General features: G+C 50.6%; 123 protein-coding genes, 2 tRNA genes and 1 pseudogene. 60 read left to right on the top strand and 66 right to left on the bottom strand.

Features of this window, described 5'->3' with window-relative positions; all coding sequences use genetic code 11:
- Window positions 1-73: 73 nt before the first annotated feature.
- The 11 genes from CAG64_RS05680 to CAG64_RS05635 form a co-directional block, all read right to left on the bottom strand.
- Window positions 74-766, bottom strand: coding sequence for a DUF2786 domain-containing protein (locus CAG64_RS05680; RefSeq protein ID WP_161453388.1), 693 nt, complete (start codon window positions 764-766; stop codon window positions 74-76).
- A complete protein-coding gene (locus tag CAG64_RS23600) occupies window positions 756-1,403 on the bottom strand; it encodes a hypothetical protein (protein ID WP_202599324.1) in 648 nt (215 codons plus the stop codon). Before CAG64_RS23600 ends, CAG64_RS05680 begins: the two co-directional genes overlap by 11 nt.
- The gene (locus tag CAG64_RS05675; protein ID WP_161453389.1) at window positions 1,400-1,621 is read right to left on the bottom strand and encodes a hypothetical protein; all 222 of its coding nucleotides are present in this window, start codon (window positions 1,619-1,621) and stop codon (window positions 1,400-1,402) included. Before CAG64_RS05675 ends, CAG64_RS23600 begins: the two co-directional genes overlap by 4 nt.
- 118 nt (window positions 1,622-1,739) lie before the next feature.
- Window positions 1,740-1,952 carry a hypothetical protein gene (locus tag CAG64_RS05670; RefSeq protein ID WP_161453390.1) on the bottom strand — a complete coding sequence of 71 codons (213 nt, stop codon included), beginning with the start codon at window positions 1,950-1,952 and terminating at the stop codon, window positions 1,740-1,742.
- A 10-nt stretch (window positions 1,953-1,962) separates the two neighbouring features.
- Window positions 1,963-2,604, bottom strand: a complete 642-nt coding sequence (locus CAG64_RS05665; protein ID WP_161453391.1) for a DUF3164 family protein — start codon at window positions 2,602-2,604, stop codon at window positions 1,963-1,965.
- On the bottom strand, window positions 2,601-2,855 hold the full coding sequence (locus tag CAG64_RS05660; protein WP_161453392.1) for a hypothetical protein: 255 nt from the start codon (window positions 2,853-2,855) through the stop codon (window positions 2,601-2,603). The genes CAG64_RS05665 and CAG64_RS05660 overlap by 4 nt, the downstream gene beginning before the upstream one ends.
- A gap of 90 nt (window positions 2,856-2,945) precedes the next feature.
- On the bottom strand, window positions 2,946-3,161 hold the full coding sequence (locus CAG64_RS05655) for a hypothetical protein (protein WP_161453393.1): 216 nt from the start codon (window positions 3,159-3,161) through the stop codon (window positions 2,946-2,948).
- Window positions 3,158-3,556 carry a replication-relaxation family protein gene (locus CAG64_RS05650; RefSeq protein ID WP_161453394.1) on the bottom strand — a complete coding sequence of 133 codons (399 nt, stop codon included), beginning with the start codon at window positions 3,554-3,556 and terminating at the stop codon, window positions 3,158-3,160. The genes CAG64_RS05655 and CAG64_RS05650 overlap by 4 nt, the downstream gene beginning before the upstream one ends.
- Before the next feature lie 2 nt (window positions 3,557-3,558).
- On the bottom strand, window positions 3,559-4,491 hold the full coding sequence (locus CAG64_RS05645) for an AAA family ATPase (RefSeq protein ID WP_161453395.1): 933 nt from the start codon (window positions 4,489-4,491) through the stop codon (window positions 3,559-3,561).
- Entirely contained in the window at window positions 4,488-6,503 is a 2,016-nt protein-coding gene (locus CAG64_RS05640; protein ID WP_161488656.1) for a transposase domain-containing protein, read from the bottom strand. Before CAG64_RS05640 ends, CAG64_RS05645 begins: the two co-directional genes overlap by 4 nt.
- Before the next feature lie 49 nt (window positions 6,504-6,552).
- On the bottom strand, window positions 6,553-6,795 hold the full coding sequence (locus tag CAG64_RS05635) for a helix-turn-helix domain-containing protein (protein ID WP_237668240.1): 243 nt from the start codon (window positions 6,793-6,795) through the stop codon (window positions 6,553-6,555).
- Between the two features lie 161 nt (window positions 6,796-6,956).
- Here CAG64_RS05635 and CAG64_RS05630 point away from each other — a divergent pair, with 161 nt between their 5' ends.
- A complete protein-coding gene (locus CAG64_RS05630) occupies window positions 6,957-7,691 on the top strand; it encodes an XRE family transcriptional regulator (protein ID WP_161488655.1) in 735 nt (244 codons plus the stop codon).
- Window positions 7,692-7,862: 171 nt separating this feature from the next.
- Here the strand turns inward: CAG64_RS05630 and CAG64_RS05625 are convergent, their stop codons facing one another.
- From CAG64_RS05625 to CAG64_RS05580, 10 genes are all read right to left on the bottom strand, one after another.
- Entirely contained in the window at window positions 7,863-8,090 is a 228-nt protein-coding gene (locus CAG64_RS05625) for a hypothetical protein (RefSeq protein WP_161489285.1), read from the bottom strand.
- Window positions 8,087-8,419: a hypothetical protein gene (locus CAG64_RS05620; protein ID WP_161488332.1), complete on the bottom strand. Its 333-nt coding sequence runs from the start codon at window positions 8,417-8,419 to the stop codon at window positions 8,087-8,089. The genes CAG64_RS05625 and CAG64_RS05620 overlap by 4 nt, the downstream gene beginning before the upstream one ends.
- A gap of 18 nt (window positions 8,420-8,437) precedes the next feature.
- Entirely contained in the window at window positions 8,438-8,896 is a 459-nt protein-coding gene (locus tag CAG64_RS05615; protein ID WP_237668205.1) for a phage protein, read from the bottom strand.
- A gap of 3 nt (window positions 8,897-8,899) precedes the next feature.
- The gene (locus tag CAG64_RS05610) at window positions 8,900-10,054 is read right to left on the bottom strand and encodes a DUF2586 domain-containing protein (RefSeq protein WP_161488331.1); all 1,155 of its coding nucleotides are present in this window, start codon (window positions 10,052-10,054) and stop codon (window positions 8,900-8,902) included.
- A gap of 6 nt (window positions 10,055-10,060) precedes the next feature.
- On the bottom strand, window positions 10,061-10,738 hold the full coding sequence (locus CAG64_RS05605) for a hypothetical protein (protein ID WP_161488330.1): 678 nt from the start codon (window positions 10,736-10,738) through the stop codon (window positions 10,061-10,063).
- Window positions 10,716-11,240, bottom strand: coding sequence for a phage tail protein (locus tag CAG64_RS05600; protein ID WP_161488329.1), 525 nt, complete (start codon window positions 11,238-11,240; stop codon window positions 10,716-10,718). The genes CAG64_RS05605 and CAG64_RS05600 overlap by 23 nt, the downstream gene beginning before the upstream one ends.
- Window positions 11,237-11,704, bottom strand: a complete 468-nt coding sequence (locus CAG64_RS05595; protein ID WP_161488328.1) for a head completion/stabilization protein — start codon at window positions 11,702-11,704, stop codon at window positions 11,237-11,239. The genes CAG64_RS05600 and CAG64_RS05595 overlap by 4 nt, the downstream gene beginning before the upstream one ends.
- 104 nt (window positions 11,705-11,808) lie before the next feature.
- Window positions 11,809-12,396, bottom strand: a complete 588-nt coding sequence (gene gpM, locus CAG64_RS05590) for a phage terminase small subunit (RefSeq protein ID WP_161488327.1) — start codon at window positions 12,394-12,396, stop codon at window positions 11,809-11,811.
- 148 nt (window positions 12,397-12,544) lie between these two features.
- Window positions 12,545-13,864 carry a phage major capsid protein, P2 family gene (locus CAG64_RS05585; protein ID WP_161488326.1) on the bottom strand — a complete coding sequence of 440 codons (1,320 nt, stop codon included), beginning with the start codon at window positions 13,862-13,864 and terminating at the stop codon, window positions 12,545-12,547.
- Window positions 13,865-13,904: 40 nt separating this feature from the next.
- Window positions 13,905-14,897 carry a GPO family capsid scaffolding protein gene (locus CAG64_RS05580; protein WP_161488325.1) on the bottom strand — a complete coding sequence of 331 codons (993 nt, stop codon included), beginning with the start codon at window positions 14,895-14,897 and terminating at the stop codon, window positions 13,905-13,907.
- A gap of 136 nt (window positions 14,898-15,033) precedes the next feature.
- Here CAG64_RS05580 and CAG64_RS05575 point away from each other — a divergent pair, with 136 nt between their 5' ends.
- The 4 genes from CAG64_RS05575 (at window position 15,034) to CAG64_RS05560 (ending at window position 19,050) form a co-directional block, all read left to right on the top strand.
- A complete protein-coding gene (locus tag CAG64_RS05575) occupies window positions 15,034-16,866 on the top strand; it encodes a terminase large subunit domain-containing protein (RefSeq protein WP_161488324.1) in 1,833 nt (610 codons plus the stop codon).
- A gap of 3 nt (window positions 16,867-16,869) precedes the next feature.
- Complete coding sequence (locus tag CAG64_RS05570; protein WP_161488323.1) at window positions 16,870-17,910, top strand: phage portal protein; 1,041 nt, start codon at window positions 16,870-16,872, stop codon at window positions 17,908-17,910.
- A gap of 353 nt (window positions 17,911-18,263) precedes the next feature.
- Window positions 18,264-18,608: a hypothetical protein gene (locus CAG64_RS05565; RefSeq protein WP_161488322.1), complete on the top strand. Its 345-nt coding sequence runs from the start codon at window positions 18,264-18,266 to the stop codon at window positions 18,606-18,608.
- Complete coding sequence (locus tag CAG64_RS05560) at window positions 18,592-19,050, top strand: hypothetical protein (RefSeq protein WP_161488335.1); 459 nt, start codon at window positions 18,592-18,594, stop codon at window positions 19,048-19,050. The genes CAG64_RS05565 and CAG64_RS05560 overlap by 17 nt, the downstream gene beginning before the upstream one ends.
- A 184-nt stretch (window positions 19,051-19,234) precedes the next feature.
- Here the strand turns inward: CAG64_RS05560 and CAG64_RS05555 are convergent, their stop codons facing one another.
- From CAG64_RS05555 to CAG64_RS05495, 11 genes are all read right to left on the bottom strand, one after another.
- Window positions 19,235-19,822: a hypothetical protein gene (locus CAG64_RS05555; protein WP_161488321.1), complete on the bottom strand. Its 588-nt coding sequence runs from the start codon at window positions 19,820-19,822 to the stop codon at window positions 19,235-19,237.
- Window positions 19,823-19,945: 123 nt separating this feature from the next.
- The gene (locus tag CAG64_RS05550; protein WP_161488320.1) at window positions 19,946-20,869 is read right to left on the bottom strand and encodes a chromosome partitioning protein ParA; all 924 of its coding nucleotides are present in this window, start codon (window positions 20,867-20,869) and stop codon (window positions 19,946-19,948) included.
- A gap of 147 nt (window positions 20,870-21,016) precedes the next feature.
- A complete protein-coding gene (locus CAG64_RS05545) occupies window positions 21,017-21,283 on the bottom strand; it encodes a DUF6953 family protein (protein ID WP_161488319.1) in 267 nt (88 codons plus the stop codon).
- 4 nt (window positions 21,284-21,287) lie between these two features.
- Window positions 21,288-21,503 (bottom strand): YodC family protein, encoded by a 216-nt coding sequence (locus CAG64_RS05540; RefSeq protein ID WP_161488318.1) that lies wholly within the window; start codon window positions 21,501-21,503, stop codon window positions 21,288-21,290.
- A gap of 216 nt (window positions 21,504-21,719) precedes the next feature.
- Window positions 21,720-22,427, bottom strand: a complete 708-nt coding sequence (locus tag CAG64_RS05530) for a VRR-NUC domain-containing protein (protein ID WP_161488317.1) — start codon at window positions 22,425-22,427, stop codon at window positions 21,720-21,722.
- Between the two features lie 139 nt (window positions 22,428-22,566).
- Window positions 22,567-22,953 (bottom strand): ASCH domain-containing protein, encoded by a 387-nt coding sequence (locus CAG64_RS05520; protein WP_161488316.1) that lies wholly within the window; start codon window positions 22,951-22,953, stop codon window positions 22,567-22,569.
- Between the two features lie 134 nt (window positions 22,954-23,087).
- Window positions 23,088-23,717 (bottom strand): hypothetical protein, encoded by a 630-nt coding sequence (locus CAG64_RS05515; RefSeq protein ID WP_161489284.1) that lies wholly within the window; start codon window positions 23,715-23,717, stop codon window positions 23,088-23,090.
- Window positions 23,718-24,305: 588 nt separating this feature from the next.
- Complete coding sequence (locus CAG64_RS05510; RefSeq protein ID WP_040902300.1) at window positions 24,306-24,485, bottom strand: DUF2897 family protein; 180 nt, start codon at window positions 24,483-24,485, stop codon at window positions 24,306-24,308.
- Window positions 24,485-25,168 carry a M15 family metallopeptidase gene (locus CAG64_RS05505; RefSeq protein ID WP_161448918.1) on the bottom strand — a complete coding sequence of 228 codons (684 nt, stop codon included), beginning with the start codon at window positions 25,166-25,168 and terminating at the stop codon, window positions 24,485-24,487. The genes CAG64_RS05510 and CAG64_RS05505 overlap by 1 nt, the downstream gene beginning before the upstream one ends.
- A gap of 4 nt (window positions 25,169-25,172) precedes the next feature.
- On the bottom strand, window positions 25,173-26,306 hold the full coding sequence (gene dapE, locus CAG64_RS05500; protein ID WP_161448920.1) for a succinyl-diaminopimelate desuccinylase: 1,134 nt from the start codon (window positions 26,304-26,306) through the stop codon (window positions 25,173-25,175).
- 15 nt (window positions 26,307-26,321) lie between these two features.
- Window positions 26,322-26,669 (bottom strand): ArsC family reductase, encoded by a 348-nt coding sequence (locus CAG64_RS05495; protein WP_161448922.1) that lies wholly within the window; start codon window positions 26,667-26,669, stop codon window positions 26,322-26,324.
- 212 nt (window positions 26,670-26,881) lie between these two features.
- On the opposite strand from CAG64_RS05495, the gene CAG64_RS05490 reads away from it, so the two are divergent.
- On the top strand, window positions 26,882-27,169 hold the full coding sequence (locus tag CAG64_RS05490; protein ID WP_021704368.1) for a winged helix-turn-helix domain-containing protein: 288 nt from the start codon (window positions 26,882-26,884) through the stop codon (window positions 27,167-27,169).
- Window positions 27,170-27,199: 30 nt separating this feature from the next.
- Here CAG64_RS05490 and CAG64_RS05485 read toward each other — a convergent pair whose 3' ends face one another.
- A complete protein-coding gene (locus CAG64_RS05485) occupies window positions 27,200-27,535 on the bottom strand; it encodes a DUF4156 domain-containing protein (RefSeq protein WP_161448924.1) in 336 nt (111 codons plus the stop codon).
- 9 nt (window positions 27,536-27,544) lie between these two features.
- Entirely contained in the window at window positions 27,545-27,889 is a 345-nt protein-coding gene (locus CAG64_RS05480; RefSeq protein WP_161448926.1) for a DUF2956 domain-containing protein, read from the bottom strand.
- A 130-nt stretch (window positions 27,890-28,019) separates the two neighbouring features.
- Here CAG64_RS05480 and CAG64_RS05475 point away from each other — a divergent pair, with 130 nt between their 5' ends.
- From CAG64_RS05475 to flhB, 27 genes are all read left to right on the top strand, one after another.
- Entirely contained in the window at window positions 28,020-28,490 is a 471-nt protein-coding gene (locus CAG64_RS05475; RefSeq protein WP_161448928.1) for a DUF2919 family protein, read from the top strand.
- Between the two features lie 71 nt (window positions 28,491-28,561).
- Window positions 28,562-29,464 (top strand): Dyp-type peroxidase, encoded by a 903-nt coding sequence (locus tag CAG64_RS05470; RefSeq protein WP_021704364.1) that lies wholly within the window; start codon window positions 28,562-28,564, stop codon window positions 29,462-29,464.
- A 115-nt stretch (window positions 29,465-29,579) separates the two neighbouring features.
- Window positions 29,580-30,716, top strand: a complete 1,137-nt coding sequence (locus CAG64_RS05465; RefSeq protein WP_161448930.1) for a flagellin — start codon at window positions 29,580-29,582, stop codon at window positions 30,714-30,716.
- Between the two features lie 241 nt (window positions 30,717-30,957).
- Window positions 30,958-32,091, top strand: a complete 1,134-nt coding sequence (locus CAG64_RS05460; RefSeq protein ID WP_021704362.1) for a flagellin — start codon at window positions 30,958-30,960, stop codon at window positions 32,089-32,091.
- A 235-nt stretch (window positions 32,092-32,326) separates the two neighbouring features.
- Window positions 32,327-33,460, top strand: coding sequence for a flagellin (locus CAG64_RS05455; RefSeq protein WP_021704361.1), 1,134 nt, complete (start codon window positions 32,327-32,329; stop codon window positions 33,458-33,460).
- Window positions 33,461-33,531: 71 nt separating this feature from the next.
- Window positions 33,532-33,963, top strand: a complete 432-nt coding sequence (gene flaG, locus CAG64_RS05450) for a flagellar protein FlaG (RefSeq protein WP_021704360.1) — start codon at window positions 33,532-33,534, stop codon at window positions 33,961-33,963.
- A 22-nt stretch (window positions 33,964-33,985) separates the two neighbouring features.
- Window positions 33,986-35,980 carry a flagellar filament capping protein FliD gene (gene fliD / locus CAG64_RS05445; protein WP_021704359.1) on the top strand — a complete coding sequence of 665 codons (1,995 nt, stop codon included), beginning with the start codon at window positions 33,986-33,988 and terminating at the stop codon, window positions 35,978-35,980.
- A 4-nt stretch (window positions 35,981-35,984) separates the two neighbouring features.
- Complete coding sequence (locus CAG64_RS05440; protein ID WP_021704358.1) at window positions 35,985-36,290, top strand: flagellar protein FliT; 306 nt, start codon at window positions 35,985-35,987, stop codon at window positions 36,288-36,290.
- A gap of 10 nt (window positions 36,291-36,300) precedes the next feature.
- Complete coding sequence (gene fliS / locus CAG64_RS05435; protein WP_021704357.1) at window positions 36,301-36,711, top strand: flagellar export chaperone FliS; 411 nt, start codon at window positions 36,301-36,303, stop codon at window positions 36,709-36,711.
- A 224-nt stretch (window positions 36,712-36,935) separates the two neighbouring features.
- A complete protein-coding gene (locus CAG64_RS05430; protein WP_161448932.1) occupies window positions 36,936-38,402 on the top strand; it encodes a sigma-54 dependent transcriptional regulator in 1,467 nt (488 codons plus the stop codon).
- A 142-nt stretch (window positions 38,403-38,544) separates the two neighbouring features.
- On the top strand, window positions 38,545-39,588 hold the full coding sequence (locus CAG64_RS05425; protein ID WP_443084061.1) for a sensor histidine kinase: 1,044 nt from the start codon (window positions 38,545-38,547) through the stop codon (window positions 39,586-39,588).
- Window positions 39,588-40,994 carry a sigma-54-dependent transcriptional regulator gene (locus CAG64_RS05420; RefSeq protein ID WP_021704353.1) on the top strand — a complete coding sequence of 469 codons (1,407 nt, stop codon included), beginning with the start codon at window positions 39,588-39,590 and terminating at the stop codon, window positions 40,992-40,994. Before CAG64_RS05425 ends, CAG64_RS05420 begins: the two co-directional genes overlap by 1 nt.
- Before the next feature lie 82 nt (window positions 40,995-41,076).
- Entirely contained in the window at window positions 41,077-41,388 is a 312-nt protein-coding gene (gene fliE, locus CAG64_RS05415) for a flagellar hook-basal body complex protein FliE (RefSeq protein ID WP_021704352.1), read from the top strand.
- Between the two features lie 17 nt (window positions 41,389-41,405).
- Window positions 41,406-43,154 (top strand): flagellar basal-body MS-ring/collar protein FliF, encoded by a 1,749-nt coding sequence (gene fliF / locus CAG64_RS05410; RefSeq protein WP_161448936.1) that lies wholly within the window; start codon window positions 41,406-41,408, stop codon window positions 43,152-43,154.
- The gene (gene fliG / locus CAG64_RS05405) at window positions 43,147-44,202 is read left to right on the top strand and encodes a flagellar motor switch protein FliG (RefSeq protein WP_021704350.1); all 1,056 of its coding nucleotides are present in this window, start codon (window positions 43,147-43,149) and stop codon (window positions 44,200-44,202) included. The genes fliF and fliG overlap by 8 nt, the downstream gene beginning before the upstream one ends.
- Window positions 44,203-44,233: 31 nt before the next feature.
- Complete coding sequence (fliH, locus tag CAG64_RS05400; protein WP_021704349.1) at window positions 44,234-45,034, top strand: flagellar assembly protein FliH; 801 nt, start codon at window positions 44,234-44,236, stop codon at window positions 45,032-45,034.
- Window positions 45,035-46,357: a flagellar protein export ATPase FliI gene (gene fliI, locus CAG64_RS05395; RefSeq protein WP_021704348.1), complete on the top strand. Its 1,323-nt coding sequence runs from the start codon at window positions 45,035-45,037 to the stop codon at window positions 46,355-46,357.
- A 6-nt stretch (window positions 46,358-46,363) separates the two neighbouring features.
- Window positions 46,364-46,807 carry a flagellar export protein FliJ gene (gene fliJ / locus CAG64_RS05390; RefSeq protein WP_021704347.1) on the top strand — a complete coding sequence of 148 codons (444 nt, stop codon included), beginning with the start codon at window positions 46,364-46,366 and terminating at the stop codon, window positions 46,805-46,807.
- 98 nt (window positions 46,808-46,905) lie between these two features.
- Entirely contained in the window at window positions 46,906-48,678 is a 1,773-nt protein-coding gene (locus CAG64_RS05385; RefSeq protein ID WP_161448938.1) for a flagellar hook-length control protein FliK, read from the top strand.
- 30 nt (window positions 48,679-48,708) lie between these two features.
- Complete coding sequence (gene fliL, locus CAG64_RS05380) at window positions 48,709-49,203, top strand: flagellar basal body-associated protein FliL (protein WP_021704345.1); 495 nt, start codon at window positions 48,709-48,711, stop codon at window positions 49,201-49,203.
- 7 nt (window positions 49,204-49,210) lie between these two features.
- Window positions 49,211-50,257 carry a flagellar motor switch protein FliM gene (gene fliM, locus CAG64_RS05375; protein ID WP_021704344.1) on the top strand — a complete coding sequence of 349 codons (1,047 nt, stop codon included), beginning with the start codon at window positions 49,211-49,213 and terminating at the stop codon, window positions 50,255-50,257.
- Window positions 50,258-50,272: 15 nt separating this feature from the next.
- Entirely contained in the window at window positions 50,273-50,683 is a 411-nt protein-coding gene (gene fliN, locus CAG64_RS05370) for a flagellar motor switch protein FliN (RefSeq protein ID WP_021704343.1), read from the top strand.
- Window positions 50,684-50,686: 3 nt separating this feature from the next.
- Window positions 50,687-51,085 (top strand): flagellar biosynthetic protein FliO, encoded by a 399-nt coding sequence (gene fliO / locus CAG64_RS05365; RefSeq protein WP_021704342.1) that lies wholly within the window; start codon window positions 50,687-50,689, stop codon window positions 51,083-51,085.
- Window positions 51,072-51,944 carry a flagellar type III secretion system pore protein FliP gene (gene fliP / locus CAG64_RS05360; protein ID WP_161448940.1) on the top strand — a complete coding sequence of 291 codons (873 nt, stop codon included), beginning with the start codon at window positions 51,072-51,074 and terminating at the stop codon, window positions 51,942-51,944. Before fliO ends, fliP begins: the two co-directional genes overlap by 14 nt.
- 12 nt (window positions 51,945-51,956) lie before the next feature.
- Complete coding sequence (fliQ, locus tag CAG64_RS05355) at window positions 51,957-52,226, top strand: flagellar biosynthesis protein FliQ (protein WP_021704340.1); 270 nt, start codon at window positions 51,957-51,959, stop codon at window positions 52,224-52,226.
- Window positions 52,227-52,234: 8 nt separating this feature from the next.
- Complete coding sequence (fliR, locus tag CAG64_RS05350) at window positions 52,235-53,017, top strand: flagellar biosynthetic protein FliR (protein WP_021704339.1); 783 nt, start codon at window positions 52,235-52,237, stop codon at window positions 53,015-53,017.
- Window positions 53,018-53,026: 9 nt separating this feature from the next.
- Window positions 53,027-54,157 carry a flagellar biosynthesis protein FlhB gene (gene flhB, locus CAG64_RS05345; protein ID WP_161448942.1) on the top strand — a complete coding sequence of 377 codons (1,131 nt, stop codon included), beginning with the start codon at window positions 53,027-53,029 and terminating at the stop codon, window positions 54,155-54,157.
- 138 nt (window positions 54,158-54,295) lie between these two features.
- On the opposite strand, the gene sodB is transcribed toward flhB, so the two are convergent.
- Window positions 54,296-54,880 (bottom strand): superoxide dismutase [Fe], encoded by a 585-nt coding sequence (gene sodB / locus CAG64_RS05340; protein WP_021704337.1) that lies wholly within the window; start codon window positions 54,878-54,880, stop codon window positions 54,296-54,298.
- A gap of 268 nt (window positions 54,881-55,148) precedes the next feature.
- Between sodB and CAG64_RS05335 the strand changes: the two genes are divergently transcribed.
- Together CAG64_RS05335 and CAG64_RS05330 are read left to right on the top strand one after the other, a co-directional pair.
- Window positions 55,149-55,487: a Grx4 family monothiol glutaredoxin gene (locus CAG64_RS05335; RefSeq protein WP_021704336.1), complete on the top strand. Its 339-nt coding sequence runs from the start codon at window positions 55,149-55,151 to the stop codon at window positions 55,485-55,487.
- An 88-nt stretch (window positions 55,488-55,575) separates the two neighbouring features.
- Window positions 55,576-57,540: a DNA topoisomerase III gene (locus CAG64_RS05330; RefSeq protein WP_161448645.1), complete on the top strand. Its 1,965-nt coding sequence runs from the start codon at window positions 55,576-55,578 to the stop codon at window positions 57,538-57,540.
- Between the two features lie 40 nt (window positions 57,541-57,580).
- Here CAG64_RS05330 and CAG64_RS05325 read toward each other — a convergent pair whose 3' ends face one another.
- The 20 genes and pseudogenes from CAG64_RS05325 to CAG64_RS05230 all read right to left on the bottom strand — a co-directional run bounded on the left by CAG64_RS05325 (window position 57,581) and on the right by CAG64_RS05230 (window position 74,418).
- Window positions 57,581-57,787: a hypothetical protein gene (locus CAG64_RS05325; RefSeq protein ID WP_021704334.1), complete on the bottom strand. Its 207-nt coding sequence runs from the start codon at window positions 57,785-57,787 to the stop codon at window positions 57,581-57,583.
- A 191-nt stretch (window positions 57,788-57,978) separates the two neighbouring features.
- Window positions 57,979-58,665 (bottom strand): SDR family oxidoreductase, encoded by a 687-nt coding sequence (locus CAG64_RS05320; RefSeq protein WP_161448647.1) that lies wholly within the window; start codon window positions 58,663-58,665, stop codon window positions 57,979-57,981.
- 85 nt (window positions 58,666-58,750) lie between these two features.
- The gene (locus CAG64_RS05315) at window positions 58,751-59,218 is read right to left on the bottom strand and encodes an Sbal_3080 family lipoprotein (protein WP_021704332.1); all 468 of its coding nucleotides are present in this window, start codon (window positions 59,216-59,218) and stop codon (window positions 58,751-58,753) included.
- Between the two features lie 21 nt (window positions 59,219-59,239).
- Window positions 59,240-60,469, bottom strand: coding sequence for a beta-ketoacyl-ACP synthase (locus CAG64_RS05310; protein ID WP_161457794.1), 1,230 nt, complete (start codon window positions 60,467-60,469; stop codon window positions 59,240-59,242).
- Window positions 60,466-61,191 (bottom strand): 3-ketoacyl-ACP reductase FabG2, encoded by a 726-nt coding sequence (locus CAG64_RS05305; protein ID WP_021704330.1) that lies wholly within the window; start codon window positions 61,189-61,191, stop codon window positions 60,466-60,468. The genes CAG64_RS05310 and CAG64_RS05305 overlap by 4 nt, the downstream gene beginning before the upstream one ends.
- The gene (locus CAG64_RS05300; RefSeq protein ID WP_021704329.1) at window positions 61,188-61,652 is read right to left on the bottom strand and encodes a hotdog family protein; all 465 of its coding nucleotides are present in this window, start codon (window positions 61,650-61,652) and stop codon (window positions 61,188-61,190) included. Before CAG64_RS05300 ends, CAG64_RS05305 begins: the two co-directional genes overlap by 4 nt.
- A pseudogene (locus CAG64_RS05295) lies at window positions 61,645-62,821 on the bottom strand (beta-ketoacyl-[acyl-carrier-protein] synthase family protein). The gene CAG64_RS05300 and the pseudogene CAG64_RS05295 overlap by 8 nt, the downstream one beginning before the upstream one ends.
- Window positions 62,822-62,830: 9 nt before the next feature.
- On the bottom strand, window positions 62,831-63,454 hold the full coding sequence (locus CAG64_RS05290; RefSeq protein WP_021704327.1) for a DUF3261 domain-containing protein: 624 nt from the start codon (window positions 63,452-63,454) through the stop codon (window positions 62,831-62,833).
- Window positions 63,451-65,790, bottom strand: coding sequence for an MMPL family transporter (locus tag CAG64_RS05285; protein ID WP_161457793.1), 2,340 nt, complete (start codon window positions 65,788-65,790; stop codon window positions 63,451-63,453). Before CAG64_RS05285 ends, CAG64_RS05290 begins: the two co-directional genes overlap by 4 nt.
- Window positions 65,762-66,370 carry an outer membrane lipoprotein carrier protein LolA gene (locus CAG64_RS05280; RefSeq protein WP_161457795.1) on the bottom strand — a complete coding sequence of 203 codons (609 nt, stop codon included), beginning with the start codon at window positions 66,368-66,370 and terminating at the stop codon, window positions 65,762-65,764. Before CAG64_RS05280 ends, CAG64_RS05285 begins: the two co-directional genes overlap by 29 nt.
- Window positions 66,361-66,816 carry an acyl-CoA thioesterase gene (locus CAG64_RS05275; RefSeq protein ID WP_161457792.1) on the bottom strand — a complete coding sequence of 152 codons (456 nt, stop codon included), beginning with the start codon at window positions 66,814-66,816 and terminating at the stop codon, window positions 66,361-66,363. Before CAG64_RS05275 ends, CAG64_RS05280 begins: the two co-directional genes overlap by 10 nt.
- Window positions 66,817-66,833: 17 nt before the next feature.
- Entirely contained in the window at window positions 66,834-68,378 is a 1,545-nt protein-coding gene (locus CAG64_RS05270) for an HAL/PAL/TAL family ammonia-lyase (RefSeq protein ID WP_161457791.1), read from the bottom strand.
- On the bottom strand, window positions 68,362-70,068 hold the full coding sequence (locus CAG64_RS05265; protein ID WP_161457790.1) for an LpxL/LpxP family acyltransferase: 1,707 nt from the start codon (window positions 70,066-70,068) through the stop codon (window positions 68,362-68,364). Before CAG64_RS05265 ends, CAG64_RS05270 begins: the two co-directional genes overlap by 17 nt.
- Entirely contained in the window at window positions 70,061-70,429 is a 369-nt protein-coding gene (locus CAG64_RS05260; protein ID WP_161454783.1) for an ApeI family dehydratase, read from the bottom strand. The genes CAG64_RS05265 and CAG64_RS05260 overlap by 8 nt, the downstream gene beginning before the upstream one ends.
- 13 nt (window positions 70,430-70,442) lie before the next feature.
- The gene (locus CAG64_RS05255; protein WP_161457789.1) at window positions 70,443-71,816 is read right to left on the bottom strand and encodes a class I adenylate-forming enzyme family protein; all 1,374 of its coding nucleotides are present in this window, start codon (window positions 71,814-71,816) and stop codon (window positions 70,443-70,445) included.
- Window positions 71,813-72,382: a hypothetical protein gene (locus CAG64_RS05250; protein WP_161454781.1), complete on the bottom strand. Its 570-nt coding sequence runs from the start codon at window positions 72,380-72,382 to the stop codon at window positions 71,813-71,815. The genes CAG64_RS05255 and CAG64_RS05250 overlap by 4 nt, the downstream gene beginning before the upstream one ends.
- A complete protein-coding gene (locus CAG64_RS05245) occupies window positions 72,382-72,639 on the bottom strand; it encodes an acyl carrier protein (protein WP_161454780.1) in 258 nt (85 codons plus the stop codon). The genes CAG64_RS05250 and CAG64_RS05245 overlap by 1 nt, the downstream gene beginning before the upstream one ends.
- 15 nt (window positions 72,640-72,654) lie before the next feature.
- Complete coding sequence (locus CAG64_RS05240) at window positions 72,655-72,915, bottom strand: phosphopantetheine-binding protein (RefSeq protein WP_021704317.1); 261 nt, start codon at window positions 72,913-72,915, stop codon at window positions 72,655-72,657.
- A 16-nt stretch (window positions 72,916-72,931) separates the two neighbouring features.
- A complete protein-coding gene (locus CAG64_RS05235; protein WP_161457788.1) occupies window positions 72,932-73,696 on the bottom strand; it encodes a lysophospholipid acyltransferase family protein in 765 nt (254 codons plus the stop codon).
- Entirely contained in the window at window positions 73,693-74,418 is a 726-nt protein-coding gene (locus CAG64_RS05230; protein ID WP_161457787.1) for a beta-ketoacyl synthase chain length factor, read from the bottom strand. The genes CAG64_RS05235 and CAG64_RS05230 overlap by 4 nt, the downstream gene beginning before the upstream one ends.
- A gap of 74 nt (window positions 74,419-74,492) precedes the next feature.
- Here CAG64_RS05230 and CAG64_RS05225 point away from each other — a divergent pair, with 74 nt between their 5' ends.
- The 5 genes from CAG64_RS05225 (at window position 74,493) to CAG64_RS05205 (ending at window position 78,767) form a co-directional block, all read left to right on the top strand.
- Window positions 74,493-74,888, top strand: coding sequence for a hypothetical protein (locus CAG64_RS05225; RefSeq protein WP_021704314.1), 396 nt, complete (start codon window positions 74,493-74,495; stop codon window positions 74,886-74,888).
- 27 nt (window positions 74,889-74,915) lie between these two features.
- Window positions 74,916-75,989 carry a methyltransferase gene (locus CAG64_RS05220; RefSeq protein WP_161457786.1) on the top strand — a complete coding sequence of 358 codons (1,074 nt, stop codon included), beginning with the start codon at window positions 74,916-74,918 and terminating at the stop codon, window positions 75,987-75,989.
- 3 nt (window positions 75,990-75,992) lie between these two features.
- Window positions 75,993-77,237, top strand: coding sequence for an NAD(P)/FAD-dependent oxidoreductase (locus tag CAG64_RS05215; protein WP_021704312.1), 1,245 nt, complete (start codon window positions 75,993-75,995; stop codon window positions 77,235-77,237).
- 120 nt (window positions 77,238-77,357) lie between these two features.
- Entirely contained in the window at window positions 77,358-78,278 is a 921-nt protein-coding gene (locus CAG64_RS05210) for a histone deacetylase family protein (RefSeq protein ID WP_161457785.1), read from the top strand.
- A 9-nt stretch (window positions 78,279-78,287) separates the two neighbouring features.
- Complete coding sequence (locus CAG64_RS05205) at window positions 78,288-78,767, top strand: NUDIX domain-containing protein (protein WP_161457784.1); 480 nt, start codon at window positions 78,288-78,290, stop codon at window positions 78,765-78,767.
- A gap of 102 nt (window positions 78,768-78,869) precedes the next feature.
- Here CAG64_RS05205 and CAG64_RS05200 read toward each other — a convergent pair.
- Window positions 78,870-78,960 (bottom strand) — tRNA-Ser (locus tag CAG64_RS05200).
- Window positions 78,961-79,326: 366 nt separating this feature from the next.
- Here CAG64_RS05200 and CAG64_RS05195 point away from each other — a divergent pair.
- Both CAG64_RS05195 and CAG64_RS05190 read left to right on the top strand, forming a co-directional pair.
- Complete coding sequence (locus tag CAG64_RS05195; protein ID WP_161457783.1) at window positions 79,327-80,499, top strand: MerR family transcriptional regulator; 1,173 nt, start codon at window positions 79,327-79,329, stop codon at window positions 80,497-80,499.
- A 1-nt stretch (window position 80,500) separates the two neighbouring features.
- Window positions 80,501-81,016, top strand: coding sequence for a GNAT family N-acetyltransferase (locus tag CAG64_RS05190; RefSeq protein ID WP_161454655.1), 516 nt, complete (start codon window positions 80,501-80,503; stop codon window positions 81,014-81,016).
- An 89-nt stretch (window positions 81,017-81,105) separates the two neighbouring features.
- On the opposite strand, the gene CAG64_RS05185 is transcribed toward CAG64_RS05190, so the two are convergent.
- The 3 genes from CAG64_RS05185 to CAG64_RS05175 all read right to left on the bottom strand — a co-directional run bounded on the left by CAG64_RS05185 (window position 81,106) and on the right by CAG64_RS05175 (window position 83,293).
- A tRNA-Pro gene (locus CAG64_RS05185) sits at window positions 81,106-81,182 on the bottom strand.
- A gap of 63 nt (window positions 81,183-81,245) precedes the next feature.
- Complete coding sequence (locus tag CAG64_RS05180) at window positions 81,246-83,042, bottom strand: DUF3413 domain-containing protein (RefSeq protein ID WP_161454656.1); 1,797 nt, start codon at window positions 83,040-83,042, stop codon at window positions 81,246-81,248.
- A 26-nt stretch (window positions 83,043-83,068) separates the two neighbouring features.
- Complete coding sequence (locus tag CAG64_RS05175) at window positions 83,069-83,293, bottom strand: YejL family protein (protein ID WP_021704308.1); 225 nt, start codon at window positions 83,291-83,293, stop codon at window positions 83,069-83,071.
- Window positions 83,294-83,377: 84 nt separating this feature from the next.
- On the opposite strand from CAG64_RS05175, the gene yejK reads away from it, so the two are divergent.
- Window positions 83,378-84,376, top strand: coding sequence for a nucleoid-associated protein YejK (gene yejK / locus CAG64_RS05170; protein WP_021704307.1), 999 nt, complete (start codon window positions 83,378-83,380; stop codon window positions 84,374-84,376).
- Window positions 84,377-84,524: 148 nt separating this feature from the next.
- The gene (locus CAG64_RS05165; RefSeq protein ID WP_161457782.1) at window positions 84,525-85,739 is read left to right on the top strand and encodes an Hpt domain-containing protein; all 1,215 of its coding nucleotides are present in this window, start codon (window positions 84,525-84,527) and stop codon (window positions 85,737-85,739) included.
- A 112-nt stretch (window positions 85,740-85,851) separates the two neighbouring features.
- On the opposite strand, the gene nhaC is transcribed toward CAG64_RS05165, so the two are convergent.
- Window positions 85,852-87,285, bottom strand: a complete 1,434-nt coding sequence (nhaC, locus tag CAG64_RS05160; protein ID WP_161457781.1) for a Na+/H+ antiporter NhaC — start codon at window positions 87,283-87,285, stop codon at window positions 85,852-85,854.
- Between the two features lie 408 nt (window positions 87,286-87,693).
- Here nhaC and asd point away from each other — a divergent pair, with 408 nt between their 5' ends.
- Entirely contained in the window at window positions 87,694-88,824 is a 1,131-nt protein-coding gene (gene asd, locus CAG64_RS05155) for an aspartate-semialdehyde dehydrogenase (RefSeq protein WP_040902280.1), read from the top strand.
- Between the two features lie 61 nt (window positions 88,825-88,885).
- Here the strand turns inward: asd and CAG64_RS05150 are convergent, their stop codons facing one another.
- Window positions 88,886-89,731, bottom strand: a complete 846-nt coding sequence (locus CAG64_RS05150; protein WP_021704303.1) for an ion transporter — start codon at window positions 89,729-89,731, stop codon at window positions 88,886-88,888.
- Window positions 89,732-89,782: 51 nt separating this feature from the next.
- Window positions 89,783-90,421, bottom strand: coding sequence for a YchE family NAAT transporter (locus tag CAG64_RS05145; RefSeq protein WP_161447611.1), 639 nt, complete (start codon window positions 90,419-90,421; stop codon window positions 89,783-89,785).
- Between the two features lie 641 nt (window positions 90,422-91,062).
- Here CAG64_RS05145 and adhE point away from each other — a divergent pair.
- The gene (gene adhE / locus CAG64_RS05140; protein WP_021704301.1) at window positions 91,063-93,765 is read left to right on the top strand and encodes a bifunctional acetaldehyde-CoA/alcohol dehydrogenase; all 2,703 of its coding nucleotides are present in this window, start codon (window positions 91,063-91,065) and stop codon (window positions 93,763-93,765) included.
- A gap of 87 nt (window positions 93,766-93,852) precedes the next feature.
- Here adhE and CAG64_RS05135 read toward each other — a convergent pair whose 3' ends face one another.
- The 3 genes from CAG64_RS05135 to rne all read right to left on the bottom strand — a co-directional run bounded on the left by CAG64_RS05135 (window position 93,853) and on the right by rne (window position 99,667).
- Window positions 93,853-94,728 (bottom strand): DMT family transporter, encoded by an 876-nt coding sequence (locus CAG64_RS05135; RefSeq protein WP_161448434.1) that lies wholly within the window; start codon window positions 94,726-94,728, stop codon window positions 93,853-93,855.
- A 111-nt stretch (window positions 94,729-94,839) separates the two neighbouring features.
- Window positions 94,840-96,399: a SulP family inorganic anion transporter gene (locus CAG64_RS05130; RefSeq protein WP_161448432.1), complete on the bottom strand. Its 1,560-nt coding sequence runs from the start codon at window positions 96,397-96,399 to the stop codon at window positions 94,840-94,842.
- 226 nt (window positions 96,400-96,625) lie between these two features.
- Window positions 96,626-99,667, bottom strand: coding sequence for a ribonuclease E (gene rne, locus CAG64_RS05125; protein WP_161448430.1), 3,042 nt, complete (start codon window positions 99,665-99,667; stop codon window positions 96,626-96,628).
- Between the two features lie 602 nt (window positions 99,668-100,269).
- Between rne and rluC the strand changes: the two genes are divergently transcribed.
- Window positions 100,270-101,217 carry a 23S rRNA pseudouridine(955/2504/2580) synthase RluC gene (gene rluC / locus CAG64_RS05120; protein WP_021704297.1) on the top strand — a complete coding sequence of 316 codons (948 nt, stop codon included), beginning with the start codon at window positions 100,270-100,272 and terminating at the stop codon, window positions 101,215-101,217.
- 43 nt (window positions 101,218-101,260) lie between these two features.
- On the opposite strand, the gene CAG64_RS05115 is transcribed toward rluC, so the two are convergent.
- Entirely contained in the window at window positions 101,261-101,851 is a 591-nt protein-coding gene (locus CAG64_RS05115; RefSeq protein WP_161448428.1) for a Maf family protein, read from the bottom strand.
- A 148-nt stretch (window positions 101,852-101,999) separates the two neighbouring features.
- Between CAG64_RS05115 and yceD the strand changes: the two genes are divergently transcribed.
- The 13 genes from yceD to CAG64_RS05050 all read left to right on the top strand — a co-directional run bounded on the left by yceD (window position 102,000) and on the right by CAG64_RS05050 (window position 112,524).
- On the top strand, window positions 102,000-102,524 hold the full coding sequence (gene yceD / locus CAG64_RS05110) for a 23S rRNA accumulation protein YceD (RefSeq protein WP_021704295.1): 525 nt from the start codon (window positions 102,000-102,002) through the stop codon (window positions 102,522-102,524).
- A 32-nt stretch (window positions 102,525-102,556) separates the two neighbouring features.
- Window positions 102,557-102,727 carry a 50S ribosomal protein L32 gene (gene rpmF / locus CAG64_RS05105; protein WP_014232495.1) on the top strand — a complete coding sequence of 57 codons (171 nt, stop codon included), beginning with the start codon at window positions 102,557-102,559 and terminating at the stop codon, window positions 102,725-102,727.
- A 9-nt stretch (window positions 102,728-102,736) separates the two neighbouring features.
- Complete coding sequence (gene plsX / locus CAG64_RS05100) at window positions 102,737-103,762, top strand: phosphate acyltransferase PlsX (protein WP_161448426.1); 1,026 nt, start codon at window positions 102,737-102,739, stop codon at window positions 103,760-103,762.
- Window positions 103,763-103,767: 5 nt separating this feature from the next.
- Window positions 103,768-104,718: a beta-ketoacyl-ACP synthase III gene (locus CAG64_RS05095; protein ID WP_021704293.1), complete on the top strand. Its 951-nt coding sequence runs from the start codon at window positions 103,768-103,770 to the stop codon at window positions 104,716-104,718.
- A gap of 78 nt (window positions 104,719-104,796) precedes the next feature.
- On the top strand, window positions 104,797-105,720 hold the full coding sequence (gene fabD / locus CAG64_RS05090; RefSeq protein WP_161448424.1) for an ACP S-malonyltransferase: 924 nt from the start codon (window positions 104,797-104,799) through the stop codon (window positions 105,718-105,720).
- 28 nt (window positions 105,721-105,748) lie between these two features.
- Window positions 105,749-106,483, top strand: coding sequence for a 3-oxoacyl-ACP reductase FabG (gene fabG / locus CAG64_RS05085; protein WP_040902298.1), 735 nt, complete (start codon window positions 105,749-105,751; stop codon window positions 106,481-106,483).
- A 223-nt stretch (window positions 106,484-106,706) separates the two neighbouring features.
- Complete coding sequence (acpP, locus tag CAG64_RS05080) at window positions 106,707-106,943, top strand: acyl carrier protein (protein ID WP_021704290.1); 237 nt, start codon at window positions 106,707-106,709, stop codon at window positions 106,941-106,943.
- Between the two features lie 91 nt (window positions 106,944-107,034).
- Window positions 107,035-108,276 (top strand): beta-ketoacyl-ACP synthase II, encoded by a 1,242-nt coding sequence (gene fabF / locus CAG64_RS05075; RefSeq protein ID WP_021704289.1) that lies wholly within the window; start codon window positions 107,035-107,037, stop codon window positions 108,274-108,276.
- A gap of 76 nt (window positions 108,277-108,352) precedes the next feature.
- A complete protein-coding gene (gene pabC / locus CAG64_RS05070) occupies window positions 108,353-109,159 on the top strand; it encodes an aminodeoxychorismate lyase (protein ID WP_161448422.1) in 807 nt (268 codons plus the stop codon).
- Entirely contained in the window at window positions 109,153-110,166 is a 1,014-nt protein-coding gene (gene mltG / locus CAG64_RS05065; RefSeq protein WP_161448420.1) for an endolytic transglycosylase MltG, read from the top strand. The genes pabC and mltG overlap by 7 nt, the downstream gene beginning before the upstream one ends.
- A complete protein-coding gene (gene tmk / locus CAG64_RS05060; RefSeq protein ID WP_161448418.1) occupies window positions 110,166-110,798 on the top strand; it encodes a dTMP kinase in 633 nt (210 codons plus the stop codon). Before mltG ends, tmk begins: the two co-directional genes overlap by 1 nt.
- Window positions 110,798-111,766 (top strand): DNA polymerase III subunit delta', encoded by a 969-nt coding sequence (gene holB / locus CAG64_RS05055; protein ID WP_161448416.1) that lies wholly within the window; start codon window positions 110,798-110,800, stop codon window positions 111,764-111,766. Before tmk ends, holB begins: the two co-directional genes overlap by 1 nt.
- Window positions 111,757-112,524: a TatD family hydrolase gene (locus CAG64_RS05050; protein ID WP_161457198.1), complete on the top strand. Its 768-nt coding sequence runs from the start codon at window positions 111,757-111,759 to the stop codon at window positions 112,522-112,524. The genes holB and CAG64_RS05050 overlap by 10 nt, the downstream gene beginning before the upstream one ends.
- The last annotated feature ends 238 nt before the right edge of the window (window positions 112,525-112,762 follow it).

Here is a 112,762-nt window from a genome sequence, read left to right as displayed (position 1 = left end):
CATTAAAAAGGTGTGCTAGTTAACAAAACGTATATAGCCTTATACGCATTTACGCTTTCTTCGTTGGTTTAAACTACCTGCTTGTCAGCTTGCCTTGATTTTGCCCATTAACACCTTGATTCAGGGTCGCGCTTTTCCCCGCCAGGCGTCCAGCCCAAAGCGCTTCATCAACGCCACCACGTGCGTATTTGGTGGATGCTTCACGTGCTTGAGTGCTCTTTAGATCTGGATGAAGCTCCTGCAGGTAAGAGTTAAGTTGTGTGGACTCCTCTTCGGTGAGTGCAAAATCATTGATTAGGCGCTCAACACTGGCCACCCAACCTTCGCAAAACAGATCAGCACGGGCGGTTTTGGTACTGCGCTTGATGCGTTTGTTCAATGTGGTGATATACGTCTTGCGCGCGTTAATGAGTTGCCGCTCTAACACATCATAGGTGTAGGCGGCGACCTCTGGGCGCTCATGGTGACCAGTAAATACGACGCCTCGTGTGGCTGAAAGTGCATTCCAGTTCACATGCACCTTGCAGCCAAATGCACGGGCTATCATTGATGCTAACGCAGAAAAATATTGAGTATGTCCCTTAGCCTTAAAGCGGGACTTTGTCAGGATCTCCTGTACATCGCTGAGTTCAGGACTCTCATACGATAGCCCGTGCTGTTGCATCAAAGTCTGAGCGCGTGACATGGCGGCGGCAGCTTCATGTTCGTTGGCAGATTGAGCCAGACGCAGCAGCTTCTTGATGCGTTCAATCATTTTACACGTCATGTTCAAGAACCTTCTGTTTACGCTGTACGGTCTGAAGTGCTTGATACATCTCCTGAAGCCGGGCGGCACGTGTAAAATTCCGGGTTCTTACACAATCGCCAATACGGCGGTCAATGCTGCATAAGCTACGTTGGACATCAAATGGTTGTTGTATGTCCAGTTCAGCACGCAAAAGTGTCATGCCGACGGTATCAATGACGATTTCGACGGTGTAATCGCTGGATTTGTTCTCTTCTGATATTGGAACCATCTCCGGCTGCGCTGGTGTTGATAAGTGCGAATACGGCGCTTGTAGCGAGTCATGAACACCTCCTATGGCTAATATGGTGACAGGTGAATACTTTTTGTTTGTTTTATCTCGCATTGACAAAGCACTTTCGAAATCTGAAAACACATGCGCCTGTTCAATATTATCTGTCCAGTACTTCGCTTTTCCCTCGCCTAGGTCTGATTCAAAATAAACAGTGGCAGGATTATCCAGCATGGGGGGTCCCTCTGCGTTTTTAACGATTTTAAATTCCTCATCAAATTTGAAATCACCGTCCAATGAAGAAAGAATAAAGCGGCCAGTGATAGGGGTAATAGGATGTTGGTGAGACTCGTGCTCCATCAATCCTTGAAACGTCTTATTAGTCATGAGTGGTTATCCTTTCCATCAACTTCTTCAAACACTTCCAAATGTTCAACAGACAGGCCGCCAGCCTTCCCTGTGATAGCGACGACAACTTCACCACACACTTCCCATGGTTCACTTCTTACTTCACCAACATGAAAGTATTCAGCAACATTTAACAGTGGGAAATACTTCACTTTCTGACCTATAGGAAATTGCTTTTGAGCAGTTTGAATATCCATTTTGAGATACCTTTAAATCGGGGTTGAATATACGTTTCACCAAATTCAGGCAAAGCGAAGCCAAAGCGGGGTCGCCTGAAGCGCCGCTTGCCTGTATTGAGTGGGTGGGCGATTGGGTTTATTTACTCGTTGCGAGTAGCTGTTTATTGGCCTTGCGTATAATGGTGCGAAGCATCGCCACACGGGTCATGTTGCCCTTCAGAGAAGGAATAGCGGCCAACACATGTTCTGCGGTGTCTTTGGCTTCCTGAGGGTCGCGATTTAGCGTGTAAAGCAATGAAGCCTTGGCATCGTCCACGCTGGTGTTAATGAGTGCTGATATTTTATCCATGATGGCATCCTCATAGTTTTGTGAAGTTTAAGTGCACTTGCTGATATTCGCCTTGCTCGTCTCGCTCATAAAAATTGAAGTACGATTTGCTGCCAATCACCAACAGGGAGTCTTTCGCGGCCGACTGCGCCTGACGCAGCATTGGATCCTGAAAGTCTTTTCCAATAAAGCTAATAGTATTGGCAATCGACGCATCATTGACAAAGAAGTCCTGGACGGCGATGAGCACATCATGAGGTAATTTATCTTTCTGGCTGTTGTAGTAATCCCGAGCCAGTTGCCGGGCGGCATCATGCTCTGGTCCCAGAGTTTTCAGCTTGGCGGTTTTGTACGTGATTTTGTATTTGCCATCGAAGCTGAACATAGCCACATTCTCGCCATTTCCACGGGTATGCAGTTTTGTGCCGTACTGCTCCAGCATTTCAATGCGGAACTCTTCAAAGGCTTTCACCAGATTCTCTTTGAACGTCTGCAGCAGCGATCGTTGTGACTTCACCTGTTTGACCAGTCCGGTAACAAAGGCATCTTTACGCAGCTCATGAGCTGGAATGTTGCACTGGGCAATCAGATTGCCTTCCGCGTTATAAACAAAGCCTTCGGGTGCTGCCAGGCGAGTGGGTTTCACTTCCGGTGCTTGGGTCGTTTGATTCATTGTAGTACTCCTGTTTTTACAAAATGGTCGGCCTGGATAAGCTCGTTCTGTTGCTTTAAGAATTGGTTGATCGCTTGGTACGCTGCGTCTTTTGCCCCATAGGCGGTCACTGCAATTGCCGAGTCCACTTGAGTGATGGCTTCTGCTCGGCAATCAGAGATAAAGAACTCGCCAATACCATTTCGCGCATTCGGCTCAAAGTGAATTACCATTTCCAAATTGACTCGTTGAGTGAGTTGATCAGTGGCCATGCTTGTTCCTTTTATTTGGTTTGCCTCTCTGAATAGGCTAGTAAGTTAATTATCAAAATCTCGAATCATTGCTTGGATAGAGAGTCTCCTCTATGCTTCCCAACAGATGATGTCGTGATTAAGCCGGACCGCCTGCATATGGCGCGCAGCGCCGTGGTCATGCAGAACGATGTCGAATTTCGGCATGTCGCTTTCAATCAGCAGTGGGCAATTGCTTATCACAAACTCGCCCCGACCTTTAGGCTTACGGCTGACAACGTAGCCGCCACGAAGCCAGACAAACTCGTCCGTGTGCATTCGGCTCATGCGTCCTCCCATGGGCGAAATACCCGATGAATGAGCTGAAAAGCAGGGTGTGTCAAGAACGCAAAATCCGATGCCAACTGCTGGTTGGTCCCTAACGTGCTTTTGTGGCAATACGAGCACTGACCTTCTCGAAGGTTCCATACCGGCGTTTGAGTTCGACATTGCAGGCAGGTGCCATAGGCTGCGACGCCCGTTAATTGATACAGGTAGCTCTGGCTCGCTTTGCCCACGCACTCCACCACGCCATGTTGGTGCATTTTGGTAAGCAGCGCTTTCGCAGCACTGATTGACACCGAGCAACACTCCGCTTGTGTTATTTGCCTGGCCGTACAGGGCTGGTGGCAACGCAACAGCGCCAATACGGTATTCAGACTGTCGTTTCCTCGACGATTCATGGTCACACTCCAATGCTTTCTTTGAGATAATGATGCGCTGCAGTCAGATGCTTAGGCGTCAGCGCTTCCTGATTTCGTGTTGCGGAGGAACTGGCGAGCATAATCATGTCACCCAGCGTTCTGAGTTGCCCGGTGGTGTTAGGCACGATATTGTACGCTGCCTGAAACAGCGACTCATCGGTGATCCCCCAGGCCTGCATGTAATGGCGGATGTCCGCTTTTGTCGCGGTCTTGATGCAAGTCGGACGGATCATCCGGCTCCAGATTGGATTCAGATTGACCTGGGAGCGGGCTGCGCTCATCCGGCTGCGAACCACGTCATTGCCCAGTAAAAAGACACCACATTTACGCTCTGCCAAGATACGCAGACCATTGAGAACGTCATCCGACAGATATTGCGCCTCGTCGATGATGATGAGCCCATTAGAGCCGTCCAGGGCTTGCGCGATCGCTTTTTGCATACGGTAGACCGTCATGTTGGTGGCTTTGATCTGCATGCGTTCACACAGCTCAGACAAAATGGCGCGCGCGGACTTGCACAGATTGGAGGCCGTGACAATCCAGACATTGTTGTGCTGACGTTGATACTCTTCTGCGGTCACCGTCTTACCAATGCCAGAGCCTTCATAGACCATCGACCAGCGGCGCATGGTGCGAGCCATATCCATCAGCTTCCAAATGGTTTCCGCGGTTGGCAGCATGAGAAATTCCGGCTCTTTCAGGTGCGTATCAGCAAACTCTTCGATCCGAGTGCTACGTGTATTCAACCACGTTTCAAGTTTCTGGAGCTGGGCTTTGGTATCACCGGTATAGGGCTTGTTATTAAGCAGTTTACTGAGAATGCCTTCGTCGATGTCCGACTCTTTAGCAATCTTACGGTTACTCAGTTTCTCACTGCTTTTCACTGTTAGGACTTGTTGAATAATTGAGGTCATTTCGTTTTTCCGTATTGCTGCATGAATGCATCCAAATCCATCGTGGGTTCAAAATCTGCCCCCACCGCTTTTTTCTCAAACAAGCCATCAAACTCACTTGGGTTCATTTGATGCATCTCGGGCGATCTGGCTAACTCAGGTGTCATTTGTGCAATACCTGGAACCATACCGCCGAGTGGCTCCGGTTTTTCATCACTGCGTGCTAACTGAACAAGGTCGTCATTCGTTAACTCGACCATTTGTTCTTTCAGCCAGGCTGCGTGGTTAACCCCTTTGGTTTGGTATAAGTTCTGGCGGCGCGCTTCGCCTAAATCGTCATACGCCACATCAGCGTACAGTGGGATTTCACCAATGAACTCACCGCGCTCACTGTAGGCATACACACACCCGGTTAAGTCATAAGGGTTGAAGCGTAGGTGGACGCTTTGACCGATGTATCCGAACAACAACGGACTGCGGTAGCGGTTGGCTAAATGCTTGCTATAACGCCCGGCATTGAGCTCGACTAAGCCACCTTCGTGCACTTTCACGCTTTTACGAGTACGGTGCAGGCATAGACGCAATTGTGTTGCCGTGGGTTTACGCACCTGGACTTGACGATAGCTCTGTTCAAATACCTGTTCGTAACTGTAGATACCGCGAGCCATCTCACTGCGTCGGCCTTCTTGACGGTTCCAATCCGCCACCCATTCGGCAAACAGTTCAACCACCCGTTCAACGGGGACCGTGGTTTCACCGTAATTGGCAGGTTTGCTGGTGGCGGATTCACCAGTGTAAGCACCGGCAAAAGCTGGATGACGCTCAAATTGACCGATACCACCTTTAGAATGGAATAGGCGTTCAACGGGTTTGGCCCGGGCGTTGCCTTTACGGCCAACGTTGTCATCTTCCACTCGAGTCCAGTTGACCGTTGAGCCCAGCGCCGTGATGGCTCCTTCAATCTCCGCGTTATCAAACTTTTTGTGCTCTAACTTGCCTTTACCTGTGGCTTTAGGACGTGAGGTACGACCTGTCATGGCTTCACTGAGTGCGACTGAGCCTCGGTCAAGGTCGAACATTTCTGGGATGCCAAACTTTGAAACCATGTTGAAAAGAGCAATCCCCAGCATCTCTGTGTTTTCGCTGACATCAATCGCATAGCCCACCACCATGGAGCTGTAGACATCCTGAAATACCCATACGGTGGGACGGATAACGGTGCCATCTTCCAGGTGGCATCGAATGCGGAATTCGTGGCCATCGCCCGATACACGCTGCATGGCATGCATACCAGCCCGGGTTCGACGCTGTGCTGGTATCAAGGCTTGCTTCGTAGCAAACAAACCGCCCCGGCAATAGACTTGCAGCTCATAAGGAAGGTCATCATTGACTCGGCTGCGAATTGTATGAAGACAAGGCACATCCCAACCGTTTTTCTCTGCGGCCTTCACCATACGGTGGTAACACTCAGACACGGTCGGTTTTTCAGGGCGCAAAAAGTCGGCTTTAAACATTGACCATGCTTCAGGTGACAAGGCTGCCGTGCGTTTACCATGAACGCCTTGCTTATCTAACAATGCTGGCAACCAGTCCTCCACTGGGATTTTGTTGGTTTGCAGCCCGGGAGTGTTGTAGAACCAGGCCACGATTTTGGAGTACGTTCCACCAGACTCCTCCGCAACACGCTTCATTGACTTACGCATACTCATGCCAGCGTCGACGTACGCCTTAACACGCATGCACAGCTCGTACCGCTGTTTGGTGGACGCTTTTTTAGCATCGGTGGCTTCGTCGTACTCTAGCCAAAGTTCATCCGAGGCCGGAGTTACCACCTGGCGAGCGTTGCGACTGTTCTCTGCTTGTTCGGTCTGTTGCTTGGCAACGTTACGCAATAGGTGCAAACGTGTCTCTTCAGGTAAACAGTCAATATGATACTCAAAGGCTTTTGAGCCTTGACGCTTGCGTTTGTGCTCTGGTTTTTCTTTTGTTAGGCGATCTAAGTTACTCCTCGTCCTAACATCAGAAGTTGGCATTAATGGTGCACCTATAACCTCTTTAACTGAAAACCACATTCGATATCCCTCAGGCTGCTCTATTAGCACAACGTACGGGCCAAATGCATTCAGGAGTAAGTCCTAACGCATTTGCAATAATCTCTTCTCCTTTCGGCCAAGGACGATCTAACGCGTTATTCAGTGTGTTAGGAGCCATACCGTTTTGAATAGAAAGCTGACGTAATGAGATTTTTTTCTTGTGAAGAGCGGCAACAATATCCGCTCGGTGCATATCCTCTGTAGGCATAAATGTAGTGTTTGAAGTATTCATTTTTGATACCCTGTGCAATTAGTTCACAAACTAAGCTGAGAACATAATTCAACGAATTAACTTGATTAAATTAATTCTTGATCATTTTTATACGAATGCAAACGTATTTTTCTGCTTTTTCGTGGATTTATATGGACTACTTTTAATTTGGTTGGTTATCAATGACTTACAAAGAAAAAGACGGCGGAAGTAAAAAAGACAAGAAACGTATTAATCCCTCTGAGCGAATAATACGATTCAAAGAACGCTTGGCTGAGGTTATCGGTGACGAGGCTGTTTTACAGTTCGCAAAAAAAAGTGGAATGTCAGAAGGCGTAATGCGTAGCTATATCAGGGGGGATACATTCCCATCTCTAGACCGTTTAGAAGCTATAGCGGATGCTGCTAAAGTAGATCTAAATTGGTTGGCTACAGGTCAAGATTCAAATACACAATTAGTGCAAGTTTCCAGTAAGCCTATGAGTGAAGGTAGCGTAGAGGTTGTTCAATACGACTTCAAAGCAAGTGCAGGCGCAGGTTGCTTGGTGGTTTCAGAGAACCCAGTGGCTAAATTTGAGTTCTCACGTGAGTGGTTAATAAAACAAGGCTTAAATGGTAAACATCTAACAGTAGTGGAGGTGTACGGCGACTCTATGGAACCTACGCTAATGGATGAAGACCTAATGCTGGTGGAAGTGGTAGAAGATCCCAAACAAGCCCGTGACGGCGTGTGTGTGTTTAGAATTGATGATGAAATTATGGTTAAGCGTGTTCAGTATGACTTTGGTAGTGGCGGCTATAATGTCACGAGCGATAACGACGCATACAGCCCGTTCTTTATTGGCAAAGAGTTTGAAGGCCGATTCCAGATTCTAGGCCGCATGGTTAGGGTATTGCAGCGAGCGAAGAAGTCTTAATGAACTTAATGAAAGGATCACTATCGACCAAATTGGATCTGTTTTAATCCTTAACTATGATCATATCTCAAAAGCCCTAATATCCTGAATAATCCACATTAGGGCTAAACCTCTAGTTAATCATTTATTTTTCAATGAGTTAACAATGTATAACTCACTTTCTCATTTGTATTAAATTATAATTATCTCTCTCAAGTTGGCCCAAATATCGGCATGGGTCGCTGGCTCCATTTGAATCACGCCACAGGCGGGCCCATTCCCCAGTTGGTGCAGAAACTCACCTTTGTGGGATTCATGCCATATCGAGCCGATCACCAGCTGACGTGCGGCGATAGAATCCAGGCCAATGGTCTGCAGGGCCGGGACGATAACAAGTTGGTAAAATTGTTTTGCGTTCATTTCTTCCACCATAGGTCTTTAATGTTGGCCAGGGCTTTCTTAGGGTCGTTGGCAAAGCTCTCACCAAATTTATTGAGTATTTCCAGTACATAGCGGTTTAAGTACGTCAAACAGCCCACAATCACCGCTCGGTTGTTTTCGTCGATGGCCTCATAACTCATTAGGCCCAGGTTGGCCACGTAGGCCACAAAACCGGCGAACACGACGCCGGTGATGATGGATTTGAAGGTGTGTTCCTCGGTTCTTAATACGCTGGCCAAAAAGCCGAGTATGGCGACGGTAATGAGCGTTGAGCTTTCGCTCACCTTGGCCGATAAGTTTTGAAGCACAGCTGACGCTCCTGATGGTTAATTGCTGATGTGCTTGGTTTCTTCCGGTTTCAGGTAAGGCACACCGTTAATCCACACAAAATCGCTGCTGGTTACCGGGCATTCAATTTTGTGGACAAGTCCGTCCTCGCTCGATGTGTCGACATCGAGTAGGTCGGTGATTTTTGGCTGGCACCCAAACGCTTCGACTTTGAGTGAGAGATCCGCGCCGGCCTTTTTCATGTATCCCATGAAGTCAAACGGCGCCATGCCGCGGAACGAGCCGGCGTTTTTGGCTTCCTCAATCACTAAGTTGAAGTTGTAGGAATCCATTTCCAACGTCACGGTTGCCTCAACACTGCCAGGCAAATGACCATCAGGCACACCGCGAGACGTGGCGGTCTTGCTGTTGTCCGTAATGGAGACGGTGACTTTTGAACAGGTGATATCCCGACTGCCGATCGAGACATCCATTTCTAACCCTGAGAATTGCGGCATGTCTTATCCCTCTTGCAAACTTAAGTCGATGCCCACCCCGACGGTGATGTCTTTCGGGCTGTAATACGGGCGAACGGTGATGTAAATCTTGACCTGGCGATCATCAATCCAATTGATTTCGATGGCGTTATCACCGGGTGGCTGGATTTCGCCAGGAAACGGCACGCCATTGATCTGAACGGCGCGAGCCATGATTAACAAAGGCTTTCTGTAGACGGCTTTGTGTTTTTCCTGACTCTGAGGTGTGCTGTTTAGCGAACGGTCGGCAATGGTCGGGATCGCAATCTTATAAACCTGGCGGCAGGCTTTCAGAACCACTCGCAAGTTTTCAATCAGCTTGTAATCACCGGTTTCTAAATCAAAGGTGTTGCCGTCAGCCCAATACCAGCCTTTCTCGCCTGGGTAGCTTTGAGGGACGCTGTAACCGAGAGCATCAAGATCAGCAAAGAGCGTGCCTGGCATTGGGGCGCCGGCTTTGTCGGTGGAGGCGTTCCCCATGCCCAATAGGGTGCCGGTTTTGGTACGCATCGGTGAATCTGCGACCGTCACGCTGCGGTTACACAAACGGCCAGCTAAGATGCCCAGGTCATTTTCAAACAGCGTGGGAACACACATCACCCGCTCTGCAACAAAGTTGCTGACCAGTGAGGCCAGCGCAGTTTTGTAGGCGGCCCAGTCCTGGCCAGACTCAGGTGTGGCGTCAATCGGACTGGTGCGCATCATGACAAACATGTATTGAGCGCTTTTGCTTTGGACTTCGGCCATTTTTGTTTTGGCGACTTCTAAAGCAGCGACATCGGTTACGGGATCGCAGACCACCACGGACTCATAGGCGTTATCGACGATGGCCCTATCCAGCGCATCCGTCCAGCTCCCCTCGGCCTCTAAGCCAAAAAATGCCGCGGTCCAGTTCTGGCCAGCGTTTAACTGAGCCGCAACCAGATCCTTATAGGCATAGGAATCCGTATCTGATTTTGTTGTTTTTGCGGCGGTTTCACTGAAAATTTTATCCAGGTCAGTGCCGGCATTCAGAGACGTGATTTTGTTCTGTAGGCTTGCAATCGTTGTTTTACCAATGAACACAAACCGGCGCTCAACTTCATCAGGCGTGTTTTGATACTGGTTGATGTTATCAACTTGAACTTTACCTAGAGCCATAGTGTTTTATCCTGTCGTTACGTTGATGAGCTCTTGAGCCAGTCGCTTTTGAGCCGCTTTGTTATCCATGCCTAAAAAGGCCCGCTCTGGCGGTTGAATCTTCCAGGTCTTTTTCGGTTTATCGCCGGTCAGGTCGCGATAGATTGCGCCGAACTGGCCTTGTGTCAGATTGTCCGTTATCCATTTAACGCTGGGTTTCTTTCGGCCTTTACCGCTCTTCCTGACCACCGTAAAACCGGCATCGATGAGGCGTTTCGCTTGTTGCCGGGTCGCGGGATCCTGGTAATGTTTCGCGCTATCATTTTTGCTTTTGCTGCGGATCTTTTTCAGTTTCGCCGCGGTCCAGTCTTCTGCCGTACCATGCTGCTGCTCATAAGCAATGTTGCCGGCGCCACGGTTTTTGAAGTAATCCACTCTGACGCGATCGGCCATGACATAGTCAGAAAGCGGTCTGGCCAGGTTCTTTAAGAGTTTCTTCTTTGAGCGGCCTTTGCGTTTGGCAAAGGCTTTGCCGTGGATGTCTGTTTGCTGCCGGATGTTCTGTTTGGCATCCCGTATGACGGCTTTGCCGACTCGGCGTATTACCCTGCGTTTTTTCACCGGCGTCAGTTGCATCAATTTGATGGTGTTGATGGCCTGGCGAATGTCGGCTTCGGGTGACTTAATGGTCAGTGGTGAATGCATTGGGGAGCACCTCGCCCTTTTCAGCCAGATAAACGACATAGGGCTGAATCACCCACTCTTTACCCGCAAATGAGACATCCCCCGCGGCGCCATCGGGCGCCCGCTTGGCGGTAATGGACTCCACAAAATCCATCGTAATTTCCAGATCAGCCATCTGGCCGTTGTTGTACGCATCAATATCCACGCTTGGCGGCTTGAGTTGGTGCCGCTCTCTTTCCCGATCGTGGTCTGTGGTCCAGGCCATGACGCGAGCCATAACGACATAGGGGTCAACCAGGTGGGTCGGCATATCCTCGATGCTGAAAATGGCGCTGTATTGAAAGCGACCGATCACCATAGTGTCGCTGCCCATGTCTTTGAACATCGGGATTAACTGGCCGTTGCTCATGTAGGCATCAAACTTGTCTTTGCATGGGCTGCCCCATTTTGACTGGAGGTAGTCGGTCAAATGATCCCCCAGGGCTTGCAGGTAGCAGACGCTTTCAACGGTTTGCGTGCTCATAGCAACATCACCGATGTGGTGCGGATCTCTAAAATGCCACGGATAGCGAGCTGAGATTCACGCAGTAATTCGTCATACGTACTGCGCTCTTCTTTGGCCAGGTTGTTGGCCTCTTCGCGCCGGTTCACGGTTTTGAAATGCGCAAGCAGTGTGGCTTTTGCGCGGTCGTAAACCGCGGACACAAACAAGGCGGCCGCGGCGCCGGTGCCATCGATGACATGGCCACATTGTTCGGCGCTTGTTTTCCCGCTCGATATGGCGCGTTTTTGCCAGTCGCTGAGTTCAATCAACACCATGTTGATCGCACGGATAAGCGCATCCCGTTGCTGACCAGCATCGTACTCTGTCGGGATGCGGCGCTTATTCTGGAAGTCAGACAAGCGAATATTTGGCCAGAAATCCTCAGTGACGATTTCATCGTTATGGTGTTGGTCTGACTGTTTTTGATATTGAAATCGTGACATGAGCACCTCGTTAAATGGGAGCGGCGTTAGCGTTTGGACAATGACACCCTATGCCCCCTGGGCTAGGGTCATTCCCCCACTAAGCCGCGGTGGGGTTGGAGCCTTTAATCGTCGTCATGATCAATCATGAGCAACGCGAGTCTTTTATTAATCTCTGATATCCGAGTGCCGACGCCGGCACGGCTGTATATCGCTTCCGCTTTGGTAAACATGGCGAGCGCCGTTTTTAATCGCTGTGGGTCCGACACGTGCCGCGGCTGGGTCCGGTCCTTCCCTAATGCCATCAGGCCGGCCAGCTTGTAATATTTCGCGGTCACCACCTCATAGGTATTCAATTTTTCGGTCACCAGTTTGAATACCTGGTCAAAATAAGGCGCCGTAGAATGGCCCGCTTTAAACTGTTTTTCTGACCAGTCGAAAACGGTGTCAGCAACGAATTCAGGCATCGATGACTTGATGAAATCCGGCGTGTCATACCCTTTTTCTATGGCTTCCAGGGCAATCTCCAGCGCCTGGCCAATGTCCCCAGCGTCGAATAACCAGACCATTAAGAGCACTTTCAGGGATACGGGGATATCTTCCCGCTTCAGATAGGGGCGATAGTGCTCAAGTACCTTTTTCTTGTACTCAATTTTTCCGGCCAGGGGTTTGATGCTCTTTAGCTGCCGGATATCGCCCTCAATGGTGCTCATGACGAGATCCCATGTTGACGCGGGTTGAGGCTGTGCAAGGGCTCTGGCCGTGGTGTTTCGTTCCTGGGCTTGTCTTTGCTGAGCTTCGGCTCTCAATCTCATGTTTCTGCGTTGCATGGGGGAAGTCATGGCGGTTATCTCCTACGGGTTACGCGGCGTTGACGGTCAGTGTCGCGGTGGCTTCTTTGCTGCCGCCATCACCGATGCACGTGACTTTGACGGTGTAGTCACCGGCCGTCATGCCTGTGGTGTCGATATCCAGACTGGCGGAGTCGGTGCCGGTTGGGGCAGTGTCCAGCGTCCATTCATAAGAGGTGGTGTTTTCCGCAACGACATTAAAAGACGCCGTTTGGCCAACGGTCACCGTTTGATCGCTCGGTGTCGTGGTAATGACCGGTGCGGCCGGCGCACTGTTTGACGGACCAATGATCACGCTGTTTTCGTCATATGCTGCGTATTTCTCCAGGTCTTCAACCATGTAATCCTCCATACGCCAGTAAGTGGACTCTAAGCGCGCTTTGTCATCATTGTCTTTGACCTTGCGGCGCTTGGTGCCGCGTTGGTTGTACACGGACAGGTTGCTGTAAGACGTCACCACCATGCGCTTACCAGGGAAGTAAGCCGGTACGTAGGCCGGGCGTCCTGCGATGGACTTGGCCAACTGCTGAGCGTCGTTGTGCTCGCTTGGCTTATCCGCCTCGTTGTAGAGTTTGTACTGCGCGGCCGCGATCAGCTCCCGACCGACCAGGACCACGAGATCGGGGGCGTTGATGTGGTGAGGGGCCAGGACATTATTGATCAGGTCATTGGCCATAGAATCCAGTGTTTTGTAGGTGTAGAGCGGAGCCCCGTTAGCGTCTTTGGTGCCCTCCGGATCAAAATAGATGTCACCACCGGCGCCGTCATCTTTGACTATCTGGTTCGGCGCCTGGCGCTCGACGTGGGCCTGCCAGCCCTCGTTGACGTCTTCGCCCAGTGGGTTTGTCTCCGGGTTAGTGGGACGTGACGCCTGCTTGCCGTTCCAGCCCACTTTGACAATATCGGCAGCGATCTGCTTGTTGGTGTAAGCGTTCACCGCTTTGTTGAACTGACCCTGAGAGCCGGCATTAATCCAGGCGGCCTGCATCAACCAGGACATGCGGACCATGGTGTCGGTTTCTTGCAGTTTGTACGCGTTGCCAGTGAGATCCGGTGTGGTGCCCTGGAAACGTCCTTCATTCGCACCCGCGCGGCCAGTGGACAGTTTATCGGTCCCGACGGTGACCGCGGTCCCTTCGGTCTGGTCCACGTCAATGATGTTGATTTTGGCCAGAAACTCACTGCCCTGGATAATCGCTTCGCGTAGTTTTACTTCTTTGGGCGGGGTGACATCGAACATGTGTTTCGTGTTGTCGACGCTGTAACCCTTAGCAATGGTCTGACAATAACTCTGGATGGCCTTGGCCAATGCTGTTGATTTAAACGACATCGTTTAACTCCTCTCTATTGCGCTGAAACATGAATGACGGTTAAACGAGTTCGTCGTCACTATCTGTGGTGGTTTGCACGCCAGCTGGCGTGCCTGGGTGCTCGCCATTGATGGCCAGTAACAGCGTGTTATTGATGGTGTTGAGTTGCTCTTGAAGGGCAACCAGATTCGCGTTGTCACTTTGGCCTTTATTCTTGTCATCGCCTGGCTCTTGGCTATCCAGCTTGGCCATGAATTGATTCAGCCGCTCTGACAGTTCGTCGATGCGCTCGGAATCGGTTTTAGGCTGATCAAGGGAAAGTGTGATACCGAACTTTTCTAATTGGGGCGCCAGTGTTTCCATGAGTTTTGATGCGTCGCCGGTCAACGTTTGATCCTGCGCTTTCGATGCGTCGGATTGTCCGAACATCTGCGACATCTGTTGAGTCAAAGAGGATACCTGCGCTGTCAGTTCCTCCACCTGCTTTTTGTCCACTCCGCTCATTGGGGTTTCCTCTTCGCTTTCTTCTGGGGTGTATTGTTGAAATAGATTGCGTAACCGAGCCATGAATTTGCTGTCTTCGGTTTTTCCGGGCGCTTGCAACTCGGAAAAGTCGAACTGAATAAAATCGGTTGTTTTGAATGCGCTTGAATCATCACTGGAAAACGCAATTTGCTCGGTTCCGACGGAGGCCGGTTTCGGTGTCACGGCCAGGCCAACGAGATACGCCTCACCGCTTTTTTGAAAGTCAGGATCAATTTCCATGGACGTGAACAGGACCTCTTCTTTGCCCATGGCGATCAATTTCTGATTGGGCTCAATGTTGGCCGATACGTTCACTTTCCCTTCATCGTTTTTGCCCAGTTTGAGGGCAAGCACCTTGCCAAACGTGCCGTAAAATTTGGGGTTCCAGTGATTGAGGTTAATCACCGCAGTGTATTTGTTGACGTCATAGTTTTTGACCAGTTGCTTGAGCCATTTCTCATCAATGACGCGGCCATCGACCGTATCGCCGGCAGTCCCTATCACTTTAAATCCGGTTTCTAAGCCCATCTTTTTACACCGTTATTGATTGATGGCTTTAGCCTAAAAGCAAACGCCGGCACTGACGATCACCAGAAGTTGTTAATCGCGCCATTAACAACTTTTGCTCAGTAACAATGGATAGGGGCTATGTCATTCTTGATGCATGAAAAATTCGAAGTATTCAGACGAACAACGCGACAAGGCCAAAAAGCTGTATCTGGCCGGCATGAATCCAAAAGAGATCGCCAACGAAGTCGGGGTCAACGGTAGCCGGACAATTTACAACTGGGCGAAGCGTTTTCATTGGGATGATGAGCTTTCAGAGTTTGGTACTGAGCGACTTCTGGAATTGCGTCTGCAGCAACTGACTCAGCGTGAGAATAAAACTCGGTTAGAGCTGGATGAAATTGACCGACTGATTAAAAACGTGGTGACGCTGCGCCGCTCAAACTGCGAACTGGAAGAGAGAAAGCAGGCCATCCGGCAAGCGGACGCCCAATTGCAGTATATGGAGAACGTTGGCGAATGCCCCCAGACGGGATCGCGTGCGTCTCACGGTGATAAGTCCGGCAACCGTCGCAAGAAAAAAGTCAAAAATGATGTGTCTCATCTGACAGAAGCGTCGTTCCAGACGTGGATCGGCAGTCTGTTTAAATATCAGAAAATTCAGTTTAACAATCGACATCAGAAAGAGCGCTGGACACTGAAAAGCCGTCAGATTGGTCTGACGTATGAGGCCGCAGGGGAAGCGCTTTTTAAAGCGGTGATAAACGGCCGAAACCAGACGTTTTTGTCGGCATCACGCGCCCAGGCTGAGGTGTTCCGTAGTTACATTATTCACATTGCCAAAGAGTTTTTGGGTATCGAGCTGCAAGGGAACCCCATCAAGTTACCCAATGACGCTGAATTGCGATTCCTTGGCACCAACAAAAACACCGCACAGAGTTACAGCTCGGACGTCTACATTGATGAGGCGTTCTGGATCAATAAGTTTGACAAGATCTATGAGGTGGCGTCCGCGATGGCCACACTGGCCCATCACACTATCACGGTGTTTTCGACGCCCTCCACCAAACAACACAGCGCCTATCCGCTCTGGTCCGGCTCTTGGTGGAAAGGCCAGGATAAGGACCGCATTGATATCGAGTTTCCTACGCTCGAACGTCTGCGTAAAACGCCGCAAGTGTGCGCGGATAAGCGCTGGCGATTTGCCATCACCATTGATGACGCCATTGCTGGCGGTAACACACTCATTAACCGTGCGGACCTGGAGGAGCGTTACAGCAAAGAGGCGTTTGCTTATCTGTTTCTGTGTCAGTTCATGGATGAAGCCGACAGCATTTTCAAGCTGAAAGACATTGAACTGTGCAGCGTGGATATCGATGACTGGACGGATTATGACAGAGAGTTGGTCAGGCCGTTTGGCGATAAAGAGGTTTGGATTGGTTATGACCCATCCAGGTACAACGACTTTGCACGTTGCTTTGTGGTTGCGCCACCGGATGCGTACAACGTGGTCGCCCAATTGGACAAGTTTAAGGATAAGTTCCGCGTCCTGGAAGGGTATGAATGGAAGGGGTTCAACTGGCAATGGCAGGCGGATCAGATTGAATCACTCACACAGCGTTTCAATGTCCAGCACATCGGCATTGATATTTCCGGCATCGGTTCGGGGGTAGGGGAACTGGTTCAGGCGTTTTTCCCTCGCGCCATGCTGATTAATTACAGTCTGCAGACGAAAACAGAGCTCGTATTGAAAATGTTGGATGTGGTTCAACACCGGCGGATCTTATGGCCATCGACGGAGAAGACGATCGGTGTGTCTTTCATGGCCATTAAGCGCAAAGCCACGGGGAAAGGGCAAATGACGTTCGTTGCCGAACGGACAGAGGAAACCGGCCACGCGGATGACTTCTTTGCCCTGTCGCACGCACTGATTAAAGAGGGCTTAAACGTGAGTCGTAAACGTCAATCCACTTACCGCATAGGACTGTAGACCATGCAAAACACAACAATCACAGCACAAATGGATGAGGCATCGGTCAACGCCATCAAACGGCATGAGCGAGAGGATGCCACGGTGTTTACGTTTGGGGGCGTTGAGCGCGTCGACGTCGTGAATCCTGCCCATTATGACGGGGTTGAGTATGACGCTTTTGAGCAATATTACTCCCCGCCAATTGAGCCCAATGCACTGTCCGACATGATGATCGCGAACTCGTACCATGGCTCTATTGTCGAAGCCAGGGCGCGAATTTTGGCTAAGGACTATCACGTTATAGATCTCATGCCATTCACGGACATGATGAACATGGCTAAGGATTTGGTAGGTTTTGGTCAGTGTTATTACCAGGTGTTCTACAATTTTCTCAATCAGCCGGTGCGCCTGGCGCATGTGCCGGCACAACCGATCCGGAAAAGTAAAAATAATCGGTTTGTTCGCCTGAACTCGGATGAAACAAAAACCTGGTTTAAAGCCGGTGAACTCTTTCACGTTAAGCTGTATGACCCCAAACAGAATGTCTATGGTCTGCCTGACTATCTCAGCGGCTTGCAGTCGGCCATGCTGGCTGAAGATGCCACGTTGTTTCGGCGTCGGTACTACAAAAACGGCGCTCACATGGGCTTTATTTTGTACACCACGGATCCGAACATGACGCCGGCGGTTGAGGAAGAGCTGCAGGATGCGCTGAAAAATTCACGCGGTGTCGGTAACTTCAAATCCCTTTTGATTAACATCCCGAACGGGCAAGAAAAAGGCGTCCAGTTGATACCGGTGGGTGATGTGTCAACGAAAGACGAATTCCCCACGATTAAAACGGTCTCGTCTCAGGACGTCATGGTTGCGCACCGGTTCCCGCCAGGGCTGAGCGGTATCATTCCGGCGCAAGGTAGCGCGATGGGCGACCCGGAAAAATACAACCGGACCTACTATGAAAATGAAGTGAAGCCAATGCAAAAGCTGCTGGCGTCCGTGAACCAAATTCTACCGAAAACGAAACAGATTCGATTTGATGTTCCGGCATTTTTGGCGAGCTAATACTGAGAGAAAAAAATCCCTGCCGAACGGTTGAAATCGGCAGGGCAATAAGCTAACGCGCCAGTTCGGCGTTGTAATGTCAATATGAGAGAGTAATAGATATTCTCATTGGAGTTGACTGTGTGATTATGCAGCATGCATCTCGGGGATATCAAGCTTATCGTCTGGTGCCTCAATGTTACGTAAGTACATCGATATAAGATCTCCCCCAATTTTTAGTTAGTTTGATGTTTCTGATAGTCAATGTGCAGATTGCCCCATTTGTGCGCAGGTTGTCACTTTCCTAACGTTGACATCTGTAGTCTAAGTGTCTAGAAAGTCACTATATTTTATGCGACTTGAGGAATGCTTATATGGCAAGTATTGGTGTTTGCGAAATAAGAAATATGCAGCTTAGTAGAAGAAGCAAGAGAGATATTGCCGACATTAAATCAATTATGGAGTCAGGAAACCTCTTGGCCGGAGTCTTAGCCGCGACTCCATTTTACTTAATTTTTGGTACGCCAAGTGTCACGAGCAGTCCGTTTGAAACGATGATTACAATCAGAGAAAATGACTGGGATACGTTTGGTAAAGCTATGTTGGCTTCAAGCTCCTATACACGAAATGCTATCCTTAAAATAGCCATGGAACGTGAGTTATTCACCAATGGAGAAGAACAAAAGTTCTGGGGGTGTGTTGTTGAATTATCGAAGTAAAGTTTTCATCGCGCTCTCTCTATTATTGTCGGGTTGCGCATCTAGTCACGCTAACATAGAAGACCTAGAGAAACAGTGGCAAGAGCGTATCGATTATTGTGTTGAGTTAGCGCGCCAAAATGAAGTGCCTTTCCCGGATTCTGATTGGTTTCAATCTCTCTCGGTTGAAGACCGAAAGAATGTGGCGGGCTACCTGGCAAACTACAATGACAGGCAGTGTTCCAAAGTTGAAACCGAGGCTTTACTTAAAGCCATCCGGGAACAAAATGCCCAGGAGGTATTTGATAGAAATGCTGTTGATTTAATACCACTTGAGGTGCAGGCTGCAGAAAGGATGAAGAACATCGATATGGTTGAGTTAATGGAACTTCAGAAACGATTTAGCGAACCATTTAGCCTTCGTTATGTTATGGAAGAGCAAGGCTGGTTCTCGCCGCAGTAATATGTGACGAGGTTTATTAAAAACTGGTCGTTGGAGATCAGTTTTTATTGTTCAAACTAGCGTTCTGCTTCAGTTAGACTGAGTACAGCATTTAGGGGGGGAACGCCCCCAAGCTAAGGTACAAAAATTCTGGTAGAAATGTTACGCGTTGCGAATCACTCTTAAATGCTTTGTTATGTGTATATTAGCTTAACCGATGACCCTTCTTGGCAAACAACTCTAGTAAATCATGGACACGTATAAGCTCTTTGCACAAATGCTGCATTTCATGCGTCTCTCCAAGAAGCACAAACTCTCGACGGTTTATGTAAAAGGCTTTAAATATATGTACAGGATGCGACACATCAATAGGCTCGAAATCAACATAAGATGGTATAAATTCACCAATGATATCTTGAGCTAAATAGGTATCTAGACGCTCGTCAAAATGTTCCATTTGATTGCGGAGTTTTCTATTTTTCAGTGGACTCTCGTCAGTTATTTGTAACGCTTGACGAAGCTTCAAAGCTCGTTTTTTGTGAACACTATTTTCTCCTGGCTTTGAAGGCCAAAGATAGCGAGAAACAGATGCGGCCTGAAGAGCTATGTTATGAAGATGATCAAATAGTTTAGGCTTTGGTAGTTCAAGAGCTTTGAGGTCATCAGCAACTATCAATTCAATCCACTTACTTACAATTGCCATAGATTCCATTGCAGAAACCGTATGAGTAAGTAACGATTCTATATAAAATGCCTCATAAGGCGGAAAAATCAACTCCTGTTCGTTTTCCATGTATTCCCCTATACACATAACGCCTTGCTAACGGGCGATAACGCTATAACACCCGACTTAAAATTTTTACCTTAAACACTGAAGCCGATTTTAATGAAAGTGGCCAAGCGTTAGGAGTCCCTGTTAAGCAACTTCATGCAAGTTATTCATGAATTCTTCGAAAACTAATTTACCTTTCTTGGTACTTTCAGCATGTATAGCTAAATACTCACTTTCATCGAGCTCTAAATCTAATTCAGAGCGAACAGACAATAACAGTTGTGGAGTTAGGTCGTTGACCCTGAAGAATTCAGACATACATCGCTGACTGAATTCTGCGTGTTCTTCATTTTGTACAGCCCAATTCGCATCTATTTCAGATGATACTTTATCTCTCGATACACATTCGCTCTCGAATGAGCGATTGAGCCTGTCCCAAGCACCTCGATCCGTTATACCTTCTAGATTCATGTTCTTCATAATAGTCAAACAACGTTCAATTTCGTTATTATGTTTTTGACGAAATGTTTCTAAGAACTCGATATGAGCTTTTCGCCCAACTAAATTTTCACGTTCTATCAATAAACTCATGTAAGCAGCAGCTACCTCACCCATAAAAGTAGTTAGATTTCTTACTGTAGATTCTGAACCGACTAGGTTGATTTTTGATATCTGAGCTGCACTGGTAGAGAATGTATTTGAAACATGTTGATTTGGAATATCTAGGTCGCTCATGGAAGCCAATGTATTCTGATATCTACCTAGAGCTTCCATGCTCTCAAGGTAAACTTCTTTTTTGAGTAATTTTTCTCTTTCAATAGATGCTAACTTCAGCTGATGGTTGTTTTTTACCTCTTCTAGCATCTCTGCATAACCAGAACGAACTAACTCTACTTCATCAGTTATCGCACCGATATCTTCTTTGGTAGCTAAATTAGCTGCCTTAGAAGAAAGGTAAGACGGTAGATACGATTTAAGCATAAAAAACATAAGCCCAGCGCCGATAACTGCCCCTAGGCCAAAATTACCAACTAGTTCAAACAATTCTTTAATGTCACTTATGTTCATTCTTACCTCTATTGCCTCACGCCCTGCTAAGGGGTGAGCAACGCTGCCACAATACTTAACCAGACCACTGTAAACGCGAAACCCAGCGATGGAATGAAAAAGGCCATGCGTTGGGAATCACTCTTAAATGCTTTGTTAGGCTACAGGTTATCCTCTAGCATCCCTGCCTTCTTCATCTTCTGGGACTCGAAAACGCCAATACTTATCAGGTCGAACCCAAACTACAGTTTCTGAGTTTAGCTTTTTAAACTCATTCAGAGCTTTACGCCCTATGACCTGATTCCCATCAGCATTTTCACGCAACAGTTGTTCAGCGCACGATTTAATAGCATGATCAACAACATCATCCTGATAGAGACAACCTTGCTTTTCAAGCTCAAGTTGCATCCAAACTGCAAGTGACTTTGCATCCATTGAGTTATTCGCCAGAGCTTACTTTGAGTAAAGATTCTTGTGGAAAAACACCGTTATCTAGTTTTTTACCAGCAAACCACTGACAACGATAAGTACCACTAAAAGAACCATAATCATTAGAGCCAATGCCTTCTGTATGAACTTCTTTTACCGTCATATCTGGACCACCAGATTTAAGTTTTACGATATCACCAACTGCGTAAATTGCTTGTTTACTCATAACCACTCCATACTCAACAAAAACACCAATAACAATACTTTATACTAGGGTAAATTTGGCACTTTCAAGTGCTATAAGTTTAAATATGTAGCCTAACGCCCTGTAAAGGGGTGAGCAACGCAATACCGGAGCCGCTGCAAACCACCTTAAACACTAAAATCAACGCATAGTAAAAGTGCCACGCGTTGCGAATCCCTCTTGAGCAGTTTGTTAGGTTTATACGCCGAAGACATCCACTATAGCAAAGTCTAGATCCAACGGTTTCACGAACTTTTCAATGATAACTTTCTGACTTGATTGAACTCGGTCTCCAGGAGCTTTCACCTCCAGAAACTTAACGCATCCGTCTTTCCAAATGGTCAGGTCAGCCCACCCTTTGCGATACGCATATGGATCTTGTGCGAATATCTCAGCTATTTCAGCTAACTTAGTATTTCCCAAATGAAGGTGTAACCCCGAAAGCAATGAGTCAGAAAGGTTGGGAAAAAAGTCTAGTACTGTAGATTGCTGAGTTAATCTAAAACTACCGAGATCTAATTCGAAAGGTTCATCTGAACTCATAACTGCAAAATTGGCAGATACTTGAGTTGGCGTCGCTTTTTTTACATTGTTTATCAGCCAAGAACGATCAAACCGATCCTCTTCAAAAGCTACATTTTGTGCGTACAGAGCTTCTACAAAAGTACTTTTATGGCGGGGAGATAGCACAGGAAAAGACATTGCTTTGATTAAATTTAAAAGCAAACCACCCTCACCCGCATATCCTTGCCACCCCTCAGAAATATAGTGTTCAAGTACAGCTTTTTCTACAGAAACAAAATTGTGGCTCAAATTACTTTTCCACTCTTTCTTGCTAGCTCCCATTTTCAAGCCAAGGTGTATAAGTTCAACACCTAAGTTTTTAGCGATTCTTTCTTGCGCCATAAACAAATTCGCCTCTATAAACCTAACGCCCTGCTAGGGGGTGAGCAACGCAATACCGATGTTACTGCAACCACCTTAAACACAAAAATCAACGCATAGTAAAAATGCCACGCGTTGCGAATCCCTCTTGAGCAGTTTGTTATGTTTCTAGCTCAAGTCTGACTGCTGAGGCTTCTTCACCTGTGAGATTATAGAGTTTTCTCTTAGCCGTTGCTGGCACTGGGTTATTGAGCTTTCTTATATTATTCAACCGCCATGCCAACCAACCGTCTTCAAACTCTGACTCGTCGCAACCTGAAAATTTACAGTCTTCCTTTACCCAAGGGACACAGGAAACGATATCGATGACAGCCACAACTTCACCGTCAACATCCTCATCGCCGTTTTTTGTTAACCGTTTATTATTTTGAACTAAGGCAACACTTAGCATTGGCAGTTGCTCTGGTGCCCAGCCTCGGATTTCCAATGATTTTACTTCATCTGCAATCATTGTTCCCCACGGCTTAACTACTGATAAAGCTTTCAAATTTCCTCCTTGAAACATAACGCCGCATTAAGGTGTGAGCAACGCAATCACAATACTCAACCATACCACCGTAAACACGAAACCTGACCTTGAACTGAAAATGCCAAGCGTGGGAATCACTCTTAAATGCTTTGTTATGCATTTATACCCACAAGGATGACTACAGACACAAAAAATAATGCAATAACCACTCGTTGCCATATTTTCATTTGCATGAACTTTTCTAAAAATGAGCTCTGTTCTGAGAGCAAATATGCTATATACCAAACCCAAAAATTAATAATAAGAGCTATTACCACAAGAAAAAGTGAACCTCCTGCAAATAACCCTTGCTGCCACCAAATTAAAGCTTCCCACGGGAGAAAAAACCACTGCCCCAATAGCAACCCTAAAGTTAAACAACCGATTGAGTAAGTGTTATTTAATACACTGATAGCACACGATTTCAAGAAATCAAAACGAGGAAACATTAACACCAAGCATGCTAGAAATAACCCCAGCACAGCTATAGCATTCCAAAAATTTGGGGCTTTACCCTCGTCTATAGTTTTTTTATAGAACTCATGCTCCGGAAAGTAATGTGATGCCCACAGGACAAACAAAAATGCAGGGATAAACCAAGATGCAAACGTCCCGATTGCGGATAAAGCGACTTGTCTGCTAGGAGTGAAGTCCCATCTGCTAAAGTGTGCCAGTTCCGACCGAATGTAATTTTTCATCATAACTCTCGTATGCATAACGCTTATTGGCAAGCTAAAAGCCATCTTTAATCGTCCTATAGTGCAGCCTTTCTTAGACAGGTTCAATTGACGAACAATAGGTTACTGGAAACAATAGAACATTAGGTTGCTAAGTACCGCATAATTTTCATTATTCTGGTTCCCGGACTTCTTAGGAGCTGATTTCATATTACAAATTAAGTCAGATTAAGTTGTAATTGATCTAGGTGAGAGCCTTGGCAGGGAGAGCTAGAAAGCTCCTCTTTGAGAGTAAAGATTACATTAGTCGTTTCTGCTTCAACTTTAAAACGCGTAAGGCACTTCTCTTCCAAACAATCACAATAAAGTACATGAAGCTTTATGTTTTCACGCTTACTTGTTCTTATTGTTGTGTGCCGACCTCCACACTCAGGGCAGGTGGGTTTGTAAACTTTCATAGATCGCCCTTAAAGGAATTCTTTCACAACATTATAAGTTTAAAGTTAAGCCGTTTGAATGCTTAAAAGGATAAGCAATGAAAAGCCCGCAGAAATGCGGGCTTGGTTATGTGGTCAAATTGTGGCGATATAAAAAGTTATTATAAACAAAAACAATAGGTTAAGTTATTTTAAATAGCACCATACGGTCCCTTTTTTATGCCTGCTTGTCTTTGTCGCGTTGTTCCTGATCGAGTTCGTTGAGTCGATCCAGCTCCGACTTTTTGCTCGTCTGACCCATCTTCATCTTTGCCGTGTATTTGAGCGCTGCAATGTTCCCAACCACCACCGCCACCACAATAATAATGATGACCCATGGGCTGGTGAGTATATCCATCATAACGTCACCTGACTGATGTTTGTGATGTAACGATTGTAGATCGTTTCCAACTGCTCGAATATGACGTCAGCACCTAAAATCCGCTCAGTTTGTAATTGATTTCTCAGTAACTCACAACTGAGCTGTTGCTGACATTGCTGCGCGGTCGACACGTGGCTGATGTGCCAGGGTTCGATTGCCACGCCACCGAGATCATCAGCGTATGGGAAGAAAAAACCAAATCCCGACAGGTTGCTCTTCAGCCATTGGTAAAAGCCAGACTGATGCCCGTCGAAGTATTCCCATGGTTCAAGTTTGAGTGAGGTGCCAGATGGTAGCGCATCACGGTCGTAGACATCGAATTCCCCGCCCCAGTGGTGTCGGCTGCCTCCGGGCAATGCCGACCAGCGCAAAATGGCAAAGACTTTGTCGCGCTCACTGAGTGTGGCCGGGTCAAGCGGCTGGCTGTCGGCATCAAGAATGGCAGCTTGACCCGCCATCTTGTTATTCCAGATCACCCGTTGGCGTTCGAAATCACGAAAACCGCTGGCAATATGGAAGTTATACCCGGCGTCCAGAGCCGCCTGCCGCAGTGCCAGCAGGTCGTCTTTCACCGCAGGATGGAGCAGAAACTCTTTATTGCCGACCATCACTTCGGTCAGGTGGCTGGTGGCTTTACCGGTCAGTTGCTCTGGGGTCATACGGTTATCCCAGTATGTTTCGCAAAGTGTTCTGGTACATGTCCGTCAGTTTTTCCAGATCTGCAATACTGACGCATTCATTCACTTTGTGGATGGTGGCGTTCACCGGACCGAGTTCGACCACTTGCGCTCCCATACGCGCAATAAAGCGGCCATCAGAAGTGCCGCCTGTGGTGAGCAGTTCAGGGGCTTTATGGTTCACATCCCGCACCGCGTCAACAACGGCATCCAACAAAGTACCAGTATCGGTGAGGAAGGGGTGGCCGCTGAGCGTCCATTTGAGATCGTACTCCAGCCCATGGGCATCAAGTGTTGAGTGGACGCGACGTTTGATCTCTTCGTCGGTTAACTCGGTGCTGAACCGAAAATTAAACTGCACGTCAAATTCACCCGGAATCACATTAGATGCGCCAGTACCGGCGGCCACATTCGGGATCTGGAAGCTGGTTGGCGGGAAATATTCGTTGCCATCATCCCATTTGGTTGACGCCAATTCTGCCAATGCGGGCAGGGCTTGATGAACTGGGTTGTTCGCCAGGTGTGGGTACGCAACGTGGCCCTGAGTGCCTTTAATACACAGGTCGCCGGTGATCGAGCCACGGCGGCCATTTTTGACCACATCGCCGACCGCGTGTGTGCTCGACGGCTCACCGACAATACACATATCGATGATTTCATTGCGAGCCATCAGCGTATCGACCACTCGGGTCGTACCGTTGATGAACGGGCCTTCTTCATCGGAGGTGATCAGAAAAGCGATAGAGCCACTGTGATCGGGATGATCGGCGAGAAAACGCTCGACCGCCACGACCATGCATGCCAGTGACCCTTTCATATCGGCGGCACCGCGCCCGTGCAGGTAGCCATCAATGACCGTCGGCTCAAAAGGTGGAGTACGCCATTGTTCGCGCGGCCCTTCGGGGACAACGTCAGTGTGACCAGCAAACACAAACAATGGCGCTTGTGTGCCTCTGCGGGCCCAGAAGTTGGTGGTGTCTTCAAACACCATCATCTCAATGTCAAAACCGAGTGCTTTGAGACGTTCAATCATCACGTCCTGACATCCCGCATCAGCAGGGGTCACGGATTCACGGCCAATCAGATCTTTTGCGAGAGCCAGTACAGGGCTGTCAGTCATCCTTGAAATCCTTCTTTAACTAAAAACAGAGGCGTATTGGTCGGCTTTAAAGCCCAGATGGTATTGGCCATCAACCAGCAGTATCGGGCGTTTGATCATCGCTGGGTGTGCCACCAGGAGCTCAATAGCACTGGTCGCGTCAAGCGAGTCTTTCTGCTCCTGAGGAAGTTGACGATAAGTCGTGCCGCGCTTGTTGACGACATTTTCCCAGCCCAGCGCGTCACAAAATGTCGTCACCATGGCAGGATCCACGCCCTGTTTACGATAGTCATGAAACTGGTAATCGATGCCTTCTGCTTCGAGCCATTTCTTGGCTTTTTTGATGGTGTCGCAGTTCGGGATGCCGTACATGGTGATGGTCATAATTTTCCTTTGAAAGCATTATTTTGATTCTCTTTGCATCCTATCAGGAAGCGTCGGCCGAGACAAAAGGTGTCGGTTTCGTCATTGCGCAATATTTCGCTGGTAGAAAAAAATCAGCATCAAGCGACTGCGATTGGAAAGTTATTGATCAAACTCAACACACTAAATAGCAAAACAGAAATAATGACTTAGCACAGAAATAGGAGGTGTCAATGGAATTGAGTCCTGTATTTGCAAGGCGACTGTATCTGGCTTTGTTGGTCGATAGTCTTGAAAGGCCGAATGTACCTAAACTGATTGAGCAAACGGGCTGGCCGCGCCGGACCATCCAAGATGTTCTGAAGGCGTTACCTGGTATAGGGATTGAACTTATGTTTGTTCAGGACGGGCGGCGTCATAATGACGGTTATTATCAATTATCAGACTGGGGCCCATTTGATAGTCAATGGGTGGTAGAGCGTCGCAGTGATATCGCAGCCAGCCTAGGATTTCGTGCATAAGCCAGCAGCCGCTGGCTTTTCTTTTGTCGGTTAATCGCACCAGTAGGCGCTGCCGAGGACGCTGAAGGAGGTCGTAAAATCTTGTGGCGCGATCAGATAGACCGTATTGGCACCGAGTGCCGCCGCCTGATTCTTGATGTCATTGAGGGCGCCGTGCATCATGACATCATTGGGGTAAAACAGGTAATTGTACCAGTGTCCTTCGCTGCCGGTGACGCTGCCTTTCCATTGGCACCCATCGGCATTGAAACCGCTGTCGAGGCGAACATGAACCTGACGAGCTTCATCGGATAATCGGTTTGCCGGCGCCACACACCCTGCCAGCATCAGACTGGCAAGCGCCACATTCAGCTGTTGTGCTTTCATCTTCGTGTCTCAGTTGAGTGACACGAAGGCGATAAAGCCTGCCCAGCTTACAGCGAGCAGAACCCAGGGCAGGTGGGACGCCAGATTTGAGCTCGGCGCGTTTGGTGACTCAGACGCCGCCTCCGAAGTGACAGATTCGGCCGCCTTTTGCTTGTCACGTTGTGCTTTCTTTTTGGCTTTATCGGCCTGGCGGCTTTTATCTTTCTGCTGCTTTTTGTACAGCGCGATGCCTTTTTCGATCCCCTGGGCGATCAGTTTGGTCTGCTCTTTGGTCTGACCTGGTTTTTGAGTGGCCTTCGCGATGGTCATGGCTTCCTGCTGGCTTTGGGGTGACGGTGTAATTCGGTTCGTCATAAGGTCATTGCTCTTGTGTCAATTTGCCGTCAATACTAACACGAACTGTGCGGGGGATTGAATTCCCTCTGGCTATTTGGTTTGATTTCGCTACAGTAATCCGACCAATGATTTCAAAGGCTTTCATATTGTGCGTTATTCACTGGAACAATACGATGAACACGGTTTTCTGCGCCCTCCGCGCTGGCTGTGGTTGGGGTGGATGTTGCTCGCTAAAGCCTGGGTTGTGTTTGTTGTTGCGGGGGTCAGCCGGGACAGTGGTAATCGGATTCTGGATTACGTGTATGCCGATCACGCCATGCTCTATCTCGGGTTAGTGATGGGGGGGCCGGGTATTGCATTGATGTGGCTGATCAGTCTGCGTAAACCCGAGCGCACTATCATCAATGGGCTGGTGGCGCTGGGCCGGCCGTTAACTCTGGTGACTGCAGTATTGCAACTGCTGCAAAGTGTTTATCATGTCTATTTACAACATGGGGCATTCAGCTGGACCAACGGACTGATCATGCTGGCGCTACTGTGGTTTATTATTTATCTCAGCAACAGCCGCACGGCCGCCGACTGTTTTCGCCTTCCAGAGCGGATACAAACGTCACGCTGAACTGATCGCAATCAATATGTAAGTACTAATTCCTTATACACTGAGCAAAAAGAATAAGTGAGGATTACGCCATGTCTCAACCTCAAACGGCCATCGTTCCTGAAGCAGGGCCTTTTGCACATTACACATTACTTAAAATTCGTCAGAATCCGGCTCACGTGCTGGCACAGCTGCAGGCGTTACCTGCTCTGATTGAAGAAGTGAACGGCAGCCAACCGGGTGCTCAGTTGACGCTGTCGGTAGCGTTTAGCAAATCTTTCTGGGATCTGCTGGCGCAGTCACAACCGCAAGAGCTCATCGATTTTCCTCAATTAGGCCAGGGAGACATTATTGCTCCAAGTACGCCAGTGGATGTGCTGATCCACTTGCATTCACTGCGCCATGATTTGCACTTTTATGTGTTGCGCAAATTTCTTGAGCAAGTGGCAGAGGATGTCGATGTCGTCGATGAAACGTCGGGTTTTCGTTATCTCGATGCGCGTGACATGACGATGTTCATCGACGGAACCGAAAACCCCAAAGCGGAACAACGTCGTGAAGTGGCCGTGATTGCCGATGGTGAATTTGCCGGTGGCAGTTATGTGATGGTGCAACGCTTTGAGCACAACCTGCCCGCGTGGAACCGTCTAAATATCAAAGCGCAAGAGAAGGTTATCGGTCGCACTAAAGCGGATTCGGTAGAGCTGGATGATGTGCCTGCGGCTTCGCATGTCGGTCGGGTTGACATTAAAGAAGAGGGCAAAGGACTGAAAATTGTCCGCCACAGTCTGCCGTATGGCTCTGTGTCGGGCAGCCATGGTCTGCTGTTTATCGCGTATTGTCACACGCTGCACAATTTCAAAGTGATGCTGGAAAGCATGTACGGTGAAACCGACGGCAAAACTGATCAACTGCTGCGTTTCACTCAGGCCAAAACCGGCGCGTATTTCTTTGCACCATCTCAGGCCATGTTGGCGGAGCTGACGTTGGCGTAATTTCCACGGTCAGTTCTGTGATTAAGCCGGGCATTGCCCGGTTTTTTTTGGCTAAAGTTTTGTCTTGGCACGCCGATAAGTTTGTGAATCCCATTGTTTTGGAGTCACTTTTTGCATGTCCATCACTGTCAATACTAATGTCCCGGCTCTGACTGCCCAGCGATACCTGAACAGCGCGACTGAGATGCTGAATCAGTCGCTTGAGCGCCTGTCGTCCGGACATCGTATCAACAGTGCCAAGGACGATGCCGCCGGGTTACAGATTACCAATCGTCTGGAGTCGCAGATGCGGGGGTTGGATGTTGCGGTGCGAAATGCCAATGACGGTATCTCCATTATGCAGACGGCAGAAGGTGCGATGAAGGAGTCGACCAATATTCTGCAACGTATGCGCGATTTGTCGTTGCAGTCGGCCAATGGATCCAACAGTCAAGCCGAAAGGCAGGCACTGCAAGAAGAAATGGGCGCGCTCAACGATGAGTTGAACCGGATTGCGGAAACCACGTCATTTGGCGGTAAAAAACTGCTCAATGGCACCTTTGGCCAGGCTTCGTTTCAAGTCGGAGCGTCATCCGGTGAGGCGGTACAGGTCGCGTTGAGCAACATGCGCTCTGACACTGTCGATATGGGCGGTTTCTCTTATCGGGCCGCGACCGCCGTGGATGAACATTGGCAGGTACAAGACGGCAACAACTTGCTGGAAATGACTTACACCAACCGGCTTGGTGATACGGAAACGATCGCCATCAATGCGAAAGCCGGTGATGACATCGAACAACTGGCAACCTATATAAATGGTCAGACTGACCAGATTTCGGCATCAGTGAATGAAAAAGGCCAGTTACAGATCTTTATGGCCGGGCGCGAAACCTCGGGAACGATCGCTTTTTCAGGCGCACTGGCCAATGAATTGCAACTTGGTTTGACGGGATATGAAGAGGTGGATAATCTGGATATCCGCAGTGTCGGCGGGGCGCAGCGTGCGGTTGCCGTGATTGATACCGCCCTACAGTATGTCGACAGCCATCGGGCGGATCTTGGTGCGATGCAGAATCGTTTTGGCCATGCGATCAACAATTTAGACAATGTGCATGAAAATCTGGCGGCGTCGAACAGCCGGATTAAAGACACCGACTATGCCAAAGAAACCACGCAAATGATCAAACAGCAAATCCTACAACAGGTCAGTACGTCTGTTCTGGCGCAGGCGAAACAACAGCCAAACCTAGCGCTGACGCTGCTCAGCAGTTAAACGACGAAAGGGCGTTATCGACAGTTTTTCGCCTGACTTTAGGGATAACGTGCACTTTTTTTCGCTTTTTGTCCCCCTCAGTGTATTTTCTCTCCAAAACGCATTTTTTTCGAAAAAAACATAAAAAAATCCTAAAGGTTATTCTGAGTAGGCCGTTAATAAAGGTAACTTTGAGAGAACTACTTGGTTTTCCGAGACGTCGGAAACCGGAAGCATCGGAAAATCAATTGGAGAAATCACCATGGCAGTAAATGTAAACACTAACGTATCGGCAATGACCGCTCAGCGTTACCTAAACAGTGCGAACAACGCTCAGCAAACATCAATGGAACGTCTGTCTTCAGGCTTTAAAATCAACAGCGCGAAAGACGACGCTGCAGGTCTTCAGATCTCGAACCGTTTGAATGTTCAAAGTCGTGGTCTGGACGTTGCTGTACGCAACGCTAATGATGGTATCTCTATCGCACAGACCGCTGAAGGTGCGATGAACGAAACCACCAACATCCTGCAACGTATGCGTGACCTGTCATTGCAATCAGCTAACGGTTCAAACTCAAAATCTGAGCGTGTTGCGATTCAAGAAGAGATCACTGCGCTGAACGACGAGCTGAACCGTATTGCAGAAACCACGTCATTCGGTGGTAACAAATTGCTTAACGGTACTTATGGCACTAAATCGTTCCAGATCGGTGCAGACAACGGTGAGGCCGTTATGTTGTCTCTGAACGACATGCGTTCAGACAATGTCGGTATGGGGGGGGCCAGCTATGTGGCTGCAAACGGCAAAGACAAAGACTGGACAGTTCAAGCTGGTGCGAACGATTTGACGATTGACCTGACTGACAAAGACGGCGTGGCACAAAGCATCTCTATCAGCGCGAAAGCGGGCGATGACATCGAAGAGCTAGCAACGTACATCAACGGTCAGACTGATTTGGTAAAAGCGTCCGTGAACGAAGATGGTCAGCTGCAAGTTTTCGCTGGCACCAACAAAGTGGACGGTGCTGTTGCATTCTCTGGTGGTCTGGCGGGTGAGCTGAGCATGGGCGCTGCCCAGGCGGTCACGGTTGATACTATTGATGTCACCTCCGTCGGTGGCGCACAAGAATCTGTGGCCATCATCGATTCGGCGCTGAAGTATGTGGATAGCCACCGTGCCGAGCTGGGTGCGTTCCAGAACCGTTTCGACCACGCGATCAGCAACCTGGACAACATCAATGAGAACGTCAATGCGTCGAAGAGCCGTATCAAAGATACTGACTTCGCGAAAGAAACGACAGCACTGACCAAATCACAGATCCTGTCTCAGGCATCAAGCTCTGTTCTTGCTCAGGCCAAACAAGCACCAAACGCGGCATTGAGCCTGCTGGGCTAAGCTCTTATCACTTGATGACACAAAAAATCCAGCCATCAGGCTGGATTTTTTATGTCTGATTTTTGTGAGGCAGCGCATATATTTTACGGTGGCGGCAAATTAATTAAAAAAAAATCGTTTTTTTCCTAAAGCTAAAGTTTATCTCGCCGTTACAGGACTGAGAGAAATGAGATGCGCCGAAGTGGGGTGAGAGCTGCTGGAGCGCATCAATCCAAATGCCTTAGGAGATCAAACAATGGCAATAAACGTAAATACGAACGTATCTGCGATGACCGCACAGCGTTACCTGAACAGCGCTGCTGACGGAGCTCAGAAATCCATGGAGCGTCTGTCTTCAGGGTACAAAATCAACAGTGCGCGTGATGACGCTGCAGGTTTGCAGATTTCAAACCGACTGACTTCACAAAGCCGTGGTCTGGATATGGCGGTCAAAAACGCCAACGACGGTATCTCTATTGCGCAAACCGCAGAAGGGGCGATGAACGAATCGACCAATATTCTGCAACGTATGCGTGATCTGGCGTTGCAATCGTCGAACGGTTCCAACTCTAAATCTGAACGCGTTGCGATTCAGGAAGAGGTATCGGCGCTGAATGACGAGCTAAACCGTATTGCTGAAACGACGTCTTTTGGTGGCAACAAACTGCTTAATGGTACGTTTGGCAGCCAGTCATTCCAGATCGGTGCTGACTCAGGGGAAGCGGTGATGCTGTCGCTGACTAACATGCGTTCAGATACCAGTGACATGGGCGGTAAAAGCTATGTGGCAGGGACTGGTAAAGCGGCGGATTGGACCGTTCAGGCCGGTACGACCGACATGACACTGAGTTACACCGATAAAGACGGTAATGCGCAGAATGTCACCATCAACGCCAAAGAAGGTGATGATCTGGAGCAATTGGCCACTTACATCAACGGTCAGACGTCAGATGTCAAAGCATCCGTGGGTGAAGAAGGCAAGCTGCAACTGTTTGCGTCCAGCCAGAAAGTCGACGGCGACGTCACCATTGGTGGTGGTCTGGGTACAGACATCGGCTTTGGTGCTGCGCAGGACGTTACTGTGGCAAACATTGATGTGTCATCTGTGGCAGGCTCGCAAGAAGCGGTTGCCGTCATCGATGGTGCGTTGAAGTCAGTGGACAGCCAACGTGCGTCTCTGGGTGCTTTCCAGAACCGCTTTAGCCACGCGATCAGCAACCTGGATAACATCAACGAGAACGTGAATGCGTCTCGCAGCCGTATCCTGGACACTGACTACGCGAAAGAAACGACGGCAATGACGAAGTCGCAAATTCTTCAGCAGGCGAGTACTTCCGTTCTGGCGCAGGCGAAGCAGTCACCATCTGCCGCACTTAGCTTATTAGGTTAATCGATAGGTTTCGTCAGGAGCTTATCGGGCAGCATTGAATTGCTAACCTATAAGGTGGAAGGGAGATTGTTATGGAAATACCATCCTACACATCGAACATCCAGCCTTACGGCTCACAAAGTGGCACTAAAATTGCTTCGGAAAACGACAATGCTCAGCGTCTTTCCACTCAGTCAGAGAGTAGCAACGCGTCAGAGTTAGCCCGGGTTCAGGTTAAGCCGTCACAGTCGATCATGGAAATGGCTCAGGAGCGGCAACGGCTGGACAAGGAACATCGTGAACGGATGGTGGAGCAGATGAACGAATTTATCTCCTCCATCAATACCGGGCTCTCATTTCGGGTCGATGAAGAATCGGGCAGGGACGTCGTCACTATTTATGATGCCAGTACTGGCGATATTATTCGTCAGATACCGGATGAGGAGATGCTTGAGGTGCTCAGGCGCCTGAGAGAGCAAACCAGCCGATATTCGACCGGTGGGATACTGGTCGATAAGGTTTAAGTCGTATTTTTGAGGTGATTTGATGAGTTTAGGCCCATTGGGTATGAATTCTGGCATGGACATTAATTCCATTGTCAGCAAAGTTGTCGATGCGGAGCGTGTTCCCAAACAGCAGCGCATTGATAACGAGCGCGCGGACAATGATGCCAGTATCAGTGCCTATGGGCGACTCAGAGAGTCGTTGGATACGATGAAAAACCTGATGATGAACTTTCGTCAGGAGAAAGCGTTTGCCGCTCGAAAAGTCGAAACCACAGATGATTCTGTAGTCTCAGCCACCGCAACGACAGATGCAATCGCAGGTCGATATGCAGTCGATGTGTTGCAGCTTGCTCAAAGCCATAAAGTGGCGTCTAACGTATTAGCGCAAGACGCCAAATTTGGCCCGGGCAAGCTGCAGATCGGGCTGGGAAACAAATCATTCACAATTGATGTCCAACAGAATTCAAAGTTGATTGATGTTGTCCGCAGCATCAATAACGAGAAAAGCAACCCGGGAGTCAGAGCCTCGGTCATCAATGATGTCGAAGGTCCGCGACTGATCGTTGCAGCCAACAAGTCGGGCAAAGACAACGCCCTGAGTATCAGTGCTCAATCCCAGTCACCGAATGACCCTCTCAAGAAACTCGAATACAAAACGCTGGAAGCGCGGGTGCGAGATATCGAAAAGGCCCGTGCTGCGGCACAGGAGCTGATCGCACCGCTATCCGCAGAGCAGAAAGCGCTGGCGACCGAAGTCGCGGAACGCATTGCTTACGCCGCCAAAAATGTTGATCAGGAATTGGCGGATGACGTTGCTCAGGAAGTCAGCAAAGTGGATCCTAATGGCGGTCAGCCAAAGAGTCCGGATGCGGACGTCTCCGGTGCTGAGCTGCAAGCTGCAGAGCAGGCCAGTCAGAGATACATCAAGCCAGAAGATCGCATTCCGGGCTGGACTGAAACCGCCTCCGGCACCCTGCTCGATTCCTATTGGGAACCTGAACCTGAACTGGATCAGAAAGCCAAAGAAAAATCGAAAGATGTTCCAGGCTGGAGCAATACCGCCTCTGGCACCCTGACTGACTCGTATGTCACGCCTCAAGAGGCGCAGGCTAAGCTGGATAAAAAGCTGGCCGATGAGCAGGCTGCAATCGAAGCCGCGATTGCCAGCGGCAAAATGACGCCGGAACAGGCGAAGCAACTGGAACGGGCCAAAATGGCGCCGGAAGAGCGCGCTTATCTGGAGAAAGTAGAGCAGGCTCAGGCTGATCTTGAAGCGGCGCAGGCGTCATTTGATGGCTACCGTGGCATGATTCAGGTGCAAGCTGCGCAGGATTCCAGAGTCATTCTGGATGGTGTGGCCGAACTGTCGAGTCACAACAATGTGATCGAAGACGCTATCGACGGTGTCGATTTGACTCTTAAAGGCCGTTCGAAGCCGGATCAGGTCGCGTCTGAAATCGACATTGAGTACGACCGTGATCGGGTACGCAACTACATCGAACAGTTTGTGAGTTCATACAACCAGTTTTACCAGGTATCCAAAGATCTGGGTGGAGTTGACCCGAGAACAGGGTCGGCTGGGCCGTTATCCGGTGACAGTATTGTCCGCAGCGCCGAGTCACGGCTTAAGTCTGTGATCGGTTCACGAATCGAGCAGGCGCCGCCGGGATTACAGTCTCTGACGGAATTTGGCATCACTACTACCCGGCAAGGCACCCTGGAAATCAACCATGACCTGCTTGACCGTCAGTTGAATAACAACTTCAATCAGTTGGCAGGCTTCTTTGGGGGCAATCAGGGATTTGCCAAAAAGATGGAAGACGCGATTCAGGGGATGACCGGCATTACGGGCTCCATACGCAACCGGGAGAAAAGCCTGACGGAACAAAACTACCGCCTGCAGGATGATCAGGCGGCACTGGATCGCCGGATGTCGAGTCTAGAGCAGCGGACACACGCTAAATTCTCAGCCATGCAGGATGCCACCAGCAAAATGCAATCACAATTGGCCGGTATGATGAACGCGCTGGGATAAGCCTATGGAGCAGACTCTGATTCAATTGAGTGATCTGAATCACAAAATAAAACAAGCGTTGGTGGCCGATGAGATCGAGCATGAAGAAATCCAGCGCCTGGTCGATAACAGGGAACAGATATTGCAAACGCTGTTGAACTATATCGACATTCATCCCGATTGGGCACGCAGTCAGGAGTGGCAGGCGGCCGTTGCGGAAACCGCAGCGCTGGTTGAACTCATGCAATCAAAAACTGCCCAAATCGGTGAAACACTGAGGCGTTACCGGCACGGTAACAAATCGGTCCAACAGTACAAAAGATTTTTATAAAGAGGTAGTTATGCGTGGCTCGTTACAGGCTTACAAAAAGGTATCGGTTGATAGCCAGCTGAGTGCAGCTTCCCCGCATAAGGTGGTTCAGATGCTGATGGCGGGGGCGATTGAGCGCCTGATCCAAGGGAAAGCGGCCATGGAACAGGGCAACATTCCATCTAAAGGGGAACGCCTGGGGAAAGCGCTGGATATCATCATCAGCCTGCGCAGCTGCCTGTCGATGGACGATGGCGGTGAGATCGCTCAGAACTTGGATCAGCTGTATGAATTCATGATCACCCAGATCGCTGCTGCTAATCACCAGAATGATCCTCAACTTCTGGATGATGTGATTGAGATCATTCGTGAAATCAAATCGGCCTGGGATCAAATCCCGGCGGAATACCACAATCTGACGGCAAACGAAGTCGGCATATAGTTGCTCAAGCAAAGTTTCCACTAAGGTCACACCAACTGATTGCTTGGTTGCCATCTCCTATATATCTAAATAGAATAGAAGCCACTAACTAGCCTAGTGGCTTTTTTTGTTGCCGAGTTATGTAAATCGACTATCGTTAAACAAGAGATTCCTGACCAAGGGAACTGGCATAAGTATATAATTTTTGGCGACAACCATTCAGATGAAGGCAATCATTCTCACCCATGCAAGGTTTAGCAAAATTGCTCGTAATTGAAGATGACGCACAACTGCGCATCAATTTGAGCACAATTTTAGAATTTGTCGGAGAACAGTGTGAAGTGATCTCTTCAGCGCAGATCGACGATCAAAATTGGTCGAAGATCTGGGCAGGCTGCATTGTTGGCTCCATTCAGGGCGGAAAACTGCCTGCAAACCTGTGCGCAAAACTCGTTTCGGCCAATCATATCCCTCTGCTCATCGCCGGTAAGCATTTCTATCCAGTGGAAGACTACCCACAATACGTGGGCGAACTGGAGTTTCCTCTAAATTACCCGCAACTGAGTGAAGCACTGCGCCACTGTAAAGATTTCTTGGGGCGCAAAGGGATCCAGGCGTTTCCGGGCACACGTAAAAATACTTTGTTCCGCAGCCTGGTTGGCCAAAGTCGTGGCATCCAGGAAGTGCGTCACCTGATTGAACAAGTGTCATCTACCGAAGCCAATGTACTCATCCTGGGCGAGTCCGGGACGGGCAAAGAAGTTGTCGCACGCAACATCCATTATCACAGTTCACGCCGAGGCGGGCCGTTTGTGCCGATCAACTGTGGCGCAATTCCACCTGATTTGCTGGAAAGCGAGCTGTTCGGCCACGAAAAAGGGGCGTTTACTGGCGCAATAACCGCGCGCAAAGGACGTTTTGAATTGGCAGAAGGCGGCACGCTGTTCCTCGATGAAATTGGTGATATGCCATTGCCGATGCAGGTGAAACTACTGCGCGTTCTTCAGGAGCGCTGTTTTGAACGGGTTGGCGGTAATACCACGGTCAGCGTTAACGTCCGTGTCATTGCGGCCACTCACCGCAATCTGGAAACCATGATCACCGATCAACAGTTCCGCGAAGATCTGTACTATCGGCTGAATGTATTCCCGATTGAAATGCCGGCACTGCGTGAACGTAAAGAAGACATCCCACTGCTGTTGCAGGAATTGATGACACGGATGGAGGCAGAGGGCGGTCAGCCAATCTGCTTTACGCCACGCGCGATCAACTCATTGATGGAACACAACTGGCCAGGCAACGTTCGTGAACTGGCCAACCTGGTTGAACGGATGATCATCCTGTATCCAAACAGTCTGGTGGATGTCAATCACCTGCCAACCAAATACCGTTACAGTGATATTCCTGAGTTTCAGCCTGAACACGCCGGTTTCGCGTCGGTGGAAGAGCAGGAGCGAGACGTGTTGGCGGATCTGTTTTCTGACAGTTTTAGTCTGGATGATGTGGATCATTTTCAGGATAACGCCGACGCGCCACAGGCGCTGCCACCGGAAGGGGTTAACCTCAAAGAGATGCTGGCGGATTTGGAAGTAAACATGATAAGCCAGGCACTTGAAGCGCAGGGAGGCATCGTTGCCCGTGCGGCGGACATGCTCGGGATGCGTCGAACCACACTGGTTGAAAAGATGCGTAAATACAATTTGCAGCGTTAAAAGATCGACATTTTGCCAGTGCCAAGATCTTGTCATTAGGTTAAGTTGTTGAAAAACACAATTAAAAGCCTGGTATGCTTTATGCATGTCAGGCTTTTGTGGTTTTAAAAGGCAGAAAAACGACATGGCGTCAGCGGAGACTATGGAAAATCAGTCACATCTTGATTCATTAGAAGATCAGGTCGAGCGTTACAAACAGGTATTGGATGTCATGCCGGCGGGGGTCATTCTGCTTGATACTCAAGGCGTGGTTCGCGAAGCCAATCCGGAAGCGAGTCGCATCTTGGAAGTGCCACTGCTGGGGGAGCGCTGGTTTACCATTATTCAGGCGGCGTTTGCCCCTAAAGAAGACGATGGTCACGAAGTGTCATTGCGGAACGGACGTAAAGTACGTTTGGCTATCTCTGCTTCCGCGACTGGGCAACTGATTTTGATCACTGACCTGACGGAAACCCGGTTACTGCAATCGCGCGTGAGCGATCTGCAACGTTTGTCGTCGCTGGGGCGCATGGTTGCATCACTGGCGCATCAGGTGAGAACGCCGTTATCCAGCGCGATGCTTTACGCCTCGAACCTCGGGGCGCCAAATCTGCCGTCTGCGACACGTGAGCGTTTTCAGACCAAATTAATGGATCGGTTGCATGACTTGGAAAAACAGGTCAACGACATGCTGTTGTTTGCCAAAGGTGGTGACAACAAGGTGATCAAGCCGTTTACCATTGCAGAACTGGTCACCGAATTCATGCCTATGATCGAAACGGCGTTAAAGAATAACCACATCGACTTTTTCCAGGAAGTGGAAGAAGAGCATACTGAACTGCTGGGGAACGCCAATGCGATCGCATCGGCGCTGAGCAATCTGGTGTTAAATGCCATTCAGATTGCCGGAAAACAGGCGCAGATAGATGTGTTTTTCCGCCCGGTGAACGGCGAGCTGAAAATCTCCGTGCAGGATAACGGACCCGGAGTGGCGAAAGAGCTTCAGCAAAAAATTATGGAACCGTTTTTTACTACCCGCTCACAAGGTACAGGCCTTGGACTGGCGGTGGTTCAGATGGTATGCCGCGCTCACGAAGGGCGGCTGGAACTGATTTCAGAACAAGGCGATGGTGCGTGTTTTACCATGTGTATTCCGCTGCAACGCAGTGACGCGCCGTCTCAGGCAATGAACAACGGAGAACAATAATGGCTCAGAGCAAAGTCTTAATCGTTGAAGATGATGAAGGTCTGCGCGAGGCGCTGGTGGATACGCTGGCACTGGCTGGCTACGAGTGGTTGGAGGCCGACTGTGCCGAAGACGCGCTGCTCAAGCTGAAAACCCATTCGGTTGATATTGTGGTCTCCGATGTGCAGATGGCTGGGATGGGCGGTTTAGCGCTGCTGCGCACCATCAAACAAAACTGGCCAAATCTGCCGGTGTTACTCATGACAGCTTACGCGAACATTGAAGATGCAGTGTCGGCGATGAAAGACGGTGCCATTGATTACATGGCCAAACCTTTTGCTCCCGAAGTGCTCCTGAACATGGTCAGTCGCTATGCGCCTGTCAAGTCTGACGACAACGGAGATGCCGTGGTCGCGGACGAGAAGAGCCTTAAGTTGCTGGCCTTGGCGGACAAAGTTGCCAAAACAGACGCCAGTGTCATGGTGCTTGGCCCGAGTGGGTCGGGTAAAGAGGTGATGTCTCGTTACATTCACAATGCGTCAAATCGTAAAGACGGCCCGTTTATCGCAATCAACTGCGCCGCGATTCCAGACAACATGCTGGAAGCCACCCTGTTTGGTTATGAAAAAGGGGCCTTTACCGGCGCGGTTCAGGCGTGTCCGGGCAAATTTGAACAAGCCCAGGGCGGCACGATTCTGCTCGATGAAATCAGTGAGATGGATTTGAGCCTGCAAGCGAAACTGCTGCGTGTACTGCAGGAGCGGGAAGTGGAACGTCTGGGGAGCCGTAAGAGCATCAAGCTCGATGTCCGCGTCCTAGCCACCAGTAACCGGGATCTTAAGCTGTATGTGCAAGAAGGCCATTTCCGCGAGGATTTGTACTACCGGCTGAACGTGTTCCCAATTGCCTGGCCAGCACTGTGCGAGCGGATCGGTGACATTGAACCACTGACGTATCACCTGATTGAGCGCCACTGCTCGAAATTGGGGATGGCGGTGCCGAATATCAGCGACGCGGCCGTTGATAAGTTGATGGCGTATCCATGGCCGGGAAATGTTCGCGAGCTGGACAACGTTGTGCAGCGCGCTCTTATCTTGAGTGAAAGTGGTGATATTCGCGCAGAGCATATTTTGCTGGAAGGGATCGACTGGCAGGATGCCAGCAGTTTTCAGCACGTGGTTGAGTCAGGTGAAACTCTGGTTCCGGATGTGAAGCCGTTGGCGCAAAAAGAGATTTCACGTGGCCTGGTCGGCAATTCGGGGCTAGGTAACGAGCTTCGTGACCAGGAATATGCCATCATTCTCGAAACGCTGGAAGAGTGCCACGGACGTCGTAAAGAAATGGCAGAAAAGCTGGGGATCAGCCCGCGTACGCTGCGCTACAAGCTGGCGAAAATGCGAGATGCCGGCATTGAAATTCCGGGCTAATAATGTGCCACTGAGTGGCATATTAATTGCTTTAATCTACAAAAATACGAGTAAGTCAAACAGTTGACATCAAGAGGTAGCCATGAGAATTGACGGTCTACAAGCCGAAATGCAGGCAATGATGCTGGAAGCTGGCAACACCCAGGCGGCGCCAACCGGACACAAGGTTGGGGCTGACTTTGGCGATATGCTGAGCCGTGCGATCAATAACGTCAACGGACTGCAGAAAACCTCCGGCGACTTGCAGATGCGCTTTGATCGGGGTGATGAAGGCGTGTCGCTGTCGGATGTCATGATTGCTCGTAACAAATCCAGTGTCGCATTCGAAGCGACGATTCAGGTACGCAACAAACTGGTTGAAGCGTACAAAGAACTGATGAACATGCCGGTTTAACTTTTTAGGTATCTTCTGTGGCAGGCGAAAATCAAACAACGGATCTTACTGTAACCGGCTCAGCATCGGACAACGCACTGATGGCTGACCCGGGGACTGATATGGAAACACAAAACCCGGATTTGGACGAGAAAAGCTCCTCCAAATTTGACATGGCGATCGGCGATCTTGATTTGCTGCGTCAGGTGGTGCTGGTGTTGTCGATCTCCATTTGTGTGGCATTGATTGTGATGCTGTTTTTCTGGGTCAAAGAGCCAGAGATGCGACCGCTTGGCGCATATGAGACCGAAGAGCTGATCCCGATCCTGGATTATCTCGATCAACAGAAACTGACCTATAAACTGGATGGCAACACCGTTATGGTGGCATCCAGTGAATACAATAACCTCAAACTGGATATGGTTCGTGCGGGCCTGAACCAAGGCTCTCAGGCGGGCGATGATATTTTGTTGCAAGACATGGGCTTTGGTGTGTCTCAGCGTCTTGAACAGGAGCGTTTGAAGCTCAGCCGCGAGCGCCAGTTATCCAAAGCCATCGAAGAGATGAAGCAGGTGCGTAAAGCGCGCGTTTTGCTCGCTCTGCCGAAACAAAGTGTGTTTGTGCGCCATAATCAGGAAGCGTCGGCGTCGGTGTTTCTGACGCTGAAAAGCGGTAACACGCTGAAGCAGGAAGAGGTCGATTCGATCGTTGACATGGTCGCGAGTGCCGTTCCGGGCATGAAGCCGACCCGAATAACTGTCACCGATCAGCACGGTCGTCTGCTCAGCTCTGGCTCTCAGGATCCAGCCTCGGCAGCACGCCGCAAAGAGCAGGAGCTTGAGCGTAAACAAGAGCAGGCGCTACGTGAGAAAATTGACTCGGTATTGATCCCGATTCTGGGGCTGGGTAACTACACCGCGCAAGTGGATGTGGTGCTGGACTTTAGCGCCGTTGAACAGACCCGTAAGCGTTTCGATCCGAATACGCCATCGACCCGCAGCGAATACACGCTGGAAGACTATAACAATGGCAATGTCGTAGCTGGGGTACCAGGCGCTCTGAGTAATCAGCCTCCAGCGGATGCGTCGATTCCACAAGACGTGGCGCAAATGAAAGACGGTTCTTTACTCGGCCAGGGGTCAGTGCACAAAGAAGCCACCCGCAACTTTGAGCTGGACACCACCATCAGTCACGAACGTCGTCAGACCGGTGTGATTAATCGCCAGACGGTGGCGGTAGCGGTGAAGAACCGGGCCGTTGTGAATCCCGACAGTGGCGAAACGACTTATCAACCACTCAGCGAGAGTGAAATCAGTGCCATTCGTCAGGTGTTGATCGGAGCGGTGGGCTATGACGAAGGACGTGGGGATCTACTCAACGTCCTGAGTATGCAGTTTGCTGAGCCGGAAGTGGCACAGTTGAGTGATGTGCCGATTTGGGAGCACCCGAACTTCAACGACTGGGTTCGCTGGTTCGCCAGTGCGCTGGTTATCATTGTGGTTGTGGTGGTGTTGGTGCGCCCGGCAATGAAGAAACTGCTCAACCCAACTGCCGACAACGATGACGATCAGGCGTACGGACCGGATGGCCTGCCGATTGGTGCCGACGGTGAAACCAGCTTGATTGGCAGCGACATTGAAAGCAGTGATCTGTTTGAATTTGGATCGAGTATCGATTTGCCGAATCTGCATAAAGATGAGGATGTGCTGAAAGCGGTGCGTGCTCTGGTAGCGAATGAACCTGAGCTGGCGGCGCAGGTAGTGAAAAACTGGATGAAAGATGCCTAACGAAATCGTAGCGAAAGAAAACGGTGGCCAGGTGGCGGAAGAAAGCGTTGATATTTCTTCCATTCCAGGCGAAGAACGTGCAGCGATCCTATTGCTGAGTCTCAACGAAGACGACGCAGCCGGGATCATTCGCCACCTTGAACCGAAGCAGGTACAGCGGGTCGGTAGCGCGATGGCGCGTGCCAATGATCTCAGTCAGGGAAAAGTCAGTGCGGTACATCGGGCATTTCTGGAAGACATTCAGAAATACACCAACATCGGCATGGGCAGCGAAGACTTCATGCGCAATGCACTGGTGGCCGCGCTGGGTGAAGATAAAGCCAATAATCTGGTGGATCAGATCCTGCTCGGTACCGGTTCCAAAGGCCTGGATTCATTGAAATGGATGGATCCCCGTCAGGTTGCCAGCATCATTCTCAACGAGCACCCACAGATCCAAACCATTGTTCTGTCCTATCTGGAAGCGGATCAGTCTGCCGAAATACTGTCTCAGTTCCCTGAACGTGTCCGCCTTGATCTGATGATGCGTATCGCCAATTTGGAGGAGGTACAGCCATCGGCACTGGCGGAGCTGAACGAAATCATGGAGAAACAGTTTGCGGGTCAGGCTGGGGCACAAGCGGCCAAAATTGGCGGCCTGAAAGCCGCAGCCGAGATCATGAACTACCTGGACAACAACATCGAAGGCATCCTGATGGAGCAAATCCGCGATCAGGACGAAGACATGGCGACACAGATTCAGGATTTGATGTTTGTGTTCGAAAACCTCATAGAAGTCGACGATCAGGGTATTCAGAAGCTGCTGCGTGATGTGCCTCAGGACGTACTGCAAAAAGCGCTCAAAGGCGCTGACGATGCACTGCGCGATAAGATCTTCAAGAACATGTCGAAACGTGCGGCTGAGATGATGAAAGACGATCTCGAAGCGATGCCGCCGGTTAAGGTATCGGATGTGGAAGCGGCACAGAAAGAAGTGCTGGCGATTGCGCGTCGCATGGCCGACAACGGCGAACTGATGTTGTCTGGCGGTGCCGACGAATTCCTCTAATCTCACGCCTTGGTAATGCACGGGAGCAACAATGTCGACTGAACGAAAGCGCGGTTTTCTGCGTTTAAATGAAGACGAAGCAGTTGAGCAAGCCCAGAAATGGGGGATGCCTGACTACGGTGCCGAAGCCAATAAACAGGCCAAAGAGACAGCCTTCAATTATGATCCGGGCTGGATGCCGGATTTTGACGAGCCCGAAATTGCCCAACCTGTCGAGCTCAGCGAAGAAGAGATCGAACAGATCCGTCAATCTGCGTATCAGGAAGGTTTACTGCAAGGTCAGGAAGCCGGTTTCAAACAAGGCTATGAAAAGGGTAAAGAGCAGGGGATTGAAGCGGGCCATCAGGAAGGTTTTGAGCTGGGCAAAACGGAAGGCGTGACCGCGGGCGAAGAATTTATTCAGCAGCAGGTGGCGACGTTTGTCAGCTTGGCTAATCAATTTGCCCAACCACTGGAGCTGATGAACGCTCAGGTGGAAAAGCAACTGGTCGATATGGTGTTGACGCTGGTGAAAGAAGTGGTGCACGTTGAAGTGCAGACCAACCCTCAGGTGATCCTCGATACCATCAAACAGTCGGTTGAGGCACTGCCGATTTCCGGCCATGCGATTACACTGAAACTCCATCCGGAAGACGTGGCGATCATTCGTTCCGCTTACGGCGAAGAAGAACTGGCATTTAGAAACTGGACGCTGGTGGCCGAGCCGGCTTTAAATCGTGCCGATGTGCAGATTGAAGCGGGCGAGTCGAGTGTCAATTACCGTATGGAAGATCGCATTCGTAGTGTGATTCAGAGTTTCTGCGGCACCAACCGCCATCAGGGAGGCGAATAAGTGCTGGCACTTGCCGAACGTCTCAGTCACTACAAAACACACGGGCTGACGTCGCGTCCGGTGGCATCCGGTAAACTGGTGCGTGTCGTCGGACTGACGCTCGAAGCCACGGGTTGCCGTGCCCCGATCGGCAGTTTATGCCGGGTCGAAACCATGTCCGGTGAAATGGACGCAGAAGTGGTTGGTTTTGCCGGCGATAATCTTTATCTGATGCCAAGTGAGCAGATCTCCGGTGTCCTGCCGGGGGCAAAAGTCACCCCGGTAACCAGTGAGGCCGGGCTCCCGGTGGGCATGGAACTGCTTGGGCGGGTGATCGATGGTGTGGGTAACCCACTGGATGGCCAGGGGCCAATTTATACGGCTCAGCGCGCGGCATTTAACGCCGAACCTATCAATCCATTGGCACGTAAACCCATCACCGAACCTCTGGATGTCGGCCTTAAGGCCATCAACGGTCTGCTGACCGTGGGGAAAGGGCAGCGGATTGGCCTGTTTGCCGGTTCCGGGGTCGGTAAGTCAGTGACGCTTGGGATGATGACGCGAGGTACCACGGCGCAGGTTGTGGTGGTCGGGTTGATTGGTGAGCGTGGCCGAGAAGTAAAAGAATTTATTGAAGAAATCCTTGGCAGTGACGGCCGTCAGCGTTCAGTGGTCGTGGCCGCTCCGGCGGATGCATCGCCGTTGATGCGCCTTAAAGGCTGTCAGACTGCGCTAACGATCGCCGAATATTTTCGAGATCAGGGATTGGATGTACTGTTGCTGATGGATTCATTGACCCGCTTTGCTCAGGCACAGCGTGAAATCGCGCTGTCGGTCGGTGAGCCGCCTGCGACGAAAGGCTATCCCCCCTCCGTATTTGCCAAATTGCCAGCCCTGGTTGAGCGGGCCGGGAATGGCAGCGACAACCAGGGCTCGATTACGGCCTTTTTCACCGTGCTGACGGAAGGTGATGATTTGCAGGACCCGATCGCCGACGCCTCTCGTGCCATTCTTGACGGTCACATTGTGTTGTCGCGCGAAATGGCCGACGCCGGGCACTATCCGGCGATCGATGTAGAGAAGTCGGTCAGTCGGGTAATGCCACAAATTACCACCGATGAACATGTGCTGATGTCCAAAGCCGTGCGTCAGGTGTTGTCTGTTTGCCGTAAGAATCAGGATCTGGTTTCGATCGGCGCGTATAAGCCAGGTACGGATCCGGCCATTGATAGCGCGTTTACCCTCAAACCGCGTTTGGACGATTATCTGCAACAGGGAATGAAAGACAGTGTGCCTTACGAGATGTGTGTCAGCATGTTGAAAAATATCTTACAGGGAGGCTAATCGTCGATGGATAACGCGATGGAATTCCTGCTGGAGCAGGCAAAAGAACGTGAAAATCAGGCATCTCTGGCGCTGGCAAAAGCTCGCAGTGAACTTGACCAATATTACCAGCAACTGTCGCAAATTGAGCAGTACCGACTGGATTATTGTCAGCAGTTGGTTGACCGGGGTATGCAAGGGCTCACCGCCAGCCAGTACAGTCACCTCAATCGTTTTCTGACGCAGTTAGATGAAACCTTGTCCAAACAGAAGCAAGCCGAAACCCACTTTAAAGGCCAGGTTGAAGGTTGCGAGCTGCACTGGTTGGAGTCGCGTAAACAGCGTCGCTCCTATGAATGGCTGATGGAAAAAAAACAACGAGAAGCGCAGCGAGCACAAGACGCCAGGGAGCAGAAACAGATGGATGAGTTTTCGACCTTACTCTACAGTCGCAAACGCGTACAGTTTTGATTGTTGGCGTAATAATTGCAAAACATTCCGATCATAACCGACAGTTTGGCTGTCGATAGCCCGAGTGAGTAACACTCTGATGGAATGAGTGCCCGATTATGAACGTGAATTTAACGCCAGTGCCGGAATCAGCGAAAAGTCCCAAAGCGACGACGGATTCAGTCGATGCGACCGAAAGCGGCGCATCCGAAGGTGGTTTTTTCAGTAAGCTGGCCGCGATGCTGCTCGGTGATAGCGAATCAAAAGGCCGCGCCAAATCCGAGACGGAACCTCAGGTAACCAACAGGGAACTGAAAGCGGCCTCTGATGGTCAGGCTGTGGCTGCCAACAGCGCAGATAGTCTGCTGGAGCAAGACGTCAGTACAGCAAGTGACTCGGAGCCAGCGTTGGAGCCAAACACAGAGGCGGCTGCGAAAGCGGAGTCGACAGACACCAAGTCGTTGTCGGATACGGCGCACAATAGCGGTGATAGCGAGCCAGACGTCAATGCCACTATGCAGCAAGGCGATGAGTTACTGACTCGCCTCAATCAGTCGAATCAGGCGCTCAAAGTTACCTCCGCAGACGGCAAAGAGTTGCCCCCTGAGAAGGGCGCAGTGAAAGCGGAGTCCATGCCGGCAACAGAAAACATGCCATCGGACGCCTCAGGTAACAACGTGGCGACCAATGATTCAAGTGTCGAGAGCGAAGAAGTGTTGGCCTCTCTGCCAGCTTCAGCGCAGCGCTTTATCGAACATCCGTCAGACGCAAAACCGAATGAATCGCAACCAGACACTCCGCAGGCAGGCAAAGGCAGCTCGAATGAGGCCGCCACTGAAGCCGCGATGATGAGTGGAGCGAAGGCAGATTCGTCAGACGTCGCAGTGCTTAACCAAACCGCGCAAGCGCCAGACTCTGACAGCAAAGAAGAGTCGGAACAAGCCTTAATAGCATCGTCACAGGCCGTGACAGCAACGGCTCAGGGACTCTCGGCGAGCACTCAAGAGAGTGATAAGGCTGACAGCCAGGAGCCAAAGGCAGCGCCGGCCATCGCCTGGGGGAAAAACCTCACGGTAAAAGCTCATGGTGAATCAGCGCCGCAGGTTGACAAACCGGTGCCATCGCTGGCACAGCAATCGGCTTCGGCGTCTACCCAAGCCTTGCCATTAGCGTCTCAGGCTGCGGAAAAAGCTGCCGTCACTGCGTCGATACCGGCCGATTTGAGTCAGGCGCAGCAATTGTTGGCGGCGCAGCAACTGAATTCGCACTCGGTCCCCACCCGGCAAGCAGTGTTGCAAGCGGCTCTCGGAGCCAAGGCCCTCAGTGGGTTGAATGATAAGTCAGACAGCGGAAAAGAGGCGAATCTGGCTCAACAAATCGCTTCAGCGGCTGGCGGTCAAAATAACCATGCTGTGACTCAGACCCGGACGGAAGGTGCTCAGCAGGCTCAGCCTCCGCTGCAGTTGTCCCGGGAGATGGCCAGTGACCAAGTTGCAGAGCGGGTGCAGATGATGATGTCAAAGAACCTCAAAAATGTAGACATCCGCCTCGATCCGCCCGAACTGGGCCGAATGCAGATCCGCATGAATATGAACGGTGATCAGGCTACGGTCCATTTTACGGTGAACAACCATCAGGCGCGTGATGTGATTGAACAATCCATGCCAAGGTTACGTGAAATGCTTGCTCAGCAGGGTGTTCAACTGTCGGATACGTCAGTACAGCAACAAAACAGCGGCCAGCAACAGAGCCGTTATACTGCGGGTGAAAACGGAGGATCTGGTCAAGGTAACAGCAGTCAGGACTTTGGCGGTGAAGAAAACCTTGAACCGGACACCAAACTTGATTTGAATGTCGCGCTGAAGCGTGATGGAATCAGCTATTACGCTTAGACTGTATAAAACAACAAGATAGAGAATATTATGGCTATCGAAGAAATCACACCAGAAGCGTCCGGCGGCAAAAAAAAGCTGCTGATGATCATCGCGATTGTTGTGGTATTGCTGCTGGGCGGTGGAGCCGCCGCGTTTTTCCTGTTGGGATCGGATGAAGACAAACAGGCGCAAGAAGCTCAGCAACAAGCGGCGGCGACGGTGGCTCCTGTCGCGTACGTCAATATTCCACAACCGTTTCTGTTTAACGTGACTGGCGACAAACGTGATCGCCTGGTGCAGATCAAGGTGCAGTTAATGGTGCGTGGCAGTGAAAATGAAAATCTGGCTCGTTACCATTCGCCACTGGTGGAAAGCACCTTGCTGGCGACGTTTGCGTCGGCCACGGTGGAGCAACTGCGTACAGCCAATGGCCGGGTGGAACTGCGCGATAAAGCGACCGAAGACATTAAAGCCAGTCTGACTCGTGCGGTAGGGCAGCCTGTCATTGAGCGAGTGCTGTTTACCGACTTCGTAATTCAGTAGGTGAGATGTGACCGATCTATTAAGCCAAGACGAAATTGATGCGTTATTACATGGTGTCGACGATGTAGATGACGTGGAAGAGGATCTGGACAGCGGCGGTGAAGACGCCGTCAGTTTCGATTTCTCCTCACAAGACCGCATCGTTCGTGGTCGCATGCCAACGCTCGAGCTGATCAACGAGCGTTTTGCCCGTCATATGCGCATCAGCTTGTTCAACATGCTGCGTAAAACTGCCGAAGTGTCGATCAACGGTGTGCAGATGATGAAGTTCGGTGAATACCAGAACACATTGTATGTGCCAACCAGTCTTAACATGGTGCGTTTCAGGCCACTGAAAGGCACCGCTTTGGTGACGATGGAAGCGCGCCTGGTGTTTATCCTGGTGGAAAACTTCTTTGGCGGTGATGGTCGTTTCCACGCCAAAATTGAAGGGCGTGAGTTCACTCCCACCGAACGTCGCATTATTCAGTTGCTGCTGAAAATTGTGTTTGAAGACTACAAAGAAGCCTGGTCCCCTGTCATGGGGGTTGAGTTTGAGTATCTCGATTCGGAAGTGAACCCGAGCATGGCCAACATCGTCAGTCCAACGGAAGTGATTGTGGTCAGCTCGTTCCACATTGAAGTGGATGGTGGTGGTGGAGACTTTCACGTGGTGATGCCGTATTCGATGGTCGAACCAATCCGTGAACTGCTTGATGCCGGTGTCCAGTCGGACAAAATGGAAACCGATGTTCGCTGGAGTTCAGCACTGCGTGAAGAAATCATGGATGTTCCGGTGAATTTTCGGGTTAACCTGCTGGAGCAGGATATCTCGCTGCGCGACCTGATGGAGCTGCAACCCGGTGACATTATTCCGATCCAGATGCCGGAGAACGCGACCATGTTTGTCGAGGAGTTGCCGACGTTTCGGGTCAAGATGGGCCGCTCTGGCGACAAAATCGCTGTGCAGGTCTCAGAGAAAATTAAACGACCAGATGTGGTAAAAACCGATCTGGCTTTCCTTGGCAAAGACATCATGTCTGAGTTCGAGGATGATCACGGTGATGATGAATAACAAGTAGGTGTCAAAATGGGATCAACAGATGATGACAAGCTGGCCGAAGAGTGGGCCGCTGCACTAGGCGAAGATCCGGCCGCGTCCAGTGTCGATGCGGATGATGTGTTCGCTGCGCCATTGGATGAGTTACAGGATACCGCATCGCCGATTACTGACGATGAGCGCCGTAAACTCGATACGATCATGGATATTCCGGTCACCATTTCCATGGAAGTGGGCCGTTCGCAGATCAGTATTCGCAACCTGTTGCAACTGAACCAGGGATCCGTCGTTGAACTGGATCGTATTGCCGGTGAATCGTTGGACGTGATGGTCAATGGCACTTTGATTGCGCATGGCGAAGTGGTGGTGGTCAACGATAAGTTCGGTATTCGTCTTACCGATGTGATTAGCCAAACTGAACGTATTAAGAAACTGAGGTAGCGTATGAGACAGAGCGTCTTGGCGCTGGCTTTGTTGCCGACAATGAGCATGGCTGCGGCGGAGAACAATTTGCCCGGCAGTCAGTTCGATATAGCGACCACTCTCGGGTCGCTTTTGTTCGTAATAGCGCTGATCGTTTTTCTGGCCTGGATGCTCAAACGCATGCGGGTCCCAACCCTGGGGAACCAGAAGGGGCTGAGTATTATCCGCCAGTTGCCGGTGGGTACCAAAGAGCGCATGGTGATCGTTCAGGCGGGTGAAGAGCAGTTCTTGGTTGGTATCACTTCCCAGAATATTCAGCTGATTTCAAAACTGGAAACGCCACTGACTCAGGAGGAGCTGGCCCCCGCACCGTTTGCGAATCAATTGTCCCAGCTGTTGAAAAAGCATGATAAGAACTAACTCGATCCTGAGTGCGCTGCTGATGTTGGTGCTGATGCTCCTGGCGCCTTTGGCACTTGCACAACAAGAGCTGGCCAGCGACATCCCAGCCAGCGCGGCAAGTGCGGAGAACGTCACGGTATCGGCCATGGAGAAAGAGGCCGGGGCCTCTCGTACCGTGGCGGCAGGCAGTGCCTCCGGTGGCGGAGGTATTCCCGCCTTTACCATGACCACCAATCCGGATGGCAGTGAAGACTACTCGGTCAACTTGCAGATACTGGCCTTGATGACCCTGCTTGGTTTCTTGCCGGCCATGGTGATTCTGATGACCTCGTTCACCCGGATTGTCGTGGTGATGTCGATTCTGCGTCAGGCTCTGGGCTTGCAGCAAACGCCATCCAACCAAGTGATTGTCGGTATCGCCATTTTCCTGACTTTCTTTATCATGTCGCCGGTGCTTAACCAGGTGAATGAACAGGCGATTCAGCCGTACATCAACGAACAGATCTCGGCGCGCGAAGCGTTTGATTTGGCTCAGGCACCGATGAAAACGTTTATGCTGAAACAGACCCGGGTTAAAGATCTGGAAACCTTCGTTGAAATTTCTGGCTCAGAGGCACGTAACCCCGAAGAGGTTTCGATGGCGGTGTTGATCCCGGCGTTTATCACTTCTGAGCTGAAAACCGCGTTCCAGATTGGCTTCATGTTGTTTTTGCCATTTTTGATCATCGATTTAGTGGTGGCTTCAGTTCTGATGGCGATGGGTATGATGATGTTGTCACCGATGATTGTGTCGTTGCCATTCAAGCTGATGCTGTTTGTATTGGTCGATGGCTGGAACCTGATCTTGTCGACACTGGCTGGTAGCTTTGTCACTTAACGGAGGAGCATAATGACGCCTGAAATGTTCGTCGAACTGTTTCGTGATGCCCTGTGGATGGTGTTATTGATGGTGTGCGCCATCATTATTCCCAGCCTGCTGGTGGGCTTGGTTGTGGCTATTTTTCAGGCGGCAACCTCAATCAACGAACAGACGCTGAGTTTCTTACCGCGTCTGATAGTGACGCTGTTGGCGCTGATGTTGTTTGCCCATTGGATGACGCAGATGATGATGGAGTATTTCTACGCCCTGATCGAGCGTTTACCTCAGGTACTCTACTAGGAGCGGCCATGGAGTACCCGGCGAGCGTTGTCCTGGACTGGATTGCCAATTATTTCTGGCCGTTTACCCGCATTTCCGCCATGTTAATGGTCATGTCGGTTACCGGTGCCCGTTTTGTGTCGCCGCGAATTCGTCTCTATCTGGGACTGGCGTTAACCTTCGCGGTGATGCCGGCCATTCCCGCCGTGCCGCAGGACATTGATCTGGTGTCGTTTCGCGGCTTTATGGTGCTTTTGGAACAACTGGTGATCGGGGTGGCAATGGGCACCATCACCCAGTTTATCGTTCAGACCTTCGTTATCCTCGGCCAGATCCTCGGTATGCAGTCGAGTCTGGGTTTTGCGTCCATGGTTGATCCGGCCAACGGCCAGAATACTCCGTTGCTGGGCCAACTGTTTATGTTCTTAGCAACCATGTTTTTTCTTGCCACTGACGGCCACCTCAAAATGATTCAGCTGGTGGTGATGAGTTTTAAATCGTTGCCAATTGGCTCGGGATCACTCACCAGTGCGAATTTTCGCGAACTGGCGACCTGGCTGGGTGTGATGTTTAAAGTGGCGCTGAGTATGTCGTTGTCGGGCATTATTGCGTTGCTGACCATCAACCTGTCTTTTGGGGTGATGACCCGGGCAGCCCCTCAGTTGAACATCTTTTCTCTCGGTTTTGCGTTCGCTCTGTTGGTGGGGCTGTTGCTGTGCTGGTATATCCTCGGCGGTTTGTATACGCACTATGAGCTATTCTGGAGTCAGGGAGAGCAGCAGGTATGCCGCTTTATACGACTGAATTGTTAGGGGGGCTGAATGGCGGAATCTGACGGTCAGGAACGTACCGAAGACGCCACGCCCAGGCGCTTGCAACAGGCTCGTGAAAAAGGGCAGGTTGCAAGGTCGAAGGAGCTGGCGTCGGTCTCGGTATTGGTGATCGGTGCTGTATCGCTGATGTGGTTTGGTGAAGCGTTGGCGCGAGCTTTGTTTACGTCGATGGGGCGCTTGTTTTCGCTCAGCCGCGAAGAAATCTTCGATTTGCCAAAGCTGTTTGATATCGTCAGCGGCGCATTGGTCAGCCTGATCCTGCCTTTACTATTAATCCTGTTGACTTTGTTTATTGCGGCTCTGATTGGCGCGGCGGGCATCGGCGGGATCAGTTTTTCGGCTGAAGCTGCTCGGCCGAAGTTGTCCAAGATGAACCCGCTCAGTGGTCTTAAGCGCATGGTTGGTATCCAAAGCTGGGTGGAGCTGCTGAAATCGATTCTTAAAGTGCTGCTGGTGTCCGGTATGGCGTTTTATCTGATCAATGCTGCTAAGGCCGATCTGTTTCAGCTCAGCCTGGATGTGTACCCACAGAACATTTTTCACGCGCTCGATATCCTGCTGAACTTTGTCTTGCTGATCAGTTGTTCACTATTGATTGTGGTGGCGATCGATATTCCGTTTCAGCTCTGGCAACACGCCAATCAGCTTAAAATGACCAAACAGGAAGTGAAAGACGAATACAAAGAGACCGAAGGGAAACCGGAAGTCAAAGGCCGTATCCGGATGTTGCAACGCGAGGCCGCACAGCGCAGGATGATGGCGGAAGTCCCACAGGCCGATGTGATCATCACCAACCCGGAGCATTTCTCCGTCGCGCTGCGTTATAAACAGAACTCGGATCGCGCTCCTGTGGTGGTGGCCAAAGGGATCGATCATATGGCGTTGAAAATTCGCGAAGTGGCGCGTGAGCACGATATTTACGTGATACCAGCCCCACCTCTGGCCCGGGCGTTGTACCATACCACAGAGCTGGAACAGGAAATTCCTGATGGCCTGTTTACTGCGGTTGCTCAGGTGCTGGCCTACGTGTTCCAGTTAAAGCAATACCGCAAACGCGGCGGGCAACGCCCGACGCTACGTGAGGACAACATGCCGATACCACCGGATTTGCGCCATTGAGCGAGCGCAGCCAAAATCGCTTGCTATAGGATAATTAGCGATTTTAGTCACCGGTACGGCGCTCAACAGAAGACATACAAAAAAACCCGCGATGGCGGGTTTTTGATTAAGACAGAAATTCACTCCGTTAGGAGAGGATTATTTTGCCAGGTTCTCTGCAACGAAGTCCCAGTTAACCAGAGCCCAGAAACCGTTCATGTAATCTGGACGTACGTTACGGTAATCGATGTAGTACGCGTGTTCCCACAGGTCAACCGTCAGCAGTGGCGTTACGCCTTCTTCAGTCAGTGGAGTGCCAGCGTTAGACGTGTTCGTGATAGCCAGAGAGCCATCGGCGTTCTTCACAAGCCAAGTCCAAGATGAACCGAAGTTGTTGATCGCTGAATCAGTGAATTTTGCTTTGAACTCTTCGAAAGAGCCGAATGCCGCGTTGATGGCATCCGCTACTGCGCCAGTTGGTTCACCGCCGCCGTTTGGAGACAGACAGTGCCAGTAGAACGTGTGGTTCCAGATTTGCGCTGCGTTGTTGAATACACCGCCAGTTGAAGTCTTGATGATCTCTTCCAGAGTTTTACCTTCAAACTCAGTGCCTGGGATCAGACCGTTCAGTTTTACCACGTAAGTGTTGTGGTGTTTACCGTGGTGGTAGTCCAGAGTTTCTGCAGAGATGTGTGGTTCTAGTGCGTCTTTCGCGTAAGGAAGAGCTGGTAGTTCAAATGCCATTGCTCGATTCTCCATTTGTATGAAAGAGGGATCTCTTTCGATTGCTTCCAGTGTTTTTATTCTTGAGTGCTAGCGAAGCCACTCTGTGTCAATACGACTGACTTGCAAAACATTTTAGCAAGTTTTTACTTTATTAAAAGAGGCGGGGGCTAATTTCTATATGAAATTTATTTATTGCGGATACCCCTACTTATTCTATGCTTTTTATTCTCAGCTAATGGTTTAGAATGATCAGATCAAACGTAGTAAATCCATTAATGAGGAAGCAATGGAAACGATCGACAAAATTAAACAGCAAATCGCAGAAAACACGATCCTTCTGTACATGAAAGGATCGCCAAAACTCCCTAGCTGTGGTTTCTCTTCTCAGGCGGCACAAGCGTTGATGGCGTGTGGTGAAAAGTTCGCGTACGTGGACATTCTGCAAAATCCAGACATTCGTGCGGAGCTGCCAGTGTATGCACAGTGGCCAACGTTCCCGCAACTGTGGGTCGAAGGCGAGCTGATCGGTGGTTGTGACATCATCATCGAAATGTTCCAGAAAGGTGAGCTTCAGCCATTGATCAAAGAAGCTGCGGCACGTGCAGAAGGCAAAGAAGATGCGTAATTAAACTGGTTAAATATACAGTTTAATCTTGCATTATAAGGGCCACATTGGATAATGTGGCCCTTATTGTATCTGCTGAAATTGTTTTATGTCTCGCTTGTTTATCGCCGAAAAACCCAGTCTTGGCCGAGCTATTGCGGCGGCACTTCCTGGTCCGAAAAAAAATGATCAGGGGTTTATCCGCTGTGGCAACGGAGACGTTGTGACCTGGTGTATTGGTCACCTTCTGGAGCAGGTTGAACCGGATGCGTACGACGAGCGGTATAAAAAATGGAACATGGCTGATTTGCCGATCGTGCCGCAACAGTGGCAGCTGCGCCCACGAAAGTCAGCCAGTAAACAACTGACAGTGGTCAGAAAACTGCTTAAGGAAGCGCAGCAGATCATTCACGCCGGGGATCCGGATCGCGAAGGGCAGTTGCTGGTCGATGAAGTGCTGGATTATTGCAAAGTCAGTCAGAGTAAAAAAGACGCGGCTCAGCGCCTTTTGATCAGCGATTTAAACTTACCGGCAGTCAAACGAGCACTGGTTCAGATGCGCAGCAATCGGGATTTTATTCCGCTGTCGGTGTCGGCGCTTGCCCGCTCGCGCGCCGATTGGTTGTATGGCATGAATATGTCACGAGCTTACACCTTGCTTGGCCAGCGAGCAGGCTACCAGGGGGTGTTGTCGGTGGGGCGGGTGCAGACACCGGTACTAGGATTAGTGGTGCGCCGCGACGAAGAGATTGAACACTTTGTCCCTAAAGATTATTTCACGTTGCACGCGTTGATTCCGTATCAGGATGACACACAGCAGTTCGATATTCGCGCTCGTTGGAAGCCGAGTGAAGCCTGTCAGCCATGGCAAGATGAAGAAGGGCGCATTCTTAACCGCAAGCTGGTGGAAAATGTTGCCAGGCGAATAGCCAATCAACCTGCGACGGTGACCGAATCCGAGCAAAAACAAACTCGACAAGCTCCACCCTTACCTTATTCACTCTCGGCCTTGCAGATCGATGCGGCTAAGCGCTACGCGATGAGCGCCCAGCGTGTGCTGGATACCTGTCAGGCACTGTACGAAAAACACAAGCTGATCACTTATCCGCGTTCTGACTGTCGCTATTTGCCGATGGAACACTATGCGCAAGCGAGTATTGTGTGTGAGGCTATCCGTACCAATGCCAAAGAGTTACAACCGGCGGTGAACGGCGCCGACTTAAGCCTGAAATCCAAAGTCTGGAACGACAAAAAAGTCGACGCGCACCACGCGATCATCCCCACGCCGAAACAAGCCAGCGTCAATGCACTTTCTGGCGATGAAATGAAAGTCTACGCACTGATTGCTCGTCAGTATCTGATGCAGTTTTATCCGGCGGCGGTGTACGCAGAGGCGAAATTGGTGTTCGATATTGCCGGAGGCACCTTTGTTGCTAAAGGTCGCCAGTTGGTGTCACCTGGCTGGAAAACGCTACTCGGTAAAGTGGATGACGACGACAATGGTGTCGATTGCGTGCCGCCTTTGGTCGAAGGCACCGTGCTGACGTGCCGGGAAGGGGAAATCAAAGATCGTAAGACCGAACCGCCTCGCCATTTCACCGAAGCAACGCTGCTCCAGGCCATGACCGGTATCGCCCGGTTTGTTGAAGACAAAGAGCTGAAAAAAATCCTGCGGGATACCGATGGGCTGGGAACCGAAGCCACTCGTGCTGGTATTCTGGATACCTTGTTTAAGCGTCAGTTGCTGAAGCGGGAGGGGAAAATGATCTTGTCTAGTGAGGCTGGGCGGGGGCTTATCCATGCTTTGCCGGGGGAGTCAACGTATCCGGATATGACCGCCCACTGGGAGCATCAACTACAAGGCATGGCAGAGCGTAATCAGGCCTATCAACCGTTTATGCAGGCGTTGCTGCAGCGCATTGACGAACTGATGCAGCGCGTAAAAGCGGGTCCGGTTCCTCCATCGCTTCAACAGTTACCCAGAGTGGAGCGTCCGGCGTTCAAACGTAAAAAGCGCAGCTACGCCACCAAAGGCAAAGCCAAATCCGGCGGTAAAAAAAGGGCGGGAAAATAAGTCAGCGACAACGCCTTTCGGCCGCTGACGGGGCAGGGAATTACTCAAATAACGTGTCATTACCTTTAATCGCATCGCTGACTTCATCGTGGGTCAGCACGCGTTTGCCCAACTGGTCTTTGACTTGTCTGCCTAGGCCCACCAAGGCTTCGCGGTTGGCTTTGGTCTGACGTTTGCCTGCACTGCGCAAGCAGTGATTCAGTTCGTGGTCTTCACTGAAATTGACCAGTTCTCTGTCGGTGGCCATCTTTACTCTCCTTATACTGGGGGTTGAGATCCTCTCTAAGTCTGGTTGGATACCGCTATTTTGCAAGTTACGCCAGGCGATAATTCCGCTCAGATAGCCAGCGTCTATGTTTTGTCCTGTTATCTTATTGAAAAACGTAGAGTCAGGCGCATTAGCCTGACTCCTTCTGTATCAGGCCATGCGCCGCTGCGTTACCAAGGCAGGCGCTCCCCCAGATAGTTGAGAAACTGGCCGTTTTGCGTGTTGTCTGCCTGAGCAATCACGTCTGCCAAGCCTTGCGCTGAGGTGGTTGTGTCAATCAGCGCATTGGGTCCGCCCATGTCTGTTTGTACCCAGCCTGGATGCAGCGCCAGAACGGTAAACCCTTCTTCACTCAAATCGTTGCTAAGGCTTTTGACCACAGAGTTCAGTGCGGCTTTGGACGAGCGATAGAGATACCCGCCACCGGCGGTATTTTCGGTCATGCTGCCGACTTTAGAGGAGAGGCAGGCTATCTTGCGCAATGAGCCTGCTTGGAGGCGAGGATAGAGGTATTCCACCAGTTTTAACGGTGCGATGGTGTTGATTTCCAGTACCCGACGCCATTCCATTTCATCGGTATGGCCAAACCGACCACCTTTCGGCCCGTAATAACCGGCATTGTTGATCAGTAGGTCGATAGGCGGCAGTTGCGTTGCAAGCGCAGCGACTGATGGGTAATCGGTCACATCGAGTGAATGACAGTGCAGGGGGGCATGCGTTGCGGACAGGGACAGTAACTCGGTCGCTGACGCGGCCTTGCGGTAGGTGGCGTGTACTTGCCAGCCATGAGACAGGTAGTGTTTGACCAGACTTAGCCCGATGCCCCGGTTGGCGCCGGTAATAAAAACCACACTCATAATAGACTCCGTTATCTTTGCTTGAACGTATTGTAGGTGAGCGGAGCGGGAAAGAAAAATGGCTCCGTCCACGGAGCCATTGCGATCAAATCACGCCGTTTTTGGCGTCGAGGGTGGCCTGCGCCGGTGATGTCTTATCAAACAGGATATCCATCATGGCTTTAATGCGTTTGGTGTCGTCGCCAAATTTTTCCGTATCCAGGCCATTTGGCGCTTTGAACGTTACTGTGCCGACTCGGGCGCCGTCTTTGTAAGCACTGATTTTGGCATCAGCAATGAAGGTGCGGAAATCCCAGCTCCAGCGCGAGACGTAATCCAAAGTCAGCTCATCCTGCTTTGGCTGGCTGCCATCCAGAGCCACTTTGCAGGTATAACCGTTGTCGTTGCACCACGCCAGCATAGAGGCGAGGAAAACATCGCGTGTGGCATCATCTTCAATAATGGTCATCGACTTTGTCTGGTTGGTCTCAGCGATTGCTTCACCTTCAAATTTGGGAGAGGTACAGCCGGCCATGACCAGAACTGCACCGATAACGAATAGACGTTTAAGCATCTTTTGTGTGCCTTATAGTAGTTAGAATGAGAATTTTTTAAAAATAATAGAGGTGTTGATGCCACCGAAAGCGAAGTTGTTGCTCATCAGGTATTCCACTTCAAGCTCGCGACCGCTGCCCGTGATGTAATCCAGGTCGCCGCACTGCGCGTCCAGTTGATCCAGATTGAGCGTTGGGGAGAACCAGCCTGTGTGCATCATTTCCAGGCTGAGCCAGGCTTCAATCGCGCCGCAGGCGCCAAGAGTATGGCCAAAGTAGCTTTTTAATGAACTGATCGGCACTTTCCCCAGCGCATTGGCGGTGGCGTTACTTTCCGCAATGTCACCGCGATCCGTGGCGGTGCCGTGTGCAGACACATAACCAATCTTATCGGCTGACAGTCTGGCGTCTTTCAGCGCCATCTCCATACAGATCTGCATGGTTTCCATTTGCGGTTGGGTTACGTGGGCCGCGTCACAGTTGCTGGCAAAGCCGACGATTTCCGCATAGATGGTCGCGCCACGCGCTTTGGCGTGTTCGTATTCTTCCAGAACCAGTGTGCCGGCTCCCTCACCGATCACCAGGCCGTCGCGATCACTGTCATATGGGCGGGGGGTACTTTTCGGCGTGTCGTTTTTTAAACTGGTTGCAAACAGGGTATCGAACACCGCAGATTCGGTTGGGCACAATTCTTCACCGCCGCCGGCGACCATCACGGTCTGATAGCCGTGCTTAATCGCTTCGTAGGCGTAGCCGATCGCCTGGCTGCCCGATGTGCAGGCGCTGCTGGTGGGGATCACGCGGCCGCGCAGGCCGAAAAACAGTCCCACGTTCACGGCGGTGGTGTGGGGCATCATCTGCACGTACGTGGTGGCCGTGATCGCCCGGGTTGATTTCTCATTCAACATCACCCCGAAGGCGCCGATGGCATCGGTACTGCCGGTTGAAGATCCGTAAGCGATGCCGGTTTCACCGTTGGTCAGTACTTCGTGACCCAGAAGGCCGGCCTGCGCCAGCGCATTCTCGGTTGCCACCGTTGCCAGTTTGGAGACACGACCCATTCCGCGCACCTGTTTGCGCTTGTAATGTGGGGGTAACTCGAACCCGTCAACCGGTGCCGCCAGTTTGGTGTTGAGGCCTTCGTACTGTTCGTAGGAAGGCATGTACTGAGTGGCATTCTGGCAATCGCGCAATCTGGGCTCGATGCTCTGCCAGTCGTTACCAAATGCGGTCACGCCGGACATGCCGGTGACAACAACCCGATGACTCATATCAGACCTCCATTGACCGAAATGACCTGGCGAGTGACGTAGCCTGCGATGTCGGACATCAGGTAACTGACCAGTCCTGCGACTTCTTCCGGTTCGCCCATTCGACGCAACGGCACCTGTGGTAACGCGTGCTCTTTGACGTGGTCGTCGACCATACCGGTATCGATCAGGCCAGGTGCGACACAGTTGACGGTGATCTTGCGTTTTGCCAGTTCCAGCGCCAGCGATTTGGTGGCACCGATCACGCCGGCTTTCGCAGCACTGTAGTTGGTCTGACCGCGGTTGCCCATGATGCCGGACACCGACGCCAGCGTCACAATGCGTCCGCCTTTGCGTTTTTGTACCATAGGCATCACACATGGATGCAGCACGTTGTAAAAACTGTCGAGGTTGGTGTGGATCACACCGTCCCATTCTTCTTCTGTCATGGCCGGAAACGCAGTATCGCGGGTAATGCCGGCGTTATTGACAACGCCGTAATAAGCACCGTGCTCGGCGATGTCGGCCTCAAGACGGCTGCGACACTCTTCACGATGACTGATGTCAAACTGAATCAAACGGCCCTGGCCGCCACGGCTAAGGATGGTCTCAAGGGTTTGTTGTGCACCGTGTTGGTCGCCCATATAGTGCACGGCGACGGTAAAGCCATCTTGAGCCAGCTGAATAGCGATTGCGCGGCCAATGCCTTTACTGGCACCGGTGACGAGTACATGTCGGGTCATGCGTGACTCCTGATTTTCATTTCTTGTAATTTTTGTTCGGACGGGACATAAACATTGAGCTGGCAGGAGGCGAGCGTTGTGCCTGCCAGATCCAGTCGGGCGGTAAACACGGCCATGCCGTTATCTTCCATGACTTTTTCAGCGTAAATGTCCAGAGTTTGCCCGGCCTGAAAATGATCAACGTCACTGTGGTAACGGCGACTTCCGAGCAGGAAACCGATTGGCGGCGACTGGGACTGTTGTAACGCATGGAAACCGGACCAGGCCGCGATTGATTGCGCCATAAATTCAATGCCGACGTAGGCCGGTATTGTTCGAGTATCGGCGTGATAAAACGGGTTGTGTTCACCGATGTCGACCTGACAGTGGATACTGTCCGTCGCCACGCTGAGGGCGCGATCTATCAGTATCATTGGTTTATCGTGAGGGAGCAGGTGCTCAATTGAAGGAATACTAGTCATTGAGATAACCCAAAATAAGACTGATGTTGTTGCCACCAAAGGCAAAAGAATTGCTCAGAATGGCTTTGCGACCAAGTTTGATCTCTTGTTCCACTAACGAAATCTCAATGTCCGGTGCTTTGTGTTGGCAGCGCTGCTTCGGCAGATTGAGATCGCGGGAGAGGATATGCCAGGCGATCGCTGCTTCGGTCGCACTGGCGGCACCGAGAGTATGGCCGGTTAAATGTTTGGTTGAACTGACGGGCACGCGATCGCCAAACACCCGGAAAATCGCCTTGCTTTCCATGCTGTCATTGAGTGGCGTGGCCGTGCCGTGGGCATTGATGTAACCGATGTCCTGAGCTGTTAGCTTGGCATCCTGCAATGCTTTACGCATGGCTTGTTCGGCACCAGCGCCATCGGGGTGAGGAGCAGAGATATGGTGTGCATCCCACGCCCAGCAGTGCCACTTTTGCGGGTGCATGGCTGAGCAACATAAAGGCTGCCGCTTCGCCAATATTGATACCACTGCGATTGACACTGAACGGTTGGCATAATGTCGGTGACAGAGCTTCCAATCCGTTGAAGCCATTTAAGGTCAGGCGGCATACGGTATCAGCGCCGCCGACGATCACGGCATCAGCCAGCCCGGCTTGCAGCATGCGTTTGGCCGTCAGGTAGACCCGACCGCTGGAGGAGCAAGCGGTGGATATGGCGTAACAAGGGCCTTGAAGACCAAAATATGTCGCGATGAAATCGCTTAAATTACCCAGTTCCTGTTTGCGGTAATGGTAGTCAGGCGGAAACTCGCCCGTGGCCAGCATCTGGCCATAAGCCACTTCGCCATCGGCAATCCCGGATGTACTGGTGCCGACCACCACGGCGACACGTTCGGCGCCGTACTGTTCAATCGCGGCATACACCGTGCTCTCTATCTGCTGCAATGCAGAGAGCGCCAAGCGGTTGTTGCGGGTATCAAACTGGCGCAGTGACGAAGGTATGGCGGGCAAGGCCTCGTGTACCCGGCCAATGACGGTGGGGGTATCGGTATTGAGGATCTGAGTATCCGCTTCCATGTGGTTACACATACCACTACTCAGACACTGCTTTATCCCTGTGTCTGTGTTACCCATCGCGGAGTGGAATCCGCAGCCCTGGATAAAAATCGGCTGAGAAACGTGCGTGACCATGATGATTTTCTACTGTGTAACGTCCTGGATCCGGTGATTGAGTGTCTGGATAGTAATAGTGTACTTCAACTTACGGTTGTGGAACTGAATCTCTCCGCTGAACGGATCGTGGCTTTGGTACTCGATTTCTATGACGGTATCACCGGAGTTATCTAAAATGGTGCGTGTATTATTGGCATCAATCATTCGCCACTTTACTTGATTTAGTGGTTCTTCCCAAGCACTACGCGGCCAGAGCGTGATCATCAGGTTAAATAATACCTGTTCGGGTTTAGGCAGCGTATTTTCCAGACCGTTCATCACCTGTGTGTCGATCGTATTGTTCTGGTAGTTGAGCGACAGAATTCGGGTCCCCCAGGAGGAAAATCCCGCCAGCAAAACCTGCTGAGGCTTGACCTGAAGTTGGACTGGGAGTTGCTGGCTATGTTTGCCGGTGTCGTCCTGCCACTGGGCAGAAATCAATTGACTGGCCGTGACCTGATACCCCAGTTGGGCTGGTGTTGGCAAAGTCACGCGTGTGTGCGGCGCGATGTCGACTTGAGGGCCGCTGGAGTCGGCCACCAGAGCGCAGCCACTCAGCATCCACGCGAAGGCGATCAAAGCCGTGCGTTGGATAGAGCGCAAACCGATCATGAATTCTCCTTGTTAGCACGAATGGCCAGTGGTGACAGTAACCAGGCAACGAAAATGCCACTTAGCACCGTGATGCCAAAACTGTGAATGGCGTGCGTTTGACTCAGTGCCAGCAGGCCAAAAGACAGCAGTGTGGTTACCGCCGACAGGGTAATCGCCAGCAGCGTCGCGTGGCTGCGCGATTGTTCGGCGAAAAATAAGGTGTAGTCGATGCCGATACCAACGATTAGAATCAAGGCCAGCAGGTTAAACAGATTCAGAGCAGAGCCACTCAGAGCGGTGACCGCTAAACCCGCCAGACAAGCGATCAAACAAGGCAACAGAATCTGAATCGTGTGTGTCCAGCCGTAACGCTTCAGGAGTAGCAGGGCGATCACCGCAACGGCGGCAATGAGCAGTTCCATGACTTTAACCCGGTACTGGGCAAACAATGCTGAGATGTCTTCGGCTTTATCCAGGTAAGTGAGGCCCGCGCTGTTTTCTGCATAGATTCTGATCACTGACGCATCGCGCACATCGCGCAGCATCACAACCGCAGCGGCCTGACCATCAATCTGCCCCAGATAAAGAAAACGCAGCGGATCCGCAACCGGCTGAGACAGATATTGTTGCAACGATACAGCACGAAAGCCTGCAGGGAGACTGGGCGTATCCGACCATTTGAGCTGTTTGGCGAGCTGGGGGGCGTAATCGGTGTACAGCCGGGCAATCAGATGATGATCCTGCTGCTGACGTGACCGCGAACCCAGGTATTGGCTGAGACTCTGGTAACCACCGAGAATGTGTTGTATCTGCCACTGTTGAAGTTGTGGATCCAGTGACTCCAGCGCTTGCATCAGGGACTCATCGTTATCGGCACTGACCACTAACATCTGCTGCGAAGCCTTCAGGCCGGTGATATCGGCGATGCGGGTTTCCTGCTGCTTGAGGCTGTCTGGCATGGCTTGAAGCTGGCGGATATCGTCGTTGTAGCGGACCTGCGTCAGCGCCAGCGCGCTGACCCCCAGCACAGTGAGCGGTAACCCATATTTCAGTGCTGGTTTTGACCACAGACCTATCCACCATTGCCAGACTGACTGCGCCGGCAACGCTCTGGCGCTCATGGGTTTGGCCGCCAGCCACGGATACCAGGCGACCACCGTCATGTACGCGGCGCTCAGGCCAATCGCAGAAAACAGAGCCAGTTGTTGCAGGCCGGGAAACGGCGCGACCAACAGGCCTAAGTAACCGATCAGGCTGGTGAGCAGGCCAAAAGTGATCGCGGCCATGATGTGCTTCAATCCGGTGATACTGTTCCACTTTGGGCCGGCCGCCAGGCGATCGGTCAGGTAGTGAAAAGCATAGTCGATAGAGACGCCAATCAGACTGGCACCAAACACCAGGCTGAACAGGTGGATTTTGCCAAACAGCCAGGTTGTGACTGCCATCGCGACGACTAAGCCGACCGAAATCGACAGCAGAGCGAGTGACAGCGGGGTCAGGCTGCGAAAGACCAATGCGATCAGAAGTACAATGCCGAGCAACGAATAGAGCCCGATGGTACTGATTTCCGATTTCGCGCTCTGGGTACCGAAACTGGCGTAAAACAACACGCCGCTGTGTAAGGTGTCGACCTGGTAGTCCTGCCGGAGAAGGGCCTCTATCTGCTCAATCTCCGGCACCGCTTGTTGCGCGGCCATACTGTAAGGGGACTGGCGAAGTTCTGCGCTGACTAAGACATAGAGCTGACCTTCCTGCCGCGTGGTGAGAAAGCCGTCGTGGAATTTGAACTGAGATGAACCGGCAGTGAGTTGGTTCAGGTAGTCACGAAACAACAGGAACGGATCGTTTTTCAGCTCCTCGCTGGTGACGCCTGAAAATGGGTTATACAGCGATTGTATCACTTTGGTGAGCTGCGCTTGTGGGGATTGAGTCAGGCGCTGGCGCTGTTCTTCGGTCAGTTGCTGAAAGCGGTGTTGAAAATAGTAGCTGGCCCATTGAGCCTGCTGATCAGCATCAATACGGGCGGTGATGGTGGCAAAGTAGCCGCTCTGTTTCAGGCGGGCGCCTAGAGTGTCGGCCGCTTGGTACACTGATGCGTCTTCTGTCCCGGTCAGGACAAACACCACTTTGTCGCTCAGGCTGGTGGTGACATTATCGAAAGCCTGTTCAGCCAGCGGGTTCTGCTGGTTCTTGGGCAGCAGTTTGAGGATGTCGGTTTCAATTGGCGCCTGAGCGGAAAAAGCCCACTGCTTTGTGAGTAAAGCGAGGCACAGAGTCACCAGAATCAACCACCATACTGCGATTCGGCGGCCACCTAGCCCGGAATCAGAAATCAAACTGGGTTTGCTCGGCATCACTCAGTGTCTCGGGCTGATGGGTTTGATGATGGAATTGGATACGGGTGTTATCCCCGCGCAGCTCTTGCAGCGTCAACTGTTCGATGTCCGTTTGGCCGGACAACGTGATCTGCTGAAATACTTTATCGAGTGGCGCTTGTTTCGGAGTGAGTATGAGCACCCACTGACCATTTTCAACGTGAAAACTCAGCTCAAACTGCTGTTTGAGCACCGCGGTATCGCCATGAAACACCGCGAGGAACACGCGCGTAAAGTAAAACGCCATCGGGTTGTCCTGCGCCGTGACCACTTGCGGGCTTTGGTCAGCAAACGTCTGCTGCAACTTATCTTCGGTCAGCACCAGGTTGACCGGAAACGGTGTGGTTTGTTGCCACAACAGGCCATGTTTTTTGTCGAGCACAAACTGGCCGGACGATTCCAGTGGCTGGTCGAACATGGCAATCTCACGCTGCTGAGTAAACTCACCGCGCACGATGTTGTGTTGTGCCAATTGGTGCTGCAAAGACATCAGATCGGTGACCTGCGCCAGACAAAGTGGTGACAGCAGTAAGGCCATCAAGGTGAGGATCATTCGCATTGATTGTCCCTGCCATTCTGGTGCCATTGCTCGACCTTATCGGTGAACACTTTCGGTGAGACGAAACACATTTCCTGTTCTGCGATCGATACGGCGACTTGTGTGGTATGGGCTTTACACATCCGTTGTCCGGTGTCGGCGTCTGAGATCAGGTAATCCACCCGCAGACGGTTTTCCCATTCGGTCAGTGTGGCTTTAACACGAATTGCGTGGTTAAACGGGATCGCTTTGACGTATTTTACCCGGGTGTCAATGATAGGCCACATGTAACCCGAGGCATTCATCGCCAGATAACCGTAGCCAATTTTGTCCATCATCACCCGACGCGCTTCTTCAAAAAAACGGAAGTAGTTGCCGTGGTAGATCACGCCCATTGGATCGGCGTCCTGAAACGAGGTGGTTAGCGTCACCTCAGCTTCCAGTGGGTATACGATCGCTTGGTTCATCGTCGCTCCGTTTAAAGTTAAGGGTACAGGGCCCAGTGCTGTGACTGAATGCGAGCGATGAAGTGGCGCAGATCGTCTTCCAGCGGACGATCTTCCGTCACAAAATCAAACTCACTCAGCACCGCGTCGCGGATCATGGTCAGGTTGTCACTCATATGCTGCACATCCAACTGGTTGTCCCGGCGACGAAGCTCAAGAGCCTGCGTGGCGGCCAGCAATGAGGCGGCGGCGACTTGCTCGGTCAGATCCAGTACGCGCAGGCAGTCGCGAGCCGCGATGGTGCCCATACTGACTTTGTCCTGATTGTGGCATTCGGTGGAGCGGGAGAACACGCTCGCTGGCATGGTGTGTTTCAGCGCTTCGGCGGTCCAGGCGGAAACGCCAATCTGCACCGCTTTGAATCCGTGGTTGATCGGTTTACGTGCCCCTTGTGCGCCGGTGAGGTTAAACGGCAAACCATTATTGAACTTGTAATCCATCAACTGGGCCATCTGACGATCGAGCAGATCGGACAGGTTCGCGATACCGGTTTTTAAGGTGTCCATCGCCATGGCAATGTGGCCGCCGTAGAAATGGCCGCCGTGGAGCACCCGTTCGTTGTCGCCGTCAATGATCGGGTTGTCGTTGGCACTGTTGAGTTCATTTTCGATCATCTGACGCAGCCACGGCAGAGAATCCTGTACTACGCCGATCACGTGAGGGGCACAGCGTAGCGAGTAGCGATCCTGCAGGCGATCACTGTTGCGTGGTGGCCGTTCTGCTTTGAGATCGTCACGCAGCCAGGCGGCGATTTGTTGCTGGCCCGGGTGTGGTTTCACCGCGAACAGTGCCGCGTCAAAATGAAAGTCATTGCCGTGCATGGCCACCGAAACCATGGCGGTAATTTTGGTGCACAGCTGCGCCAGATACTCGGCGCGCTGATAGGCCAGACAGGCGAGGGCCGTCATCACCGAGGTGCCGTTCATCAGTGCCAACCCTTCTTTGGGTTTGAGTTTGATCGGCGCAATACCGAGCTGGGCAAATACCTCTGCTGTTGGACGAACTTCGCCTTTGTACAGAACGTCACGCTCTCCAATGAGGGCTGCCGCCAGATAGGAAAGAGGCGTCAGGTCGCCGCTGGCACCAACCGATCCTTCCTGAGGAATCCGCGGTGCGATGTCCTGATTGATCAGGGTGACAATCTGATTCAATAAATCATGCGAGACGCCGGATACGCCCTGGGCTAAAGAACACAGGCGCGTCGCCAGCACGGCTCGGGCCTGCTGGTGTGACAACACGTCGCCCAGCCCGCAGCCGTGGAAACGGGTTAAATGTAAAGGCAACTCTTCCACCAGCTCTGGTGGGATCGCTACAGTACAAGAGTCGCCATAGCCCGTGGTCACGCCGTAGATCACGCCTTCCTCTTTCAGCAGACGCTCAAGAAATGCGACGCCACGGTCAATACGGGCCAGAAACTCCGGTGAGGCGTTGAGACGGGCTGAGGCGCCATTGGCGATAGCGACTACGTCTTCAATGGTCAGGCGATCGGCGCCGAAAGTAATGTTGTCAGTTTGCGTCGTCATGGTGCTGATTACTTAAAGTCCAAAAATTAAAAAAATTGTACCACTGCAGCGGAGCTTTCAGGGTGTAATGTTGTAGCCGGTCGGCGTACTGTTGTACCACCGCCTGCAGTGCGATTTGGCGTTCTTTTCTGGGTAAGACAAGCTTTTCGCAAAATTGCTCAAAATAAACATCAAAGTGAGGTGTGTCACGGGTATCGTCACGCAGGCCAAACAGCAGATAGACTGGCGCTTTTAGCACGGCCGCGAGCATAAAAGGGCCTTGTGGGAAGGGCGCCGGTTTGCCAAGGAAGTCTGCCCATACCGAGCGACTCTCTTTGTTGGTGGAGGTTCGATCGCCAACAATCACCACCCATTCACCTTGTTCGATTTTCTGCTGGAGTAGAATCGCAGTGTCCGGCCCCATGGAGCTGACCTGAATCAGATTGAGCTCAGAGTTGGGGTTAACGGCTTTCATCACTCGGTTGAAGCGCTCTGCGTGCTCGGTGAACACCAGAGCATTGATTTTGACTTGCGAATGGCGTCTTCCTAGTGCCCGGCACAGCTCCAGATTGCCCAGATGAGAGCCGAGGATCACCAGGCCTTCCTGACGCTCAACCATGGCATCGAAGTGCTCCTGACCATGAATGGTCAGGTTGTCGGCCGAAAAATCCCCCTTCCACGCGGCCAGTTTATCCAGCATGGTATGGCCGAAAGACAGCAGATGGTGATAGCTATCCAGTGGCTGTGGCAGCGTGATGTTGTGTTGTTGTCCGTAGTGGCGCAATTGTGCCAGATATTGTTCAGAGGCTTGTCTGGCTTGCTTGCCTGTCAGGTGGTAGTAACGGATGACGCCTTGGAGGATCAGGTTAAAGGAGCGTCGTCCCAGCAAGGCATACACGGCCAGCATGACTTTAATGCCGACTATGGTGCCGCGTTCTCGGCGTCGTGACCAGTGCGGGCTGCCATCAGTTGCATCATGGCGATGGCGTGCCAGTAAACGAGGTATGCGTGGCAGCATGCCGAAAAACAGCCGGGTATGCATCCAGCTGATTTTGACGTTGTCCCACAGAGCGTCGAAGTGCGAGATACCGCCCTGAGGGTAGATGACCCGGGTATCGACGAAATCGATCTCTGTGCCTTCCCAATACATGCGCACCAGGATTTCGATGTCAAAATCCATCCGGCTGCCAATCCGGTAACGGTCCAGCACCTGAACGGTTTGATTGACCGGATAGCAGCGAAACCCACACATGCTGTCTTTGATCGACAGTGACAGCGTCTCTATCCAGACCCAAATATGGGTCGCGTAGCGGCCATACAGACGCGCTTTGGGCACGCTGTCATCATACACCGGCTGGCCGGAAATCAGATGCTCTGGGTGACGCCGGGCGGCATCTACCAGCTTTGGCAGGGCTTCGATATCGTGCTGGCCATCGGCGTCGATTTGAATCACATGGGTAAAGCCGAGCGCTTGTGCCTGACGGATCCCTGCCATCACAGCGCCGCCTTTTCCCTGATTTGTTTTCAGGGATAATAGGTGGACGTTCTCACGCTCGGCTACGTGTTTCAGAGCCTGTTGAGTTGGGTGATTACTGCCATCGTCGACGAGTAAAATGGGGTAACAAAAAGGCTCGAGCGACGTCACGACCGCAGCGACTGTGCTGCCGTGGTTGTAACAGGGAATCACAAAGCAGGGCAGAAACTCACTCACTTGGCGCTCCCAGTTTCATTTTCCCCGACGAGTGCACAATCTCTTCGCCGCCTCGGGTCGATGTGTAACGGAAGGTCAGTTTTTGCCGTGCCTCATCCCAGTGGAGCGTCAGACACACCGTCATATCGGGCAGAATCGGTTCTTGAAACTTGATCACTTCCATTCCTTTAAATGCACTCGGCGTTGCCAGACATTGCATCGCGTAATGCAGGGCCCAGTCGATCTGAGTGACCCCGGGCAGCAGAGGAAAGTGGTTAAAGTGACCACGGAAATCGAGAATGTCGGCGTCAGCCCGCAGCGTTAGGGTCGCGGCAGGCGGTTGAATGTCTGTACTGATGATAGTGGGTTTTCTTTGAACCATAACTGTTTGGCGGTTAGCTCTCTCGAAAAAGGTGTTCAATGTCGGCAATTTGCCGTTTGCCCTGGCTGTTGAGCGGAATACTGTCCACGATTCTGAAACGGCGCGGGACGGCGATGGGTTCCAGCCAGCGACGCAACTGAGCGCGCAGAGCCAGCCAGAATTTACCTTTGCCGAGCGTGTTGAGGTCGTGTTGTCCGGCTTCGGACAGCACAATCACCGAGACCAGTGTCAGCCGTTCGCCTTCTTGCATCGGTATGACCACGGCCTCACTGACGCCATCCAATTGCTCGACACGTTGTTCGACTTCCGTCAGCGACACCCGCTTTTCTTCGATTTTAATGATACGGTCGGTGCGACCACGTAGCTCAAACGTCACTGTATCATGGAAATAACATTCGTCGGCGGTCTGATACCAGTGGTGCGGGTCAATATGCGGTGAGCGCAGCCGCAGGCAACGTTCGCTGTTGAGTTTCGCCTGGACGCCCGGGAACAGCCTCCACGGCTGGCTGGCGGTGAATTGCTGGCGGTGGGCGATGCCTCCGGTTTCGGTACTGCCATACACTTCCTGCGGGTAATGACCGAACAGGCGCCTGGCATGTTCGGCAGCCGCATTCGACAACGGCCCGCCAGAGGAAAACAGCTGACGCAGCGGTTGGGTATGATGTTCTTCACTCAGACGTTTCAGCAGCGCCGGGCTGCTGACTAGGGTGGTCTGTTCGTTGGCACGGGCAATGACCTGCTCAGGAAATTCCAGATTAAATGCAGCAAAAGCGCGTCCAGCGCACAATGGCCATAGCAAACGGAACAGCAAGCCATAAATGTGCTGGTGTGAAACGGTGCTCTCAATGCGAGTGCCGTGCAGCGTGGCTCCCCACAGCGACTGTAAAATCGTAATTTCAACATCCAGCTGTTTCAGGCTCTTGTGAATCGCTTTCGGCGTACCACTGGAGCCGGAAGTAAACAGCACCAGTTGGAGCTCTTCCAGTGCAAGCCTGGGCCAGTTTGGCGCGGCTTGGTTTTGTTGGATCGCGATCTCGAACGCGTCAGTCTGAGCCGGAATGCTCAGGCTGGCATCGTGCAGCATTAAGTCGAATTGTGCTGACAATTCCTCTAGGGCCGCGGGTTGGCTGTTCCCCGGTAGAACCAGCGTTTTCCCTGCATACGCACAGGCAAGGAATCCCACCGCAAAGCGGTAGCTGTCATCGCAGCACAGGGCAATCCGTTGAGCAGAATGGGCGTTCAATCGATTGTGAAGAGCGGCGACATCCTGATTCAGTGTCTGCCAGTCGTATACCCGATCGGAAGCAAACGCCACCAGCCAGTCTGCGGGCCGCGCACGGCTGAGCAAATCGGCTAAGGAGTGAAAGGTCACATCAATGGTGCTCATGGTTGTTTGGGATCCTTACGTACGACTTGTCTGATGATCCATTCGAGGGCGAACAGGCCGCCTGCCAGCAGGTAACTGATCAGGCCGTTATACACTGTCCAGACTTCGAGTGGCTGAAAACAGGTATACAGCGCGATGCCGCCGTTAACGATAAAGAACCCGCACCAGACTTTGGTCACCTTACGGGTATAGGCGACACCGCTGGCTGGCAGGTTGGGTTCCTGCAGGCGGGCCAGTCGTTCAATCAAAGTTTGGGGCTGTTTCAGACTTAAGGCAAAAACGGCGAGCATACAGGCATTGACCACCACCGGATAAAACGTTAGCCAGCCATGCTGTTTAAACACCACTCCCAGCGTGATCAACATGATGCCAGTGAGGCCGCTGATCCAGCCGAGTTGTCTGAGCGCTTTCAGTTTGGCCTGACCGGCAGCCAGGATTCGGATCACAAACATGGTGATCAGCATCAGCGCCATGACGCTCAGACCAAACTTATCAATGCCGAAATAAACGGCAAACGGATACGCAAGCAGGACAATTGCAGACAAGGCTGTCAGCAATTGACGCATCAGTTGTCCTTGAGCAGCTCTGTCACGGCGTTGACGACATCGTCAACGGTGCGAACGGTGCTGAACTCAGCCGGTTTGATTTTTTTTCCGGTTACGTTCTGTAGGTGCACCACCAGATCCACAGCATCAATGCTGTCCAGATCGAGATCCTGGTACAGGTGAGCGTCCGGGGTGATGTCCGCGGTGTCAATTTCAAACAGCTCTACCAGAGCGCTTTGTACTTGTTGAAATACTTGTTCTTTGTTTACGTCAGTCATAATGCTACCTGTGAATTACTCACCGGTTTGAGAGGAAATGTACTTAGCCAGATTTGCCACAGACGCGAAATGCTCGCGCGTGTTGGCATCATCGGAGTCAATCACAATGTTAAAGCGTTTCTTGATCGCCAGACCAAGCTCGAGTGCATCAATAGAGTCCAGACCCAGGCCGTCACCAAAAAGTGGGGCGTCAGTCTCAATATCCTCGATAGTAAGATCTTCAAGGTTCAGAGCGTCAATAATTAATTGTTTGATTTCGTTATGTAATTTTTCCACTGGGACCTGCTTATAACTATGGGGTTTCTGGAAATAAAGTGTCCGACAGGTGGCGCTGTAAATGACGCGCCGCCACTGTTGGGCTGGTAGTTTGCTCTATAAACGGTTTCACCTCAACTTTCTCCTTTACTTCTATGTGGAAAAAAGGCCGGGTCGGTGGCACCTGATACCATTTTTTTTCTTTGGTCAGAAAACTCGGTGTAACGCTAATGTGCACTATACGCAGATCGCGTTGTGTCCGCACCGCGATCTGGGCCGCACCACGCTGCAGTTTAGAGTCCTGGCCTGGTGTCGTGCGCGTGCCCTCGGGAAACACCAGTAGTACGTTACCCTGAGCGAAGCGTTGTTCACACAAAGTCAGCAGATCGTCTGGCGCTTCGTTTGGAATGTAACCGGCGGCCTTAACGATATGTTTCATGAATGGGTTTGACCAAATTGCCGCCTTCACCAGGCAATCGCATTGCTTCAATTGCGAGGCGATCAAAACATAATCAATCAGGCTGGGATGATTGGCGACAATTAAGCAGCCGGTGTCACTGGCTAATACATCGGCACCCGTAATTTGATAATTAATTGCGCCGCTGTACTTCATTAATTTACAGAAAAGATGAAAAGTAATTTGAATTAAGCGTTGCACCCGATATTCACGGCGAGTTTTATCAAACGTTATCAGGTGAATAAGTGGAATTAATATAAAGCTCAGTACCAGGCCGCCCAAACCAAAAATAGTAAAACAAAACCCGGTCGCAAATACACGCCAGTATTGACCTAATCGATTCATTGTCGTTGCCACACCCAGTTTTGTCGCGGAGCCTGAATGATCCATTGCGTTTGGCCGGTGAGAAACTGGCGCAGAAAGCTCAGCCCCTGGGGCAGTATAGCCGTGTCATTTTCTGCCGGATAAGCCGTCATCGAAAACTGCTCACCAGCAGACAAAATGAGCCCCAGACTGAAGCCGAGGTAATCCATGGTTTCAAACGTCTGGTAGTGCGGAGGCAGCGGTTCATCAAAATCGACCAACAGCACTTTGTGATGCGGATTTTCAGCCAGGTACAGCCAAGCATCAAGCAAGGCGCTCTGAAAAGTATTGTCACCCGCGGCAATGGAGGTCAGAGGGATGGGCTGTTTTGTTGCGATGGTCGCTAACCCGGCGGCAGTATTGTGCACCGATTGAGAAAACGCCATCGGGGAGGCTTCCTCGCCAGCCAGAATGTCTGAGACCAACTTGATGCTGCGGTGCAATTCGCCGTGACGACTGGAAAAAACGATGTAATCAATATCGTTACGTTGCAGCAGCGAGACTGCGGTCTGAACTGCCAGTTTGCTTAACGTGCTCATTCGGCGACGCATCATGGCCGGAATGGCTGAGGTATCAATGTCGCCGTTTTCCGGCAAGGCTTGCTTATCTGCCCACGCCTGCCAATCCTGAGGCGTGCTCAGGCCAGGGGAATTTGCCATCCAAGCATTGATATTTAATGACAATTTCTGTTGAGGATTTGACATAAGATATTGAATTGTTTTTTTTACGGCTAAATACTATGGCTGCTCACTAATGACGATTTCAGAAGGAAAAAGGCATGTCATCATTTAAGTTACTAGGTTCATTAATACTGGCATTCATTCTGGTTGGTTGCGGACGAGTTCAGCCAGTAATGAATGTGGAGAATACTCCAGTTGCTTATAATCTTCAAAGTAATCAGGTGAAAAACGCAATTATTGAAGCAGCGTCAGATCGCGGTTGGATAGTTGCTGAAGTCAATCCCGGCGAATTAAATGCCACCATTCAGGTGCGCAGTCACGCTGCGGAAGTGCGTATTCCTTACAGCGAAAAATACTACTCCATCCTTTATGTCAGCTCGGTCAACCTGAAAGCCGAGGATGGTCATATTCACCGTAATTATAATCGCTGGATCAACAATCTGAACGTTGATATCCAGCGAGAGTTGGCCAAAGCCGCTGCCGAACAGCAGTGATCTTATTGATTCTAGTTAGGTTTTACCGTGTTAAAACAAAATAGTGATCCGTACAACGCGTTTGAAGCGAAAACGGAAGCGCAGAAGCTATCTTTTGCGCCGATTGTGTTCCATACCGCCCGCACTCTGCGGGATTTGGGGATTCTGGCGGAGTTGGATAAAGCCGGCGCGGCAGGATTGGACGCTCCGCAACTGGCCGAACGGAGTGGGGTGTCTGAGTACGGTGTCAAAGTTTTACTGGATATGGCCGTTAGTGCTCACATTGTGTTGTGGGAAAAGCCTAACTATTGTCTGGCCAATCTGGGCTTCTACCTTTTGCACGACAAAATGACAGAAGCCAATTTGGATTTTACCGCAGACGTTTGTTACGCCGCGATGATGCATTTGAGTGACGCCATTTTGCAAGGCAAGCCAGCAGGACTGAAAGAGCTGGGAGACTGGGAGACCATCTATCAGGGTCTGTCCCGGTTGCCTGAGCAGGCGAAACAAAGCTGGTTTAAGTTTGATCACTTCTACTCAGATCGTTCTTTTCCGGTGCTGCTTGAGGAAGTGTTTGCCACATCGCCGCGCCATATCGTTGATATCGGTGGCAATACCGGTAAGTGGGCGATTCAGTGTTGCGAATACAATGCAGATGTTAAGGTAACAATCGTCGATCTGCCGCAACAATTAGAGTTGGCGATGGCCAATGCTGATCTGCGGGGATTTGCTGACCGAATTCAGCCGTTTGCGGCCAATATGCTGGACAAACACCAGACGTTGCCAGGCCATGCGGATATCTGGTGGATGAGCCAGTTTCTAGACTGCTTTTCACCGATGGAAATTCTCAATATTCTCAAGCGGGTTCGGGCACAATTGACCCCCGGGTCGAGTATTTATGTTCTGGAGCTGTTCTGGGACGCGCAGAAATACGATGTCGCCTCTTACAGTCTCAACGCGACCTCTTTATACTTTACCTGTTTAGCCAACGGCAACAGCCGTTTCTACCGCAGTGATGACTTCCTCGAAATGGTTGCAGAAGCTGGTTTGCAGGTCACCGAGCGCAAAGACAATATCGGACTGGGGCACACGCTCCTGAAACTCAAAGCAATCACAGAATAAAACATGAAACAAGAAACAACACAGGTGGTCGTGATTGGCGCCGGGCCATCCGGTTCGACCGTCGCGGCTCTGCTGCACGCACAAAACATTCAGGTTATCGTGCTAGAAAAGGCGCAGTTTCCTCGCTTTTCGATTGGTGAGAGCCTGCTGCCGGCGTGTATGGAAGTCGTCGAACAGGCGGGGATGTTGGAGGCGGTGGAGCGACATGGCTTCCAATACAAAGATGGTGCTGCGTTTCGTCGTAATGGGGTTTACACCCAGTTTGATTTTACCGACAAGTTCACGCCCGGCCCAGGTACCACCTTTCAGGTACAGCGTGCCAGTTTCGATAAAGTGCTGGCGGACACCGCTGAACAACAAGGTGTGGCGATCCGTTATCAGCATGAGCTGACAAGCTTCGCGACGAACGGAGCTAAGTCGCTGCTGACAGTGATGGATGCAGACGGCAACGCGTATCAAATTGAGGCGGATTATGTGCTGGATGCCAGCGGTTTTGGCCGGGTACTGCCCAAGCTACTCGATTTGGAACAGCCTTCGTGTTTGCCTCCGCGTAAAGCCTTGTTCACTCATTTGGTAGACAACATTGACCCACAAGACCCGGTTTACGATCGCAATAAGATTCTGATCTCGGTGCACCCGCAACATCCCGAGGTGTGGTACTGGCTGATCCCTTTCTCCAACGGGAACTGCTCGTTTGGTGTTGTTGGTGAGCCGGACTTTTTTGAGCGCTACCCTCAAGATAAGCTAGAAGCAATCAAACAGTTAGCCAATGAAGAGCCGGGACTGGCGGCGCTGTTGCAACGTGCGGAGTATCCGAACCCGGCCAGCGAGCTGGGAGGTTACTCGGCGAACGTTAAGCACTTGGCGACCGAGCATTATGCCCTTTTGGGGAATGCTGGCGAGTTTCTTGATCCGGTGTTTTCTTCCGGCGTCACCATTGCGATGAAGTCGGCGCAACTGGCGGCGGCATGCGTTGTGCGTCAACTTCGGGGGGAGGCTATCGACTGGCAAGCCGAGTACGCGCAGCCACTGATGGTGGGCGTGAACACGTTCCGTACGTATGTTGAGGGCTGGTACACAGGGTCGCTACAGGATGTCATTTTTTATCAGGACCCTAATCCACGCATTAAACAGATGATTTGTTCCATTCTGGCTGGTTATGCCTGGGACACCAGTAATCCGTATGTACAGAACAGCGAACAGCGTCTGACTACGCTGGCCGAACTGGTTCGCAGCTTCAGTCAGTGAGTCTGAGCTCAGCGACAAAGGAGAGCGCTTGCTCTCCTTTACTTCCTTTACGGTAGGCGCTTTTACGCGTTCGGGACAATCTGTTAGCATCGGCAGCATCGCTGTTAACTGGTCACGTATATGATCCCACTTGTCTACCACTCGATTTATTCCGACTTGCCGTTACCGCCAGAGCACCGTTATCCGATCAATAAGTACCGCTTGTTGTATCAGGCCATTGCTGAGCGCTGTGCACAACAGTCGTCCTGGCAGGATGTGTTTCAATTTGTCACGCCGCAGCCGCTGACTCTGGCGGAGATCAAAGCACTGCACGCCGAAGAATATGTGGACTCCTTAGCGCAGGGCACATTGCCAGCGGCCAAAATGCGCCGAATAGGTTTTCCATGGAGCCCGTCGCTTATGACCCGGACTCTGACATCAGCAGGAGGCACTTGCCTGACAGCCAGGCTGGCTGTGGAGCACGGTATCGCCATTCACTTAAGCGGTGGCTATCATCATGCTCACCGGGATTTTGGCAGTGGGTTTTGTTTGTTTAACGATCTTGCCTTGGCTGCGCATCAGGCGCTGCAACTGGAGGGGATTGACAAAGTCCTGATCATCGACAGTGACGTACATCATGGCGATGGCACCGCGACGTTGTGTGCTGAGCGTGATGATATTGTGACCTTATCGTTCCATTGCGACAAAAACTTTCCTGCGCGGAAGCCGGATTCGGACATCGACATTGCGTTGAGCCGCGAAACCGGATGTGAGGCGTTTCTCAGTCACTTTACTTCTGTGGTGCCGATGGCGGTTAACCTGCATCAACCGGATCTGATCATTTATGATGCCGGTGTCGATATTCACCAGGACGATGAACTGGGCTATTTTCAGGTCTCGACGCAAGCCATTGCCCAGCGTGATGCGTTCATGTTTGCGCTGGCGCGAACGAAAGGAACCCCTATGGCGTGTGTTGTGGGTGGGGGATATCGAAGTTGCCACGCTGATCTGGTTCCGGTACACATGCAGTTAATTGAAGCGGCGTTCTCAAGCGCTGAATAAGGAGAGCACATGCAACATCGCATTCGTGCCGCGGGTATTCTGGTCGAAAATAACGCGGTTCTGTTGGTTAAAGTGAAAGATTTCAGTGGTGAGTACTGGATTCCACCGGGTGGTGGCTTTGAAGAGGGAGACGTCAGCACCAAGGGATGTCTGCGCCGAGAGTTTGTGGAAGAAGCGGGCATCGAGGTTGAGATCGGTGAACTGATCTGTGTGCGAGAGTTCCTCGAAACCACGGCAGGTCGATACAACGCGGAGTTTTTTTATCACATCCCGGCCTATTCCGGTACGCCGCATACCGATAATCTTAATGGGCTCAACGATGAGGAATTTATTCAGGGGATCGAGTGGGTCGGTATTGAGCAGCTCAGTGACATTCGGACTTACCCGGCAGACATCTATCAGTTGGTCGATCTGGTACAACAGCGCCGTTTTGGCGTGCATCTGGGCAGTTACATCCAGGGCAATGACGAGACCACCAATCACCTCTGACTGTTTCAATCATCCCCTAACATTTAAGAGCCATCTCCTGACGAGAGAAAAAATGCGGGCGATAAACGAAGAAACCCCAGTCCTGCGACTGGGGTTTAAATGTGGCGGAGAGATAGGGATTTGAACCCTAGATACGCTATTAACGTATGCCGGTTTTCAAGACCGGTGCTTTCAACCACTCAGCCATCTCTCCATTGTTGAGGCGAATAATAAAGGGCATTCCCAGCCTTGTAAACCCCTTAGTTGTCTGTTTGCTGGTTTTATGTGCGGTTAGTTTTGAAATTAGAAGATAACGCCCATTTTTAAAGGAAAAATAACCGCACATCTGAGTGTTAGCGTCGTATAAGCTGTCAGAGTGCGCGGTATTAATGAGTGTCTTTTCAAAGACAATGATGACGCAATACGCCTTTCGTTGATAAAACGTAAAAAACGATGCGGAAGATGAATTATCTCTTCGCGGTAAAGTACCGGCGATAATATTTGTTTTTTCGCCTAACTGGCCTTGACCTGTCTAATACTTCACACTTTACAGTATCCCCCGATATCTGAGGAGACACTGATGTACCGTATTTCTGAACTGGCTCAACAAGTGGGCTTAAGTCGCTCCACTCTCCTTTATTACGAGAAACTTGGACTCATTACTAGCCGTCGGCAGCTCAATGGCTATCGCCGTTATTCCGAGCAAGACGCGCAACGATTGAAGCTGTTGTTGCAGTTGCAGGCAGCTGGGTTGACGCTCAAAGAGTGTCAGGCGTGTCTTGATGCTCAAATTGATAGGGAACTGCTCTTGAATCGGCTTACCGTGCTGGGTGAAGAGATTGAGCAAAAGCAGAAAGCCAAGGAATTACTGGCGTCTCTGCTTGGAATGGGGTCTATGCGTCCTTGGCATCAGTCGATAGAGAGGCGGGCTCCTGCCGCACATCTTGATTGGCTGATCAAGCAAGGCCTGAGTGAGAAACAGGCGTTGAGGCTGAAGTGGTTATCACAGGATATGAACATGCACGATCAATATATGGCAGATTTTGAATATTTGTTTGAAGGCCTGGAGCGGTTAGGGCCTGGCAGTCAGTCAGACTCGTTAAAAGCACTTGCCGCGATCAAAATTGAATCCGGTTCGGTACTGGAAATTGGATGTGGGAAAGGTATCACGACTGAGCTCCTGGCTACGCAGTCTCCGTTTAAGGTGACGGCATTGGATAACGATGATTATAACCTGAGTTGTCTCAAAGAGCGATTACGTCACTCTGATGGATTACATTCGGTGCAGAGCGTTTGCGCCAGTATGACCGACTTGCCGTTTTCTGACGTTCAATTTGACGTCATCTGGTCAGAGGGGAGTGCTTACATTATGGGGATAGAAAAGGCATTGCGTCATTGGCAGCCCGTTCTGAAAGAGCAAGGCTATCTTGTGATCAGCGATCTGGTTTGGCGTATTAACTCCCCAGATGCAGAAGTGCGTGATTACTGGAGCCAGCATTATCCTGATATGCAAACAGTTCAAAGCCGAGTGCAATTATTCGAACGGGCAGGGTTTCAGATGATCACTCACTTTGATTTGAGTTCGCATGCTTGGGACAACTATATCGGGCCTCTGCAAACCCGAATTGACAAAGTGTCACAGCATCCGTTTACGTCCAATGCCCTCTCAGATATCCAACGTGAGTTATCCATACACCATAACTATTTAGGTCAATATGGTTATCACTTTTTTGTCGCCCGACGTAGGAGCTAAAATGCAAATCAGAACAGAAGAAAAGAAAGACCACGAAACCATTGGCGCGCTGACATATGCAGCGTTTAAAGATCACCCTCATCATGCTCCTGGGGCTGAGCCCAGTGAACATTTAAGTATCAAGAGACTCCGTGATAAAGGTGCTCTGGTATTGTCTCTGGTTGCCGAAGCGGATGATGAGCTCATAGGCCATATCGCGTTTTCACCTATTACGATCGATGGGCAGCCGTGTAACTGGCTTGCATTAGCGCCTGTGTCCGTAGCACCAGACTCGCAAGGGTTGGGCATTGGAAGTGCTCTGATTCGTGCTGGCCTTGGATGCTTGAAAGAGCAGGGAGTCGATGGCGTGGTTTTGATTGGTGAACCCAACTATTATCGCCGGTTTGGTTTTCTTGCTCATCCTCACCTTACGGTCAAAGGTATCCCGGCAGAATATTTCATGATTCAGTCACTGCGTGGCAACAATGACAATATTCCTTCTGGTGAAGTGGGTTTTGACTTGGCATTTGATGCGTAAGCACTCACCACCGGTTTGTTCAGCGATTTTACTTTTCATCATCTGATGAACGAAAAAAAGAGAGCCGAAGCTCTCTTTTTTTAGGTGTATGGTCGGACTGAGAGGATTTGAACCTCCGACCCCCGACACCCCATGACGGTGCGCTACCAAGCTGCGCTACAGTCCGATGGGATTAATTTAATCGCTTTCTCGTTCAACGTCAATACGATTCTTAAACTAACAGCTTGATTTAATTGTCTTTAGCGTAAAAACGCTGCAATTCGGTTAAACCTTGCATCAGGACGGTCAATGCAGGGTTCTCGTCTTTTTCACGTTTATAGTTTTCATCGTAGACTTTGAAGTTACCAAACTTATCAATCACCGTCGTGCTTTCTGGTGTAATTAATGCCAGCTCACGGGTGTCACCAGCCAGAATCCATTTGCGTTTGCGCTCGTCAAACAAGCTGCGTCCGCTGCTGAAATCGTTCGGATTGGACGAAACACCAAGCAGGTCTTGCAACAGCGTGACCGATAAATCCAGATGACTGGTGCGGTGGCTGTATTCGGCCGCCAGTTTACCCGGCCAGTGAATGATCATTGGTACCTGTAACTGATAACGACTGTAATTGGTATTTGAGCCCCAACTATTGGTCTTAGTTTCATTAAACTCCGTGCCGTGATTGGATGTCACAATCACCACGGTGTTATCGCTCAGAGTCAGTGACTGAATTTTATCGAACAACTGACCCAGCTCAGTGTCAGCGGTTTGCACCGATTGCTGGTAGCCCGCTTTGAGACGGGCGGTCGCGTCGCCTTTGCTGTCACTGTTCATCTTGAAGCTGTCAACCGTGGTCAGTTCCAGGAAACTGAACCAGGGTTTTTTCGCCGCAGAAGCCCAGGTCGCCCAGCGCTCGATGGCCTGAGTGTCTGGGGTTGAACTGTCATTAAAGGTAATGCCTGTAAAGTCCAGCCCGCGGAAAACCGATTCGCCATAAAGGTCATCGTCGAAGTTATCGCCGCTGAACAGACCGAAATCATAACCCTGATCTTTAAGGGTGGTGATCAGAATGGGCAGGGTTGCCTGAGATTTGATGCTGCCAGCATAGCTGCTTGGCAAACCATAGAACAGGCCAAACACACCGAACATGTCATTGCTCGAACTGAAATGGTTGCTGAAGTTCAGGTTCTGCTGCGCAAACTGGTAAGTGTTCGGCATGTCCTGAGCGTTGAGAGCATCCGAGCGCAAATTATTGACACTCACCACCAAAACGTTGAGATGATTGGCACGGCGGTTAAATTCGATCGGCTCCAGAGGGTAATTTACCAGCGCGGTCTTGCCTTCATTTTCCGCCTGACGTTTCAGGTACTCTTCACGGTCCAACAGACCATGTTTCTCCATAAACGACTTAGCCGTCATTGGGTATGAGAGCGGGAAATTGGCGCGTTGCGAAGTCACCGGATTGTAGAAATAGGCATCCGCCCAAACGTAAATCAAATGACTGCCGATAAACGAGACAAAGAATACTGCCGCCAGAGGGCGGCCTACGCGTTTGTGTGACAACTTACGCTGCTTGCGCCACACCCACTCGGACAGGCCGAGTTCCAGCAGAAATATCAGTGGCATCACCACAAATAGGTGCTGCAAATCAGCACTGACTGAACTGGTGTCGTCACTGAACAGCACTTCCCATACAACAGGGTTTAAGTGCAGGCTGATGGTTTGATACGCCTGTGTATCAATCAGCAGTAGTGTCAGGCCGACAGTGGCGAAACAGACCGACAACAAACGGAAGAGTTTGCGCGCCGGGACCAGAAAGGTCAGCGGGAAAAGAACCAACAGGTAGAGCGCAAAAACGAGGAAACCAAAGTGACCCACCCAGGAGATAGCCAGATAAAACTGCCCCAGCAGGGTTTCCGGCCATGGTGACTGAGTAATGTAGCGGGTACCGATCAGCATTGCCGCGATGATGTTGAAAAAGGCAAACCAATGCCCCCAGCCAACTAATCGAGAGACCCGTTCACCGTATGAATTTCCGTTATCTACCATGAATTGTTCTTTTATCCGGTTTCGGTTTAGTGAGAGCCAGTTTCGACAGAGGAAACCAGCGCTTGAGCAAATTTTTCAGCAATCGCCTTGCGTTGTGAAGGGGCAACACTTTGATTTAAGACATTGGTAGCGATATTTCCCACAATCATCAGAGAAAGTTCCGCTGAGGCATTGTGTTTGTCCAGCACTGCAGCCACTTCGGTCAGGATTTTTTCAACTTGTTCGTCGCTGTATTTAGATGTAATCGGCATAAAGACTCTAATGATGATAGTAAAAGCGGCTTATGATAACCTACAATGCCGTACAACTGAAACCTAGAACGACGATAAATTCTTATGAGTCTTCACCTTTCCAACGTAATCTTACACCAGCTCAGAAAAAACGATCAGGACGAGCTGGAAGTGAACTTCCGTGCAGATGCGCTTGCCAATGATGCGTCCAGCGAAAACTTAGTGGCTGAACTGCATCGGGTTTTTAACTCAAAAGGCGGTAAAGGCTTCGGTTCTTTCCAGTCTGACAGCGAGTTCCAGTCATGGTTGCAAGAACTTCGTCGTGGTGACAGAAATTTCTATGACTTCTCACAAATCAGCGCCAACCGACTGAAAAATGAACTGGCTAAATACCCGTTTGCCGATGAAGGCATTTTGGTGTTAGCGGAATATCAGAGTCTGGCGACTGACTACCTGTTCATTGCGATTTTGCCATCCAATCAGAGCCTGAAAGTGACGGAAGGGCTGGAAATCAGCGCCACGGATTACTTGGATCTGAGCAAAATGGACATTGCGGCGCGCATTGATTTGTCGACCTATGAAGCCGACTCCGATTCCAATCGCTATTTGACGTACATCAAAGGCCGGGTAGGGCGCAAAGTTGCTGACTTCTTCCTCGATTTTTTACAAGCCGATGTTGGTCTCGATACCAAACAGCAAAACCTGGTACTGATGCAGGCAGTGGAAGATTTTGTCTCAGATTCTAAGCTGGAGAAAGACGAAGCCGTCAGCTACAAAAAACAGGTGTACGACTACTGCAATGAGCAGATCAAAGCAGGTGACGAAGTGCAGTTGCAAGAGCTCTCCGGTGAGCTGCCCCCGAGCCAGGACGGCACCAGTTTCCTCGATTACACCCAAGAACATGGTTATGAGCTGGAAGAGAGTTTCCCGGCTGATCGCTCCACGGTGCGGAAACTGACCAAATATGTTGGTGCAGGAGGTGGTTTGAATGTCAGCTTTGACAGCTTGTTGCTGGGAGAGCGCGTCTTTTATGATCCAGAAACCGATACGCTGACCATCAAAGGCACACCGCCTAACCTGCGTGATCAGCTCACACGAAAATAATCTTTCCACAGAGAGCCCCGGCGGCTCTCTGTTTTGTTTTGGCCGGAATAAATTACCTAGCGCTTCACAGAATTGAGGTCACGGTTATGCGTGACTGGCTGCCTACTGTTTATACTGGAATGACGTACGGAGCATTTTGAGCGGTGTCATGGAAGGAAGAATACGTCAGCGCCGGCTGATTTGGTTATTGGCTATCTTGTGGTTAGCGCTCAGCTCGCTGGTGCTGTTTAACGATCGTACGCTGGTCAGAACCATGACTTCCATTGAAGAGCTCAGTCACAGTGTTGAATCCATCACCCGTTCTCTGTATTACGATACGTCCTATCGCGCCCGCGGTCTGAGTGAGCTGGAACTCAAAGTTCAGTTGCTGTACTCACTCAAGTTAAATCTGGAAGCGCAGGAGAGCAGTGGGATGTTTGCCCCTGACGTCAGCCAGTTGATCTATTTGACGCAGCGGTTTCTGGATCTGGGGCGCTCTTTTATCAGCAGCGAAACGGAGTTACTGGCGTTAGCCGATACATTGAAAGCATTGCGAGTGAAGTACGCTGAGGTTCCTCAATTGAGCGGTGCGTATTATCGTTTGAGTGCCTATGTTTTTGATGCCATGTTTGTCAGTATCGACAGCCATTCGGAAGCATACCGGGATCTGGATCGTTTGTTGGCACTCTCTTACCAGCTTCCGGGGTCACAACAGAAAGAGCTGCAACAAACCCTCGCTCAGGCGGCCACCATTCTCGGCGATTACGCCAAAGGCAGCCACGTGGTCGATCAACTGCTTAATCATCCTATTCATGCAGAAATTCTCACACTGGAAAATCAACATCATCGCTTGCTGTCATTACACCTGATGTTTTTGGTCCTGATCGGCTTTGTGTTTGTCGCTGCGATTCTCGCTGTGGTTTCGCGATTGGACAATGAAACCATGGCAGGCCCTCCTCTGGCAGGCAAATGTGAAGAACCGGAACAACTCTCTGACTTGCCTATGGAGAAAAAAGACGGCGCAGTTTCGTCTGAACCACAGCAACAAATTCGTTTTGAACACATGCTCGATTCCCTCAGCGGGGATCAGGAGTCGGTGAATCTGCTACTGCAAGTGTTTGTTCAGGATCATTACGATGATGTCGAGGCGCTGCGTTCTCTGATTAATGTGGACCCAGACAGTGCCATGCGCAAAGCGCACAGTCTCAAAGGCGTGGCCTCCAATCTCGGTGCTGACATACTGCGTGATGCGGCTTTGATTGCGGAAACGAAACTCAAGCAGGGAGAGCGACTCACGCGCGAAGAACTCGATCATCTGGCGGAAAGTCTGCGCCGCGCCATTGGGGAAGCGCAATCTTACATTGCGGCACACAAAGCCACCTGAGGCGGCGGATGTCTTCATTCCGAGTGAGTCCGCACATTACTCAATGTGAGTATCGCCATCTAACGAAACAAAAAGAGCGCCGTAAAGGCGCTCTTCATGATGGGAATTCCGATCAGGCAGACTGGCGTTCTAAGGCCGTTTCTTCCCCTTCGATAGGTTCCGCCGTCGGCTCACATTTATCGACAAACCAACCCATGTAAGAGGTGAAAATGGTGACGATAATGCAGACGAAGCTCAACCACATAAATGGCGCATAAGACAAGGTGGCGACACCCAAAATGCTGGCCATGTAAATACCGTTATCGCTCCACGGTACCATACCTGAGGTTAGGGTACCGCCAAACTCAGCGTTTCGGGACAGGTTCTTACGTTTGTAGCCCAGGCGATCGTAATTTTTTGCACAGATTTTTGGCGTCAGGATCAGTGATACGTACATAGCGGAACCGAACACGTTGCCCATAAAGGCGGTACCGATAGTGCTGGTGGCCAGTGACCCCGGGCTGGTCACGCGGCGTTCAAACAGCTTAGCGATGGTTTCCAGCACGCCCACTCTGTCCAGCAGACCACCAAAACCCAGACCAAAGACAATCACTGCGACCGAACCCAGCATGGAAGACATCCCACCGCGATTGAGAATGGCGTCAATAAAGTCAACACCGGACTGAATGTTAAACGGTGCCCACGCGGTATTGAACGCTTGCAGGAAGTCGACATCCTGAATCATCACCGCCCAGACAATACCCAACAGGGAACCGAAACTGATCACTGGGAACGACGGCATGCGCATGGCCAGTAAGCCAAGAACGATCATCACCGGCACAAACGAATATGGTGTGATGTAAAACTGTGTTTCCATCGCTTCAATAACGCCCTGCACCTGAGACATATCGACTTTACCCGCGTAGTGGAAACCGAACGCGGTGAACATGATGCCGGTGATCACATAGCTGATCAGTGCGATTGGCAACATGCCTTTGATGTGCTCCACGACTTCGACGTTAGACATGGATGAAGCCAGGATGACTGAATCAGACAGTGGTGACATTTTGTCACCAAAGTAACAGCCCGACAGTACCGCACCAGCGGTGATCGGAGCAGGAACACCCAAGCCCTGGCCGATGCCCATCATCGCGATCCCGGCGGTACCCGCGGCACCCCAAGATGTCCCCGTGGCCAGTGCGGTCAGAGAACAGATGATCATCGTTGCCAGAAGGAAAATGGACGGGTGGATGGCTTTCAGACCATAGTAAATGATGGTCGGGACGATACCACCAGAGATCCAGGTACCGACTAATGCGCCGACAGCCAGCAGGATCAGCACGGCGCCCAATCCGTTAGAAATACCGCCCAGAGCGGCTTGCTCGAGATCTTTGTATTTGTGACCCAGGCGGATGCCCAGCACCATAATAATGAACCAGCCGATATACAGTGCCAGCTGGATCGGTAAATTGAGCTTGGCGGTGAACGAAAACGCCAGTAGCAAGAATAATCCCAAAGATATTACGACCTGCAATAAGCTCGGCAAACGGGGGGAAATGTGCTTCATGAAGAGCCTCTTATTAGATTTAGGAGCTAAGGAGTGTAATTGCCCTTATTAACTACCGGCAGCACTTTACATGACAAAGGATAATATATCGATAGTCTGGTTATTTATTGTGATTTGTATCTGTGTATATTTTGTTTTTTGGTGTTTAGTTTTGTTTTTTGTTAATATTAATGATGTGAAATGTTTTGTAATGTGGAATTTGTGTGCGACAGTTTGAAAATTGGATTAACAAAATGTTACGGTGCTGTGTTTGTGCTTAACAAACGATGGTTTATCTGCACTTAAATCGTTATTCGCCCTGAAACCAGTAAAAAGTTACAACTAATGTAAATTATTGCTTGAGATCTGGGCGCGAAAATTGAAAGATGAAAGACGTTCATTTTTACCCAACACACGGAGAGTTTAGTGATGAGAGTAGGTTTAGTTGGCTGGCGCGGCATGGTCGGTTCTGTACTGATGCAGCGTATGGTGGAAGAGAAAGACTTCGATCTGATTGAGCCGGTATTTTTCAGTACATCTCAGGTGGGAATCCCTGCCCCAACTGTTCCTTCAAAGCATGGCACAAGCGAAACGGGTTTACTTCAGGATGCGTTCGATATCGACGCACTGAAACAACTCGATGCCATCATCACCTGTCAGGGTGGCGGATACACCGAAAAAGTTTACCCAATGCTGCGTCAGGCTGGCTGGAAAGGCTACTGGATTGACGCTGCATCCACGCTTCGTATGGCAGAAGACTCCATCATTACCCTGGATCCGGTCAACCTGACACAAATCCAGCAGGGGATCCACGCCGGAACCAACACCTTTGTCGGTGGTAACTGTACGGTCAGTCTGATGCTGATGGCGTTGGGCGGCCTGTATGAAAAAGGCCTGGTGGAATGGATGAGCGCGATGACGTATCAAGCCGCTTCCGGCGCTGGCGCGAAGAACATGCGCGAATTGATTTCGCAAATGGGTGTGATCAACGACGCTGTCAGCTCAGAGCTGGCCAACCCGGCAAGCTCTATTCTGGACATTGATAAGAAAGTCGCTGACACGATTCGTTCGTCATCCTTCCCAACCGATCAGTTTGGTGTGCCGTTGGCCGGCTCTCTGATCCCTTGGATTGATGTGAAACGTGACAATGGCCAAAGCAAGGAAGAGTGGAAAGCCGGCGTGGAAGCGAACAAGATCCTGGGCTTACAGGATGCGCCGGTACCAATTGATGGCACTTGTGTGCGTATCGGTGCGATGCGATGTCACGCTCAGGCGCTGACCATCAAGCTAAAACAAAATGTGCCGATGGATGAGATTGAAGAGATGATCGCCACGCACAACGACTGGGTGAAAGTGATCCCGAACGATCGTGATATTACCGCTCAGGAGCTGACGCCAGCGAAAGTGACTGGTACGCTGTCGGTTCCGGTGGGACGTCTGCGTAAAATGTCGATGGGAGATGATTTCCTCAACGCCTTCACGGTGGGTGACCAGCTGTTGTGGGGCGCAGCAGAACCGCTACGTCGTACTTTGCGGATTATCCTGGCTGAAAAACAGTAAGCGCCGGACGCAAGAAAAAAGCACCTCGATTGAGGTGCTTTTTTTATGCCGTTGATTTGAACTATTCACAAGCAGTCGCGACTACCCGCTTGTCAGGGTCCGCTAACTGACTGCCACAATGTTTACAGTGCATGGCATCGGGTTCATGTCCGGCGCGTGAGCAGTTCGGGCATTTGACCAGCGTGCGGTGCGAGTTCATTTCCTGATTCAGCTCCGCGGTGATAATGCCGGTCGGCACCGCCAGAATCGAATAACCGAGCAACATAGTCAGCGAGGCAATCCCTTTCCCCCACGCGGTTTGAGGTACCAGATCACCGTATCCGACGGTGGTGATCGTCACAATCGCCCAGTAAATACTCTGAGGAATACTGGTAAAGCCGTTTTCCGGTCCTTCAATAACGTAAATTAACGCACCGAAGATGGTGACCAGAATGGCGACCGTGGTGAAGAAAATGAAGATTTTACGCCGGGCCATCAAAAGCGAACGCATCAGCAGATTTGAATCTTGCAGGTAACGCACCAGTTTAAGGATGCGGAAGATGCGCATGACACGCAGCAGACGGATAACCCCCATGAACGAGGCGGAAGGAAAGAAAATCGACAGGTAAGTTGGCAAGATGGCCAGCAAGTCGACCACGCCGTAAAAGCTTTTGGCATAGGCTGCGGGTTTGGGGGAGCAGTACAGCCGCAGCAGATATTCGATGGTGAACAGGGCTGTGAAGCCATATTCAAACAGACGCAGGGTAGTGGCCCATTCGGCTTTGATTTCTGGAATCGATTCGAGCACCAGGACGACTAAAGAAGAGAAAATCGCGGTGATCAGTGCAAGATCGAAAATCTTACCCGCCCGGGTATGGGTACCGAAAATGATGACATAGAGACGGTGTTTAAGAATATGCTCTGGCATGATATTGCTAACAGGGTTCAACGTAGCAATATCATACCGTTAAACCATAAATCAGGCTAATCCCGGAAACAGGTTACGTAATCCGTTGGCGATAAACTCGATCCCGAGAGCCCCAAGAATCAGGCCCATAATCCGCGTGATGACGTTGATGCCGGTCTGACCCAGAAAATGCACAATCAGTGGCGCGGAACGAAACAAAAACCAGGAGCAGAGCGAGAACAACGCGATCGTGGCACTGATGCCTACGGTATCCAGCATACTAGGGTAGCGGGCACCATAAACGATGGTCGAACTGATGGCACCCGGGCCGGCCATCAACGGCATCGCAAGCGGCACAACCCCGATTTGTTCGCGGCTGACGTATTCCGACTTTTCCTGTTTATTCTGTTTATCTTCACCTAGCTTACCGCTCATCATTGAAAACGCGATACTCAACAGCAGTAGGCCGCCAGCTACGCGGAACGAGTCCAGAGAAATACTGAACATATCCAACAACATCTGCCCAGCCAGCAGTGATACCGTCAGGATAATCGCGACTGCGATATTAGCGGTCAGGGCGGTTTTGTTTTTTTCTTCCGGCGTCATGTGGCCGGTCAGTGACACAAACACCGGCATAATACCCACTGGGTTCACCGCGGCGACCAGTCCGAGGAAAAACTGCAGGAAAATAGCGATTTCAAGCGATTGCATGGCGTGTATCTCTTATGAAGTCTCAGGGAACAGAACAAGGCAGCCATAATGTATTGCAACTTGCCTGGCACGACGAATGAAAAAAACTAAGGCCCAGACCACTTCATCCGTGAGAAAAACTAATTATTAACAGAAACGTAAACAACTTTGAGGCGATCTGTTACGTAATTAAGGCGTAATAAAAGTGGTTTTTTATACAAACGTTAACATTCGCACATTTCTGATAAAAACTGAGCAGATTTTCACGGGGATGATAGCGTTTGGATATACTGTCAGTAGCACATTAAACGAGGTACACAGGTGCCTGTTTGTTCAAAAATGAAATTTTTTTACAGGCTTTTGTAACTTTTGAAGATTTTTGAATTTATTTGTGGCTTTTTTGTTCATTCTTTTGCTGGTTTTATTTTATTTAAAATCAGTGCCTTAATTGTTTTTGTTTTACTTGCACACCACTTTGTAGGTATTTAGAAAGTGAGAACTGATCTGAGTCAATTTTTTTCACACTATGAAATATTATACTCAGTTCTGAAAGCAATTTACTAAGAGTGTTGTTGTTATAAGTCACTGATGAGCGGAGATTCTTTTACAACAGCGGCCTTACTAAAAAGTTTTTAATATTTGTTAATTTTAGGAGATTCACTATGCCTGTTACTAATCTGGCTGAACTTGATGCTCTGGTTGCCCGCGTGAAAAAAGCGCAAGAAGAATTTGCGACTTACTCTCAGGAGCAAGTAGACAAAATCTTCCGTGCTGCGTCTCTGGCCGCGAACCAGGCTCGTATTCCTTTAGCGCAGCAAGCGGTTGAAGAATCTGGCATGGGTATTGTTGAAGATAAAGTGATTAAGAACCACTTTGCCTCTGAGTTTATCTACAACAAATACAAAGATGAAAAGACCTGTGGTGTTCTGGAAGAAGACGATAACCTGGGTACCATGACTATCGCAGAGCCGGTTGGCATCATCTGCGGTATCGTACCAACCACTAACCCAACATCAACTGCGATCTTCAAATCTCTGATCTCTCTGAAGACTCGTAACGGCATCATCTTCTCGCCACACCCTCGTGCAAAGAATTCAACCAATGATGCAGCAAAACTGGTTCTGGACGCCGCTGTGGCTGCCGGTGCACCAAAAGACATCATCGGCTGGATCGACCAGCCATCTGTAGAGCTGTCTAACGCTTTGATGAAACATGAAGGTATCGCGCTGATCCTGGCAACCGGTGGTCCTGGCATGGTGAAAGCAGCATACTCTTCAGGTAAGCCAGCGATCGGTGTCGGTGCGGGTAACGTGCCTGTCGTGATTGACGAAACTGCGGACATCAAGCGAGCGGTTGCGTCTATTCTGATGTCTAAAACGTTCGACAACGGCGTAGTGTGTGCTTCTGAACAGGCCGCTATTGTGGTTGACGCGGTTTACGATGAAGTGAAGGCGCGTTTTGCTTCTCACAAAGCCTACGTACTGAGCAAAGCAGAAGCAGAAAAAGTGCGTAAAGTGTTACTGATTGATGGCGCTCTGAACGCAAAAATTGTAGGTCAGCCAGCAGCGAAAATCGCAGATATGGCGGGTGTTAACGTGCCTGCAGACACGAAAGTACTGGTCGGTGAAGGTCTGGGGAAAGTGTCGTACGATGATGAATTCGCGCACGAAAAACTGTCTCCGACTCTGGGTCTGTTCCGTGCTGACGATTTTGAAGATGCGGTAGCACAAGCGGTGACCATGGTTGAAATCGGCGGTATCGGTCACACCTCTGGTCTTTACACCAATCAGGACGTCAACGCAGACCGTATCCGTTACTTTGGTGACAAACTGAAAACGGCACGTATTCTGATCAACATCCCAACCACTCACGGTGGTATCGGTGACCTGTACAACTTCAACGTTGCGCCGTCTCTGACTCTGGGTTGTGGCTCTTGGGGGGGGAACTCTATCTCTGAGAACGTAGGTCCTAAGCACCTGATCAACAAGAAAACTGTAGCGAAACGAGCTGAAAACATGTTGTGGCACAAACTACCTAAGTCAATCTACTTCCGTCGTGGCAGCCTGCCAATCGCACTGAGCGACCTGGAAGGCAAAAAACGCGCGTTCCTGGTCACTGACCGTTTCCTATTCAACAACGGTTATGCAGACGATGTAGTACAACTGCTGAAAGCTCAGGGTATGGAAGTGCAAACTTTCTTCGACGTAGAAGCGGATCCAACGCTGTCTGTGGTTAAGAAAGGCGCTGAAGCGATGAGCAGCTTCCAGCCAGATGTGATTCTGGCACTGGGTGGTGGTTCACCAATGGACGCAGCGAAAATCATGTGGGTGATGTACGAACACCCAGAGACCCACTTCGAAGAACTGGCGATGCGCTTTATGGACATCCGTAAACGTATCTACAAGTTCCCTAAAATGGGTCAGAAAGCGGAGCTGGTATGTATCACAACCACTTCCGGTACCGGTTCGGAAGTGACTCCGTTTGCTGTCGTTACCGATGATAAAACTGGCGCGAAATACCCGCTGGCAGACTACGAGCTAACGCCTAACATGGCCATCGTGGATGCGAACCTGGTGATGAACATGCCTAAGTCTCTGACTGCCTTCGGTGGTTACGATGCGGTTACTCACGCTCTGGAAGCTTACGTGTCGGTTCTGGCGAACGAATACTCAGATGGTCAGGCACTGCAAGCTCTGAAGATGCTTAAAGAGTACCTGCCATCAAGTTACGCGAACGGTGCTAACGACCCAATCGCACGTGAGAAAGTGCACAATGCTGCGACCATTGCTGGTATCGCGTTTGCCAACGCGTTCCTAGGTGTGTGCCACTCCATGGCGCACAAAATCGGCGCTGAGTTCCACCTGCCTCACGGTTTGGCCAACGCGTTGCTTATCTCTAACGTGGTTCGTTACAACGCCAACGACAACCCAACTAAGCAAACTGCGTTCTCGCAATATGACCGCCCACAAGCCCGTCGTCGTTACGCGGAAGTGGCTGACCATCTGGGTCTGAGCCAGGCGGGTGACCGCACTGCGCAGAAGATTGAGCGTCTGCTGGCTTGGTTGGATGAACTGAAAGTGGATCTGGATATTCCAATGTCAATTCAGGCGGCGGGTGTTGCGGAGTCTGACTTCCTGGCGAAACTGGATGAGCTGGCGGTTGAAGCGTTCGATGACCAATGTACCGGTGCAAACCCACGCTACCCACTGATCAGTGAGCTGAAAGATGTGCTGACAGCGTCTTACTACGGTAAAGCGTTCGTTGAAGGAGACACTTTCGAAGGCACCACAGTTATCAAGAAAAAAGCGGATCAGGAAGCAGCGAAAGCCGCTCCTAAAGCGAAGAAAGCCAAAGCGAACGCGTAATTGGCTGCCTGAGATGGGTTTTCGCTAGAGCGAATCATCTCAGTACATCGGGAAAAGTTCAGCCCCGGCCGATTGGCCGGGGCTTTTTTATACCCACATGACCAGAATCGCCGCCAAGGCGATCAGGAGCAGTCCCAGCCCATCTCGAATTCGTACGCGCTGACGCAGCCAGAAAATAGAGATCAACATGGTAAAGAACACCTCGACCTGACCCAGAGTTTTTACATACGGCACGGCCTGTAACGACATCGCGCTGAACCAGCCAATAGAACCAATGCAACTGCAGGCGCTGGTGAGTAGCGTGAGACGCGGTTTTGACCACAATACTTTGAGCGTCGGCGGGTCGGTCATCAATAAATATACGAGTAACACAAACGTTTGCAGTGAAATCACCAGCAATAGCACCCAAGCGGCGCTGTGTGGAAAAGACAGCCCTAATGCCAAGCTGGCTTCTCGAACCCACAGAGACGTCAATGCAAACGCACTGCCACAGCCAAGTCCAATCAGTACCGTCGACAGCGATATGTGGCGATAGTGACCTTGAGAACTCATCAAAAAGACGCCAACGCCGCCGATCAGCACGCCAAGCCAGCCCAGCGTGGTCAGTTGGGTACCGAAAAACAGCATGCCGAGAATCGCCGCAACCAGGGCTTCACTTTTGGCCAGCCCCGCACCGACTGCATAGTTGTTGAACTTGAATAGTGTGACCATCAGCGCGGTAGCAATAATTTGCATCAGCACGGCGCCAAGAATAAAGCCGCTAAAACGCAGATTGAACTCCGGCCATGCTGTCGGCTCGATCTGATACAGAACCAGCAGATACAGTGCGGCAATAGGGCCAGCCCAGAGAAAGCGTGCCAGAGTGACACCTGTGGTTTTAACGTCAGAAGAGAGGCGACTTTGAAAGGCATTGCGCCACGACTGCATAAAAGCAGCCAGCAGCGTAAACAAAATCCATGTCATGATTATCTATCCGCAGTGAGCAATAAGTCACCATGCTATGAAAGAGTCGCCTAATCAGCAAGTTAAATAAAAAAGCCTCCGATGTGGAGGCTTTTAACGTGGTGGTGAGGGTTAACCGGCCAATATGTCGGTGGCGACTTTATAGCTCGGATCCTCTTTGACGTTAATTTCGACCAGACTGCCTGCTTTGTGCAGCAGCGCACGGCAATCCTGACTCAGATGGCGCAGGTGCAGCGTTTTACCTACAGCAGCGTAACGCTCTGCAACGGTTTCGATCGCTTCAATCGCTGAGTGGTCGGTAACGCGAGAGTTGGCAAAGTCGACAATCACATCCTGTGGATCATTTTGCGCGTCAAACAGCTCCAGGAAGTTGGCGGCTGAACCGAAAAAGATCGGGCCGTTGATGTGGTACTCTTTAGAGCCTTCGTCGTTGATGCGACTGCTGGCGTAGATGTGTTTGGCATGTTCCCAGGCAAACATCAGCGCCGAGGCGATCACCCCGACCGCGACCGCGACGGCCAGATCAGTCATGACCGTCACGACGGTCACCAGCACGATAACAAAGAAGTCCTGTTTTGGTACGCGGCGTGCCAGTTTGAAGGTTGCCCATTCAAACGTACCGATGACAACCATGAACATCACCCCAACCAGTGCCGCCAGCGGGATCATTTCGATCAATGACGATGCGAACAGGATAAACACCAGCAACATAACGGCGGCAACAATGCCTGACAGGCGGCCACGACCGCCAGAGTTCACGTTGATCATCGATTGGCCAATCATGGCACAACCACCCATAGCACCAAACATTGAACAGGTGACGTTTGCCAGACCCTGACCAACGCATTCGCGATTGGACTGACCACGGGTGTTGGTCATTTCGTCCAGTACGGTCAGAGTAAGCAGCGATTCAATCAGACCAATGGCGGCGAGTATCACGGCGTACGGTAGAATAATTTGCAGCGTTTCCAGTGTCATCGGTACACTCGGCAACGCAAACGTTGGTAGTGTGCCAGCCAGTGTAGCGGCCGCATCGCCAGACATGGTACGCAGGAAGTCAACCACGGTGCGAGTCTCCAGTCCCAGACCTTGCACCAGCAACGTCACAGACACGATGGCCACCAGTGATGAAGGTACCGCTGTAGTCAGTTTTGGCAAGAAATGGATGATTGCCATAGTGAGTGCAACCAAGCCGAGCATCAGCATCATTTGGTCGCCTGGCAACCAGGTCAGAGCGCCGCTCAGATCCGGAGCTTTAAATTGACCGAGTTGCGCCAGGAAAATCACGATTGCCAGCCCGTTCACGAACCCTATCATTACCGGATGGGGAACCATGCGAATGAATTTGCCGAGTTTGAACAGACCTGCGGTGATCTGCAAGGCACCAGCCAACAGAATGGCGGCAAACAAATACTGGACGCCATGTGTGGCCACCAAGCTGACCATGACCACGGCCATCGCTCCGGTCGCGCCGGAGATCATGCCTGGACGACCACCGAAAACAGAGGTAACCAGGCCGACAATAAAGGCTGCGTACAGACCAACCATCGGGTCAACGCCCGCAACAAAGGCGAACGCGACAGCTTCTGGCACCAGTGCCAGCGCGACAGTCAGGCCCGACAAAACGTCATTTTTGACAGAGTGCTTGGAAAATTGTGGGAATTCGAACATGTTTGCTCAGTTCTTTGCTCATATTGGTGAATGTTGACCGTGAAGGGCTTCCTGCCGCTGAGCAAAAGTGAACACTTAAAAGAGCAGCTGGCCAGAGCCGGGCACGGTGAGTCGGGGAATGCTACCGAAAACTGTGATTGAGTTCAATAAATAACCGGAGAACCGGCGCTTTGTTTGGCCCGATTGAATGAAAAAGCCCGCTGTGTAGCGGGCTTTGAGGAGGTGATTACACCTGAGGCTTGGTCATTACGGCACCAGCCTGGTTGCGAGCCGCCTGACTGCCGGCCCCCCGAGGTTGATAACGCTCGCTGCGCAGTGGCGCAGCGACAATGTCGATGGCGCGCAATTCACTGGTACCTGGCGCTTTAGCCATTGGTGACGCGGCGTGCCCTTTAACCAGAGCCGTTGCTGCTTTCTTGGCGACAGGTTCGTTGACGATAGGTTTTGCCGTCACAACAGGAGCCTTATCAGCACTCGCTTCTGGTTCTACAGCCGCCACCTTCGGTGCTGTGGCCGTGTCTGTTTCTACAACAACGTCAGCCGGAGCTTCATTTGGTACGGCTGACGCAGTGTCCACAATCGGGGCTTCAACGACCGGTGCAGCTTGCGGCGCCACGTCGGCTTCGACGCTGGCTGTAACTGGCGCTTCGACTACTGGGGCGAACTCTTCCACTCGGCGGACGATCACTTTACCCATCGCCATTTCTGGGCAGGCAACGCCACCCAATGCCGGTGTTGTGATTGACTCAGCTTTTGGCGTCGCTTTCTCATCGCGTTTTGGTTTTTGCACCAGATCGTAGCGTGGCATCACTTTACCCATAGCCATCTCTGGAGAGGCAACCCCACCTTTGCGCAGGCGGAATGGGTTAGGGCGACGGTCACGACCACGACGACGACGTTGGCCACTGGCACGCAGATGACGTGGAGAACGACGGTTGCGACGTTGCTTACCTTCACCTTCTTCAGCCGCAGTTTCCGTGGTCGTTTGTTCGGCCACTTCAGCCACTGCTTGTGCTTGAACCTGTTTCACTTCTTCAGCCGTTTCCGCCTGCTCTTGCTGGTCTTTAACGCGTACCTGCTTGGTCAGTTTACGACGCTGACGACGCTCTTTGACCTTGGCTGCCTTTTCTTCCGCACGCTCAGAACGAGGATCTTTTTTCTCGGCTTGCGCATCCGCTGCCAACTTCTGACCTTGTTCCGCCAGTTTGTTTGGTTTGGCTTCATCGCGATCACGTTGTTTACGGCGATCCTGTTTCGGTTTACGCGTGTCTTTCTTGCGTTCCTGAACCGGTTTCGCTTCGACGATGTTGTCCTGCTCTTCACGTTTTGGCTTGCGTTTGTTCTTATCGCGGTTGTCACGATTGTCACGGTTACCATCACGGCTATCGCGATTGTCTCGGTTGTCGCGGTTATTACGACGACGCTGATCGCTGCGGTTACGACGCTGACGATTGTTGCGGTTGTCTTTCTTCTCTTCTTGTTTCTCTTCCGGTTTTTCTTCTGGTTGTGAAGAACCGAACAGGAAACTACCCAGTGCTTTAAACAGACGACTGATCACACCTGGCTGCTGTGTCTCTTCCGGCTTCGCTTTCGCTTTTGGTTGAGGTTTCTTCTCGGCAACTGGTGCTGGTTTCGGCGCGGGTGTTGGCGTGGATTGCGTTGGCGCAGCAAACCCTTTCAGTACTGGTTCTTCAATACGTTTTGGTTTTGCTGCTGTGTTGCCAGTTTCTTTCGACTCCGCCTCTCTTAGGGCATCCATGCTCTTAGGAATCAGGTAAGACAGCAGATCCTGCTCTTCACCTTCACGAATTCGAACCACTTCAAAGTGAGGCGTTTCCATATCGGAATTCGGCACTACAGTGATTTTTACTTCCTGAGCACGTTCAATATGGTTAACTGAACGGCGTTTTTCGTTGAGCAGGTAAGAGGCGATCGGCACTGGTACCACAGCCAGAACCTGAGACGTGTTGTCTTTCAGCGCTTCTTCTTCGATTTCACGCAACACAGACAGTGCCAGAGATTCATTGTCTCGCACCACACCAGTACCGCTACAACGCGGACAAATGTGATGACTGGCTTCTGCCAGTGAAGGGCTCAGGCGTTGGCGTGACATCTCTAACAGACCAAAGCGTGAGATTCGACCGATCTGTACTCGGGCTCGATCCAGACGAACGGCATCACGCAGGCGGTTTTCGACTTCGCGCTGGTGGCGGACAGGGGTCATATCGATAAAGTCGATCACTACCAGGCCGCCCAAGTCGCGCAGACGCAATTGACGAGCAATTTCATCCGCAGCTTCTAGGTTGGTATTCAGCGCTGTTTCTTCGATATCACCGCCTTTAGTGGCACGCGCGGAGTTGATATCAATCGATGTCAGTGCTTCGGTTGGGTCGATAACGATAGAACCACCGGATGGCAGACGTACTTCGCGTTGAAACGCTGATTCGATTTGACTTTCGATCTGGTAATGACTGAATAGTGGTACTTCACCAGGGTACTTCTTAACTCGATTTTCAAAATCAGGGCGAACGCGTTTGATGTGCTCTTTCGCACGTTCAAAAACGGTATTGCTGTCGATCAGGATTTCACCGATATCGCGACGCAAATAGTCACGAATCGCCCGGAACAGAACATCAGTTTCCTGGTGAATCAGAACCGGTGCCGGATGACCGTCGGCTACGCCTTTGACCGCTTGCCAGTAATCAAGCAATACATTCAAGTCCCACCCTAGCTCTTCGGCACTTTTGCCAACCCCGGCAGTACGGACGATAAGGCCCATACCCTGAGGGACTTCAAGCGTGCTGAGAGCTGCTTTCAGTTCGGTGCGCTCATCACCTTCGATGCGGCGAGAAATCCCACCAGCACGAGGGTTGTTTGGCATCAGAACCAGATAACTGCCCGCCAGAGAAATAAAAGTGGTCAGCGCAGCACCTTTGCTGCCGCGTTCCTCTTTTTCTACCTGAACGATCACTTCCTGACCTTCTGTCAGCACTTCTTTTATGCTTGGACGGCCTTGGTAGGTATAACCTTCGGGGAAGTATTCGCGGGCAATTTCTTTAAGTGGGAGGAATCCGTGTCGCTCTGCACCGTAGTCAACAAAAGCTGCTTCCAGGCTTGGTTCGATGCGGGTGATACGTCCTTTGTAGATATTCGCTTTTTTCGATTCGTGACCCGGACTTTCGATATCTAAATCGAACAGTCGCTGGCCATCGACCAAAGCGACACGCAACTCTTCTTTCTGAGTTCCGTTAATTAACATTCTTTTCATTGTGAATCTCGTTATGTATTTCTTCGTTTTGATTTTTTTCTTGCCGCTGAAGTCGTTCTCATGGTGCCGGATCCCATGGCTTTATCGGTGCAGCCTCCCGGCTGGAGGGATGCTCTCGGGCACGTCAGTCATCACAAGCTTCAAAATGCGAGCCTGTGATCCGCAGTGGCGGTAAATACTCAGCATGAATGACGATGAGTAGGGCAGCAAGATGAGCTCAACGTGATGGTGTCTTACGCCATATGCAGCACCTCATCATCGAGCTATCTACTCAATTACTTAGTAAAAGTGTACGATTAATGTACAAAATACAACCGGAACACTTTTCACAGCTGTGAACTATAGCAGCGCGTGGTGAACACAGCAATCTGCTTTGTTATAAACAGGCGAAAAAAAACGACTTTTTCTCCTCAGGCTAACGTTTAACTTGCTGTTTAATTGGGTATTTATCACCACAAAACGATATTTCGTAACCGTTTGCTGCTTTGTTATCCACAGTCCAGCTATGACTGTGTTGTTCGTCATAAAAGCGCCCGCTAAACCGCAATTTTAATTTCATAGAAAATGTGAAATTGAGCATCTTTGAGTGATACAATAGCGAAATGAGCGAAATCAGAACAAAAGTCCAGTTGGTCGATATTGACGACGACATGGCGGGTCAGCGCATCGATAACTTTCTGCGCAACCAATTAAAAAACTTACCGAAAAGCATGATTTATCGCATCGTGCGTAAGGGTGAAGTGCGGGTGAACAAAAAACGCATCAAGGCTGAATATAAGCTGAAAGCCGGGGATGTGGTACGAATTCCACCTGTCACTTTAGAAGCGGCTCAGGAAGACAATCTGCCGAGCACCAAACTCAACTTGGTGGCAGAGCTTGAGCAGCACGTGATTTATGAAGATGAACACATGCTGATCCTGAATAAACCATCGGGTACTGCGGTACATGGTGGCAGCGGACTCAAGTTCGGTGCGATTGAAGCCCTGAGGGCCCTGCGTCCGGACGCGCGTTTTTTGGAGCTGGTCCACCGTATTGACCGCGACACCTCAGGCATTTTGCTGGTGGCCAAAAAGCGCTCCGCGTTGCGCCATCTTCAGGCACAGTTTCGTGAGAAAACCGTGCAGAAGTATTATTTTGCACTGGTAATGGGGCAGTGGAAGAAAAGTTGCAAAGTGGTGAATGCCCCGCTGCTGAAAAACGACGTTAACAGTATTGTCCGGGTGAACCCGAATGGAAAGCCTTCAGAGACGCGATTTAAGATTCTCGAGCAGTTCGCGCAAGCCACGTTAGTACAGGCGAGCCCGATCACCGGACGAACGCACCAGATCCGGGTGCACAGCCAATATACCGGGCATCCAATTGCCTGGGATGATCGCTATGGCGATCGCCGTTTTGATGCGTATACCGGTCAGTTCGGTCTGGATCGCTTGTTCTTGCATGCGGCCAATATCCGTTTTGTTCATCCGAAAACCGAACAAGCGATGGAGATTAACGCACCAATGGAGCCAAAACTTGAAAAAGTGCTGACTGGGCTGCGTAACAGCAAATAACAACCAAGCGGCAGGCGTGTGCTGCCGCTTTTGATGCCACTTGTTATCCTTCGCCCAACACCGGAACGTGTTGCCGTTCCAGCATGTCGATCAGGGTGATCAGTGGCAATCCGATCAGCGTGTTCGGATCGCGTCCTTCGAGCCGGTCAAACAACGCAATCCCCAAACCTTCACTTTTAAAGCTACCTGCGCAGTTCAGTGGCATTTCTTTGTCTACATAAGCTTCAATTTGCTGTTGAGTCAGTGAACGGAAATGAACATGAAACGGTTCCACTGCGACTTCGGTGTTCCCACTATGCGTGTTGTGTAATGCCAGCCCGGTATAGAAAGTGATCGTCTTGCCACTCTGGCGGGTCAATTGAGCGATCGCCTTCTCGCGGGTATGAGGTTTGCCGACGATCTGACCGTCAATCACACACACCTGATCTGAGCCGATCACTAAACTGGGGCGCGATAGGCGGCAAGAACGAGCTTTGGCTTCGGCAAGACGAGCCACCAGTGCCTGAGGTGCTTCATTTACTAATGGTGTTTCATCGCAATCGGGTGACGCGGTGATGAAAGGCAAATCCAGCTTAGTCAGAATTTGCTGACGATAAGGGGAGGTCGAGGCTAAAACAAGTTGGTATTTCGGCATTTTACTTTACAATTCCGACAGGGTTTGATGCTTGATTGATAAAGAATACTTGTGTTGAATCCAGTTCTCTATTGAAAGGCAAAAAAAGTACAACTTTTTCCCCTTTTTCTTTGACTAAACACGTTTTGGAAGATAATATTCGCGCCCTATGCAAAAGGTAAAAATACCGCGAACGGTTGATCCGGCGAAAGCGGCTCAGAAAAGATTGGACTACAATGGCATCATTCAGGCTAGTCTTTTCAAGCGCTTAGAGGAATCGGTCGAAGGCGTTAAACGCGACGCTCAAGTGTCATTGTCATTCGGGTTGGATGAACAGCGACTCGTTGTTATCTCTGGTAAAGCTAACATCGAAGTCGATTTAGAGTGTCAACGCTGTAACGAGGTTTTCGCACATGAGTGCGAAGTTCAATTCACTTATACGCCTTACTATAGTGCGAAAAGTGAAGAGGATGCACCGGAAGAGTACGATTTGGTAGATCTGAACGAGTACGGTGAAGTCGACCTTATACAGTTAGTTGAAGACGAGTTCATTCTAAGTTTACCCCAGGTTGCAATGCACGAAGAAGCGGACTGTAGCGTTGATTCAGACAACTTGGTGTTTGGTGAACTTCCAGAAGAAGTTGTGGAAGAAAAGCCGAATCCATTCGATGTTTTAAAAAACTTAAAGAAGTAACGCTTTAAGAAATTAACATAGGAGTAGGGTCCATGGCCGTACAAAAAAACCGTAAGACACGTTCTAAGCGTGGCATGCGTCGTTCACACGATGCGCTAACTACAGCTGCACTATCTGTAGACGCGACTTCAGGTGAAACTCACCTACGTCACAACGTGACTGCTGAAGGTTACTACCGTGGCAAAAAGGTTATCAACAAGTAAGGTTGACCTTTGCAAAATATAACCGTTGCACTTGATGCAATGGGCGGGGATTTCGGTCCCCGCGTCACAGTGCCTGCCGCCGTGCAGGCACTGTCGCATTTCCCAGAGCTAAAAGTGATCCTCACAGGTGATCGAAACTCGATCACATCTCAATTATCTCACCTAGGTTACGACGGCGATGCTCGAATCAGCATTGTGCACAGTGACCGAGTGATTGCGAATTCAGATAAACCTTCTTTAGCGTTACGTAACAGTCACGGTACCTCGATGGGCTCGGCGATCGATCTGGTGGCTGACGGGCAGGCAACGGCCTGCGTCAGTGCCGGCAATACCGGTGCGTTGATGGCGTTATCCCGTTTTCGTCTCAAGCTCCTGCCGGGGATTGAACGACCAGCGCTGGTGTCAGCATTGCCGACGGCCGCGGGCAACAAAACCTGGATGCTCGATCTTGGCGCCAATGTGTCCAGTGACGCGGATTCGTTGTTTCAGTTTGCGGTGATGGGTAGTGCTCTGGCAGAGCAATACCTCCAGCGTCCTCCCCGGGTAGCGATTCTTAATATTGGTGCCGAAGAAATCAAAGGCAACGACTTGGTTAAGCGCTGCTCCGAAATGCTGTCGCAAACGCAGTCGGTCAATTTTATTGGCTATATTGAAGGTAACCAACTGCTTAGCGATGTTGCGGATGTGATCGTATGTGACGGTTTTATCGGCAATATCTGCCTGAAAACGTGTGAAGGCACTGCTCAGCTTTTTATAGAAAAGTTAAAAGCCAGCATGATGGCCTCTTCTATAAAGGGCTGGATCGCAAGAAAATTGTTTTCCGGGCTATTTACTGAACTAAAAACATTGAACCCCGACCAGTATAACGGCGCAAGTTTGCTAGGATTGCGCGGCATTGTCATTAAAAGTCACGGAAGTGCTGATGTATCCGCTGTCGTCAACGCAATTGGCGAAGCAGTACACGAGGTCAAACGACAAGTACCCAGCCGTATTAGCGATCGTTTGGAAGCGGTTTTACTCGAGAGGCATTATTAGTCTTCATGTATAGCAAAATTTTAGGTACTGGCAGCTACCTGCCATCTCAGGTGCGTACCAACGCTGATCTAGAGAAAATGGTAGATACTAGCGATGAGTGGATCGTCACACGTACTGGTATCAAAGAGCGCAGAATCGCAGCCGAAAACGAAACGGTCGCAGACATGGCTTACTACGCAGCCGAAAATGCGATTGATATGGCCGGTATCGATAAAGAGGCAATTGACCTGATTATCGTTGCCACCACCAGTGGCAGCCATACGTTCCCATCGTCAGCGTGTCAGGTTCAGGCCAAACTGGGCATCAAAGGCTGCCCGGCATTTGATCTGGCCGCAGCGTGTTCTGGTTTTATCTATGCTCTGTCAGTGGCGGATCAGCACATCAAATCGGGTATGTGCAAGAATGTTTTGGTGATTGGTTCCGATGCGCTATCAAAAACCTGTGATCCTACCGATCGTTCAACTATCATTCTGTTTGGTGATGGTGCCGGAGCGGTTGTCGTGGGCGCGAGCGAAGAACCGGGAATTTTGTCGACGCACGTGTATGCTGATGGCCGATTCGGTGAATTGCTGAGTCTGGAAGTGCCAGAGCGTGGTCAAGATGCCGACAAGTGGCTGCACATGGCCGGCAACGAAGTCTTTAAAGTGGCGGTCACTCAGTTATCAAAATTGGTGAAAGACACTCTGGATGCCAATGGGATGCACAAAACCGAACTTGACTGGTTGGTGCCCCATCAAGCGAACTACCGCATTATTTCCGCCACCGCGAAGAAGTTGGCTATGTCGATGGACCAGGTGGTGGTCACTTTGGACCGCCACGGTAATACGTCTGCAGCGACCGTACCAACGGCACTGGACGAAGCTGTCCGGGACGGCCGGATTCAGCGTGGTCAGACTCTGCTGCTGGAAGCGTTCGGCGGTGGTTTTACCTGGGGTTCTGCACTGGTTAAGTTCTAACCCCTTAAAAGAATTCAAAAATTTAAGATGCACATCGGTGCATCTTATTCTTTCTTACTTTGCTTTAAGGACAATAACATGAGCAAGTTTGCTATCGTATTTCCGGGCCAGGGCTCACAAGCTGTCGGTATGCTTGCCGAGCTAGGCGAACAATATGACGTAGTAAAACAAACATTTGCAGAAGCATCTGAAGCACTGGGTTACGACCTCTGGGCGCTTGTTCAAAATGGACCTGCAGAAGATCTCAACCAGACTTTCCGCACTCAGCCGGCCTTGCTTGCTTCATCGGTGGCGATTTGGCGTGTATGGCAAGAGCTTGAACTTGGCCAACCGGCCAACCTGGCTGGTCATAGCCTGGGTGAGTACTCTGCGTTGGTATGTGCTGGTGTGATTGACTTTAAACAAGCCATCAAACTGGTTGAACTGCGTGGTCAACTGATGCAAGAAGCCGTGCCAGCTGGTACCGGGGCAATGTATGCCATCATCGGCCTGGACGATGAAACCATCGCAAAAGCGTGTGAGGAAGCGGCACAAGGTGAAGTAGTTTCACCAGTGAACTTCAACTCGCCAGGTCAGGTTGTGATCGCGGGCAGCAAAGATGCAGTTGAACGTGCCGGCGTACTGTGCAAAGAAGCGGGCGCCAAACGCGCGCTGCCTCTGCCGGTTTCAGTGCCTTCTCACTGTGCATTGATGAAGCCCGCAGCCGAGAAATTGGCGGTGGCTTTGGAAGCGATCGAATTTAACGCCCCTCAATTGCCAGTGATTAACAACGTTGACGTTGTTGCCGAAACGGATCCGGCGAAAATCAAAGATGCGCTGGTGCGCCAGTTATACAGCCCAGTCCGCTGGACAGAGAGTGTGCAGCTGATGAGTGAACAGGGCGTAGAGAAATTACTTGAAGTTGGTCCGGGCAAAGTACTGACTGGTCTGACGAAACGTATCGTGAAGACACTCAGCGGCGCGGCAGTGAATGATATTGCCTCATTAGAAGCCGCTAAGTAATTTACAGATCATAGGAAAAACGAACATGATGAATCTAGAAGGCAAAATTGCTCTGGTGACTGGCGCAAGCCGTGGTATCGGTCGTGCTATTGCAGAATTGCTGGTTGAGCGCGGTGCGACCGTTATCGGTACAGCAACGTCTGACAATGGTGCGGCTGCGATCAGTGAATACCTGGGGGCAAACGGCAAAGGTTTTGCTCTGAACGTGACTGATGTTGAATCGATTGAATCGGTACTGAAAAGCATCAATGATGAGTTTGGTGGCATCGACATTCTGATCAACAATGCCGGTATCACACGTGATAACTTGCTAATGCGGATGAAAGATGATGAATGGACCGACATCATGGACACGAACCTGACGTCTATTTTCCGTCTGTCTAAAGCCGTCCTGCGCGGTATGATGAAAAAACGCAATGGCCGCATCATCAACGTGGGCTCAGTCGTGGGCACCATGGGTAACGCTGGTCAAACAAACTACGCAGCAGCAAAAGCGGGCGTAATTGGCTTTACGAAGTCAATGGCACGTGAAGTTGCATCGCGTGGTGTGACAGTGAACACAGTTGCACCAGGTTTCATAGAAACTGACATGACAAAAGCGCTGAATGACGAGCAACGTGCTGCTACACTAGCACAAGTACCAGCAGGTCGTTTGGGTGACCCGCGTGAGATTGCTTCAGCAGTGGCATTCCTTGCCTCTCCAGAAGCGGCTTACATTACGGGCGAAACCCTGCACGTTAACGGCGGTATGTACATGGTTTAATCCTCGAACTCGCAACTTTTGGCTGGTTAAATGGTCAAAAAACTGTAAAGTTCGATATAGGCATGCGCAAGATTTGTGCATGATTTAAGTCAAAAATGTACTGAATTTCGGTTAAATTCGCTAAATTTGTGGTTTGACCAGCAAGGACCCCCTTGCAACTTTCAATAGTTCGAATAAACTACGGAATCATCGCATTAGGCGACATCTGTAAAGGAAAAGAAAAATGAGCAACATCGAAGAACGCGTAAAGAAAATCATTGTTGAACAGCTGGGCGTAGACGAAGCAGAAGTTAAAAACGAAGCTTCTTTCGTTGACGATCTGGGTGCAGATTCTCTAGACACCGTAGAGCTGGTTATGGCTCTGGAAGAGGAATTCGACACTGAAATTCCTGACGAAGAAGCTGAGAAGATCACTACTGTTCAAGCTGCTATCGACTACGTAACTAGCAACGCTCAGTAATCTCTCTCCCAGGCGGCCCTCTGGCCGCCTGTGTTTTTTAATCACTTCTATACCTCTCATAGAACCATTTTCATTTCCGGAGAAGAATATCGTGTCCAAGCGTCGTGTTGTTGTCACAGGCATGGGTATGTTGTCACCGGTAGGCAACACTGTAGAATCATCTTGGAAAGCCCTGCTGGCAGGTCAGAGTGGCATCGTAAATATCGACCACTTTGATGCAACCAATTTCTCAACTCGTTTCGCAGGTCTGGTTAAAGACTTTAACTGCGAAGAGTACATGTCCAAAAAAGATGCCCGTAAAATGGATCTGTTTATCCAGTATGGCATCGCCGCTGGTATACAGGCTCTTGACGATTCAGGTTTACAAGTTACCGAAGAAAACGCAGCTCGCGTAGGTGTTGCGATTGGTTCTGGTATCGGTGGACTGGACCTGATCGAAACCGGTCACTCTGCATTGGTAGAAAAAGGCCCACGTAAAGTTAGCCCATTCTTTGTTCCTTCGACCATCGTAAACATGGTGGCGGGTAACCTTTCTATCATGCGTGGTCTGCGCGGTCCGAACATCGCGATCTCAACTGCCTGTACGACTGGTCTACATAACATTGGTCATGCGGCACGCATGATTGCTTACGGTGATGCCGATGCCATGGTCGCTGGTGGCGCAGAAAAAGCGTCAACTCCGCTGGGTATGGCAGGTTTTGGTGCTGCGAAAGCGCTGTCGACCCGTAATGATGAGCCGCAAAAAGCGTCTCGTCCTTGGGATAAAGACCGTGATGGTTTTGTTCTGGGTGACGGCGCAGGCATGATGGTACTGGAAGAGTACGAACATGCCAAAGCGCGCGGTGCAAAAATCTACGCTGAACTGGTTGGTTTTGGTATGTCAGGTGATGCTTACCACATGACATCGCCAAGCGAAGACGGTTCGGGTGGTGCACTGGCTATGGAAGCAGCGATGCGTGATGCGGGTGTGAACGGTGAGCAGATCGGTTATGTGAACGCTCACGGTACGTCTACTCCAGCAGGCGATGTGGCTGAAATCAAAGGCATTAAGCGTGCACTGGGTGAAGCCGGTTCAAAACAGGTTAAAGTGTCTTCAACCAAGTCTATGACGGGCCACTTGCTGGGTGCTGCAGGATCTGTTGAAGCGATCATCACGGTATTGTCGCTGGTTGAGCAAATCGTTCCTCCGACCATCAACCTGGACAATCCAGAAGACGGTCTGGACATCGATTTAGTACCACACACCGCGAAAGAAGTGCAAATGGAGTACGCGATCTGTAACTCATTTGGCTTTGGTGGTACCAACGGTTCTTTGATCTTTAAAAAGATTTAACAGAATCGTACCGCACACTTGTGTTAAAACGGCTTGATGCTTAGCATTAAGCCGTTTGTTTTTATGGGGTACCAAAATGTTCTGGGTAAACGGAAGACCGAGTAACGTCATTGCTATCACCGACCGTTCTTTTCAGTACGGTGACGGTTGTTTCACCACCATGCTGACCGTGGGGGGGGAAATCCAACATTGGTCACTGCACATTGAGCGTATGGAAGCTTGCCTCAACTTGCTGGATATTCCGCTGCCGGACTGGGAGCAGGTGCACCTTTGGTTGCAAGAAGCCGCATTGAACGATGAACGGGCTGGACTGAAGCTGCATGTGACTCGGGGAAGTGGCGGACGTGGGTATAGCCCGGCAGGCATGACATCACCCAATGTGACCATTAGCCATTTCTCTTACCCCTTACACTATGCGGCATTTACCGATACCGGCGTGCAGCTTGGGGTGTGTGACCGCCGCTTGGGGGTCAACCCAATGCTGGCCGGGCACAAGCACAACAACCGGCTTGAGCAGATACTGTTGAAAGCAGAAATGGATCAGGCCGGCTACCAGGACGGCGTCGCGCTGGACATCAACGGCCATGTTGTGGAAACCACCATGGCGAATCTGTTTTGGGTGAAGGGGAACACTCTTTATACTCCCTCGTTAGACTTTGCGGGAGTGTCTGGGGTTGTTCGTCGTTTGGTGATTGAGAAGACGCCGTCGTTGCAGCTAAACGTGGTGATGGGAGAGTTTGACCTAGAGCACCTTGAACAGGCACAGGAAGTGTTTATGACCAACTCGATCCTCGGCGTCGCGCCCGTCACGCAGATCGGGCATCATTATTATTCCATCGGCGCGATTACACGACGTTTTCAGGAGAGTCTTAACTCGTGCTAAAGAAGATCACTGTATTGCTGGCGATATTGGCTGTTCTGGCCGCCGGTACTGTATTTTTTGTGTTTAAACAAGTGGACCAGTTTCTCAACCAGCCACTGAATATCGAATCCAATCAATTGATCACGGTTCATTCCGGCAGCCGTTTGGATACGGTATTGGCCAGCATGAGCAACAAAGGCTGGATAAAAAGTCATCCAGTCTCTCGTCTGGTACGGCATCTTCAGCCGGAGTTGACGCACGTGAAAGCCGGTACCTTCGAACTGCAAACCGGTGATACGTTAAAACAGGCGTTGGAGGCGCTGATCAACGGCCGGGAATATCAGTTTTCGATTACTTTTGTCGAAGGCAGTCGTTTTTCAGAGTGGCGCAGTGCGCTGGCCAGTGCACCTCAGCTTAATCATCAGACTGGCGAACTGAGTGAAGCCCAGATTGCTGAAAAGCTGGGTATCGAGCAAAGTAGGCTGGAAGGTTTATTCCTGGCGGAAACTTATCACTATACCGCGGGTACCAGTGATCTGGACATTTTGCGCCGCGCGCACGTCAAACTGGAAAAAGTCTTGGATAGCGCCTGGAAAGCACGTCAGGACAAATTGCCTCTGAACTCGCCTTATGAAGCATTGATTCTGGCGTCAATTATTGAGAAAGAGACGGCGGTTGCCTCTGAACGAGAGCGGGTGGCCGCTGTATTTGTGAATCGCCTCAATAAGCGGATGCGTCTGCAAACGGATCCCACCGTTATCTACGGAATGGGTGAGAAGTATGACGGCAATATTCGTAAAAAAGATCTCCGCACGCCAACACCTTACAATACCTATGTGATCTTCGGATTGCCGCCGACACCGATTGCAATGCCGGGGAAAGCATCGATTCAGGCGGCACTTAATCCGGAAGACAGTCACTATCTCTATTTTGTGGCCAGCGGGAACGGTGGGCATGTATTTTCCAAAACTCTCAACGAGCACAACCGTGCTGTTCGGGCGTATTTGAAGCAATTAAGAAGTAAATAATGACAGAGCCAAAATTTATCGTTATTGAAGGGTTGGAAGGTGCCGGAAAAAGCACCGCCATCCAGTCAGTTATCGACACCTTGCATCAGGCAGGTATCGCGCAGATCACTCAAACTCGCGAACCGGGTGGTACACGTCTGGCCGAGAAAATGCGAGCGCTGATCAAAGAAGAGCATCAAGGTGAAGTCTTACAGGACATGACCGAGTTGCTGTTGCTGTATGCGGCTCGTGTTCAACTGGTCGAAAATGTGATTAAACCCGCACTAGACGCAGGTCAGTGGGTAGTTGGCGATCGTCACGACATGTCTTCCCAGGCGTATCAGGGCGGTGGACGTCAGATTTCACCAGAGTTGATGCTGTCATTGAAGCAGACCACATTGGGGGACTTCAAACCGGATTTTACTTTGTATCTCGATTTGGACCCGCGAGTGGGGTTAGAGCGGGCGCGTGGTCGCGGAGAGCTTGACCGGATAGAGAAAATGGACATCGGCTTTTTTGATCGCACACGCGCACGCTACCTGGAACTGGCCCGGGCAGATGACAGTGTGGTCATTATTAATGCTGAACAAAGTATTGAGCAGGTGGCGGAGGATATCCGTCAAGCCTTGCTGAAATGGTTGGGTGAACAGTAATGAGCGAAATGCGTTACCCTTGGCTCGAGCCGATGTGGCAAACGTGGAAAGCCAACCTGACATCAGGCCGGCTGAGTAACGCGGGGCTGTTGGTGGCTCCGCCTGGGCTGGGTGCTGAGGCGCTGACAGAGCACTTTAGCAAAGCGCTGATGTGTTCCAATTTTGAGGCGGAGCCGTGCGGGTTTTGCCACAGTTGCCAGTTGATGGCGTCTGAAAGCCATCCGGATTATCACCGGATCCAGCCTGAGCAGCCCGGTAAAAATATCACCGTGGATCAGATCCGTCAGTGCAATCGCTTTGCTCAGGAATCATCTCAGTTGTCCGGCTACCGTTTGATTGTGGTAGAACCGGCTGACGCGATGAACGAAGCAGCGGCCAATGCGTTACTTAAAACACTGGAATCCCCAGCAAGACAATGTGTGTTTCTACTGGTTGCCGCGAAGTCGAACCGTTTGTTACCGACGATTGTCAGCCGCTGCCAACAGTGGCACCTTACTGCACCCTCTGCGGAGCAGGTCAGTGATTGGTTAAAACACAACCTGAATCAGCCGGTACCGGAATACGTGGCGTATATCAATGATAACGCGCCTTTGGCTACTCAGGCATTTGTCGAACAGGGCTGGGTTGAGGCCTACCAGGAGGTTGAGCGGCATTTTTGTCAGGCACTTGGTACTCCGGGATTCGATGTGTTTGCCTTGGCTAAGTTGCTAGCAGAGGCGCCGTTGATTCGTTTGCGCTGGGTGTGGTTTTTACTTGTAGATGCCCAAAAGCGTCACTTTGGCCTGACGGAGTCGCATGCGACGCCAGGCAGTGAGGTGCTGGCACAGCAGGTCGGTTATAATGTGTTGTATCAGCATACGCAATCGCTGAGTCAGTTGCTGGAACAACTGGACACGCACTCGGGCCTGAATGCTGAGCTGTTGATTATGAATTGGTTAATTAAATTGAATGAGGACGCATGTTCGTAGATTCGCATTGTCATCTCGACAAACTGGATTACCAGGAACTGCATAACAATGTCGCTGATGTGCTGGCGAAAGCACAGCAAGCTAATGTAAAAGAGTTTCTTTCGGTGGGGGTGACTTTGGACTCCTTCCCGGCCATGCTCAAGATGATAGAAACGTATGACTATGTTCACGCTTCTTGTGGTGTCCATCCATTGGATGTCGAAAGTCAGTTTTCGCTTGAACGGTTACAGGAGTACGCGCGTCATCCTAAAGTGGTGGCGATTGGGGAAACCGGGCTGGATTACCATTATCAGCCAGAGACTGCCGAGTTACAGAAAATCCGGTTTCAACAGCAGGTTGATCTGGCCGTTGAACTGAATAAACCTTTGATTATTCATACCCGCAATGCGCGTGAAGATACATTGCGTATTTTGCGTGAGGGCGGCGCTGAGCGTTGTGGTGGCGTGATTCACTGTTTTACTGAAGACTTGGCGTTTGCGCAGGCTGCGATAGAACTGGGGTTCTATATCTCTATTTCCGGTATCGTAACGTTCCGTCAGGCGACAGAGCTGAAAGAGGTGGTCAAACAATTGCCTCTGGAACGTTTACTGATTGAAACGGATTCGCCGTATCTTGCTCCCGTACCACATCGGGGCAAGCAGAACCAGCCCGCTTATGTTGTGGAAGTTGCTGCATATATTGCCCAATTAAAAGGCGTATCATTGAACGAAGTCGGTGAAAAAACCACCCAGAACTTTAAAAACCTTTTTTTGCGATAGAAAAAAATAAAGTGATAAAAAAGGCGCTTCGGCGTCTTTTTTTGTAGTTGGGCTCACTGAATTGGTTAACTTTTGGCTTGTTTACTAAAAATGTTGAAGCTGAGAGGTGAGATAGCTCAAAATGTAATTTTGTTACATAAAATAACAATGCGATCGATTTTATTTACCCACTAAAATTAATAGTCTTGTTAATAAAGTTCTTATTAATCATCAATTTATATTGTCTGAAAACCATTAC

This window comes from Vibrio sp. V38_P2S17PM301, assembly GCF_009904845.1.
Taxonomy (GTDB): Bacteria; Pseudomonadota; Gammaproteobacteria; order Enterobacterales; family Vibrionaceae; genus Vibrio; species Vibrio proteolyticus.
The sequence above is the reverse complement of the archived record's forward strand: the minus strand, read 5'-3'. Positions and strand labels throughout refer to the sequence as shown.

Excerpts from the sequence above, each read along its gene's own strand:
- CAG64_RS05505 (WP_161448918.1), bottom strand. The coding sequence starts at position 25,168 with ATGACCCCAGAGCAACTGACCGGTAAAGCCACCAGCCACCTGACCGAA.
- CAG64_RS05215 (WP_021704312.1), top strand. The coding sequence starts at position 75,993 with ATGAAACAAGAAACAACACAGGTGGTCGTGATTGGCGCCGGGCCATCC.
- fliN (WP_021704343.1), top strand. The coding sequence starts at position 50,273 with ATGGGATCAACAGATGATGACAAGCTGGCCGAAGAGTGGGCCGCTGCA.
- CAG64_RS05420 (WP_021704353.1), top strand. The coding sequence starts at position 39,588 with ATGGCTCAGAGCAAAGTCTTAATCGTTGAAGATGATGAAGGTCTGCGC.
- rpmF (WP_014232495.1), top strand. The coding sequence starts at position 102,557 with ATGGCCGTACAAAAAAACCGTAAGACACGTTCTAAGCGTGGCATGCGT.
- CAG64_RS05470 (WP_021704364.1), top strand. The coding sequence starts at position 28,562 with ATGTCTCAACCTCAAACGGCCATCGTTCCTGAAGCAGGGCCTTTTGCA.
- CAG64_RS05320 (WP_161448647.1), bottom strand. The coding sequence starts at position 58,665 with ATGAGTGTGGTTTTTATTACCGGCGCCAACCGGGGCATCGGGCTAAGT.
- nhaC (WP_161457781.1), bottom strand. The coding sequence starts at position 87,285 with ATGAAGCACATTTCCCCCCGTTTGCCGAGCTTATTGCAGGTCGTAATA.
- CAG64_RS05540 (WP_161488318.1), bottom strand. The coding sequence starts at position 21,503 with ATGAGTAAACAAGCAATTTACGCAGTTGGTGATATCGTAAAACTTAAA.
- CAG64_RS05180 (WP_161454656.1), bottom strand. The coding sequence starts at position 83,042 with ATGGTAGATAACGGAAATTCATACGGTGAACGGGTCTCTCGATTAGTT.
- CAG64_RS05425 (WP_443084061.1), top strand. The coding sequence starts at position 38,545 with ATGGAAAATCAGTCACATCTTGATTCATTAGAAGATCAGGTCGAGCGT.
- CAG64_RS05610 (WP_161488331.1), bottom strand. The coding sequence starts at position 10,054 with ATGGCTCTAGGTAAAGTTCAAGTTGATAACATCAACCAGTATCAAAAC.
- acpP (WP_021704290.1), top strand. The coding sequence starts at position 106,707 with ATGAGCAACATCGAAGAACGCGTAAAGAAAATCATTGTTGAACAGCTG.
- CAG64_RS23600 (WP_202599324.1), bottom strand. The coding sequence starts at position 1,403 with ATGACTAATAAGACGTTTCAAGGATTGATGGAGCACGAGTCTCACCAA.
- CAG64_RS05555 (WP_161488321.1), bottom strand. The coding sequence starts at position 19,822 with ATGGAAAACGAACAGGAGTTGATTTTTCCGCCTTATGAGGCATTTTAT.
- CAG64_RS05145 (WP_161447611.1), bottom strand. The coding sequence starts at position 90,421 with ATGCAATCGCTTGAAATCGCTATTTTCCTGCAGTTTTTCCTCGGACTG.
- CAG64_RS05315 (WP_021704332.1), bottom strand. The coding sequence starts at position 59,218 with ATGCTTAAACGTCTATTCGTTATCGGTGCAGTTCTGGTCATGGCCGGC.
- CAG64_RS05130 (WP_161448432.1), bottom strand. The coding sequence starts at position 96,399 with ATGTTCGAATTCCCACAATTTTCCAAGCACTCTGTCAAAAATGACGTT.
- CAG64_RS05460 (WP_021704362.1), top strand. The coding sequence starts at position 30,958 with ATGGCAGTAAATGTAAACACTAACGTATCGGCAATGACCGCTCAGCGT.
- CAG64_RS05490 (WP_021704368.1), top strand. The coding sequence starts at position 26,882 with ATGGAATTGAGTCCTGTATTTGCAAGGCGACTGTATCTGGCTTTGTTG.
- CAG64_RS05245 (WP_161454780.1), bottom strand. The coding sequence starts at position 72,639 with ATGACTGACGTAAACAAAGAACAAGTATTTCAACAAGTACAAAGCGCT.
- CAG64_RS05465 (WP_161448930.1), top strand. The coding sequence starts at position 29,580 with ATGTCCATCACTGTCAATACTAATGTCCCGGCTCTGACTGCCCAGCGA.
- CAG64_RS05275 (WP_161457792.1), bottom strand. The coding sequence starts at position 66,816 with ATGAACCAAGCGATCGTATACCCACTGGAAGCTGAGGTGACGCTAACC.
- CAG64_RS05250 (WP_161454781.1), bottom strand. The coding sequence starts at position 72,382 with ATGCGTCAATTGCTGACAGCCTTGTCTGCAATTGTCCTGCTTGCGTAT.
- CAG64_RS05260 (WP_161454783.1), bottom strand. The coding sequence starts at position 70,429 with ATGGTTCAAAGAAAACCCACTATCATCAGTACAGACATTCAACCGCCT.
- pabC (WP_161448422.1), top strand. The coding sequence starts at position 108,353 with ATGTTCTGGGTAAACGGAAGACCGAGTAACGTCATTGCTATCACCGAC.
- fliG (WP_021704350.1), top strand. The coding sequence starts at position 43,147 with ATGCCTAACGAAATCGTAGCGAAAGAAAACGGTGGCCAGGTGGCGGAA.
- CAG64_RS05330 (WP_161448645.1), top strand. The coding sequence starts at position 55,576 with ATGTCTCGCTTGTTTATCGCCGAAAAACCCAGTCTTGGCCGAGCTATT.
- CAG64_RS05655 (WP_161453393.1), bottom strand. The coding sequence starts at position 3,161 with ATGAGCCGAATGCACACGGACGAGTTTGTCTGGCTTCGTGGCGGCTAC.
- CAG64_RS05270 (WP_161457791.1), bottom strand. The coding sequence starts at position 68,378 with ATGACGACGCAAACTGACAACATTACTTTCGGCGCCGATCGCCTGACC.
- dapE (WP_161448920.1), bottom strand. The coding sequence starts at position 26,306 with ATGACTGACAGCCCTGTACTGGCTCTCGCAAAAGATCTGATTGGCCGT.
- flaG (WP_021704360.1), top strand. The coding sequence starts at position 33,532 with ATGGAAATACCATCCTACACATCGAACATCCAGCCTTACGGCTCACAA.
- gpM (WP_161488327.1), bottom strand. The coding sequence starts at position 12,396 with ATGAGCACCATTGAGGGCGATATCCGGCAGCTAAAGAGCATCAAACCC.
- fliR (WP_021704339.1), top strand. The coding sequence starts at position 52,235 with ATGGAGTACCCGGCGAGCGTTGTCCTGGACTGGATTGCCAATTATTTC.
- CAG64_RS05565 (WP_161488322.1), top strand. The coding sequence starts at position 18,264 with ATGGCAAGTATTGGTGTTTGCGAAATAAGAAATATGCAGCTTAGTAGA.
- CAG64_RS05095 (WP_021704293.1), top strand. The coding sequence starts at position 103,768 with ATGTATAGCAAAATTTTAGGTACTGGCAGCTACCTGCCATCTCAGGTG.
- CAG64_RS05640 (WP_161488656.1), bottom strand. The coding sequence starts at position 6,503 with ATGCCAACTTCTGATGTTAGGACGAGGAGTAACTTAGATCGCCTAACA.
- CAG64_RS05480 (WP_161448926.1), bottom strand. The coding sequence starts at position 27,889 with ATGACGAACCGAATTACACCGTCACCCCAAAGCCAGCAGGAAGCCATG.
- CAG64_RS05385 (WP_161448938.1), top strand. The coding sequence starts at position 46,906 with ATGAACGTGAATTTAACGCCAGTGCCGGAATCAGCGAAAAGTCCCAAA.
- asd (WP_040902280.1), top strand. The coding sequence starts at position 87,694 with ATGAGAGTAGGTTTAGTTGGCTGGCGCGGCATGGTCGGTTCTGTACTG.
- fliJ (WP_021704347.1), top strand. The coding sequence starts at position 46,364 with ATGGATAACGCGATGGAATTCCTGCTGGAGCAGGCAAAAGAACGTGAA.
- adhE (WP_021704301.1), top strand. The coding sequence starts at position 91,063 with ATGCCTGTTACTAATCTGGCTGAACTTGATGCTCTGGTTGCCCGCGTG.
- CAG64_RS05665 (WP_161453391.1), bottom strand. The coding sequence starts at position 2,604 with ATGAATCAAACGACCCAAGCACCGGAAGTGAAACCCACTCGCCTGGCA.
- CAG64_RS05615 (WP_237668205.1), bottom strand. The coding sequence starts at position 8,896 with ATGCCGCAATTCTCAGGGTTAGAAATGGATGTCTCGATCGGCAGTCGG.
- CAG64_RS05645 (WP_161453395.1), bottom strand. The coding sequence starts at position 4,491 with ATGACCTCAATTATTCAACAAGTCCTAACAGTGAAAAGCAGTGAGAAA.
- CAG64_RS05290 (WP_021704327.1), bottom strand. The coding sequence starts at position 63,454 with ATGATCGGTTTGCGCTCTATCCAACGCACGGCTTTGATCGCCTTCGCG.
- CAG64_RS05570 (WP_161488323.1), top strand. The coding sequence starts at position 16,870 with ATGCAAAACACAACAATCACAGCACAAATGGATGAGGCATCGGTCAAC.
- CAG64_RS05230 (WP_161457787.1), bottom strand. The coding sequence starts at position 74,418 with ATGTCAAATCCTCAACAGAAATTGTCATTAAATATCAATGCTTGGATG.
- rne (WP_161448430.1), bottom strand. The coding sequence starts at position 99,667 with ATGAAAAGAATGTTAATTAACGGAACTCAGAAAGAAGAGTTGCGTGTC.
- CAG64_RS05135 (WP_161448434.1), bottom strand. The coding sequence starts at position 94,728 with ATGACATGGATTTTGTTTACGCTGCTGGCTGCTTTTATGCAGTCGTGG.
- fabD (WP_161448424.1), top strand. The coding sequence starts at position 104,797 with ATGAGCAAGTTTGCTATCGTATTTCCGGGCCAGGGCTCACAAGCTGTC.
- fliP (WP_161448940.1), top strand. The coding sequence starts at position 51,072 with ATGATAAGAACTAACTCGATCCTGAGTGCGCTGCTGATGTTGGTGCTG.
- CAG64_RS05625 (WP_161489285.1), bottom strand. The coding sequence starts at position 8,090 with ATGAACGCAAAACAATTTTACCAACTTGTTATCGTCCCGGCCCTGCAG.
- fliL (WP_021704345.1), top strand. The coding sequence starts at position 48,709 with ATGGCTATCGAAGAAATCACACCAGAAGCGTCCGGCGGCAAAAAAAAG.
- holB (WP_161448416.1), top strand. The coding sequence starts at position 110,798 with ATGAGCGAAATGCGTTACCCTTGGCTCGAGCCGATGTGGCAAACGTGG.
- CAG64_RS05310 (WP_161457794.1), bottom strand. The coding sequence starts at position 60,469 with ATGAGTCATCGGGTTGTTGTCACCGGCATGTCCGGCGTGACCGCATTT.
- fabG (WP_040902298.1), top strand. The coding sequence starts at position 105,749 with ATGAATCTAGAAGGCAAAATTGCTCTGGTGACTGGCGCAAGCCGTGGT.
- fliD (WP_021704359.1), top strand. The coding sequence starts at position 33,986 with ATGAGTTTAGGCCCATTGGGTATGAATTCTGGCATGGACATTAATTCC.
- CAG64_RS05305 (WP_021704330.1), bottom strand. The coding sequence starts at position 61,191 with ATGACCCGACATGTACTCGTCACCGGTGCCAGTAAAGGCATTGGCCGC.
- CAG64_RS05195 (WP_161457783.1), top strand. The coding sequence starts at position 79,327 with ATGTACCGTATTTCTGAACTGGCTCAACAAGTGGGCTTAAGTCGCTCC.
- CAG64_RS05550 (WP_161488320.1), bottom strand. The coding sequence starts at position 20,869 with ATGAACATAAGTGACATTAAAGAATTGTTTGAACTAGTTGGTAATTTT.
- tmk (WP_161448418.1), top strand. The coding sequence starts at position 110,166 with ATGACAGAGCCAAAATTTATCGTTATTGAAGGGTTGGAAGGTGCCGGA.
- fliE (WP_021704352.1), top strand. The coding sequence starts at position 41,077 with ATGAGAATTGACGGTCTACAAGCCGAAATGCAGGCAATGATGCTGGAA.
- CAG64_RS05205 (WP_161457784.1), top strand. The coding sequence starts at position 78,288 with ATGCAACATCGCATTCGTGCCGCGGGTATTCTGGTCGAAAATAACGCG.
- CAG64_RS05255 (WP_161457789.1), bottom strand. The coding sequence starts at position 71,816 with ATGAGCACCATTGATGTGACCTTTCACTCCTTAGCCGATTTGCTCAGC.
- CAG64_RS05680 (WP_161453388.1), bottom strand. The coding sequence starts at position 766 with ATGACGTGTAAAATGATTGAACGCATCAAGAAGCTGCTGCGTCTGGCT.
- CAG64_RS05280 (WP_161457795.1), bottom strand. The coding sequence starts at position 66,370 with ATGCGAATGATCCTCACCTTGATGGCCTTACTGCTGTCACCACTTTGT.
- CAG64_RS05285 (WP_161457793.1), bottom strand. The coding sequence starts at position 65,790 with ATGCCGAGCAAACCCAGTTTGATTTCTGATTCCGGGCTAGGTGGCCGC.
- CAG64_RS05430 (WP_161448932.1), top strand. The coding sequence starts at position 36,936 with ATGCAAGGTTTAGCAAAATTGCTCGTAATTGAAGATGACGCACAACTG.
- CAG64_RS05495 (WP_161448922.1), bottom strand. The coding sequence starts at position 26,669 with ATGACCATCACCATGTACGGCATCCCGAACTGCGACACCATCAAAAAA.
- CAG64_RS05605 (WP_161488330.1), bottom strand. The coding sequence starts at position 10,738 with ATGCATTCACCACTGACCATTAAGTCACCCGAAGCCGACATTCGCCAG.
- CAG64_RS05595 (WP_161488328.1), bottom strand. The coding sequence starts at position 11,704 with ATGTCACGATTTCAATATCAAAAACAGTCAGACCAACACCATAACGAT.
- fliS (WP_021704357.1), top strand. The coding sequence starts at position 36,301 with ATGCGTGGCTCGTTACAGGCTTACAAAAAGGTATCGGTTGATAGCCAG.
- CAG64_RS05165 (WP_161457782.1), top strand. The coding sequence starts at position 84,525 with ATGGAAGGAAGAATACGTCAGCGCCGGCTGATTTGGTTATTGGCTATC.
- yejK (WP_021704307.1), top strand. The coding sequence starts at position 83,378 with ATGAGTCTTCACCTTTCCAACGTAATCTTACACCAGCTCAGAAAAAAC.
- CAG64_RS05440 (WP_021704358.1), top strand. The coding sequence starts at position 35,985 with ATGGAGCAGACTCTGATTCAATTGAGTGATCTGAATCACAAAATAAAA.
- CAG64_RS05600 (WP_161488329.1), bottom strand. The coding sequence starts at position 11,240 with ATGAGCACGCAAACCGTTGAAAGCGTCTGCTACCTGCAAGCCCTGGGG.
- CAG64_RS05660 (WP_161453392.1), bottom strand. The coding sequence starts at position 2,855 with ATGGCCACTGATCAACTCACTCAACGAGTCAATTTGGAAATGGTAATT.
- CAG64_RS05335 (WP_021704336.1), top strand. The coding sequence starts at position 55,149 with ATGGAAACGATCGACAAAATTAAACAGCAAATCGCAGAAAACACGATC.
- flhB (WP_161448942.1), top strand. The coding sequence starts at position 53,027 with ATGGCGGAATCTGACGGTCAGGAACGTACCGAAGACGCCACGCCCAGG.
- CAG64_RS05115 (WP_161448428.1), bottom strand. The coding sequence starts at position 101,851 with ATGCCGAAATACCAACTTGTTTTAGCCTCGACCTCCCCTTATCGTCAG.
- sodB (WP_021704337.1), bottom strand. The coding sequence starts at position 54,880 with ATGGCATTTGAACTACCAGCTCTTCCTTACGCGAAAGACGCACTAGAA.
- CAG64_RS05575 (WP_161488324.1), top strand. The coding sequence starts at position 15,034 with ATGAAAAATTCGAAGTATTCAGACGAACAACGCGACAAGGCCAAAAAG.
- CAG64_RS05510 (WP_040902300.1), bottom strand. The coding sequence starts at position 24,485 with ATGGATATACTCACCAGCCCATGGGTCATCATTATTATTGTGGTGGCG.
- rluC (WP_021704297.1), top strand. The coding sequence starts at position 100,270 with ATGAGCGAAATCAGAACAAAAGTCCAGTTGGTCGATATTGACGACGAC.
- CAG64_RS05675 (WP_161453389.1), bottom strand. The coding sequence starts at position 1,621 with ATGGATATTCAAACTGCTCAAAAGCAATTTCCTATAGGTCAGAAAGTG.
- CAG64_RS05650 (WP_161453394.1), bottom strand. The coding sequence starts at position 3,556 with ATGAATCGTCGAGGAAACGACAGTCTGAATACCGTATTGGCGCTGTTG.
- CAG64_RS05515 (WP_161489284.1), bottom strand. The coding sequence starts at position 23,717 with ATGGCTTTTAGCTTGCCAATAAGCGTTATGCATACGAGAGTTATGATG.
- CAG64_RS05225 (WP_021704314.1), top strand. The coding sequence starts at position 74,493 with ATGTCATCATTTAAGTTACTAGGTTCATTAATACTGGCATTCATTCTG.
- CAG64_RS05530 (WP_161488317.1), bottom strand. The coding sequence starts at position 22,427 with ATGGCGCAAGAAAGAATCGCTAAAAACTTAGGTGTTGAACTTATACAC.
- CAG64_RS05670 (WP_161453390.1), bottom strand. The coding sequence starts at position 1,952 with ATGGATAAAATATCAGCACTCATTAACACCAGCGTGGACGATGCCAAG.
- fliO (WP_021704342.1), top strand. The coding sequence starts at position 50,687 with ATGAGACAGAGCGTCTTGGCGCTGGCTTTGTTGCCGACAATGAGCATG.
- CAG64_RS05175 (WP_021704308.1), bottom strand. The coding sequence starts at position 83,293 with ATGCCGATTACATCTAAATACAGCGACGAACAAGTTGAAAAAATCCTG.
- CAG64_RS05635 (WP_237668240.1), bottom strand. The coding sequence starts at position 6,795 with ATGAATACTTCAAACACTACATTTATGCCTACAGAGGATATGCACCGA.
- CAG64_RS05545 (WP_161488319.1), bottom strand. The coding sequence starts at position 21,283 with ATGGATGCAAAGTCACTTGCAGTTTGGATGCAACTTGAGCTTGAAAAG.
- CAG64_RS05210 (WP_161457785.1), top strand. The coding sequence starts at position 77,358 with ATGATCCCACTTGTCTACCACTCGATTTATTCCGACTTGCCGTTACCG.
- CAG64_RS05300 (WP_021704329.1), bottom strand. The coding sequence starts at position 61,652 with ATGACTAGTATTCCTTCAATTGAGCACCTGCTCCCTCACGATAAACCA.
- CAG64_RS05455 (WP_021704361.1), top strand. The coding sequence starts at position 32,327 with ATGGCAATAAACGTAAATACGAACGTATCTGCGATGACCGCACAGCGT.
- CAG64_RS05580 (WP_161488325.1), bottom strand. The coding sequence starts at position 14,897 with ATGGGCTTAGAAACCGGATTTAAAGTGATAGGGACTGCCGGCGATACG.
- fliQ (WP_021704340.1), top strand. The coding sequence starts at position 51,957 with ATGACGCCTGAAATGTTCGTCGAACTGTTTCGTGATGCCCTGTGGATG.
- CAG64_RS05050 (WP_161457198.1), top strand. The coding sequence starts at position 111,757 with ATGTTCGTAGATTCGCATTGTCATCTCGACAAACTGGATTACCAGGAA.
- CAG64_RS05325 (WP_021704334.1), bottom strand. The coding sequence starts at position 57,787 with ATGGCCACCGACAGAGAACTGGTCAATTTCAGTGAAGACCACGAACTG.
- CAG64_RS05150 (WP_021704303.1), bottom strand. The coding sequence starts at position 89,731 with ATGCCAGAGCATATTCTTAAACACCGTCTCTATGTCATCATTTTCGGT.
- yceD (WP_021704295.1), top strand. The coding sequence starts at position 102,000 with ATGCAAAAGGTAAAAATACCGCGAACGGTTGATCCGGCGAAAGCGGCT.
- CAG64_RS05585 (WP_161488326.1), bottom strand. The coding sequence starts at position 13,864 with ATGTCGTTTAAATCAACAGCATTGGCCAAGGCCATCCAGAGTTATTGT.
- CAG64_RS05630 (WP_161488655.1), top strand. The coding sequence starts at position 6,957 with ATGACTTACAAAGAAAAAGACGGCGGAAGTAAAAAAGACAAGAAACGT.
- CAG64_RS05190 (WP_161454655.1), top strand. The coding sequence starts at position 80,501 with ATGCAAATCAGAACAGAAGAAAAGAAAGACCACGAAACCATTGGCGCG.
- CAG64_RS05485 (WP_161448924.1), bottom strand. The coding sequence starts at position 27,535 with ATGAAAGCACAACAGCTGAATGTGGCGCTTGCCAGTCTGATGCTGGCA.
- CAG64_RS05235 (WP_161457788.1), bottom strand. The coding sequence starts at position 73,696 with ATGAATCGATTAGGTCAATACTGGCGTGTATTTGCGACCGGGTTTTGT.
- fliH (WP_021704349.1), top strand. The coding sequence starts at position 44,234 with ATGTCGACTGAACGAAAGCGCGGTTTTCTGCGTTTAAATGAAGACGAA.